Below are 115,343 nucleotides of genomic sequence, written 5' to 3'. Positions count from 1 at the left end.
GAAAACATCGCTTACGATGACTTCGGTGGCTGATGAAGGGGCTAGCTTCTAGCTTCTAGTGGTCTGTCAGGACTTGTTTTTAGGGTAGTGGACGAGGCCACGAGTCCTAAACTGGCGTCAAATCCAAGGACTCGTGGCCTCGTCCACTACGATCAACCCTGACTTTTAGCTGTGACAGACCAATAGCTTCTAGGACTCAGGACTGCTGAGTCTTTGATCTGAAGGGTGGCGGTCTGTGGAATGACGAAGCCGTTCGCCCCGGTTGTGCGTGAAAACCGTGGCTAACGCCAACGGCTCACATACTTGATCAGACCTGCTTCGCTTTTCGCTCGGGACTCAGTGAAGTGACACAACGACAAGCTGCATGACTGAGGGATGCAACGCCACCGCTTGCGGATGAGGTGGGCTCGTTCGCTCTCAGCACTCGAACACATGCGAATCTTTCGATGAGAAAACAAGCCAGCGTCGTCGCTTTCCTCGGGCATTGGATCCTTGCGACGACGTGTTGGATTTCCGCGGTGGTTGCCGCGGATCCGTTGACGTTTCGTGGTGCAACGATGGGCACGACCTACATGGTCAAAGTCCACTCGCCGCCGGAAACGCCCGATTGGGATTCTGAGACCGCAACGGCGATTGAGCGCGAACTACGCTCCGTCAATGATCAAATGTCGACGTACTTGAAATCGTCGGAATTGAGTCAGTTCAATGCCTCCGAGTCAACGGACTGGTTCGACGTCAGTGCCGAAACCGCTGGTGTGGTTGCGGCGGCGTTGGAACTGTCGCAGAAAACGGACGGTGCATTTGATGTGACCGTGGGGCCGTTGGTTGATCGCTGGAGCTTTGGCGTTGGCGAACGCAAGAACGATGTCCCCAGCGAAGCGGAACTGCGTGAGTTGAAGCAGAGCATCGGTCACCAGCATCTGCAGTCACGTCTCGATCCACCTGCTCTGAAGAAGGGCATCGCGGAGTTGCGCGTCGATCTGTCTTCGATTGCCAAGGGCCACGGTGTGGACCGACTCGTTGAGTTGTTGGCTGGTCGCGGTGCGGACAACGTGTTCGTCGAAGTGGGGGGCGAGGTCCGAGTGGCGGGCGATAAGTCCGGCGATTCATGGAAGGTTGGGATCCAACGACCCGACACGGGTGGGCAAGACTTGTTGGTCGCTCACAAGATTCGCGATGCTGCGATGGCGACGTCGGGTGACTACCGAAATTTCTTCGAGGTCGATGACCAGCGTTATTCGCACACAATCGACCCACGCACCGGGCGTCCCGTCACGAACGGGTTGGCATCCGTCAGCGTGATCACCGAGACGTGCATGCTCGCCGATGGCTGGGCGACGGCGCTGAACGTGGTTGGTTATGAAGACGCGATGCGATTGGCACGCGAGAATGGTCTCAGTGTGTTGCTCGTGCAGCGTTTCAATGACGGGTTGGTGTCCAGTGGGACGGGTGAGTTGGCTCCGTATGCCGACGTCGACGGTTCGGAATCCACGGCGGGCAACGAGATCGCCGTGACGCAGGCCGATGAAGCCGAAGACCCGTCGTTCGCTCAGCGAATGGCGCCCGTGTTGTTGATGACCGGTCTCACGTTTGGGGCCGTGTTGCTCGCGATGGCCGTCGGGGTCATTTTCGGACGTCAAGCGATCAGTGGTTCTTGCGGCGGATTGAATGCCAAGGTCGACGAGGATGGCGTGTCTCGCTGCACGATGTGCAGCACGCCCTCAGAAGCCTGCCAAGAGCTCCGCGACAAGATGGCCGAGAAGTAGGGCGTTTGTACCTGGTCATTTCGTTGGGAATGCCTGCGTCAGGGCGAGGAGTGGCGAGCTTGCCAGGCCGAGTGGAACCCCGAGTGGTGCTGATGCTGGTTGTGTTTGGCGTTGGTGGATCGTACGGAAAGACACGGATACGCGGAGCGAGGGCTGGTGCGTGGCGACGGCAGCTCGAATTGCCCTCCCCCGGAAATCTCGCTGAACGCTCGTTTTCCGACCCCTCCCGTTTCACGGGCGGGGTTCTGCAAGCGTTGCATGCAAAGCACTTAAAAGCCGCACGACCTCGGAAGGTGGCGGAGCACGAGCACGAGCACGAGCACGAGCACGAGCACGAGCACGAGCACGAGCACGAGCACGAGCACGAGCACGAGCACGAGCACGAGCACGAGCACGAGTACGAGTACGAGTACGAGCTAGAAGCTAGAAGCTAGAAGCTAGAAGCCTTGGTCCGGCCTGCTTTTCAGTGCGACAGGTTTGCCCAGTTTGACAGGTGGCCTGGCCTCACCCGAAAGACCTTGGAAACTTCTTCGGGCGATCGCTTCATTTCTAAGTGGTGAACGGATGGTGACTTCCGTCGTTCTCCGTTAGCGCAAGCCGCGATGAAAAGCACTTTTTGCCAGAAAGGGGCTTTTCGCGATGCGGGGAATCGCAATGGTTCGCGGCGACGGAATCTCGCCGGTGCTGCACACGGATGTGACTTGTTCTTGGACCATGGAATGGCTCCACCGGCTCCTTTTCTCTAGGAGTGTCGAATGTCTCGATTGTTTGAAGCGTCTCGTTTCTCTGGACGGAACCCGTTGGCCAAGCTTGCACAAGGTTTCGTGCCTCGGTTGTTTGTGCCTCACCTGCCAGCGTTGATCGCGATCGGTGGGCTCACCTGCGGTTCGGTGTTGGCGACCTCGACAGAAGCCCACGCTGCCAATGGCAGAGTGGTTCAGGGGACGACCATCCCCACCGGATCTGGCTGCACCAATTGCGGTCAGAATCGAAGCGTGGTGACGCATTCACCGGTTTCCAGCCGATCTGTTTCGGTGGGAACTCCGGTGCAACATGGGCAGCCCGTGCAACACAGCCAACCGGTGCAACACAGCCAAATGGTTCACCAGGGGAGCCCGGTTGTGGATGGAACGCAAGTGTTTCACACCAGCCAACCCGTTCACGCCAGCCAGCCTGTTCACGTCGGCCAAACGATTCATGGCAGCCAAGTGGTTTCGCATCGCCCTGCGATCCAGCATGGCCAGGTGATTCACCAAACGAGCCAGCCTGCGGTGACGCCGGTCTCGCATTCAGCGGCTCATTCGCATCGCGTGGGTGGTGCGGTTTCGAGCGTCTTGTCGACTTTGAACGCACAACGGTCTCGACAGGGACTGCGTGGTCTTGCGTATGATCCGCAATTGCAAGCGGTCGCGGAACGACGCGCTCAGTTGATGGCGTCGACGGGTTTGAAAACTCATCCGTCGGGATCGTTTGCCCCCGGACGCTATGAAGGCGTTGGGTGGAGCAGTTCCCACACGCCCGCCGGAGTCTCGGCTTGTTACACCAGCGATCCCAACATGCGAGTGGCAGGTGCCGCGATGGCGCGTGGTCGCGATGGCGTTTACTTCTGCGTCGTGTATCGCTGATTCCCGCGATGGTGATGGCCGTCGCTCTCGCTGAGTCGGCGGTCGTGCCATCGGATGGCATTGGAAATTGGGCGCGATGCAGCGGACAGGTTCCGCTGACCGCGCCGGCGAACAGCTGGCCGGTTGCGGGAGAGCGTTCCAGCATCGCGGCAGCGTTGCCGCCAGCAACCAGTTTCGCGATGACGCCGGATCAGGCTCGTCAATCCGTGCAGTGGTTGGCTGATCAACTGCTCCAACATGTGCCAGATCATTTCGATGGCGACGACGATTGGGGCAACACCAAATCGGTTTGGGCAGGCGTCAAAGTCCGCCGCGAGGGTTGGAAGCTGAAAACCAATCGTCGCCGTCGCGATGTCCGCCACGGGCGTTGGGTCCGCTATGACATTTCTTTGCCGGAACTCGCTGAGCTCCAACGCCCCATCTCAACAGCCGAACCGGCACTTCACCCTCCCTCGGGGAGGGCCGAGCATGACCTCCGCTCGCCCGCTGACACCGGACTGTTTTCCGCGTTGGCTTGGCCCTCCACCCTGCCCCTCGACCCTGCGGGGATGCTGGCTGATTCGACGCTCGCCCAGGTTCCGCTCGCTCAGTCACCGCTGACGATTCGGTCCGTGGTGCCTTCGACCACGCCGGCCGGCAATCCCGGTTGGTTGGTTGACGCGGTCGTGCGGACGCCTGCCAAATTCCACACTCGACTGGAACGTTGGAACCTGGGACTGCAGGCTTTCAGCATCAGCGTGGATGGCACGATGGAAGTGAACCTGGAGTGCCAGTTTGTGATCGGAATGTCCGCCGATTACAGCGAGGTGCCTCCCGCGATTCAGTTGGATGTGCACGTGGCAAAGGCCAATGTGCGAATGGATCGTTTCAACGTGGAACGGATCAGCAAGCTGGGTGGCGACGCGGCGGAAGAGCTTGGCAACCTGGCCGAGGACACGCTGATCCGGTTGTGGCTGAAGAAAGAGAACGCTCGACTGGCGGACCGGTTGAACGACGCGATCGCCAAGCACCAGTCCGACCTGCGGTGGTCGATGATGCAGTGGTTGGGACAATGGCACTCGGCGTCGTTGCCCTTAGATGGGACGGGCAGCGCAACGCGTTGACCATCCCACAGCAATGAGCGGGGAAAAAGGTGTCAGGTACCTTTTGTGCGAAGCACCCACCGGGCCGTTCCGGCAGAAGGTACCTGACACTCTTTTCCGGGCTGTTCCCAACTCACATCCCAACGTCATTTGTTTGAGACGACGTTCGCATTCTCTTGCTGATCGATGAAGATCTGCCCATGAACTTTCTGTGTCACGCCATCCCTTACCTGGAACATCCTGTGATGGCGGTTTCCACGGGCATCCCCGATTTTTTGTCGGTGATCGATCGCAAGATCCGAGCCCGCGGACGATTGGCGGCTCCGTTTGTCGACGACGCCGATCCGGTGCTTCAACAAGTCGCTCGCGGGGTGCTGGCACACGTGGATGACGACCACTGGTTTCACGGGGGCGAGACGTTCGCCCGGATGAACCTGGAATTCGCCGTGCAGTTGCGAGACCTGTTGCCGGGTGATGCCGGTTTTCGCCCCAGTTTCGTCGGTCACATTCTGATCGAGATGCTGTTGGATTCGAATCTGATCGAGGACCGACCGGAGATTGGCGAGCGGTACTACGCGTTGTTCGAGGAAGTCCCCTTGGACGAAATCTCGCTTGCGGTTCAGAAAATCACGGGCAAATCGACCGACAAAATCCCCTCGACGCTGCAGCGGTTCGCGTCCACCCGGTTCTTGTACGATTACTTGAACGACGACACACTGCTGATGCGGTTGAACCAAGTCATGGCCCGAGTTGGGTTGCTGGCGTTGCCCACCGCCGTCCGCGATTGGCTGCCGAAAGCCCGCCGAGAGGTGCGACTTCATCACGCACGTCTGCTCGCCCCTGGAGGTCGCCCGATGGCTTATCCTGAGCTGACGCTGGCTTCCCCAGCCAATCCCGCTGACGCGAAACCGCGTTGAAATTCCCCTTTCGAGAACTCTGTAGAGAAGAACATCATGAAGTACGGCATGAACCTGCTGTTGTGGTCCGGCGAAGTCACCGAGGAAATGTTGCCTGTTTGCGAGCAGCTCAAAGGACTCGGATACGACAGCGTTGAATTGCCAATGTTCAACCTCGACCTGGACTACGCCAAGATTGGCAAACATTTGGATGAGCTCGGGCTGGGACGCACCGCCGTGACGATTCGCGGCGAAGAAGACAACCCGATCTCGCCAGATGCCGCGGTCCGCGCCAAAGGCGTTGAGCTCAACAAAAAGACGTTGGATTGCTGTGCCGCCGCCGGCATTGAAATTTTGGTCGGACCGTATCACTCGGCGATCGGGTTGTTCAGCGGCGCTGGGCCAACCGATGACGAGTGGAAGTGGGGCGTCGAATCGATGCGAGCGACTGCCGAGTACGCCGAGACCGTTGGCGTGAAATTGGGCATCGAAGCCCTCAACCGTTTCGAGTGCTACTTGCTGAACTGCCATGGCGACTCAGCCCGTTTCGCTCGCGAAGTCGATCATCCGTCCTGCGGGATCATGTACGACACCTTCCACAGCAACATCGAAGAAAAATCGGTCACCGAAGCGGTCTTGGCCGGCGGCGACAAGTTGTTCCACATTCACATCAGCGAAAATGATCGCAGCACACCTGGCAAGGGCGGCGTGAACTGGAAAGAGAACTTCGACGCGATCGCCAAATCAGGCTACGACGGCTACCTGACCATCGAAGCTTTCGGGCTGGCTCTGCCGGAAATCGCGGCCGCCACCAAGATTTGGCGGAAGATGTTCACCGACGAACTGACGCTCGCGAAAGAGGGTCTGGAATTCATGAAGGCTGAAATCGCAGCACGAAAAGCCTGAGCTTGGACCCTCTGATTTCGGGCTCGCTGGCTCGCCCGGGCCCGAAATAGGCTGCCTAAACGGCAAAGAACATCGGTTTCGGCCGATCTTCCCTGATCGGTTGTCTTCCGCGCCAGATCTGAGAAATATCTACGAAACCACCCAGACGGGGGTGTGGTGGCGGATTTCGCGTGGCTACATTGTTCCCACGTGTATCGCACCAGGCTCGCCGGGGGGTCCCCGATCAATCGGCGAGAGATCACGTGCGTGAGACTGGAAATCACCGATCTTTGAAAGTTGGATGTCTCCCAGATGTGCTTGCTTGCTGTTCAGTACCGTTTGGTTCCCGAAAGTCCCATCCTCGTTGCGGCCAACCGCGAGGAGTATGTGGACCGCCCGAGCCAAACGCCGTCCATCCAATCCGGTAAACCACGCGTTTTGTGTGGGATCGACCAAAAGGCCGGTGGAACTTGGTTGGGGGTAAATCAAAACGGGTTGTTTGTTGGTTTGACCAACCGCGCCACCGCGACGCCCTTGTTCGGTCAACGGTCTCGTGGCCAGTTGGCGATGGACTTATTGCGTTGCACGTCGTCTCGTCGTGCACTGGAAAAAGCCCACGCTGAATTCGCGAAGAATCGTTACGAGGGTTGCAACATCATCTTGGCGGATGCCAAGGCTGGTTTTGCGATTCACGCCGACGAGCGTCAGGAAGTCGTTGAGTTGCAGGAGGGCCTGAACATCATCGGGGCTCGCAACTTGAACGACCCGGATGACGGTCGCGTGCAATTGGCTCGCCGCCTTCTGACCCTGCAAACGCTGGACTCACCGGTGAAGTTTCTGGCCGTGGCCAGCAAAGTCTTCGCTCGTTCACCGGTCGGGCAAGGTCGTCCCAGCATGGTCATTCGCAACGGCGACTACGCCACGGTCAGCAGCACGCTGATCGCCTTGGGTGTGAAGCCTCGCGATGCGATCTATCAGTTCAGCAGCGGTGCACCAGACGAGAGCAAGTACGAGGATTACTCGCCCATGTTGCGTGACATCCTCAGCCGTGGTCTGCGGGAAGCTCGCACCAAAGCCAAGGTCGGCTCCTGATCTTTGATTGTCGCCGTCTTCAGCGGCACTCGACAACACATCACGCCAAGCCAACCAGCAAGTCATACTGGTTGCCTTGGCGTTTTTTCATGCGCTGACTGCCCGCCTTGGTAGCCCGTGCGGCTTTCTTGACGCCGCTTTGGACGACGCAGGTTTTATTCCACGACTTCGCCCCAAGGGATGTTCGAAAATAGATGGTGGCTGGCGTCTGGGTTTCGCCCCGGATGGGGCCGTCGTGCTTAGCTCGGGGTGGAAGCCCCGAGAGACCGATGCCGGAAAACAAACGGTCGCCCCGGATGGGGCCGTCGTGGGAGTTGGGGGCGTCCCTCGCTCACGCGTCGGGTTCTGATGGGTGGTTGCTGCAGAAACCCGCCAAAACCCAGCACCAGAAAACTGCACGACCTCTTCGTCGGGCGGGGTTGGCAAGACGTTACGAGCACGGCACTTCAAAACTGCACGACCTCGCCAACGACCTCGCCAACGACCTCGCCAACGAGAGGGGTTCGCAAGATGGAACGAGCAAGGTATTTAAAAGCCGCACGACCTCTTTCGATCTTGGAAGACAAGCTGATCCGCCCCGGTTTCGCTTGACTTGCCTTCGGATCGCACCGCCTTCCTTCCCACGCCGGTTGCCTGCTCTGCCATGTCAAAATCGTTGCTCATCGTCGGTTGCGGCTACCTCGGTTTGCGAGTCGGACGACTGGCCCGACAATCGGGATGGCAGGTCGCCGCGACCACCCGAACGCGGTTCGAGGCACTGGCTGCCGAAGGATTCACCCCCGTCGCGTTTGATTGGAACGATTCGCGAACACTGCAGCATTTGCCAACGGCAACCCACGTCCTGATCGCGGTCGCGTACGACCGAAACAGCCGTGTGGAGCGGTTTGCGTCTCAAGTTGACGGGTTGGCACGCTTGGTTCGCCACTTGGACCATGGCCGGTCGCCGGATCAGTCGCCCGATGTTTGCTACATCAGCACCACGGGGGTCTACCATCAATCCGGTGGAATGTGGGTCGACGAAACTTCGCCCACGCATCCTTCGCGAGAGGGCGGCAAAGCTCACTTGGCCGCGGAAGCCAAACTCCGATCGCTTCGATTCGGTCGCCCAACAACGACCTTGCGTTTGGCGGGAATCTATGGCCCCGGACGAGTCCCACGGGCGGCCGACGTGATCGCTGGTCGCCCCATCGCATCTCCACCGAGCGGGCACCTGAATCTGATCCATGTCGACGATGCAGCCACCGCTGTCATGAACAGCTTTGACAGTAATCGCTTTGATGTGCGTCCACTCTGCCCACTGTACGTGGTGAGCGACGATGAACCGGTCGTGCGACGCGAGTTTTACCGCCAGATCGCTCGAGACACGCAATCCCCCGATCCAACCTTTGTCGAACCGAGCGCGGATTCGGGAGTTCGTTTTCGCAGCGAAACCGACAAACGCATTTGGAACCGTCGCGTTCGCCGCGACTTGATTCCGGCGATGAAGTTCCCAACCTATCGTCAGGGACTTTGCGACGTTCTCGCCAACCTCACGCCAACTCGCTGACCCGAAGCCAGGCAGGCAGGCGTCGCAAAGAAACCGTTGAGCTGACGTTGACTGTCAACGATCACACCCGGCGACTCCAGCCGCCCAGGACTCACAGCAACGGCGGTGGTTCAGGCTCTGGTTCGGGCTCCGGTTCGGGCTCTGGTTCGGGCTCTGGTTCAGGCTCTGGTTCGGGCTCCGGTTCGGGCTCCGGTTCGGGCTCCGGTTCGGGCTCCGGTTCGGGCTCCGGTTCGGGCTCCGGTGGCGGTGGCGGAGTCGGAATGGTCCGGCTCATCACCATTGCCGCACGTTCGGTTAGCAATCTTGCTCGGCCAGTGAGACTCTCACCAAACAACCCTGGACTGATCCAAGTGTTCTGAAGCAGCGGAATACCGACTCGAACCTCGACCTCCGAGGTGTCTTCCACGATTTCGTCTGGGATCACAGTCACAGCAGCGTTGCGAATACCAACCGCCCGCATGTGGGATTGAACGACTGCTCGGACCTCTTCGACGGTGGCGCCTGTGATGATGCCACGCCGTGCACCAATGTAGGCCCCATGGTCCGCGGAATGCCGAAGCATTGTCACTCGAGTCAGCTCGATGCCAGACACCAAAATGGTGAACAGCACAGTGGAGACGATCGCCATTTCAACGACCGTCGCTCCGAGGCGAGCGTTGGTCGTCATGCGTGACCGCGGAAGCTTGGTGTGAATCATGATGCGAAGCCGCGAGGCGGAGAACAAACGAGAGAAGGTGAATGGGCTCATTGGGTCATCAACGACGGAAGCTTCTTCGCGATTTGCTCAAAGGCGTTTTGCAACTGGGTGGCATCCGACGCATGAAAGTGCTCTCCGCCGCACTCATTCGCCAGACTCGCCATCCGCCATTGATCCGCATCATCACTGAAAGTGATCGTGAACAAGGTCACGCCAGAAGCTTTCAAAGCGTATGTCATGCTCTCGGGACTCCTCCCCGTGTTGTGGTGCCCATCGGACATCAACACCATCGTGCGGACGGCATAGGGTCGAGCATGAGAGTCATCGGTCAGTGCCGCCAAACCGCTTTCCAAACCATACCCAACGCTGGTGCCCCCGCCCTCAAACTGGTACGAGATCCCGTCGAGCTGATCTGAGATGTGCGAATAGGCTTGAGTCAGGTCACAATTTCGAGTCCCGCTGCTGGCGTAGGTCGTCAAACAAAGCTTTTCTGACTGCGGCGAGTCATCGAGAAACCCGTTGAATGCATTGACCGAGGCAACCAAATCCAACCAACGTGAATTGGGAGGCACGGGGTCACCGTAAGTCCATTCTGCCGGCGCCGCGGCCGGGTTGACGTAGGGATCCGGTGTTTCATCGCTCGCGTAGGCCATCGAACCGCTGCGGTCGATCACCAATGCCACGTCCATCGTGCTTTGAGTGCTCACGGCAATGCGGCGAGGACGAATCTCAAGGTTGGTTCCCAGAGTCGGGAACAATGGCGAGAAAACCGCATTTGGTGCGTTCGCCAATGACAAGGTTGTCAGTCGAACCGCATTTCCAACTTGGTTCTCATCAGCCAACGGCTCAAAGCTGTATCCCTCCTCGAGACTTTCACGAACGCTGATCCCAAATTCCAGATCGCCCATGTTGATCGGCACGACTTGACCGGCAACGGGATTCCGCGCGGCGGCGTCTTGAGCGGCGGCAAGAGCGGCAGCCTTGTCACCGGTTTGAACGTACATGCGTCCCGCGGCGCAAACCGCTGCGTCGGTCACGACTTGGCTGTCCGCCGTGACCGCTTCGACGTACGCGATGTTGATCGCATAGGCCGCCATGATCAATAACACGGGCAACATGATGACGAGCAGCACAATGACTGCCCCTTCACTTTGCCGAGATTGGTTTCTCAATCGATTCATCGTTTTTGATTCCCAATCACGGTTTCTGAAGAGTGACCGACTCGGTCAAGTCATAGTTTCCGAATCCCCACCCACCCATCAAAGTATTCGAAGAAAAGGGTGCGCGGACTTCGACCGTGAACCAGGCACCGGAATCCAACGTTCGCGGGTCAACGGGATCCAAAATGACGACGATGTCGTTCAATCGCTGATCGGCGCTCAACGTCTCGCATTGCCATTCGACGTTGTCCGCCATGGCTTCAGGCAACACCCCGACGCGTGCGCCCTCGTAAGCGACCATTTTCATTTTTTGCTGCAACCGAATCATGGTGCACGCTTCGACGGTGCCCATCATGACCATCAGCAACAATGGCAACCCCACGGCCAATTCCGTGACGGCGATCGCGTTGCGATGTGATGGTTTGTTTCGAGTGACCATGGAGATTGGTTCCCGCGTAGGTGATGTCATTGGTCCGCAACTCAAGCGAACAGATGCATCCTACGTCACAAAAAGACACCCCTCCGCGAGCATTCCGACGAAAGACATCGATCTCAGTGGTCATTCAAACGTCCAGCCAAACAGTCCAATCGAATCTCCCGATTGCAACGGTGCCAACGAATGCTCCACTCGACTGGATTGCCCGGTCAGAAACGCCAAATGGACGCACAGGCAGGTGGGGGCGATGAAACGCCCCCAGGAGAAAGCCCGATGAAGAATGGCTCGCCCAATCGGACGAGAAGGCTTCTCCCTCAACCTCAGGCTGCAGCTCTTCCATCGGCTGCGTGTGGAGTCTCGACTGAGATCAGAACTTGTAGAGCAGCAACGCTGAATAATAGAAATCGTTCTTCAACGCACCCTGCGGCGTGCTGTCATATCGGTCCGTCAGCGACAATCGCAACGAGAAATTGTCGGAATCACTGAGCAGCGTCTCCCACGCCACATCCGTCACCAAACGGTAGTCGCTGAAGTCATCCCAGGCCGGGAAGAAGTCCAACTTCGCTTTCACTTTTTGGCGAGACGTCAGCTGATGATCCGCTTCGATTCCCATCACAGCTTCCGGAATCCAAGAATCATCTGGCGACCCAATCTCCTTGGACGCACCCGCACCAAAGCGAGTGACCAAGTTCGTTGTGTCGTTTCGAATCCAGTAGTATCCCAAACCTGAATTCAGGTTCAAACGCAGATCGAAGGATTTGAACTTGTCAAACTCCATCCCAAACTTCCCGAACACCGACCAATTGGAATCCTTGATCAAACGGTCGTAGTCCAGATTGAATCGCCCGTTGTCCTCGGTGATGACGTCGCTGGCACTGGCCTGTCGATAGTCAAAATCCAATGCCAAGGTGTACTTGTCGGTTTTGCGTTTCATCTCCAACCCGGTCTGCAGCGCCAATGTGTCTGCGTTGCCAGAACTGCCGTCCAAACCAAACTCAGCGTGGTTCTTCCAACCCTTGGTCATCCAAACCCAAGGTCGCTGGTACCAACTCACCACCTCTTCTTCCAAAGGAGGGGACTCGACCACTTGCCCGGATGCGACCACATCGGAATAGCTGGTTGATTGAATCACGCTGTCAGGCAACGGGGCATCAAGGATCGGCGATTCCAACTGGGCGGGAGACAACCCAAATCCATCGTTCCATCCCGCTGGCAATTCGTTCCAATCCATCGAGGTTTGCTGCCCCGACGCATCCGCTGGCAAATCCAAGGAATCCGTCGCCGTGGGCTGCGCACTCTCAGGTACAGGAACCGCTGCAGGCGAGGGCAGCGACGGAGGCAAATCGTACCCCGAGCCATTGAATGTCGATTGGCCCGTTTGCCAACCAGGACTTGATTGCGCGGACACACAGGCGGTGAGTGCAAGCCATCCGGCGAACGCGAACAGAATTCGTTGGAGGGGATGAGTCGAACGCATGGAATGTAAATGCATGAATATGAATTGCACGGCGATGAAATGCATTGCGTGAACAAGGCAGCGATAATGTTGTTGCGTCGCAAACAACTGCTGGACAAACCTTCGTCTAACGCCTGTACAGAAGTTGCCTCTTTCAGGAAAAGGGCGAATCATGAATCGAGTGATTCTTGAAGCTTGTCAACGGACCTTCTTGTCCTTCGGTTTCGGCTCGGCCGCAATTTCCGCAGCCGGTTTGGATTCCTTTGATTCCGGTGTGTCAGCGTCTTTGTCGGCACCACCCTCTTCGCCGCCTGCTGCATCACTCGCGATCATCTCAGATGAAATATCGACGCCCGGCAACGGTTCTCCCGGCAGCAACCCGCCACCAATCATGCTTCCGTTGTCACCACCCAATACAGGCCAACCGTGGTCGAACCGCGTTTCGGCCGTGTAATCGACTGGTGGACGAGAGAATTGAGTGGGAGGTGATCCGGTGGAACGGCGCCCAAAGTGAATCAACTTGCTCCCAGCCAAACGAGTTTCTTCACGAATCGAGCCACCTTGGAACGGTCCCACGCCCAAAACCCAAGTGTCTCGTGCGGTGGATCGCGACTGACTGATTCCAGATTGCCAAACGGCTTCGCGAGTCTTTCGGTCGTAAGCAAACGCGGCCACTTTCGCGGCCCCTTCACGGGCGTCACGACGAGCGATGGCAATTTCCGGGATCTGAGGAACCGATGGAGTACTGGGCAGCAACGAAACCGTCGAGTTGATTGCATTGTTCTCCGGAACACCCAACGTCACGCGGTGGTCGTCATACCCCAGCGTTCCAATCCGAGCCTCGATGATGATGTCCGCATCGGTCGCGGCATCTTGCATGTAACAGCCTGCCGCCATGACTTGTTGACGCAGTGCACTTGTCACGTAATCCGCATTCACAATCGTGGCCACCTTCGCCGAACGAAGGTAGCTTGTGTCGAGGTAAACCTTCTCACCTGACAACGGTCGAAAGTCAATCGTCGAAACACTGCGGTCAACGGCATCCGACAACAACAGTTGCTCGGTCGCTTGCCGTTCTTGGGTCGTCCCACAACCTGAAAACAAACACACCATCACGCCGAACACGGCGATTGAAACAATCGATCGAGGGGAAACCCTGCGAACAGATCGAAGGGCATTCGGTTCTTCGATCGTTCGCAACCTGAACACTTGCCATAAAAAGGATTCTTGGCACCGTCTGGCGCAGCGGTGACCGTGGCGTTGGGTGGGCAGTCGATGATGCAGCGGTTTCCGAAACATCGGACGCGCGTTCTGGTGATTGCGAGGTGGGACGTCAGGGGAGGCGGTTTCGGCATGAAACCGGTTGAGGATCTGCTCAACTCCCAAGGGCTTAGCACAGCAACGCCACCAATCGCAACTGATGTTCTGTATCAATGGCGACGCCCCGCAGGCAGGAAAGAACATGTGAAACACCTCTGAGACAATGAACATCCAATCAACACTCCCCTTCCGCCTTCCCACATCAACTTCAACGACGATGCTCGAGCGGACTTCCGCCAAAGGTGCAAAAACCGATCGGAGATGCAACGCAAAGAAGAGGCACTTTTCAAAAGAAAACAGGACGCCCATCACCGACTTGGACTCTGGCGAACCGATCAACATCGCCTGCTCTACCTGGACCTCCCAAAGCCACTGTGTGAGTTGATGCAAATCGAGCGTCCGGCGAATTCGAACAAGCTCCATGTTGCAACCAACAAATTTTCTTTCCTCATCCAACGACGAATCGAACAACTAAACGCTTCCGCCAATTTGACAGTCCAAAGAAATCGCAAACGCAACTGCCGAGCGAGACACCGGCGGATTGACCAAACGGCCGGAAACGTCAAAACGTCGAGAATGACTTCCCCAAACGCTTCCATCCCTCTCCCCACCGAACGAACTGAATTCATGCGAATCAATTTGAGCCGGTGTCCTTCTTTTTCCTCGAGCGGCCAACAATCCCCAAAATGATTGATTGGTCTTGCCGCAGTTTCACGAAATCGGCCTTTCCACAAAATTGCCGATTCGTCTAAAGTCTGCCCGAGTTCACCCATTCCAGTGGTGAACACAGGATCCGGCAAAGGTTCCCGCGAGTGGGCAGGATGGCCCGCTTTTCTTTGCCCAGGACCTTGGACCCTCACAGGGCGTGATCACGCGCAGCCACGGAAGGAGCGTTTTGCGATGTTGTTGGATCGAATCGAAATCGACAATCATGGCCCATTGAACCGGGTCGAACTTGGACCACTATCTCACCACTTGAACGTGGTGCTCGGCCCCATCGGATCGGGGAAGACCGCGATCAGCCGTTTCCTTCGCGACTCTTTGGTTTCCCGAAACTATCCCACTGGGATGCTCAGTGGATCGACCGGACGAGTTGTCTGGGTCGACAACAACGGCTGGGTGCACTGTCGCCGCGAAGCGGATGGCACTTCACAGGGCCGTCGCACTGTGGAATTCGAACCACGCAGCGAAACCACCACCGCGTGGGAAGGCTATCACGACGGCTGGTTCGGCGATTCCAGCGAAGCCTCCCCCTCCAAATCCAACACAACCCTGGCAGCCCGCGCTCTACGCAGCGTGCAAATGCCCGAGTCCATCGTTGACGGCGTGATGGTCGACACGACCGTGACCAGCGTTTCTCGTGTGGTCGCCGCTTGCATTCAATCAGGATTGGACCGGGAAGGCCTCGCAACGCTGCCCTACGAAACAGAAACGGCTCGTTACACCCACAGCCACCCCGCCTACAGCAACTCCGTTCACTCCGGTGAGTCAGCTCACTCCTTCACGGAAAGCGATGACCGTCGCCGGCGTGCGTTGCGTTCGGAACTCGCTGACATCGAAGCCCAGTTGGCGACTCTGCCAAGCCAAGATTTCGAATCGTCGGACTGGTACGACAACTCGCTGGAACACGACGCTCAGTGGACCGAAGCCACACAACGCGCCGAGCAAATCCAACGTGAACTGGCTGACATCGATCGGCAACGCGTCGAAGCCTTGCGTCTGCGTGAATCGCTGACCGCTCGCCGCAATGCGATCCACGCCCAGCGTTCACGTGTGACCCGGTACGACAGCATTCACGCCGAACGCCGGCGTCAACACACCCAACGCTTGCACGAACTGCACTCGCAAGCCGACTCTTTGCGTGCCCGTGCGGCTGGTCTGAAACGCTGGATCGCCGACTTGGACGCGAAAGCTTATTCGGCGCCTCGTTCCGATTACGCGAATCAGCCCTTCCGGTATGGCACCGATCCACTGGCGTACGATCCCGTTCACCGTGATCACCACACCGGCAGTGGCTACGTGACCTCTGACCTGCGTTACGCCGCGAAGCTGTCAGCCACAGAACTGCGCGACCAACTGCGTCACGCGGACACGGAAATCATTCAACTGCGTCGCACGTTGGCCGAAATTCGCGGGCTCCGAGATTCGATCGCCACTGCTCGTCAACACACTCCGTCCGTCGACATCGACGGAATTCGGGGTCGCCGATACGACCACTTCATCCACGCCATTGACCGCCACTCGGTTGATCACGCTTGGGATGATTTCTATCGCGACGCGTATCGCCCTCTGCACCAGATCGACGACATTGATTTGCGAATCAATTCCGCCACTCAGCAAATCGATTGGTTGCTGGGTCGCATCGAACGCGAATCGACGGATCTCGGAACCGGCTCGGTCGACCCGCTCACCTTTGAACCACTGCGTGGTGCTTGGAACCGTCAAAGCTCATTGGCTGCGACGCTGCGTCAGATTCGTTCGGAACTTCGCCGCTCGCCCTACGTGGTCGCCGATCACGTCGACAACGTCACGCGTCAACTCGCAGACACCCTGGATCAATTGCTGATCGACCGTGCTCGGATTGTTGAAGAGTTGGCCGCATCGCGAAGCGAACTGCACGACTTCGCCACCCTCACCGGACATCACCCAGACTGGGTCGCTGAACGGAACGCTCGCTTGAGCGAACTGAACCAAACGGAAACTCAACTGCGAAGTGTGCTGGACGAAACAGCCCGCGTTCGCCGTAGCCTTCGCTCGCTGCCGATCGTTGATGTCGACTACCCCATCGGAATGCCAGAATCGGCATTCGATGTAAATTCGGTCGAAGAACGCCTGCACCGAATCGATCGCGAACTGCAAATCCTGGCCACTCGCCAGCACGAACTGGAATTGATTCCCCGAGACGTTCCTGTTCGCCCTGCACCTCGTCCAGTGATTCACAACACGCGGCGCACTGAATTGCTTCGTCGACGTGATGAACTGATCACGGAACTGAACCGCTATCGCCCGGCAACGCGAGCCGAATCGTCGCTGGTGGAATTGGCCAGCCGCTGGTTGGTTCGATTGTCCGGTGGACGCCATCGCCGCGTGACCTGGACCACCTCAGCCGTCAACGTTGACCCACACACGCTGGGCCACAGCCACGCCGAACAGCGATTCACCAACACCCGAGCGATGGCAGCGGGACGACAAGTCCACGTCCGAATCGACGACCAGGACGAAGCGAGCCTGCCCGGCGTCACCCGTGCAATTGCCGCGATGGCCGTTCGCATGGCCGCCGGTGAATTGATGGATCGCACCGGACGTGCGGTGCCGTTGGTCTTGGAAACGCATCGCGAAATGTTTGCGGCCGTGGACAGTCGGACCGACATGCATGGGCTCAACGATGCTTTCCGCCCTTGGACCGCCGAAGGTGTGACTGGCGACGCGATTGCATCCGCGTTGTCCGACTACGCATCGTCGGGTCGACAAATCGTGTTGCTGACCAGCCACGAACCACTCGCATCGTCGCTCTCACGCAGCGGCGCGAGAACTTTCCGCTTGCACTCCTCGCGGGTCGTTCACGCTCACCAGCCGGTTTGGCGAAACGGTCGTCGCCACGATCGCTACGTCGGGCCTCACGGACTGGACAGCCAAACGGAACTTGGCACCGGCGACCGCTCGCGTTGGGCCCATGGTGCCTCCGCTGACGTGAACCATGAGTTCGAAGCCGCGTACCGCGAAACGGCTGGACTGGACGAAGACCAATGGGTCAGCGGTCCGGCCCCCATCCGCGGAACACGACCTTCCCACGAGCAACCTTCCGTCTATCCGGCGGCTTCGGTGCACACCACCGTCCACGGCCACTCCCACAACGGAAGTTCGCACAACGGCTTCGTCCCCAGCCACCCTGCGTCGGCGACCGACCACGCTCCTTCGGGAACCGAGTATCGCGATGGGTACTACTACGCCGACCAAACGTCGTCGACGATTCCAATGAACGGAAACGCGACCAACGCACATGGTGTTCTGGCAAATGGGCATGCTGCCGAAACCGAAGTCAACGAGACACCGTTCTTCTTGACCGTCGACAGCCCCATCGATTCGGCACCGTCGATTGATGGAGTCGCGGCCGCTCGCTTACGCCGGATCGGCATCTCGCACATCACTCACTTGATGAGCCAAGACAGCAACCGATTGGCCGACACACTCGGACTGGCCGGTGTCGACGCTCGTACCATTCGTCGTTGGCAATCTGAATGCCGACTGATGTGCCGTGTGCCTCAATTGCGAGGCTTTGACGCTCGCGTGTTGGTCGGTTGCGGAGTCACGGATCCTGCACAATTGGCAGCGATTCACCCCAGCGATTTGCTGGACCAGGTCAAAACGTTCCTGGCCACTGAACGCGGTCAACGCATCTTGCTCAGCGGAACCAGCTACGAACTTTCCCGGATCACCAGCTGGATCGCGTCGGCCAACCAATCCGCCCAAGCACGCACTCGAACTCGAACCGTTGATGGCCGCACATTGAACTCCGGTTCGCGACGAGCACACTCGCTCAACGGCCGTTCGGCTGGCGGACGCCATGCGATCGATCGCGACCTGGACCTTCGTGACGATGACGCATTCGACCAAGAACGCTACGAAGTCGAATCAGCCCGTCGCAGTCGTCAGTTGGCAAACGAGATGCAATCGCTGCGTGAAAGCAAGCGACGCGAAAGCGAACGCACCCGATCACGAACAACGTCCAGCCGCGACAGTGAAAGCGGTCGCTCAGGACGCACTCGCACCTCGGTCACCCGCAAGTCGAGCGGCCGCACACGCACCAATTCAGCGAATGGAAACGGTTCAGGCCACGGTTCCGCAAACGGCTCTGGTTCTGGATCCGGTTCTGGATCTGGCAGCGGCTATGGAAGTGGATCCGGCAACGGAAACGGCAACGGTTCCGCGAATCGGACCCAAGGCGTGGTCTCGATGCGTGAGCATGAATCCAGCCGCGGCCAACGCAGCTCCCGCAGCGAACGTGAATCGCGTGGCGAACGTCAGCCTCGAGCAGAACGTGAATCTCGCGGGGAACGCACCGAGCGAGCCGAACGGTCTGAACGCTCGAGCTCCAGCAATGAAACCGAATTGCGTTTTTACCTGGAACGAGCCAGCGACGTCGTCGACGCACCGTCGATCGGACCTCGGATGGCCGAGCGACTCAACGAAATCGGAATCTACACCGTCGATGACCTGCTGAAATCGGCCCCTGAGAAGGTCGCAGAGCAGCTGAACCACCGCCGGGTCGACGCCGAAACCGTGCTCACATGGCAACAACAAACCACCCTCGTTTGTCGTGTGCCAATGATGCGAGGCCATGACGCCCAGTTCCTGGTCGCCGCCGGAGTCACCTCCGCGGAAGAGTTGGCGGACCAAAACCCAGTGACGCTGTTTGGCGAAGTCGACGCGATCTCCCATTCTCGAGAAGGCAAGCGAATCGCTCGCGGCGGCAAACTGCCTGATCTCGAAGAAGTCACCGAATGGGTGACTTACGCAAGCCAGCACCGATCGTTGCAAGCCGCTTAATCTGGCCTTGGATCCAGAGGGCCCCTGTTTTCACGCGTGATTTCGGGGGCCGACCGGTAAATATCGCCGATTGTGACTGGACACACGACAACCGCTGGACTTACGACTTGCCAGCAAATCAAACTGTCGATAACCTGTTCGACTTGACCGTCCGCTTTCCCCCTCGATTTTGACACATTTCGCCATGACCATGGATCGCAGCCTCAAGGTGCAAGCCGGGGCCATTAAGAGTCGCAACGTCCTGACGCGTGCTGAACGTGTTGAGCGTATGAAGGATCTCGACAAGTTCAACGAAGAATCGAGCATCATCGGCATGCCGAAGACACGTGTTCTGAAAGTCTCGTTGAAGAAAAAGAAGAAGGTCAAAAAGGCCGACGAAGCCGACGACAAGAAGAAAAAGTAGTCGAGGCGGGAGCTTCTGGCTCCTTCCCAGCAAAATCAAGCAAAGGCGATGCATTTCAATGGATGCGTCGCCTTTTTGCGTTCCGTGACAGCCTGACGGATCGTGAGCTGCCCGCTGCGAAAGCGAGCCAATCGCCAGAATTCGTGAGCCACAACGTCGGTTGGCCTCCAGTGGCAATGTCGCTGGCAGGACAGGGCAAGCCTGAGCTGTTCAAAAACTCGTGTTGACACAGCGTTTTCGTGGACAGTTTCTTGCCTGTTACCTCTCCCCCGACGAAGTTGGGGGAGAGGTCGGAGCGAGCGTTCAGCGAGATCCGGGTGAGGCGGCACGCGATGTGTGAAACGAGGTCCAAAAGCCGGTTTGCTGTGAATCGCCCCCTCACCCGAACAGGGCCTCCATCGTCCTGTTCGACCTCTCCCCCAGCAAAGCTGAGGGAGAGGTGACTTGTTGATGCGAGACAGAAACTTGCGCACACCAGAAACGCTGCAACCCCAAAGATTGAACAGCCCAGGGCAAGCCTGGGCTGTCAAAAGGTTGGCATTGACACGGAAAATGCGACGTTGATCTTTGTTCTGTCCTACGCCCCAACGGGGCAGATCTAAGATAGCCCCAGGCATCGCCTGGGGTTTCGTGACGGAGATTCCGACACAAGCCCCAACGGGGCGACCCTAAGAAAAACTCCCCAAAACCCGCTAGGACCGCCCCCGTTGGGGCTTTGTAATCTTGGTCCCGCCATAACCCAGGGCGTTGCCCTGGGCTGGCATAGGACTTCCCCGTTGGGGCGAAGTCGAGGAACAAAACCTGCGCAGTCCAAAGCGGTGTCAATACCAGCCTTTTGACAGCCCAGTGCAAGCCCCCTCACCCCCCCTGAAATGCGAATCCTGTTTTCACGTGCCATTCGACTCGCGTTTTAAGTGAGCGGGATCGAAAACAGGCACTTTTTTTGGGCGCATGGGCTGGTTGCGCGGGATTTGTTGCCAATCACCCTCCCGAGCGGTTCCAAAGCTAGCTAGCATGGGTCCCAAACAGTCGCCCAACCCGCGGATTTCAATTCCCTTTGGGCCATGAATTCCAATTCACCCTGGTTTTGACGATGTCGACTTCCGAAGCCCCCGCACCACCTGAATCCGCCAAACGGGACACTCTGGTCTGCGACGAATCCAATGATTTCGGTTCCGGAGCCGTCCCCACCGAAGCCATGGCGATCGACGAAACCGGTCGCGACCCCCAGCGGATCCCTCGCCCCGAAGAAACCGAGCCCCTGCGGATCATGTGGCGATACGTGATCGTGTTGTCGCTGGTCCACCTGGTCGCCCTGGCCGCGTTCGTGCCGATGTGGTTTTCGTACCTGTTCACGTGGTCGGGTCTCGTCGCCGGGATCGCTGGCCACTTCTTGTTTGGAATGCTGGGAATCACGATTGGCTATCACCGCTTGCTGACCCATCGAGGCTTCAAGTGTCCGAAGTGGATGGAACACACGCTGGCGATTCTTGGGATGTGCAATCTCCAAGACAGCCCAGCTCGCTGGGTTGCCATTCACCGCATGCACCATCAACACAGTGACCACCAACCCGACCCGCACTCGCCGCTGGTCAACTTCCTTTGGGGACACATGGGCTGGGTCGTTTGCCGACACAAAAACCTCGACAAAACCAGCCACTACGAACGGTACGTTCGCGATCTACTCCGAGACCGTTTCTACTTGAAATTGGAACGCAAAGACGGGTGGTTCTTCGTCTTTCTGATTCACGCGATCATGATTTCGCTGGTCGGCGGCCTGGTTGGCTACTTGGTCAGCGGTGGCAGCTGGGCAGAATCTTATCGCTACCTGCTTTCTTGGACGGTTTGGGGAGTGGCGATGCGAACCGTGTTCGTGCTGCACGGAACATGGTCGGTCAATTCACTCGGTCACGTGTTTGGCTATCGCAACTACGAGACTCGCGATCACAGCACCAACAACTGGTTGGTGGCCTTGATCAGCCACGGCGAAGGCTGGCACAACAACCACCACGCCACCCCACGATCAGCCCGCCACGGTCACAAGTGGTACGAGTTTGATATGTCCTGGGGTGTCATCCGGATGTGGGAAATGATGGGCCTGATCTCCGACGTCCAGCGTCCCACCAAAGCCAGAGTCGCTGGGAAATAGCTCGTCGCCTGGCGAGGTTGGTTAGGCTGGTTTGATGTACGCTCAAGCTCCGCTCGGTGGAGACCACTGAGCGACAGGCTGTTTGCCGTAGGCCATGTCTCACATGGCACCCCAACCGATGCTTTGGAACAAAGCGAGGCGTCTTGATTCTCCAGCCAAATGGCGCCGCTTCGGTTGCGTTCGTCTCGGTGAGGGACCACCAATCGACAGGGATGACGCTCGTCCGAATTCTTGGCGAATCCGGCTACCTGTTGGCAAAGATGGCGACGAATTCGCGCCGCCAAAATCCGTTCAGCTGACGTTCATCAGCCATTGCCACTCGGTCCACTGGACTTGTTGGCACGCCTCGACCTGTTCGCCCGTTCGAACCGCGTGCGCGACCCGATCGACAAATTCATCGGCGTCGGAATGCAGTTCCGGGTACCTGCCCGACAAATCGCTCAGAATGGAATGCCGGCCAACCCGGTGGAACCAATACTTGGCATTGCCAAAATCACCTTCGCGGCGGTGCATGATCCCGTGCCAAAAGCTCCCTTCGGGCGATTTTTCGTTTTGGCTGATTGAGTGGGACCGATCCAGGTCCCCCGCCAACAACCACAGACCGCTGCGCTGCAGCGGCGTGAAGGACTTTGCAGAATCACCCTCCAGAAGCTCCACCAATTCGCGATTGGTGGGGCCGTCGCCCAAACCCGGCAAAACAGCGGCCTGGATCGCCGCGAACCAGGGTTCAGCGACCGTCGGGGCCAAATCGGTCAACCAGGATGGCCAATCGTTCGAATTTGATGCGGAAGAAGACGTGCAATCGTCAAAGTTAGGCATGGTCTCGAAGGTTGTCGGCGGATTGTGCGAGGACAGATCCACCGAAGGCTACCGAGTGGCCCTCCTGATTGCTAGACTGCGAGACGCCTCTGGCGCGATTGCCATTCCACTCTTTCTCAGATCCCCCCTGACTGTCCATGAGCAGCGGCGAACCATCCACCGACGCAACGGCCGAGAACCCATCCTCGGACGCCCCGACCCCGGAAGCCTCCGCACCAGGGACGCCCGCCTCGCAAGAGTCGGCTCCTGCTGAGTTGCCTCCTGCTGAGTCGGCGGCGCAACCTCCAACGGAACAGGCTCCACCGAGCCCTTCCAAACCGAGCGGCCCCAAGAAATCCAAGGCCCCGCTGCCCCGAATCGGCGGCGGCCCCTTGGCGGCACGCGGATTGGGCGTTGCCAAACCCGTTTCTCCCGCTGCGGTTTCGACCGAACAGCTGGAAGGCGGCAAGGTCAAACACAAAGGGAAACGAGGCGGCAAACCTGGCGAAGGCAAATCGGGCGGCAAAGATGCCCCGTTGCCACGCTTGGCCGGCGGAAAGAATCGCGAGAAGGGCGACAAGCCCTACGTTCCGCAACACAAGAAAACCGCGGTCCCCAACGTTCGTGATGAACTCAGCGACGACCTGCAAGCCGAACTGGAGGCCACCCTGGCGGAAGCCGACCTGGACACCATTCTCGGCGGCAACGCAGGGTTGCCAGATCGACGTGAACCGCTCTCGGAAGGCGCTCGCGTTCACGCTCAAGTGATCAAGACCCACCAAGACAACGTGTTCGTCAGTCTCGGCGGTCCCGATGAGGGCACCGTCGCTTTCGAGCAATTCACCGAAGAAGAACCGGTCCCCGGTCAATCGATCGAAGTCATCGTTCGCGGCATCAACTCCGAGGACGGCCTGTACTCGTGCAGCCTGCCTGGCAAAGCGACTGAGGTCTCTGACTGGGACGACATTGACGAAGGCAGCGTGGTCGAAGCCACCATCACCGGCCACAACAACGGCGGCTTGGAATGCAAAGTCGGCAGCGTTCGCGGATTCATGCCGATCAGCCAGATCTCGGAATACCGTGTCGAAGACTGCAGTGAGTTCGTCGACCAGAAAATGGTTTGCTTGGTCACCGAAGCCAACGCTCGCCGTGGCAACCTGGTCCTCTCACGACGTGCGATTCTGGAACGAGAACGCGAAGTCAAACGTCAAGAACAACTCGAAAAGATCGAACCCGGTGACATCCTCGAAGGTGTCGTTCGCAGCGTTCGCGACTTTGGTGCGTTCGTCGACGTCGGCGGACTCGATGGATTGATTCACGTCAGCAAACTCAGCTGGGAACGAATCAAACACCCCAGCGAAGTCATCGAAGAAGGCCAGAACGTCAAGGTGCGCGTCGACAAGATCGACAAGCAGTCCGGCAAAATGTCGCTGACCTATCGCGATTTGCTCGAGAACCCCTGGGACACAGCCGAATCCATGTTCGCCGTCGGATCGGTGCACAAGGGCGAAGTCACCCGGACCGCCGAGTTCGGTGCGTTCGTGCGTCTGACAGCGGGCGTCGAGGGGCTTTGCCACATCAGCGAATTGGCAACGCACCGCGTTTCACGCGTCAGCTCCGTGGTCAACGTTGGCGATGAAGTCGACGTGAAAATCATGAGCTTCGATCGTGATTCCCAAAAAGTTGGGTTGTCGATCAAAGCCGCCACTGCGAAACCCGCCGTGGAAGGGGCAGTGCAGGAAGACGAAGTCATGGAACCTCCACGCGAATTGGCGGTCAAAGCTTCGCATTCCGGACCACTCAAAGGCGGCAACGATCGCCCCAGTGGCGGCGAACGTTTTGGTCTTCGTTGGTAAGCCCTGAAGCACGCCACTTACAACACGCCATTTTCGTTGGCGTGCACTTTGGCAACGACCTTCCTCGCAAGGACTCCGCGTGCGTTTTTTGTTTCTCGGCGATGTCGTCGGCAAACCCGGCTACTCCGGCGTGCTCGCGCGGACCGGGGAACTCCGCAAGCAACACCGCCTGGATGCGGTGGTCATCAACGCGGAGAACGCGGCCGATGGCGCGGGGCTGATGCCTCGTCAGTATCGCCGCCTGCTGGAAGCCGGCGTGGACGCGATGACGATGGGCGATCACTTGTATCGCCGCAAAGAAATCATCCCGATCCTGCAATCCAGCCAACGGATCGTACGACCAGCCAACTACCCCGAAAGTTCATCGGGAAAGTCCTGGACGGTCGTGCAAACCCCCGCCGGAAAATTGGGAGTGATCTCGTTGCTCGGACGCGTCTTCATGCGTCCAGTCGACTGCCCATTTGCTGCGGTCGATGCCGCACTCGCGGAAATGGCCGCTGAAAACCCGCGGTGCATCTTGGTGGATGTGCACGCTGAAGCGACCAGTGACAAACAGGTCTTGGGACGTTACCTCGATGGCCGCGTGACCGCCGTCCTGGGGACCCACACGCACGTCCCCACCGCCGACAGTTGCGTGCTGCCCGGCGGAACCGCATTTCAATGCGACGTGGGAATGAGCGGCCCCTACGACAGCATCATCGGTCGCGACATCAAACGTGTGACCAACACGACGATCAGCTTCGAACCGTGCCACTTTCACGTCGCCACGCGAGACGTGCGGCTGTGCGGCGCGATCATCGAAGCCGACGCCGACGGCAAAGCGATCTCGATTGAGCGTTTAGAAGATCGCTTGGAGTCGTGACCGTGCCTGTCACCGAATGAGCATGCGTGCTCGTGCTCGTGCGACCAGAAAAAATGGAAACCCGACGCGTGAGCGAGGCACCACACCGCACCCCACGACGGCCGCCTCCGGGGCGACGGCCGATTCTCGCCATGGATCTCGGGGCTTCCGCCCCGAGCTACTGAAGACGGCCCCATCCGGGGCGATCGCGGCAACGCACCAAAGGTGCAAATGGAAACCCGACGCGTCAGCGAGGCACCACACCGCACCCCACGACGGCCGCCTCCGGGGCGACGGGCCGATTCTCGACATGGATCTCGGGGCTTCCGCCCCGAGCTACCGAAGACGGCCCCATCCGGGGCGATCGCGGCACTCCATTTCTATCCGGCGGCGGGCGATCAGTCCGGAGTATCCAGGTACGGATCTTGGCCGATCTCACGCTGCATTTTCTTGCGTTCTTTCTCGTGGTGCATCAACACCATCCGATCGCGAAAATGCCGGCGTTCCACTTTGCGTTGGGCCCGGTGGAACATCGCGGCCAAACGATCGACACTGCCGCTGGTCGCTTCGCCGCGTTTCTTGAGCTTCTCGGATTTGATCGCCCCGTAGCCGCCTTTCAAGATGTCATCGTCCAACGACAAATACTGGCGATACGATCCACGGTCACCTTGTCGTCCACAACGCCCAATCAACTGGCGGTCAATCCGAGCCGCGTCGTGAAGCTCGGTGCAGATCACATGCATCCCGCCGATCTGTTCGACATCATTGGAAAGCTTGATGTCGGTACCGCGACCGGCCATGTTGGTCGCCACGGTCACTTTGCCGTTCCCGCCTGCTTCCGCGACGATGTCCGCTTCCCGTTCGACATTGTTGGCGTTCAGCACTTCGTGCTCAATGCTCAGCTCATCCAGCAACTTCGACAACAGCACACTTTTATCAATCGAACGCGTTCCGATCAAAACGGGCCGTCCCGTTGCATGGACCTCTGCCACCTCTTTTGCAATCGCTTCAAACTTCGCCTGCAATGTCCCGAAAACCCGAGACGGCAATTGGACCCGTTGTGGGGGCCGGTTGGTGGGCACACGGACAACGGGCGTGCGATAAATTTTGCGAAGCTCGCTGGCACTGGTTGCCGCCGTTCCTGTCATCCCCGCCAAGTGTGGGTAACGCAGGAACAAGTCCTGTACCGTGATCCGAGCGGCTTGCCCGGTTGGCACGCTGATCTCAACACCTTCTTTGGCTTCGATCGATTGATGGATGCCGTCCCGCCACTTGCGTCCTTCTGCCAAACGGCCCGTGAACTCATCGACGATCACAATCTCGTCCACGTTCGGGTCCTTCTCGCTAGGACGAATCACGTACTGGCGATCCAGCAAGAACTCACGGTGCGTTTTAATCGATCGTTCGATGTACTCGTACATGTCAACCAAGCCCATCGTGCGAACCAGATCGCTCTTCGGTAGGGCTCGAACTTTGCTGCGACCACGCGCGGTCAACTCGTAGCGTTTGGTTTCGTCGTCGATCTCAAAGTGATCATCCAAATCAAAACTTGGCGCGTGCTCCGCGGCCCACAGGTAGGTCTCAATGATTTGGTCGCGGACGGTGTCTTCGATGCTGCCGATGATCAGCGGCGTCCGGGCCTCGTCAATGAGAATGCTGTCCGCCTCATCGACCAAGCAGAAGTGCATGCCACGCATCACGATTTGGTCACCGGAATTGCTGAACCCACCGTCGCCGCTGCCGAGCATTTCCGTCTGCATTCGGTTTTGAGCACGCAACAACAGACGATCACGTAGGAAGTCGAAACCAAATTCCTTGGCGGTTCCGTACGTGATGGCGGCGCCGTAACTCTTCCGGCGACTTCCCTGGTCGTCTTCCGTTTGAATGATGCCCACAGACACGCCCAGCATCTCAAACAGTGGCATCATCCACTCGGCGTCCCGTCGGGCCAGGTAGTCATTGACCGTGGCCAGGTGAGCCCCTTTGCCAACCAGGCTGTGCAAGTACAGCGGCAGCGTCGCGGTCAGCGTTTTTCCTTCCCCGGTTTGCATCTCGGTGACATGGCCTTCGAACAAGGCGATGCCCCCCAGGATCTGAACGTCGTAGTGACGCATCGAGAGACTTCGCCGCCCGGCCTCGCGGCACAGGGCGTAGGCTTCGGGAAGCAGTTCGCCAAGTTTCTCACCGGCCATCGCGCGGTAACGAAGCGCCAAACTTCGCTTTCGCAACGTCACGTCGTCTTCCGCCTGCAGTGTGCTTTCAAGTGCGTTGACCCGAACCAATTGCCGCTGCCAACGAACCATTCGTGGTCGCCAATTGGACGCCTTGGTCCACTTCTTTTTATTCGCCGAGGGATCGCTGGAACGGCGCACCACCGCCTGAGCCGTGGTGGCAGCATCCGTCACTTCCGATTCCTCCAACGGCTCATTGGGAGCGAGGGGATCGAGCGAATTCAATTCGTCAGAATCGTCTGGGTTGGTCGTTTCGCGAGCGGGAGATTCGGACATCGAGCGGGCCAACGGAAGAAAAGCGATGCAAAGAATTACCATTTTTACGCACGAGATCGCACGCAGAGCGACCTCCAATCGCCGTGAAACACCATTTTATCTGGCTTTCAGGGGAGATAGCGAACTTGTACCACGCCTGGGGTTCAAAACAGGCAATCTACGTCGGCTGTTCCAAGGGTAGGGTTGGTTCTGAATGGTCCGCTGATTCTGGTCGAAACAGTTAACCAGATGAATCCCGTGTTCCCGGACTACACGAGAGTACCAATGGAAACGAATAAAACGACGAAATGGAAGTTGCTCGCGTTGGCAGCCATGCTGTCAGCAGGATCCGCCTCGGCGGCGGATCAAGGCAACTCGGACATGACTCAATACTACACCGGTGCTGCACCGGTGTCCGCAGAGGAAGGCGACATCGTTTATGACGACGTCGACTATTCCGCCGACAACATGGCGGCTTCCTTCTACGGCAACGAAGGACAATCGCTTCAGCCGGTTGCCTTTGTGGGTGACCAACAACTAGGCAGCGGTGTTCCAACCCCGTCTCCGATGATGGACGATTCTTACATCGTCAGCAACGGCGGCGGATGCAGCACGGGCGATTGTGGCAACAGCTACGAAATGGCCAGCAGCTGCGGATCGGCTTGCGGCGGCAACTGTGGCGAATGCCGCCAACGACCCGTTCGCAAAATGCTGAAAAAGCACGATGTGTGGATGACCGCGGAAGCGTTGTTGTGGTTCACCCAAGCACGCTCGACCACACCTTTGATCACTCAAAGTGCAGCGGGCACCGACCCTGAGCTGGATGTCGCTGGCACCACCACCCTGTTTGGTGGTGACGAATCCATCGGCGGCGACTTGAGTGCTGGATTCCGTTTGGACTTCGGCCGCAACCTGAACGACGACTTCGGAATCGGCGGCCGTTTCTGGTGGCTCAGCGAAAGCAGCGAAGACGCCAGCTCCGGCGGCACCGTCAACGGCAACGCGTTCTCATACGGTCGTCCGTTCTATGACACGAACATCAACTCGGACAACAGCATCCTGATTGCCAGCACGGGAGTCGCCGGCAATGACGACTTCGAGGGCTCGTTCTCCGCTGAAAGCTCGCTCGACATCTACGCTGCGGAAGCTTATGCCCGCATGAAGATGCTCAGCGGCTCGGGATTCCGCACCGACCTGATCGGTGGTTTCTCGCACTTCGGGATCGACGACACGTTGACCGTCAACAGCACCAGCATCCAGACCACCGATGCAATCGCTGGCAACATTGGTGACACGACCGTTCTGTACGACAACATCGAAACGGAAAACCGTTTCTATGGTGGCCAGATTGGTTTCGAAACCATGGTCAACCGTGGCAAGTGGAGTTTCAAAGCGTTGACCAAGGTTCACTTGGGCAACATGGAACAAATCTATCGCGGCTCAGGTTTGCGAACCTTCACCGACGCTGGCTTCGTCACCACCACGTCGACCGACGGCGGTGTGCTTGCCTTGGGCGATACCTACAACACGACCGCACTGGACGAAGACAAATTCACCTTCGCACCTGAAGCGAACGTGAAATTGGGCTACAAGTTCCGCCCGAACGTTTCGATGTCCGTTGGCTACAGCTTCATCTACTGGGATGACGTCTTGCTGTCAGGCGACAACATCAACAACGTTTACAACGGTGACGGAATCACGTTCCCACCAGGAGCAGCATTGGCCCAGCCCGTGTCAGAACGCAAGGACAGCTCCTTGTACACACACGGCATCGACTTGGGCTGTGTCATCGACTTCTAAGCTGAACTTAGCAGGGACTACTGTTCCTGATAGGCGGTAAGTTCTGCCGGGTGGACTCCGGTTTGATAACTGTCCGGGGTTCCAAGTCGGAGACTGCTCGGCGAAAGCAAACAAGACGTGCGAGGATTCCAATCCTCGCACGTTTTTTTGTGCGCCGATTCAACCGGAATTCTCACCCCATGCGTCAGACATCAGTCGTCCAGATCGACAGTGACATCCACGAAGTCCTCTTCTGACAAGAACTGAATGCCATCCAACGTGGCACCATGTTCCCTCGCAATCTTCATGACTTGATTGTGGGCACCGGCCAAGCGTTCTTCATCGTTGCTGCCTTCTTGAAACACGAAGACGCCAAATCGGCCGGCTTCGTCCGGATCTTCGTCGGCTTGGCTGTTTGGGAAACCACCTTCGACCAAGGCGACCGCCAGCTTTTGCATTTGCTCCAGGGTTTCCCCCATCAGCAGAAACACCCATGGCAGCTCTTCGCCGGGATTCAATCCGCTGTCACTGAAATGACGAAGTCGCCACACCGCTTCGTCCAAACTCAGCCAATCGAACAGCTCATCGTCATCGATCGCGTCGAACACTTCCACGCCTTCGTATTCGATCCCGGTGCGTTCGGCGATCTGTTGCATGTGGTCCGCGATCTTCTTCACTTCGCTGGGCACCAACGCGCCGGTCTTGACCACACTCAACATGGGCCGTCCGAGCGACAACCTTCCCTTTTCATCGATCTCTTCGACCGACTCTTCCAGCTCGCACAGATAGTCATCCAGGGTCTCGGCAATGGATCGCAACTGCCCGATCTCGGCGCCTCGCAGGGTGAACGTCCAATCCATCGGCACAGACAACTCCCCCCCTTGCTCTTCCACGAGATGCGAAAAGAGGGCGTCGATGTCAAATGCCAAATCTGGCTCGTCGGGGGATGCGTTCATGACGCCAGATTAGCAGATTCGGTGGGCACCGCCAGAACCGAAGAACGGAACGTCCGAGCCCCCTCTCACCCCGGCTTTGTGCTACATTTTCAACCATGACGACGGACATTGAAAAACAACTGATCGAAACGAATCTTCGGTTTCGAATTGCGACCCGAACCGCGAAGCTCGGCTATTGGGTTTTTGAAGTAGAGACGTCCGAAGTGGAAGTCTCAGAGGAGTTGCTTCACCAACTGGGTCTGCCAACGAATTTCATCTGGTCACTCCAGAGCTGGAAGGACCGCCTGCACCCGGACGACTACGATCGCGCAATCACCCAGCTCGCGACGGTCACCGAAGGAAATCCCTCCGCGTATTTCAACGTTTTTCGCCTTCGGCATTCCGATGGTTGCTATCGCTGGATTGAATCGATCGGCGACTTCATTCATGACAGCGATGGAAAACTGGTCCGGATGATCGGGACCCACCAAGACATCACTCGTCGGATTGAGATCGAACAGGCGTTGGACGCCGCTCTGGAAACCAGCATCCAGACCAACGAAGCGCTGCAACGCAGCAACCAAGAGCTGGAACAATTCGCCTACGTCGCCTCGCACGACCTGCGATCACCGCTTCGAGGACTGCAGAACCTGGCGACGTGGATCACCGAGGACATCGAAGAATCCGGGAACGAAGTCCCTGAATCGGTACGGGAACATTGCTCGACGATGAGCAAACAAATCGAACGCATGCAAGCGTTGCTGGATGGCTTGCTCGCCTACGCCAGGATTGACCAAAGCTACACATCGACAGAACCTGTCGACCTCAACCAAATCGTGTTGGAAGCCATCGCGTTCGTCGAAGCCGACCCGAACTTCGAGGTGCGGCTGGATTCCGACCTGCCCACCGTCATTGGCAACTCATCCCCGATGATGCGTGTGATGGTGAACTTGATTGACAATGCCATCAAACATCATCCGGGGCCTTCCGGAAAAATCATCATTCGCGGAGGGATGGCGGAGGACGGAACCGCCGAGGTGATCGTCGAGGACGATGGCAACGGCATTCCCCCCGAACACCGCGAACGCGTCTTTCGAATGTTCGAGACACTGGGCAGAAATCGCCAGAGCGGAAAAGGCGGGATGGGATTGGCCATGGTCCGCAAGCTCGTGCTTTCCTGTGGAGGCACGATCCGTTTTGACACTTCTCCACTGGGGGGCGTCGCAGCGATCACGCGGTGGCCCACCGATGCATCGCGGCCTACCAACAAGAAATCGCCCGAACTGACCCACCGCTTGTTGGAAGCCATCACCGGATCCAGCGACCTCGCGGATGTCGATCCCGACTCGCCTGCCGAATAACTGGACAGGGCCATCTTGGGACCGTCAGTCTTCTGAGCGACCGATTTGAGCGTGCTAAGCAGGTCGGCAGGAGTCTTTCGGCATTTGGACTGTTTCGGTAAGCGTCGTTCTTCCCACGTACAACCGGGGCTAACGCCCAAACGGCTCACATGATGATGCCCGATCATTCCTGCCGACCTGCTTAGTCTGCGGAGGCCGAATGAAGGAGGCTTTGCGACGCAAAGCCCGCAACACTCGCCTGAACGTGTCGGCTCACCAGCCGGAGCAGCGCCGAAGCGGCTCGATCCGGCCTACCTGAGAAATCGATCACTTCTAAAATCGACGTCCTTCGGTGATTCCGAAACTGGTGATCTTGGCTATGGGCAGAAGGAAATGCTACGCACCTATGAAAACACCCAGACACGGGGTCTGGGTGCGATGGTTTCAGTCTTGGCTGGTTTGGATTAGCCCAGGAAGGGGCTGCTCGTCGTCAGCATCACGGTCGGACGAGCCGTGTTGGTTTTGTAGTAATCGGGTCCCCAGCGATTCAGTTCCACGAACATCGCGATGACCGCGATCAACATGAACAACATCGCCAGCAACAACATCACCGTGTAAACACTCGGTGGTTGCTTGCCCGTCGGAGCATCACTCGATGGAAGTGTCGACACGATCGCCCTCCTCCACTACGCCTTCACTGTAGTCCCGCATGATCTCAGCAACCGCACGATCCGGTTCTGTCTCACGCACTTTCAAACGAGTCACATAGCGGCCACCACGGGTGACTTCCAAGTAGTGACCGTTGCGAAGTCCATCGTCGTAGCCGATCGACACTTCGACCAACTTGCGAGGACGGTTGACGACCAAGACGGTGCCGTTGCGTTCTGGCGGAGCACCATCGAGCGGGTCGTTCATGTTCAAACCGGCGGCGTCGACGACTTCTTTGTATCGCGTCACCTGGTTTGCCAACTGATCGTTGCGGTCTTGTTGCAACTGAACCACGCCGCGAAGGCTGTTCATTTGGTCGGTCAATTCCAAGGTGCGTGCGAACAAGGTGTCACGATCTTGTTGCTCGGTGCGGATTTGCTCACGCAATCGAGTGTTGTCCGCGGTGATCTTTTCCAACTCTTCCGCGCGAGCCCGGTCGATCTGGGCCAGCTCGGTGCTTTTGGCTTGCAGCTGCTGCACGGTCGATTCGCTCTCACGCAACTGCGATTCCAGCTGGTCCAGCTGAGTCTGCAGGGCGGCCAAGGCGGTTCGACGAGCGGCTTGTTCGCGATCCAAGGACGATTGAGTACGTGCTCTTGAATCACGAAGCTGTTCGTTCGTGCGTGCGACGGTTTCGATCTGGGCCTTCAAACCCTGAGGTCCGAGCACGACATCCCGCCAATTGCGGTGAGACGCGTTGACGGCGAGCGCCAAAACCATGAAAACCCCGCTCAATAGCAGGATTATGACCGAAAAGGATTTCCCGAGTAGGGTCATGGGTGGTCGGTTCCGGATGGAGAAAAGTGGTCGGGAATTTCATTTGAAAGTATAGTTACGGCCAAAAATGAGTGTCAACAAAATTGCTTGAAACACGTCGCAATTGACGACACACGCCAAAACGTAGGAAAGTGTAGCGATTGTGCGGGTTCCCACGGCTGTTTGCCGAGGTCCCGCCCCCGCCACAGACCGAGACCAACCGACGTGGCGAATCTGCATCGGCGTGGATCGTGCGCAACACGAGGTCCCCCATGCCGCCGTGCACACACCTGGACCCGGTCGAATGAATGGGAATGCTACTTTCCGGCACTCATCAGCAGATCACTGATCCGATCCACCGTGGCTCGCAGATCATGATTCACCAACACGAACCGGTTCGCGTTGACAGCATGCAGGCGTCGCTGCTCAGCCTGCCCCGCGAATTCGCGGATGGCTCCGGCCAGCGAGGCGGGATCCTTCGGTACGGCCCAATGACACGTGGGAACGTCCGCCGAACCCTGCAATTCCACCGTTCCTCCGGCTCGCGTCGCCACCACGGGCGTCCCAAGAACAAACGCCTCCAAAACGACGTTCGGCAACCCCTCGAAATGAGACGGCAGCACCAACCCGTCCGCTGCAGCGATTTCGGTAGACGCCGGCTGGATCGCCCCTGCAAATTCGACTCGGTGGATCGTGTCCTTTGGCCCCGCCGCCAACACCATGTCTTTCCACCGTGACTCCAGCCCCGCCCGAAGTGGCCCGTCACCGATCAATCGAAAATGCAGCGTCGGCAATGGAGCGGGCCAATCTCTCATCAAACGTTCAATCGCATCGAGCAGCGTGGCATGCCCTTTTTCCTCCGTCATCCTGCCCACGACCACCAACTTCAACGCGTCACCAGAGTCTCGGTCCGGGATTTCCGAGTTATCTCGCCGGCTCTGAATCGCATCCGCATCGACGGGATTGCGAATCGTTTGCACCAGCGATTCTGGCAACCCGTAGTATTGAATCGCGGACTGACGAGCGACATCACTGACCGCGATGACGACTGCACTGCGACGGTAAGCCAGAGCCAATCGCCGCCGTTTCAGCCTCACGAATCGCTTTTCGACCAATGGCAACGCCACCTCGGGCGGACTGACAATCGTCGACACCCGCGGACGATCCACTGACGAACCACGCTGAACAAGAGGATGACCGGCGATCAGCGTCATGTGAAAGGTTCGGTCGTAGATCACATCGACCTGTGTCCGCTCCACCAGATCGCGAAACCATTCGGCTTGTCGTTTCAGCATCCCACCGGGAATCCAGTCCAGCACTCGTGGCGGAAATGACTCCGGCGGATGATGAACAACCACATCATCTGGAATGGTGTTCAGCAGATCGCCAACCGCCTCTGTCAAATACAAATGCACGTCGAACCGTTCGCGATCCAGATGCCGAGCCAGCATCGCGGTTTGCAGTTCGCTTCCGCCGCCACGCATCGAACTGGCCATCAAAAGGACTCGGCGGCGTGGCATGGCAGACTGGTTGGGATGGAGAGTTGTTAGCCGGCGTCCGTGCTTGGTCACCATCTAAATTCTATGGTAACGCAGCCAGTAGGCCAGGTTCCACCTGGCGATCGAGCCGATGCTTCGAAAGAAGCGAGGCGAGCTAACCAACCGACGATCCTTCGCGAGCGTCCCTTGTCACGGCATTTCACCCAGCGCCATGGGAGACATGGCCCACGTGGACGACGTCAGGATTCTGGCGAACCCAGCAACGCGGCACCGCTGAAACATTGCCGTCTTGTGTTTCAATGTCAGGACTCGCTTTGTTTCAAAGCATCGGCGTCGATCCCGAGTCATGACCTGGCCTGCTGCCCACGCACAAAAAAAGGCCGCGAGGCGGAGGGCTTCTCCGGTCTCGCGGCCCATCAATCATTCGTGGAATGGTGCCAGTTTGGCTCGATTCACTACGCCTTCAGTGCAGCTTGAGCAGCGGCCAAACGTGCGATTGGCACGCGGAAGGGGCTGCACGAAACGTAGTCCAGTCCAACTGCGTTGCAGAACTCGATCGAGGCGGGGTCACCACCATGCTCGCCACAGATACCAACCTTGAGTTTCTTCTTGACGCTACGGCCCTTGGCGACGCCCATTTCGACGAGCTGTCCCACACCGCTGGTGTCCAGCGACTGGAAGGGGTCGACGGGAACGATTTTGTGCTCGATGTAATCGGGCAAGAATCCGCCGACGTCATCGCGGGAATAACCGAACGTCATTTGCGTCAAGTCATTGGTGCCGAAGCTGAAGAAATCAGCGTACTCAGCCACTTCGTTGGCGGTCAAACAAGCACGAGGAATTTCGATCATGGTCCCGATCAAGATGCTCAGGTCGCCTTCGAACTTCTTGGCGGCCTTGGTTGCTTCGATCGTTTCTTCCACCTTTTCACGCAAGATACGAAGTTCAGCAGCGGTGCCGACCAACGGGATCATGATCTCGGGCTGAGCGTCGATGTTCTTCTTGGCACAGCTGATCGCTGCTTCGACGATTGCCTGGACCTGCATTTCCAAGATTTCGGGGTAAGTCACGCTGAGACGGCAACCACGGTGGCCGAGCATTGGGTTGGACTCGTGAAGAGCCGCACCACGCTTTTTGATCTCGCCCAACTTGACGCCCAACTCTTCGGCCATTTGCTTTTGAGCGGCTGGTTCGTGTGGCAAGAACTCGTGCAATGGTGGATCCAGCAACCGCACGGTCACGGGGCAACCCTTCATGGCTTTGAAGATGCCTTCGAAGTCTTTGCGTTGGAACGGCAACAACTTCTTCAGGGCAGCACGACGAGCATCTTCGTTTTCGGCCAAGATCATGGCACGCATGTGAATGATGCGATCAGCTTCGAAGAACATGTGCTCGGTGCGGCACAGTCCGATGCCTTCGGCACCGAAGTCACGGGCACGCTTGCTGTCGGCAGGTGAATCCGCGTTGGTGCGGATCGAAAGGCGACGGTATTGATCAGCCCACTTCATCAACTTGGCGAAATCGCCAGACAACTTGGGCTCTTGGGTTTCGACTTCGCCCGCCATCACTTCGCCGGTCGTGCCGTCGAGGCTGATCGTGTCCTTGGCAGTGAATTTGCGTCCGCCGACGGTGATCGTCTTGGCTTTTTCGTTGATTTCCACTTCGCTGGCACCCGCGACGCAGCACTTGCCCCAACCACGAGCAACCACAGCAGCGTGGCTGGTTGCTCCACCGGTGCTGGTCAAAATACCAACGGCAGCGGACATACCTTCAACGTCTTCTGGGCTGGTTTCGCGACGAACCAAGATGACGTTTTCGCCAGCTTCGAAACGTTCGCGAGCATCGGTCGCGGTGAAGGCCAACTTGCCAACCGCAGCGCCTGGCGACGCATTCAAACCACGGCACAACACGTCGGCGGCGTTGCGAGCGGTGGGTTTGAACGAAGGCAACAAGCAGTGAGTCAAGTCCGAAGCAGGAACGCGAAGAACGGCGTCCTTCTCGGTGATCAAACCTTCTTTGACCATGTCGCAAGCGATCTTCACAGCCGCGATGCCGTTTCGCTTTCCGTTCCGAGTTTGCAGCATGAACAACTTGCCACGCTCAATCGTGAACTCGATGTCCTGCATGTCGGTGTAGTGGTCTTCCAGTTTCTTCTTGATTTCCATCAGCTCTTTGTGAGCCGCTTTGTCCCACTTGGTCATTTCGGCGACCGGCTGTGGTGTCCGGATACCAGCCACAACGTCTTCGCCCTGAGCGTTGATCAGGAATTCGCCGTAGAACTTGTTCTGCCCGGTGTTGGGGTCACGAGTGAAACCGACACCCGTTCCCGAGTCGTCGCCCATGTTGCCATAAACCATGGCCTGGACGTTCACGGCGGTGCCGATCAAGTCGTTGATCTCGGTGTTGCCCTTGGCCGATTCGATGCGGCGATAGCTGATCGCACGGTCAGCGTTCCAGGAACCGAAGACGGCTTCGATGGCCAACTGAAGTTGCTTGATCGGGTCTTGAGGGAAGTCTTCGCCGGTGCCCTTCTTGTAGACCGCTTTGTAAGCATCGCAAAGTTCACGCAAACCTTCGGCAGGAACTTCGGTGTCTTCGGTGACGTTGTGTTTTTTCTTGACCTTGTCAAACGCAGCTTCGAACTGCTCGTGATGCAGGCCCATCACGACGTCGCCGTACATGTTGATCAAGCGGCGGTAAGCGTCGAAAGCGAAACGCTCGTTCTTGGTCGCTTTGGCCAAACCTTCGGTCGCTTCGTCATTCAGTCCGAGGTTCAAAATGGTGTTCATCATCCCGGGCATCGAGACGGCTGCACCAGAACGGACGCTGACGAGCAACGGGTTTTCGTTGTCGCCGAAGTTCTTGCCGAGTTCCTTTTCCAGGATTTTGACGGCGTCCTGAATTTCGTCCATCAATCCCTTGGGAAGCTTCTTGCCAGCTTTGTAGTAGCCGTCGCAAACTTCAGTGGTGATCGTGAACCCGGGAGGGACCGGCAGTCCGATGGAAGTCATTTCGGCCAAGTTCAGGCCTTTACCGCCCAGGATGGCTTTGCTTCCGCCTTTTCCTTCGGTCTTCGTTTTGCCGAAGTAGTAAACCATCTTGTCTTTTTTTGCCATCGTCGCTGTCAATCCCTGTGTGGGGTTTGGAAATCAAAAGAACGTTTGGCCGCAAAGGGTATTTGGCGCACGTAGTTAGGTCAATCAGTCAAGACACCTGAAACCGGCAAAATCACGGGGTTTCCGCGACGTTTGAGGCCTGATCCGGACACGCCGCGTCACCAGCAGATCGACACGCTCAACAAACATCCCGGCGGTCAGTCGTGGCGGCGCAAGTGACCGGCGCTGGTTTGGAACATTCGCCGACGACGCGATGCGGCCTCTTCCGTCGATCGGCCCCGCGCCAGTTGCTGGTTCAAATCATCGAAATTGGCACGGCAAACGCGGCATCCAATTTCAGTCAAGTGAAACAGAACATAGTCCGCCATCTCGGGTTCCAACTGATTGGCAACGTAAGCCTGCAGCACCGCCCGATCGGGACAGGAAAGCTGCTGACGACGCCAAATTGCACCAATTGTGTGCAACCCAGCGACATCCTGGCCACGCAATTGGATCAGTCGCTGACGCAGCTCTTCGTCTTCTCGCACCGCTTGTTCAATGGCGGAGGACCGCGACGGCTCGAGCTGTTCGTCCAGAAACGCGACCAACTCGGCGTCCGTGAATCGATCGGGCGAGGAAGCAAATTCAGCAGACACCAGAGAATTCAAACGTGTGAGAAAATGGACAGGAGCGACAATGGTCGGAAGATTCAAACGACTCGGTATGGTAGCGTCTTTTCGAAACTCGGGCGGAACAACACCCCGTGAAATCGTCGCACCAAAAAACTCGACTTCCCACTCGCCGATGCCTGACTTCCCGACTGAAATCCTGAATTCGCCCGCTGCCGCCGAAGCGGTTCGCATCATCACCGAACTGAAGAACGCTGGCTTTGAGGCTGTTCTGGCGGGGGGCTGCGTTCGTGACGCGCTGCTCGGCCGCACACCCAAGGACTTCGACGTCGCCACCGATGCAACTCCCGATTCCGTCCGCGATGTGTTTGGAAAACGCAACACGCTGGCGTTTGGGGAATCCTTCGGCGTGATCGGCGTGCTGCCACCACGCCCCGAAACGACCGAACACCCGGCCAGCAACGCCAAGGAATCCGCCGGCAAATTGATGCCGACCGAAGTGGCCACCTTCCGCGCCGACGGAAGCTACTCCGATGGCCGTCGCCCCGACAGCGTCACTTACGGCGATGCCGAAGCCGATGCACTGCGCCGCGACTTCACCATCAACGGGATGTTCTACGACGTTTTTGAATCACGAATCATCGACCACGTCGGCGGAGTCGATGACCTCGCCAAAGGACACCTGCGAACGATCGGCAAGGCGATTCAGCGTTTCGAAGAAGACAAACTGCGGATGCTCCGGGCCGTCCGGTTCGCGACCACACTCGGGTTTTCGATCGAACACAAAACCTTTGCCGCCATCCAAAATCACGCCAGCGATATCAGCGTGGTCAGCGGCGAACGCATCGGAGCCGAGATGCGCCGCGTGATGACCGCCCCCGCGGTCGACTTTGGTTTGGAAACCCTGGTCGACACCGGATTGTCGCTTCATATCTGGCCGCAACTGCAAACCATGAACTGGACCGAATTTTCAACCGCGATCCAGGCCGCCAAACGACCTTCCTTCGAAGTCGCGATGGCAATCGCCTTGTTTCACCTGCCCGGCGATTCGATGCACACCCTGCGATTGATCTTCGACGACTGGAAACTCTCCGTCGCGGAACGCCGCGCGATCGAAGCCGCCCTGACTCACGCGGAAACGATCACTCAGTGCGACGGACTGGCTTGGTCCAAGTTGCAGCCAATCCTGGTCGATGCCGATGCACCAACGATCGTGGGCACCGCGCGGGCCCTGGCGCCGAAATCTCGCGGTGTCGCCCGAGCCGGCCGAGCTTTGTCGGGCGCCCCCAACGAACTCGATCCGCCACCCTTGGTCACCGGAGCCGACTTGATCTCGAGCGGCATGCGTCCTGGCCCAGAATTCAAAGCCATCCTGCAATCCATTCGCGACGATCAACTCGACGGCAAACTCAACTCGCGAGAAGAAGCCCTGAAACGAATCCCGACGGGTGACGAGTGACGACGCTTGTCGGCACGTTTCCACGCAATACCCCTCACCCGAAACGAAGTTTTTGGGGAGAGTGGCCGTGCAGTCTTTAAACGCGGTGTTTGTTGCGTCCTGCGAAGCCCGCCCGAGGAAGGAGGTCGTGCAGTTTTGAAGTGCTGTGTTCCTGACGTCTTGCAAACCCCGCCCGTGAAACGGGAGGGGTCGGAAAGCGAGCGTTCAGCGAGATTTCCGGGGGAGGGCAGTCCGCGCCCATTCCCTGCTCGGCCCTCACCCTCGCGTACGCCTGAACGGCGTCGCTCGACCTCTCCCCAAACTTCGTTTCGGGAGAGGTGCGCCGTGTAAAAACCCGCTAAAACGCGGCCTCGATAAACGCCACGACCTTGCAACGGGCGGGGTTGTCAAGACGTTCCGAGCACGCCCCAAATGGCCAACGGCCAAATCCATCCATTCAGCTCAACTACTTCAGTTCGCGAATTTGGATGTCACGCCAGCGAACTTCGTACGGGCCGGTGCCAGCCTTGATGCCGTGGACCTGCAATCCGAGGAACCCGTTGGTGGAGGATTCAGGGTCTTGGATATCGCTGATCTTTTGGTCGCCGATCCAAACTTGCATCCGGTTCCCGTGGGCTCGAACCAGGTAACGGTTGTACTGGTCGTTCTTGTACGCATCCTTGATCGGCTGCTCTTTCGTGATCCATCCGCGGCCGGTGGCTTCCGAGTAGAGGTACCCGGCTTCGCCAGGAGCGGATTCAATTTCGACCTGGGGACCGTAGACTCGCCCGCCCTTTTCGCGTGACTGCGAACGGATTTGGACGCCGCTGTTCAGGCCTTGGTCCACGTTGACTTCGAACGTCAGCTCAAAGTTGCCGTAGTTATCGTTGCTGCACAAGAACGAGTTCGGGCTGCCTTCCGAGGTCGTGCCGACGAGCGAGCCATCTTCGACTCGGTACTTGGCGGTTCCGTTTTTGCGGTTCCATCCGTCCAGGCTTTTTCCGTCGAACAACGACTTCCATCCGTCTGCTTTCAAATCGGGAGCTGCGTCAAAGTTGACGTTGCTGTTCGATGCGGCAGCTGCTCCATCGCCCTCGACTCCAGATGCCTTGTCGGGTTCTCCCGTCGCCGCGTCGTCGCTGCCCATTTTGCCAGCGGAAACGGCAGGCAAGGTGACGTTGCCGGTGGCGGCCCACTCGGTGCCGCGACGCAGTGTGGTTTGGAACGCCAGCCCCTTGATGGCAGGAACATCGTGTCCGAGCGTGGTGTGGAAGACACGGCCCTTCCCAAATTCGATTGTCATCAGGATCGGCTCGTGTTCGCCCGTGCCGCCCGTGGCTGGGTTGCTGTACGCGGTCGCCAACACGTTCATGTTCTCGGCCGGGCCACGCAGTTTGCCGTACAATTCATCGGCGACTTGCAGGAACGACTTGGGCAATCCAGAGGTGATGGGGTGCGAAGCATCGCGAACGACCATCATGAACGGAACCCGTTTGCCGTGTTGACCGCCGCCACCTTTGGACATGTCACGAGTGAACTTCTTTTGATCTTCTTTCCAACGGACATAGGGACCGTCTTTTTCGTTCCGGCCGCCCCAACCGCCCACGCCGATCATGCGGTTGTAGGCATCCCAGTTCGGAAAGGAATTGTCGGCCGCGTGAACGGTCACGAACCCGCCACCGTCACCAACATAGGTCTCGAAGGCCTTTTCGGTTTCGCTCGACCAAGCTTCGCCGTTGTAGTTCGAAACCACCACGTCGTAGTCCGCGAACTTGGGTGCAAAACCAGATTTGTCTTCGCCCTTGCCCGGCGCGGTTGCGACGGTGACCTTGGCGAAGTCCCCCGATTCCAAGGTGGCTTGGATCAGAGGCGTGGTCTCTTGCCACTTGTGATTGTTTTGGCCGTCGATCAGCAACACGTTCAGCGGCTTGGGCTCGGCTGAATCTTGTGCGGTGGCAACCGTGGACGAGGCGAGCACCGCGAACGCGGCGAGCAGGGTGCAAAGTCGAAATTTCATCGGCGTTGGATCTGTGGGGTGGGTGGGGCAAGGTGAAATTCGAAAACGTCCCTTCCGAGACGTGGTGAAGCGGGGAATCAGTTTAGCAGATCGGCCGGGTAGGCCTGGCACGTTCTGTGACGCAAAATGGGAAACGTCTGGCGGTGAATTGTGCCTCGCCACGATCGCCGCTGCTGTTCCTCCAACGTTTTCATGGGTGCTCGTTTTGTCCCGTTTTTCTGGCCCACCCGCTCCGCGTGCCGCCTTCCCCGCCACCCGATTGCGACGCGTTCGAGCGACGGATTGGTCGCGCCGCCTCGTCCGAGAAACCACTTTGTCGGTCGACGATTTGATCTGGCCGCTGTTCGTGATGGATGGATCGGGCCAGCAACCCGTCGGATCGCTGCCCGGTGTGAACCGGCTGGGAGAAACCGAAATCGTCGCCACGGCCAAGCGAGCGGTCGACCTGGGCATCCCCGCGATCGCGTTGTTTCCGGCCACCGATCCGAAACTGAAATCCGAGGACGCGGTCGAAGCGTTCAATCCCGACAACCTGGTGTGCCGGGTCACCCGCCAAATCAAAGACGCGGTCGGCGATTCGCTGGGCGTGATCCTCGATGTGGCCCTGGACCCCTACAGCAGCCACGGCCAAGACGGCTTGGTTCGCGACGGGCAAGTCATCAACGATGAAACCGTCGACGTGCTGTGCAAGCAAGCGATCGTGCAAGCCGCAGCGGGATGCGACATCATCGCGCCCAGCGACATGATGGACGGACGCATCGGCGCGATCCGCACCGCGCTGGACGAAGCCGGCCACTCAAGCGTGCAAATCATGTCGTACGCCGCGAAATTCGCCAGCGCCTTCTACGGCCCGTTTCGCGATGCCGTCGGTTCGGCCGCCAACCTTGGCGCGGCCGACAAAAAAACCTATCAGCAATCGCCCTCTCAATCCGACGAAGCGATCGCGGAAGTCGCCCTCGACCTGGCCGAGGGAGCTGACAGCGTGATGGTCAAACCCGGGATGCCATACCTCGACATTGTCGCTCGCGTGAAAGAAACCTTCGGCGTGCCAACGTTTGCCTACCAAGTCAGCGGCGAATACGCGATGCTGCGGGGAGCAGCCGACGCGGGCTGGCTGAACGGTGACGCGGTGATCCTCGAAAGCCTGTTGTCATTCAAGCGAGCCGGAGCTGACGGGGTGCTGACCTACTTCGCCGCCGACGCCGCCGAACTGCTGCACCGCAGTTGATCTTGCCCTGTCATCTTCCCGTAGGATGGCCTTCCAAGGCCGTCCCTCCAGCTCGACGGCCTGGGAAGGCCATCGTACTTGGCGACACGCCGCTTCTCTCTTCATCTGATCTTTCACCAACACAGCTCAACATGGCCGACTCGCTTTCATTCGCTTGGCACTGGGAAGACACCTTGATCGCCGGCCAAGAACGGCCGCTGGCGGTCGCCTCGGACCCCGATGCGATGTTGATCGAGGCCTGCGAGCGGCAGGATGCTGGCGAAGAAGGCGTGATCGATCCGTTTTGGGCAACGACCTGGCGGGCCGCCTCGGGACTGGACCGATTCCTAGACCGAGTCCCGATCCACAACCAAGATGTCTTGGAAGTCGGCTGTGGAACTGGACACGCCGGCATCGCTGCTCTGCTGCGTGGGGCTCGCGTGACCTTGACCGACGGCGTGGAAGACCCACTGCAATTGGTGCGGCTCAGTTTGTCGCGACTGGGACTGCACACGGATGTGCAAGTCTTCCGGCTGGGCGAGGATTCTTTGGCACCCAAGAAGTTTCCCTTTATCTTGGGCAGCGATGTCACGTACCTGCGAACGCTGTGGCCCGAACTGTTGCAGTCGGCCGCCGAACACTTGACCGAAGACGGGCAATTGATCCTCAGCGACCCGCAACGGTTGATCGCAACGGAATTTTCCCAATGGGTGAAAGACAAACCGTGGGACTACACCGAGCACACGGTGGAAATGGACGACGATCCCGAGCACCCCATCCGCATCATGGTTTTGACGCAGGCTTAGCGAGCCGTCTCTGACTCGGAGTAGCCGGATTCGCCAGAATTTGGACTCACCCAATTCAACGCGAAGGCCCGGAGCAATAGTAGGCCAGGTTCCACCTGGCGATGGTGACTGGATAGCTTGCATAGCCATCGTGCCAAGCCTTCTTCTCGCCTCGCTTTCTTCCAAAGCATCGGCTTGAGCGTCAGGTACAACCTGACCTACGGCTGAAAAACTTGACGCAGAGGCGGGGAGACGCGAAGGCGCAGAGGATCATCAACCTCCGCAAAGAAATCCGATCTTCCGAGCCACTCATTCCCTCGAGTCCTCTTCTCCCTCGAGCAGCTCCCTGCGTCTCTGCGCCCTGGCGTCTCTGCGTCAAAGACAATCCCCGCGTTCCGCGTTGCCCGGCTCATCTGCAACCAAGCACCCGTCACCCCGAATGCTTGGCGAATCCGGCTACGAAGTTGTCACCAACCGAATTCTTGACGAATCCGGCTACGAAGCTGTTGCTGGCCAAAAGCCTCCCCCAAATTTTCTTTGCGAAAATCGCTTGACCCCACTGCCTCACCGCTGTACCGTCTAACCAGTACACCAGTTAACCAGCTTTGGGCATCGGTGCGAACATGTTCTTTACAGTCGACCCTTCCAACGGCGTTCCGATCTATTCTCAGATCGTTCGCCAAGTGAAATTCGCCGTCGCGGAGCAAACCTTGCGTCCGGGACAGCTTCTCCCCAGCGTTCGGCAACTCAGTCAGCAATTGGCAGTCAACCCGAACACGGTGGCTCGGGCGTTCCAAGACCTGCAATCCGAGGGCGTGATCGAAACGCTTCGCGGACGCGGCGTCGTGGTTTGCAAGGGCGCCGTCGAGCGTTGTCGCAAACAGCGACAATCCATCCTCGCCGAACGCCTGTCGGCGGTTCTGACCGAGGCTTTGCAGGCCGGACTGTCAGCCAAGGAGGTCCGCAAGCTCGTTGACGAGCAACTGCGGACCCTCGACGGAACCATCGAAGCGATTGCCGAGTTGCAATGAGCTTGCCGTGCGGGCGAGCCGGATGGCTCCTCCGCGTTTGATTCGACGCACACTGACCACCATCTCATCGAAGCAGGATCGTCATCATGAACCCCGTCATCTCGACCGATCAACTGACCATGCGTTTCCGAGGCTGTGACGCGTTGCTGGGCGTGGACCTCAAGATCCAGCCCGGGACCGTGTTTGCCCTCCTGGGAGAAAACGGTGCGGGCAAGACCACGCTGATTCGGATCCTCACCGGGTTCCAGAAACCGACCTCCGGTTCGGCCTCCGTTTGCGATTTCGATCCGCTGAAACAACCGTTGGAAGTCCGTCGCCGGGTCGGATACGTCTCTGACAACCCAGCCCTGTACGACTGGATGACGGTCGGGCAAATCGGTTGGTTCACGGCCTCGTTCTACCCGGATGGCTTCTACGAAAACTACCGCGAATCAATCGCGAAGTACGAGATCCCCGAGGACCGCAAAATTCGCGTGCTCAGCAAAGGCCAACGAGCCAAGGTCGCTCTTTCATTGGCTCTCTCGCACGATCCTGAACTGCTGATCCTGGATGAACCGACGTCTGGATTGGACCCAATGGTTCGCCGTGAGTTCCTGGAAAGCATGATCGGCAGGGCCGCATCGGGCCGAACCGTGTTCCTTTCCAGCCACCAAATCAATGAAGTCGAACGGGTCGCCGACACGATCGGAATCCTCCACAACGGCAAACTCCAAGCCTGCGAACCGCTGAACGATCTGAAGGGCTCGATGACAGAACTGACCGTGTCGCTGGACGATCCCTTGGTGGAAGTCCCGACGCTTCCCGATCCAGCCCAAACGTTGCTGGAAGAAAACCAGGGCCGCCAGCGTCGAGTGTTGGTCCGCCATTTCGATCCGTCGATGATTCCCGTGATCGAATCCGCAGCCGGCGTCGTCGCGGTGAAAGACCGCACAATGACGCTGGAGGAGATCTTCATCGCCCACACCCGAAAAGGTTTCTTCCGGCCGGCGGATCCGCCGGAGGGATCCCACGCGTCATCTCGCCAGTCGGATGATCCCGAGGGCGGAGGCTCGCAGTCCGATTCGGAAGTGGTCACCACGGGAGAGCGATCATGAACCAAGCACGAATTTGGCAAGGACTGTTTTGGAAGGAGGCGAAGCAGATCATTCCGCTGATCGCGATGCTGTTCGCGGTTTCTGCCTTCCTGATCGTGGTTTGGGCGTCTACCTCCCAGCAACTGAGCATCACCCTGCGGGCCGCAGGCGACATTGTTCCGATGATCATGCCAGCCCTGTTTGCTGCGGGAGCCGGTGCGATTCTGATCAGCCACGAAAAGGAAACGCGTTCACTGCGTTGGCTGGCGTCGCTTCCAATTCCGACGCGGCCAATTGTCATGACGAAATTGGCTGTCGCTTTCGCGGGATTGATCGCGATGTGGCTTGGCTGCGGCATCCTGAGTTTCGTCGCCGGGTTGGACAGCGGTGGTGTTGGTGAATTGTCTGAGTGGCGACAAATCCATCCTGCCTTTTGGTTTCTCCATTCGGTCTATGTGCTGCTGTGCGGCTTTTACACGGCCTGGAAAAACAAGAACGCGTTCCCAGCATTGGTGTGGATCATTCCGCTGGCTCTGTTGCCGTTCATATTTGCGGAAATCTGGTTCGCGATCCCCCATTCATCTTCCATCCAATACACCAACGTGACACAGAAGACCTGGGTGATGAGCCTGGTGACGTTGGCAGCGATTCCGATCATGGGTTGGTTCGCCTACCGATCAGGACTCAAGGATTTGCAAGCGGATGAGCCGGAGGTTCTTCCCAGTCGAAACACGCTGTCCTCGGCAGACGCTTGGCGACCACCGGATGCCCCGGTACCAACAGCGATGCCTTTTCGCGACTCGCTTGCTTCGCTGGTCTGGCAAAACATTCACGGTTCTCCGTGGATGTCGATTGGATTGAGCGTCCCATTGCTGGCTGGTGCGGTCGCCTGGTTGGTTCTGACGAATCACATCGGCACGCCATCCGATTGGACCATGGTGTTGATTCAGGTCTCAATTGCCTTGGCATTGCTGGCGGTGTCCTGGTTGGGTGTCGCGGTCTTTTCCGGCGACGGCTCGGCGACGCGACTGAAGTTCTTGGCGGACCGGGGTGTCGCGCCCTGGCGGGCCTGGGTGGGCAGACACTGGTTTGCGGTCAGCTTGATGTCAGCAGTCACGCTATTGATTGTGGGTATCCAGTCCATTTTGGGGACACCGCAAAGCTATCATTCAAACGAACAGCCTTTGATGTTTGAGGTGTCTTTGTTCACACTTCTAGCAGTGTTTGCCATCGTGTATGGCGTGTCGCAGTGGACCAGCCAAGTCGTGCCGATGTTGGCGGCGTCTGCTTTCCTGGCTCCAGTTCTATCGCTGCTCGCACTAGTGATGTTGTCCGTCGCGGGAGTGGGCAACGGCGTTCGACTGGGGTGGTTGCTCCTGATCGCAACGCTTCCTTTCGTGGCCACCTGGTGGACCATGCGAGACTTCATGGATGGAAGGCGTGGTTGGAAGTACTGGTCGACGATGGTGGTCGCCGGCTTGCTGTTTTCACTCTTGCCAAGCCTTCCCGTTTGGATTGCGAAATCACAGTTCCCGAGCATGCCTGAAGAACGAGTGGCGGAACTGTTGCCGGAAGCAAGAAGGCTCAGCAAAGGGAGCTCCATGAACTTTGCCTCGATGCGGATGGGCGATCTAGATCTTCGCGACGACTTTTCCAGCGTGCTGGGAGATGTGGATGGCGAAACCGCGGTGCAACGGTTCCATCAGCGAAACTACACGTCGCCGGACACCTGGATGATGATTGGAGATCAAGCCGACACTCCGCTGCGGGCCGACACCTGGATCATTCAAAACAGCCTGGAGATGGCTTCACTCACCAAGCTGCGATGGAAGCAGAATCCGAGTGAGACATCAAAAGAGGAGCTGGCCGCTTTTGTTGATCGATTGACCACGGCCGCCCGACGGTTGCGACTGAGCGGCCGCTGGTTCGACCAAGAGATGGCCGACTATGTGGAAGAGTGGCTGGTCAACAATCTATCTGACGAAGCCATGCAGCCGCTTCAATCGGAGCCGTTCTTTCGGCGGGCGGCGGAACAAGTCGCAGCGTTTGACGACCGACAATCGGCTCGCCGGCGGGCGTTGCTGGTGAGCTGGCACCTGGATCTCGAACTTTCGGAACCCGGCCAATGGTATGGCGTGAGTGCAAACGACGATTGGTTTGCTCGTGTTCCACTGAACTGGCGAGCGAGCATCGTGCAAAAGGGTTTCGGCGCAGTGGTGGATCGGTGCTTGCAAATTTTGGAAAAACAGAAGGCGGGCGGCGAACTGGAATCCGAGTTCCGAGCACTGCACGAATTGCTGGGGCGGCCAGGTGGCGACTTTGAAACCGGGCCCTACAGCGACAATGCGAGCTCCGCGAAATACACTCTGCACCCTCGTCGATTCTATGGGTATCCCGCAGTCAGTTGGTTTGAAGCCTGGGAGAAGGAAGGGCAGGAAATTTGGCAGCGTTCGCAAGCCAAAACACAGGTCGAGACCGAGACACAGTCCGAATCAAATGTCCCCACTGAGGAGGAAGACCAATGAGCCAACGAGCATCTGATTTTCGATATTCCCTCTGGATGTGGTGCCCGCCGATCCTAGTGGTCCTGGCGATCGCCTGGGGTGTGGGGCGAGAGTATTGGGCCAAGGGCGAATACCGTTCCGTGGTCAACGAAATGGCCGACAGAGGTGTCCCCGTCACCACCACCCAAATTTACGATCGGTACACCGCCGCAGGAACGAACGAACGTTCAGCGGAATGGACCGAGCTATCTGATGCCGTGACTGCGTTGCGGGAAATGTCGCGAGACACAGTGGAAGGACTCGATGACCTCGTACCGCCAGATGAGCCGTGGCCAGCCGAACCGTTCGCTGCACTGATGAGCGAAGAAGCTCAGCCACTCATTCAAAAGCTCGAAAACCTGCTGAAAAGCGAGGCTTCCATCCCCGTCGAAGTATCGTTTTCCTCGCGTCGCCTGTGGATGTCAGGCAGCAACCACGGCTCTGTCCCGGAGCTTTTAGAGGACGAGTTTCGATTGGCATATCATGCCGGTGACACGGAACGTGCCATTTCGCTGCTGCGACAATGGAGACAGTTCATTGAACTGCTGGGACAATCGAGCGGGTTCCAAGCCTGGTCGCAATGGAATTTGTCGACGCAGTGGCTTCGCCTGGTTCGGCAATCGGTCACTCATTCATTCTGGAATGAGGAACAACTCACTGAACTCGTTGCTTTGACAAGTGAAATCCAGGGCTCCGATCCCGACGAATGGAACGAATCTCGGTTGTCGAGTTTTGTGGCTTGGGGTCCGCTGCAGGATGAGGGATCCTGGGTTCGCTTCACCGATCCTGACCTGCGATCGATCCAACCGTTCGGAGCATCGGCGATTCATGCGATGGCGGCTCTGGAATGGATGCAACCACGCGATGCCCCTGAATCCGATCGTGGGGTTCGACGCGATCGCAAGGGTGCGCGACGGAAACGAGATGCGGAACGGACAATCGTGGATGGGTCGCGGAGCTTGGTGTCCGTGCCCTTCGCAACGCTGAATCGCTGGATGCGACAGGACTGGGATGTCTCAAACGCATACGGAAAACAGCAGTATGACAATTTCCACGATTCCAGAAAATGGACGCTGACGGCTGTCTATGTGCGGAAATACCAAGTTGAGAACGGACGTTTTCCTCGATCGTTGGACTCGTTGCGATCAATGGGAGCAGACGACCGCGATTGGACGCTCAGCACCAGGGAACGCCTTGGGTACCGAGTGGATGATGGATCGCAGCAAGGGGATCAAGCTGTCGCGGTCCTCTGGACAGACGACAAAATGAACCAAGGTGAAGACGATGACCCCGGAGTTGGCCGCATCCCGTATAGCGAGCGGAAATGGGGAGCCGGTCGTGCAGAAATTTTTGAGATCTGGTTTCACCAAGATCGAGCAACCGACACACAGAGCGATTGAACGGGAAGAGAACGGGGGGATCCGAATTCGGCTACGAAAGTAGGCCAGGTTCCACCTGGCGATGGTAGCTGGACGATTGATTGCGGGCTCGCGTTGAAATCACCACGACTCGCTTTGTTCCAAAGCATCGGCGTGGGCGCCAGGTACAACCTGGCCTACGGGATTGCGGCGAATCCGGCGACGAACGTAGGCCAGGTCCCACCTGGCGATGGTGGCTGGACGATTGATTGCGGGCTCGCGTTGAAATCACCACGACTCGCTTTGTTCCAAAGCATCGGCGCGGGCGCCAGATACAACCTGGCCTACGGGATTGCGGCGAGTCCGACGACGAATGTAGGCCAGGTTCCACCTGGCGATGGTGGCTGGACGAGGGATCGCGGGCTCGCGTTGAGATCACCACGACTCGCTTTGTTCCAAAGCATCGGCGCGGGCGCCAGGTACAACCTGGCCTACGGGATTGTGGCGAGTCCGACGACGAATGTAGGCCAGGTTCCACCTGGCGATGGTAGCTGGACGATTGGTTGCGGGCTCGCGTTGAAATCACCACGACTCGCTTTGTTCCAAAGCATCGGCGCGGGCGCCAGATACAACCTGGCCTACGGGATTGTGGCGAATTCGACGACGAATGTAGGCCAGGTTCCACCTGGCGATGGTGGCTGGACGATTGATTGCGGGCTCGCGTTGAAATCACCACGACTCGCTTTGTTCCAAAGCATCGGCGCGGGTGCCAGGTACAACCTGGCCTACGGGTCGCCACCAGCCAACGCACGCAGCACCAACTCGCAACATCCGAATTCTTGGCGAATTCGGCTACCGAGCGCTACGACGCAACCGTTTCCCGAAACGGCTCGTGGCCCCAACCGGCGAGCTTGGCGTTTTTGAAGGACTCAAATTCGCCCGCTTCGATGGCGTCTCGAGTCGCCTGCATCAACCGGCCGTAGTACATCAAGTTGTGATGCGAGAGCAAAATCGGACCGAGCATCTCGCCCGCAACAAACAAATGCCGCAGATAACCGCGACTGTGCCGGCAGGCGAGGCACGGGCAATCTTCCATCAGCGGCCGAGTGTCCAATTTATGGACTGCATTGCGAAGCTTCAGCGGTCCTTCATCCGTGAACGCCAAAGCGTTCCTGCCGTTGCGAGTTGGCATCACGCAATCGAACAGATCAATCCCGCGAGCGATGTTTTCCAGCAGGTCACGTGGCGTGCCGACGCCCATCAGGTACCGAGGTTTGTCCGCCGGCAAATGCGGGGTCGTGAACCCGGTGGTCGTGTACATGTCCTCCGGCGGCTCCCCCACCGACAACCCGCCGACGGCGTAGCCTTCAAACGACATCGCCGCGAGCTCCGAGGCGCATTGCTGCCGAAGAGTCCGGTCCAACCCGCCTTGAACGATCGCGAACAGAGCCTGGTCCTCACGGTCCGCGGCGTCGCGACAGCGAGCGGCCCAGCGAATCGAGCGGGCCAGCGCGTCCTCGACTTGCGTCATCGGAGCAGGCAAAGCGATGACGTGATCCAAGACCATGGCCACGTCGCTGCCAAGGGCCTGCTGGATTTCGATCGAGTGCTCTGGCGTCAGCTCAATTTTGGCACCGTCGATGTGCGATCGGAACGTCGCCGCATGTTCGGTGACCTTGTTGATCGCCCCCAGCGAGAAGACCTGGAACCCACCCGAGTCAGTCAGAATGGGTCCGTCCCAGCCACACATTTTGTGCAGCCCACCGAGGGCCGCGACCGTTTCGTGACCGGGGCGCAAACGCAAGTGGTACGTGTTGCCGAGGATCATATCCGCGCCTGTGGCGGCGACTTGATCAATCGTCAGGCCTTTGACCGTTCCAAGCGTTCCGACCGGCATGAAGCCGGGCGTGCGAACGGGTCCTCGCGGCGTGTGAAAAACGCCGCGCCGGGCACCTCCATCGGTGCCAATCAATTCATAGCGGAACAAGCGGGTCAGTCGCCCCGCATCTTCAATCCGAGGTCAGCCAACTTCTCACGGACTTCGTTCAAGCTGGTCACACCAAAGTTCTTGCACTCCAGCATGTCGTCACCCGATTTGCGAATCAGCTCACCGATGGAGTTGATCTGCAAACGAGTCATGCACTTGCGGGCACGAACCGACAGGTTGAGATCAGCGATCGGACGTTCCAGCAACGCTTGTTCGTCAGGCGACATGTGCGAGGTGTCGACAGGCGGGTCGCTGGATTTCTTTTCGCCAGCAAACTGGCCAAGCGACAAACCTTTTTGCGAAAGCATTTCGCGAATTTCAACCAAGCTGGTTTCGCCAAAGTTCTTGCTCGAAAGCAACTCTTGTTCGCTGTGGCGGGTCAGGTCGCCAATCGTTTCGATGCCCATCTTTTGCAAGCAGTTGCGGCTCCGAACGCTGAGTTCAAAGTTTGCAACGGGCATGTTCAACGTTTGTGCCAAACGGTCGTTGCGACGCTGGGCTTCTTCGTCGTACAGCATGTTGCCGGTCGCCGAAGCGTCCTTCATGTACAACTGCGTACGCGGGTGATCGGGATGACAATCCAGGATTCGCTTGTAGCACAACTGGGCTTTGTCGTATTGCCCGTTGTCTTCGTACATCACGCCCAAGTTGATCAGGGCACCGATGCCGGTGGGGAATGCCTTGGCGGCTCGTTCGTACAAACGCAGGGCTTCGTCGTCGTTGCCCAATCGGTCGTTTTCGAGCGCCAAACCGAACAAGGCACCCGCGTGATTTTCATCGGTCGAAACCGCACGCTGGTACAGGTTGATGGCTTCTTCCATGCGACCACCGATTTGAGCGGCGGTTGCCGCACGTTGGTACATGTAATCCGCGGTTTGTTCGGCGGGGCCGAAGATGTCGTCCAAGATCGCCATCGCTTCTTCGATCTTGCCCTGATATCGCTTGGCTTCCGCGATGCCAATTTTGCATTGGTCTTCGTTGTAGCCGGACGTCTTGGCTTGTTCGTAGCCTTCGATCGCACCGTCGAAGCTCGACAGTTCGAATTGGCAACGAGCGTTGTAGAACAGCGCCATCGCACTGCCATCGGCTGCCGAGAGTGTTTGAGAGGCGTCCTTGAATCGGCCCAGCAAGAACTGACAAACACCCATCTTGGTTTTGCCGGCAGGAGTCAGGGCGTCGTCCTGCTCCATTTCGTTGACCGCGTCGCGCAATTCACCAAAATGTCCGTAATTTTCGGTGATCGCCTGCCGAATTTCGGCGACGTCGCTGGGGCCGAACGAGTTGCTCGCCAGAACCATTTGCTTCAGGTCGAGAACTTCGAGTTCGACTTCGCTCATCTTCGTTTTGTCCGGGGCTAACTTCGGCTCGCTCGCACAGCGATCCGAAAGGAGGGAAAAGAGTCAGGTGGCGCTCAGGATCCTGCCAGCAAGAAGCTCTGCGGGACCTCTGTTTTTCTACGTTTCTACTGAAATACTGCCGAGAAACCGGCCCGCAAAAATGCGACGCCCAAAAGTCCCCAACAGTGAATGACAAAAATCTTTTTTTTGTCGATCTAAGCCAGCGGCCGGATTTGAACCGGCAACCCTCGCATTACGAATGCGATGCTCTGCCAATTGAAGCTACGCTGGCGACTTTTCCAGAGAATACGTGTCTTTGGGCTAAAACGTCAAGGGCCGTCGGGACAGCAGTGGACCACCCGGGAGAGCTCGAAAGTGATCCCAATGCGTAAAAAATTCCACATTTTTTTGCGAGGGCGGTAAAAATAATCCTGGAATTCCAAAAAAGTTTTCCACAATTTTCCCGCCGCACGTCCCCACACGTCGGTCACCCATGCCATTCGACCTTGTAACCCGACGCGTCAGGGCTGTCTGTTTGAATCCTAACCCGAAGCGTGAGCGAGGGACCACGTGCCATTGCAACGAGCCTGTGGGTCCCTCGCTCACGCGTCGGGTTGTGACTCGAGTCAATCGACAAGCCGGTCAGCGAGGCACGCGCAGCGAAACTCCGATCGAACATCGATGACGAGCACGAGCACGCCAAAGAGCCAGAACAGCACGAATTACCAGCCACCTTCCCAGCCACGACCCGCGTGATCTTCGCCCCGGACGGGGCCGACTTCCGTAGCTCGGGGCGGAAGCCCCAAGACCGATCACGAGAAACCAAAGGTCCGCCACGGATGGGACCAGCGTGGTGATCCGATATGGAGCCTCGCTCAAGCGCTTTCGCACTCGGCTTCGTCGCCCAACGCCCCACACCAACCCGATGCACTCGTGCTCAGTCGCGTCAGCGACGGTGCTCGTACTCGTACTCGTGCTCGAAACCGCCCCACCTGTCCGCGCAAACATTCCACCACGCCCGCTACGAAACACCGTGCCGAACTTCCTTCACCCAGCTAAATCGGTCCTTTGGCCCCAAACGGGTCCCGGCGAGGTGATAGAATCACAGGTCATTAGAATGACGACACTTTTTGCGTTGCGGAAGTCGGTGACCGAAGCGGCCGACGGACGGCACTGGAACGAGACGACGCAAATCAACTGTCGCCGCGTCCCTGACAAAAGGATGCCGGCGGCGGTCGCAAGAACCTGTCGACACGAGCAAATGGAATCGTTCGCGAAATCAAAGGGAAGGTCTTTCGAAAATGAATGCCACACAAACACAACCTCAAAACGCAGACCAACAATCGGTTGCTGCGACGGCAAAAGAACAGGGCACGGAAGCACGTGATCGGCAGCCACCTTTGCATCCGGAGACCCCGGCACCCTCCAACACGCCGCGCAAGGATTCACTGAACCAGTTTGCATCGTGGCTGCGACAGGACGCTCGCGCCGAGGCGACGACTTACCTTCATCGAGCCAACACGCACCACGACGGCGAATGAAAACGCCAGTGGCGAAACTGGCCATCCGCCAACGTCTGTGCCGACGGCTGATGGGAATGGAGACCGAGTACGCGACCTTCGTCGATCCGCGAGACGGGGCGTTGCAGTCGGATGTCTCCGCTCGTGAAGTTTACGCCGCCTTGCGAGATGCGATTTGCCGCCAGATGCCTGCGGTGGAAGGACTGGACGGCGGGGATCGTCGGTTCTTGGCCAATGGTTCGGCACTCAACCTCGAAACCCACCTCGCTCTCCGCGACGGCCCAGGTGGGCTGGTCGAGATGGCCACGCCGGAAGTTTACCGCCCCAGTGACCTGGTCGCGTGCCAGCGCGCGATCGATGAAATCATGCGAGACGCATCCGGCGAGGCTCGCTGGTCGGCAAATCAAAACGTGGGACGACTTCGCATCCTGAAGAACAGCTGCGACGCGGCCGGTCACCTGTACGGGTGCCAAGAGAACTACGAAACCGATGTGGCGACAGGCGCCGGCTTGCTGATGTATCGGATCGCTATTTGCCTTGTCTGGGCGACACAGATCGCTTGCGTCCTGATGTCATTCCCGGTCGTGATGATGATCGTCGCTGCATCGCTGATTCAACAATCGAGCCAGCACGCCTGGTCAAGGATCCGTCCTCGCGGTGATCGACACAACTCTGATCGCTCCAGGGGGCGACCGAACCCAGCAGAACAGCAGGACCGCCCCGACTGGGAAGAACCGTCCGACACGAATGAATCAGAAGAAAGTTTTGTCGCGCTGCCGAAATTCGTTCAGTGGCTATCGATTGCTTCCTTGCGTGCGTTGCACCTTCCGTTGGTGATCGCACTGCGTGTGGTTGGGTCTCACTTTGCCTTCCGATCCCAACGCCGTCACCTGACGGGATTGCTGGTTTCGCGAGTTGCGATCATGGGAACCGGCCACCTGGATCACGACGGTTGCTTTTTTTTGTCAGGCAAAGCGCTGGGGGTGGACCGCGTGGCAGACATGGGCGGCTTCAATGGCGAGCGTCCGATTTACGTTTACGGTCACTGGTTGAGCAAGTTGTGCGGTCGTTCGTGGCGTTCGATCGGGGAAACTCGTCAGCTTTTCAAGCGTCGTCAGCGATTGCAGATTGGATTGTCAGATTCCAACCTCAGCGACCTGGCTCAGTGGGCCAAGATCGGCAGCGTGGCGTTGATCCTGGACATGATCGAAGCCAAACGAACCAAAGACTTGCCCCGACTTCGAAGTCCGATCCAAGCGCTGCGTGTTTTCAATCGCGACTGGAATCTGCTCCGGCGGGTCCCGACCAGCCACGGTGAATTGACGTCGCTCGAGATTCAAACGAAGTACTACCGCGCCGCCGAACAGTTCGTCCGGGAACAAAGCCAACGTTCCGGTCGCGAATCGGAGTGGGACGAAGCCCAGCGTGCCCTCCAGCACTGGGCGGAATCAATTCGCTTGGTTCGTCAATTCCGCAAAGACAGCAAGCAAACCGCTCAGGGCCTGGGCCGAATCGACTGGTTGGGCAAACGCTGGATGCTCGATCAAGCGGTCGGTGATGCCTCCGGTGAGCCAGCCGCCTGGATCACTCGCAAGAAAATTGACCTGCGGTATCACGAGCTGTCCGAGGACGGGTACTTCGCCCGCTTCATCGCCAATCATCAAGAGCGGGAACTGGTCACCGACGTCGACATTGAGCTGCGGCGGCGGAACGCACCAGCCGATTCACCAGCGGCGCACCGCGGATGGATGATTCGCGAATTCGCCGGCGAGGTTTCAGTGGCCGGCGGCCCGACCATGCGAACGGATTGGGAACGAGCCCTGGTCGATCAAAACCGAGCCGTTCGAACGGTATTTTATAGCGATCGGACGGATGGCAACCGGGGGGCCAACCGGCAGCACCAGTCCTAACACGGCGACTCAGAAGTCCCCGTTGGCGTGGATCCAGCGGGCAGTCCAGATTTTGATTCGCCCCATGCCACGAGCCCCGCGTCGTGATTCGCCGCCCACCGCGAAACGCTGCGATAGGCTGGCCCGTGGATCGTTGGTAGGATGGAGCCCACGGACACACGCACGAATTGAATTGGGAATCGGATGGGTCGTACTGAATCGTTGGATCCGGAGCTTCGTGATTTGTTATCACGATTGCGCGACCGGGTGCGACGCTACATCGTTTGGGATTCGTTGCTCGCGATCGCCGCCTTGGTGCTGGTTGTGTTTTGGGTGGCGCTCGCGGTGGACTATTTGCCGGTTCGAATCGGCGGCAGTGAAATGCCCCGTTCGGCTCGCGCGGTCGTGCTGGTTGTCGTCGCCGCGCTCGTGGTTCTGATCTTGGCCAAGTGGTTGTGGGGCAGGCTCAACCGTGATCTGCCCGATGACTCGTTGGCACTGTTGATCGAACGACATCACCCAAGCCTGGGTGGACGGCTGGTCACCGCCGTTCAGCTCACACAAGAAAACCGCTCGCACGATTCGCACAGCCCCGTGTTGTTGCGACACGTTCACCAAGAAGCCACCGCGGCGGTGGACCAAGTCGACTTTGGACGCGTGTTTCGATGGGAACCGATCCGCCGCAAATTGATGCTGGTCGTCCCGTTGTTGCTGGCTGCGTTGGTGATGGCAATCGCCAGCCCGCAAACCTTTGCCCGAGCGGTCGGGCGATTGTCGTTGCTGTCCGACTCACCTTGGCCTCGCAAGGCCGCACTCGAAATGATCGGGGTCGAATCACCGATCATCACCGCGGACGAAACCGAAGAGGTCGGCACCGAGTTGCTGGCGTTTGAAGACAAAGTCCTGCGATTGGCTCGCGGCAGCAGCACCACCCTGCGAATCCGTGCGGCAACGGAAGAACTGGGACACGTCGTCCCCGAAGTCTGCACCGTGTCGTACGTCGATGACGCGGGAAACCGAGGCCAAAGCAACCTCCGCCGGGTCGGCCGAATCCAAGACGGATATCAATCCTTCGTGTTGGACGGGCCGCCGCTGGCGACTCTTTCCGAATCGGTGACGATGACCATTCGCGGATTGGATGACCGCTTGCTGGATTACCGAATCGAAGCCGTCGACCCGCCCGCAATTGCCGACATGGAACTGGCGATTCGTTACCCCGACTACTTGCGAATCTTCGATGACGAAGAGGCCGCCGCCGGTTCCGCAGACCAAGTCCTGAAGTACCAAGCAGGATTCCGAATTCGCGAAGGCAGCTCACTGACGCTTCGCGGAACCAGCAGCAAACCGCTGGGCGCCGTGGATGTCGCGACATCATCCGAGGACGCGAGTGCAGCGTCCCCCAAGGATGCCAGCGAACCGGTCGTCAAAATCTCCGAGGACCGCCTGTCGTTTGAATGGTCCGTGACGGATCTGCGAGAACCAACGTCAGTGCGATTGGTGCCACAAGACGAAACGGGAATCTCTGCGCAAGCTTCGTATCGTTACTTCATTGGTGTGGTCCGTGATCAAGTTCCTGAAACCACCATGGCGATGAAAGGCATCGGCTCGTCCATCACTCCGATTGCGTTGCTGCCGATCCAAGCGAACGCGAAAGATGACTATGGGATCGAATCGCTCAGCCTGACCATGGCCGTTCGTGGCTCCGATGATGCAGAAGCCAACGCTGCCACGCCCAACAACACCGCCGAAGGCGACGATGCCAACTCGCTCGAATCCGATTGGCAACAACACACCGTCGCTCCCGAAATGGATCGCGACGGCAACGCTGACTGGACCTTTGACTTGCGAGACTTGTCGGATGACGGCACCGTGAATGGGTTGGCTCCTGGAGCAAGCGTTCAGATTTTCACAACCGCCAAGGACGGATTTGATCTTGGCGAACCTCATGTGGTCCGTGGCGAAGTGGTGCGTCTGGAAGTCGTGACCCCGGAAACCTTGCTGGCAACCTTGGAACGTCGCGAACTGGAATTCCGCTCACGCTTGGAACAAGCGATCGACGAGACCCAACGCCTCCGTCAAAGCTTGGTCGCCGTTCAAAACGACGCGATCGATGTGCTGCAGTCGGCGGAACCGGAAACCAGTTCTGATTCCGAAGACGAGGCAATTGATTCGGAGGAGGGAGACGCCTCCGACAGTCCCAGTGCTGCGGAAGATGCCGGGGAAGAAACGGATGGCGAAGAGAACGTCCGAGCACGCCAACGCGTTCAATTGCGAATCCGCCAAGCCGAACTGCAGGCCACCAAGTCGACGGAAGAGTTGGCCGGGATTGTCGTCGGTTTAGAAGACTTGCTGCTCGAGATGGTGCAGAATCGAGTGGATTCGGTGGACCGACGCGAACGCTTGGAAGATGGCGTTCGCAATCCCTTGTCCGAAGTGGTGACGGAACCCTTGCCGCGTTTGCAGCGTCAAATCACATCCATGGAACAGGTTTTGATGGCGGAAGACGCTTCGGAATCGCCTGCTGCGGAAATGACGGACGCAGCGACAGCGGCAATTGCGACGACGGACGAAGTGCTTTTGTCACTCAACGCCGTCTTGGAAAAGATGCTGGACCTAGAAAGTTTCAACGAAATTCTGGATTTGGTCCGAGGCTTGATCAGCGATCAGGAAGAATTGATCGAGCAAACCGAAGAAACTCGAAACCAGCAGGTCCAGGATCTGTTCAAGTAAGAACGCAGCCGTCGGGAAATCTGTGTCTGACACCCTTTCCTGAACCTTGCCCAGCGACGATCCCCGCGGATGGACAATCCAATCCTATGAACAACGATTGCATGAACCAAGCTGACCGCACTCCCCCCACCGTTTCGACGCTCGGACGTGTTCAGATTCGGACCGTTTGTCAGTCCGCTTGTTTGCTGGTGCTGGCATCGACCATCGTGGTGATGTCGATTCCGGCGTCCCGGGCCTTGGCTCAATCATCCACGGGCGACGAAGTCACCACGCTGGCATCGCGTCAATCCAGCGTCGCGACCCGCTACGAGCGTCTGGAAGAACTGTTGCTCCGATTGGCGGACATGGAAGCCAGCGAAAACCCGGAACGCTCCGCGTTGCTCCGCCGCGTGGCCAAACAGTCCCGCGAACGTTTCGTCCTGGAGAAACTTCGCGGTGCAGGCAAGATGATTGGCGACGGCCAGCTGTCCAAAGCGATGACGGACCAGAAATCCGCCACCGATGAACTGCAGTCGATCTTGAAACTGCTGATGAGCGAAGATCGCAGTTCGCGAATTCGTGACGAGAAGAAACGCATTTCCGATTTGATCAAACAGCTTCGCCTGACCGAACGCAATGAGCGCAGCGTTCGGGCTCGAACCGAAAACGGTGTCGAGATGAGCGAAGTTGAAAAAGAACAGAAGGCGATCGCGGAACGCGCCGAGCAACTCCGCAAAGAACTCGAGGACGAATTGCCCGAGTCGGAAGCAGAGGCTTCCGAGAGTGATTCACAAGCCGACCAAGAGAAGGGGGCCGATAGCGAGTCGGACAACAAGAGCGACCCGAAACAGGGTGAGCAAAAACCGGGTGAGCAGCCACCGGGTGAGCCAGAATCGGGCAAGCAAGAACCGGGGAAAGAAAGCAGTCGCGATCAGCCGAGTCAAAACAGCCCGCAAAACGATGGTTCCGAGAAGCCACCGGAAAACGGTGGTGAACCCAAGGATGCGTCGGAGAAAGGGGAATCACCCGAAAGCGAAAAGGAATCCACCGAGGGCGAACCCTCCCCAGCGGAGTCTGCCAACAAAGAATCGGAGGGTGAGCAGTCACCGTCTGGCGAACAGCAATCGCAGGAAGCTCAAAAGCCATCGGAAGAACAACAATCCGGCGAACAACAATCTGGCCAGCAGCAGTCTTCGTCGCAACCACAGCCGCCCAAACCTCAGTCACCTCAGGAACAAGCCGAGGAACAACTCCAGCGTGCGATTGAGCGGATGAAAGAGGCTCAAGACAAACTGGCTCAGGACGACCGTGAAGAAGCGACCAAGCAACAGCGACAAGCCGAGGAGGAACTGCGTCGCGCGATCGATCGACTCGAAAAGATCCTCCGTCAACTTCGCGAAGAAGAAATGGAACGCGAACTGGCCAAGCTAGAAGCTCGCTTGCGAAAGATGGCAGCGATGCAATCCGCCGTGCTGGATCAAACCCTTCAACTGGCAAAGACCCCCGAAGTGCAACGCAACCGCGCCACCGACCTGAAGGCCGGTGACCTGGCATTCGAAGAGCAAAAGATCACCCTCGAAGCCGACCGCGCGATGCTGCTGCTGCGAGAAGAAGGCTCAAGTGTCGCGTTCCCGGAAGTCGTCTCCCAACTGCGGGAAGACACCGTGCGGGTTTCCACTCGTTTGGGGCAGAGCAAGATTGACTTGGTCACCCAAGGTCTTCAAACCGACATTTTGGCGGCGTTGGAGGAAATGATTGCGGCCTTAGCTCAAGCCCAACGTGACCTGGAAAAAAAGAAACAACAGGAACAACAGGGCGATGGCGGGGGGCAACCTTCGGGTTCTGGCGAAGAACCCCTTGTCCAGAAGTTGGCGGAGCTAAAATTGATTCGAACCATGCAAACTCGCATCCAGGGGTCCACGGACCGCTATGCTAGTTTGTCGGATGACAAAGCAACTTCTGCTGAAGATGTCTTGCCATTGCTCCGCGATTTGTCGCAAAGACAAGATCGGCTGTATCAGATCACACGCGATTTGGTGACCGAGCGGAACAAGTAGGGAACCACGTCCCGAGACCTTGATTGGACCATTGCTGATGAGAATTCGTTTCGCTGCTGCGATCTGGACCCTGGTGCCCGCTTCCTTTTCGGCGTCGCCAGCGATGGCCGAAATCGGTCCCCCAGCGGAACTCGCGATCGTCTCCACCGCAATCCAATCTTCGTTCTCAGCGAACGCTTCGCCCGATTTCATTCGTTCTGCTCCCGTTCAGATCATCCCCGAATCAGAAGCCGAACCACTCGAATCCAATTCGTCCCCCAACAACGGCCTGAAGAGTGGTGCCGATTGGCCACTGCGAGATTCAGACGAGATGGCACAGCAGCTTCGCGCTGCCCTGGATGCTCTCGGTGTGGCACCGGACCTGTTGGATCAAGCCGCTGAGAATTTCTTGGTGGGAGTTCAACGCGACGACATTGAGCCTCTCAACGCTTGGGTTGATGCGGCGTCCGAACAATTCGATGTGCTGTCCGACTTGATGAGTCGTTTGAATGGCGATTTGTTGACCACCGCTCGAGCGATGGATCCCAGTGGCCCCGATTACGCACTGGTGGAATCGATGCCCAACGAATTGCGAGCCGCCCTGCGGACTTGGATCGGCCGCGAATTGGTGCGGGCTCGTTACTACGACGAAGCCCTGCCAATCTTTGCCGAAGTCGATCCGATGGTCTGCCCGGATCCCGCGACGCTGCTGTTCTATCGCGGTGCGTGCTACCACGCCCAGTTGAAAATCAAAGACGCTCTGTCGGACTTGCGACGACTGCTGCAACGCAAAGAACAGATTCCTGCTCGCTACGCACGCACCGCCGAGATGATGGTCGCAGATATCAAACCGCTCAAGAAGGATTCCCTCGACGAAATTTCGCGTTTGATGAGCGATGTGACACGTCGCCTGGATTTAGGTCGAGCGGATGAAGCCACGCAAGAACGTGAGCAAGAGGTCATCGATAAATTGACCAAGCTGATCGACAAGATCGAAGAAGAGCAGCAGAAGCAACAACAGCAGCAACAACAACAACAAAACGCCAGCGGAAACGGTGGCCAAAGCGACGGGCAAGCGTCCCCGATGGACGACAGTCGCATCGCCGGTGCGAGCGGCCAAGGCGACGCGGATCGCAAAAAAATTGACGACCAGAACGGCTGGGGAAATCTGCCGCCGGCCGAACGCCAGGAATCACTGCAGCAAATCAGCCGCGATCTGCCAACGCATTATCGCGAGGCAATCGAAGCCTACTTCCGCAAATTGGCCACGCAGAAGTAAGCGACCTGTCGTCCCTACAGGACTTGATGCTTGCGTCGGACTCCGTTTCCATCGGCTAACGCCGATGGCTACAACCTGTCGCCACTTCGTGGCTATTTCTACCTCATGAATCCAGTTGTCCTCGGACTGACGTCCGATGGCGACAACATGCCGCCACTTCGTGGCTATTTCTACTTCGTGAATCCAGTTGTCCTCGGACTGACGTCCGATGGCGACAACCGGTGGCTGGTGCCTTAAATCTTGATCTTCGGCGGTGCTGGCAACTCTTCGATGGATCCATCGCCGCTTGGTTCAACGTCGGCGTTTGGTCGTTGCTCGTCAGGGCCGCTTGCTTCTACGGGCGAAGGTGCCAACGTTGGTTCGTTGGACATCGTTTCCTGCGGTTGTGAGGCGGGCGTGACCGCTGGGACGTCCGACTCAGGCAAGATCGATTGCGATTGTGAAAGGACAACGAGAGCATCCCGTGTTTCGGCGAAACCATCCAGCCTCGCGATGCGCCCCAGTTGGCCACTCGTTGTGACGCCTCGGTACGCTCGAGCGGCGGATTCAATCGTTGCCGCTGCTTCACCGGTCATCGAACCGTCGGTGGTAACTTGGGCATTGTCGGTGACTTGCCGCAGCCCATCGACTTGCAAGTAGTCCCACCAAATGTCGCCGTCTTCGATTGTGTTCAACGCAGCGGCAAGACGTTCGACTCCGTCGCCCAACTGAGTCGCGACATCAAACGCGGGTCCGGGCGGTGGCGGGTAAGCCGCCACGACAGGATCCGATGAGTAAGCCAATCCGGACGGGGAAGCCAATTCAGGTGCGTAGTCCCGTTCAGGTGCGTAGTCCAGTTCAGATACGTAGGGCTGAGGTCCCGGTATGCTGAGTCGAAATCCAGGGGTGTTGATTTCAACACGCCCGACCGAGGGTGACCGATAGACGGGTGGAGCCACAACGATCGCGGGCGACGGGGGGAACGGAAGCACCGGGATGGCCGGGCCGATTGGGGCAGCTCCGCGATAGCGATAGAGCGGATCACGATAGGAACCCGGCCTCACGGGTGGTGGCCCGACCGGAACAACGGCCACGGGACCAGTTAAAAACGGGGGCGGCACAAGGTAGCCAGGAGCTCGGTAAGCAGGTCCATAGAATCCAAAGCCTGCGCCCGGCCCCCCACGGTAGCGGGCAACGACAGGCTGAGCGTCCGCTGTCGGCGCAAAGACGCCGAATATTAAGGCCGAAGCAACTAAAAATCGCCGCATGTCACTGCTCTGTTCTCGTTGGAAGGAAAGATCCACTTGTCTTCATTTTAGTTCACAAAACCATTGACTTGCGGATCAAAATCAGCCGTCGGATGAACCCCGGTGTTTGATCTCGGGTATAATTGGCTCCATACCTCGACGCAGTTTGCCTGAACCTCAGCTTTTGACTCCCGGTTCGAGTCCTTGAAATGAAGCTGGTGTGGGTGGCCAGCGGTCTTGGATCCCACCTCGTTCCCAACCTCTCGCGGATGTCCTGACCCCATCGGGAACCGCTCAACACGTATTGCTACAGGAAGTCTCTGATGCCACAGCCGAAGCCCACCGTTTCCAAAGAAGCCAGTCGCACCATCGATGCGAGTCGTCGTTCGTTCCTCAAGGATTCAGGTCTGATCGCAGGGACCACGCTGGCCGGCACCACGCTCGCAGGCGTCTCCATTCCCAACGCTCATGCCGCTGGTGACGATGTCATCCGCTTCGTCGTGATCGGTTGCGGTGGTCGTGGCACCGGAGCCGCTGCCAACATCATGTCCACCAAAGGCAACGTGAAGTTGGTCGCCGTGGCCGATGCGTTCGGCAACAAAGCAGAAGGAACGATCAACGGTCTGACTCGCAAGTTCGGTGACAAAGTTGCCGTTCCACCCGAGAACGTCTTCACGGGATTGGACGGCTACAAAGCAGCCATCGACGTTGATTGTGACTTGGTCGTCATCGCAACGCCTCCCGGATTCAAGCCGCAACAGTTTGAGTATGCGGTGAACAAGGGACGGCACATCTTCATGGAGAAACCCGTTGCCACCGATGCTGCTGGCGTCAAACGTGTTTTGAAAGCGGTCGAAGAGTCGAAGAAGAAAAACCTGATGGTTGGCGTTGGTCTGCAACGTCGTCACGAACCTCATTACATGCAGTGCATCGAACGCATTCACGATGGTGCGATCGGCGACGTGCTCTCGCAACAGGTTTACTGGAACGGTGGCGGCATCTGGTATCGCAACAAGGGCGAAGACCAAAGCGAAATGGAATTCCAATGCAACAACTGGTACCACTTCAACTGGATCGGCGGCGACCAAATCTGTGAGCAACACATCCACAACTTGGACGTCGGCTGCTGGGTCAAAGGCGAGTACCCCGTCGAGTGCAACGGCATGGGCGGTCGTGAGCAACGCATGGGTGGCGATGCGACCAAGTCGCAAATCTTTGACCACACGTTCTGCGAATACACCTTCGCTGACGGATCCAAGATGCACAGCCAAGGCCGCCACTTGGCCGGCGGTTGGAACCACGTGGGCGAGTTCGCCATCGGTTCCAAGGGTTCCGCCAACCCATCGGGCGAAATCATGGGCGAGAACAAATGGTCCTTCGAAGGCAAACGCCTGAACGGTCACCAACAAGAGCAACACGATTTGATCGAAGCTCTGATGCGTGGCGAGATCTACAACGAAGGCGAGTACGGAGCGAAATCGACGTTCTGCGCCATCCTCGGTCGCGAAGCTTGCTACTCCGGCAAGATCGTCAAATGGGACGACTTGATGGAAAAGGGCAAGGACCTCTGCCCAGGAATCGACGAGTACACCCTCGAGTCGACTCCTCCAACCGTTCCCGGCGAAGACGGCAAGTACCCCGTCCCAACGCCAGGCAAGTACTCACCATTCGCGTGAGTTTAAGCCACTCTTTGGCAGCCTGACGCAGGGCACGCCAACGGAATCTCAAAGCCGCCCGAGAGTTTTCTCTTGGGCGGCTTTTTTTGAGTCCTCAGGTCCGATTTCCACCGAACGACTGACGCTTCAAACGATCTTCTCAACCTGGCAGTCTTCGAGTTTCACGCTCACGCCTTGTTGCATGAACCGAACGTAGACCAGCAAACGAGATTCGTTCTCGCGGCGAATGACAGTTCCCTCGTAGCCCGCAAAGGTGCCGTTTTTCACGCGAATTTTTTGGCCGGGTTCAAGTCGGCTCTCAATCGTCAGGGGCACGCCCATCTCAATCAAGTTTTGGATTTGCCGAAGGTCGTCCAAAAGATCCGGCACCTCGAGGATTTCAGACGCTTTCAACACGGACCCGGTGCAGATCGCCTCATAGCGAGCCTGGTCATCTCCTCGCAGAAAGACATACGTTGCGAACAACGGCACAAAGGATTCACGCAATCGCCCGGCTGGCGAACGAAAACGCTGCTTGATCATCGGCGCGTAGTGCGGCACACCCACCTCACGAAGCTTGCGAATCACCGCCTTTTCTTGGCGTGACTTCGTGTACAGCAACCACCAAGGTGAATCGAGTGACTCCTCTTGGTCAATCAGATTTTCCGGGTAGCAATCGGGTTCAAAAGGCAGAATGGGCATCGAAGTGACAGCGTCCGTGAGTCAGAGATGAGCCGAATGGATCGCCGCGATGACTTTGTCCGTGGGAACATCGCCGACCATCGCGACATGCCCGATCCGGTCAGGCAAAACGAAACGCAGCTTTCCGTGTGACACTTTCTTGTCATGCGACATGACAGGCAGCATCCGTTCCGGATCCGCGTCTTTCCATACCAGTGGCAATTTCGCAGCGGACAACACCGCCGTTTGTTCTTCTAGCAAAGATGGGTCGCAGAGTTCCATGGCGATGGCCAAATGAGCGGCCATTTGCATCCCGATCGATACCGCTTCGCCGTGCAGACACACTCCATAGCCTGCGGTGGCTTCGATCGCATGTGCAAACGTGTGCCCATAATTCAAGATCGCTCGCCGGCCGGATGTTTCACGCTCGTCTTCGGCGACCACGCGAGCTTTTGATTCGCAGCTTTTCCCAATCGCATAGCGCAGCGTCTCGGGATCCTTCTCGATCATTCGCGAGGCATTGGTTTGCAACCAGGTGAAGAAATCCGCGTCTTCGATCACGCCATACTTGATGACTTCCGCCATCCCACTGATGAAATCCCGATCGGGCAAGGTTGAAAGCGACTGCGTGTCGATCCAAACCATTTGCGGCTGCCAAAAACTGCCGACCATGTTCTTGCCGCCGGGCAGGTTGATCCCGGTCTTGCCGCCGACGCTGCTGTCGACCATCGAAAGCAGTGTCGTGGGAACTTGCACGAACCTCAATCCACGAGTGAACGAGGCAGCAGCAAACCCGGCCAAATCGCCCACGACCCCGCCACCCACCGCAACGACAACGCTGCGACGATCTGTCCCTGATTCCAACATCGTGTTCCAAATCGACTCCAGCTGCGAAACCGATTTGCTGGTTTCGCCCGACGCGATTGTGATGCTGGTGATGCGAATGTCAGCCTGCGCGAGCTGTTGCTCAATCGATCTGGCAATCGTGTTCGCCACGGCAGCATCGTGAATCAGAACCACGTGCGTGCAGTCGCCCACGGCGGTTTGGAAGTGCTTGGCAAAATGAGATGGCTCGGCCGAGTCGGTCAGCCCCGTGGTGATCCAAATCGGGTAACTGCGTTCGCCAAGCGAGACTTCGATTGCTTCAATCGGTGCGGTCATGAGGTCGATGGGTTGGGGCAAAGTTGGTTGCACGGTTAGGATAGTGTAGCCGGTGAGCCGTTTTCACGGCATGCCTCCGCGGGCCTCCCAATCGTGGACTGGTTCTGCTGCTTTGTGTCTCTCACGAATTGTTTTTCTTTGATGAACGAAAACGAGTCGCCCGCCGCGGATCCTCATGCGGACAAATACAACGACCCGCGCGTCGTCGTCACTCGTGGCCAAATCGTGGCCTTGGTGGCCATCGTTGTGGTGGGTGCGATCGTTGCCGTTCTCAGCATCGCTGCTCGACGAACCAAGCTGGTCAAAACAACCGAATTCTGGGGGCCTGAGGTGATCACCGCGATTCAGTTGGGCGACCACGTCGAGCTGATCCCGGGACCGGGCGCCCATTTCAAGCAAGTCGAACTGACCGCGTTCCCGGGACTTGGGCACCTTCGCAAAGCGTTGTTGGAACAAACCCATTACCAATGGGCGACAGTGAAACCGTTGTCCGTCGAATCCTTGGTGACCGATTCCGCCGCTGACATCGAACCGGACCAAGCGGTGGAAGCGTCCGCGGCCGTAGCCGATGAAGACGCCGGCCAGCCAATCGTCGTTCGACTGGAATTTTCAGACCCCCACTACAAACGAGTCCCCCCCGCATCGATCGATCTCGAATTGGCCAGCGGAACCATTGGCCCGGCCGATGGATCCAAGCGAGTGATGGTCACCGATCGTGTTCGCCCCGCACTGCGGCACCAATTGGGGTTGCTGATGAAGGTCAGCGAACTGCGGTACGGCCAACGAAAGGTTGCCGAAGACGAAGCGGCCCAATCGACGGAGTGATGGACTCCGTCGCAGCGGCCTGTCTCGGTGGAACAACCTGCCCCGCGAGGTCATTCTGCTGAGCGGCTTCCTCAAAGCCAAGGTCATCGCTCTAAAACTGAAGTCCGAAACCAATTGGTTGGGCCAACAGCCAAGCCCCCCCCAATGCAGCGGATCAAATTTGGCAGATGCTGCTCACCGCCTGATAAATCGATGTGCCGAGCGGTCCGCAACTTTCAAATTTCAGCGCAACCCCGCCCACAAAATCGCGACGACTGCGAGAACGTGAATGACCGCGGCCACCACGAATTGGATTCGATACGAGACCTTGGCTGTCTTGTGCCTGAGTTTCTGTCCGGCGAGGCAACCGCCTGGCCATCCGCCCAAGACGCTGGCCAGCAACAAGGTCTTTTCAGGGATTCGCTGGGTCCCGGCGCGAGCGGCTCGTTTGTCGATCCAGTAGAAAACCGCGGTCAAGACACTGGCAAAAAACGTTTCAGCGGCGATGATGAGTGCGAGCGTCACGGACAGTTTCTCCGAAGGCGTGTTCCATTCCCGCGGTATCTGGCCGCGGGTTCGTTCTCACGATTGTTCTTCGCATGTCATCACGTTCACGGAAAGCCCGCTCCAAAGCCAAGTCCCAACGAGAAGGCAAAACCGCGTTCAAAAACTCCGATGCCGGTTCGTTCGGCGATGGAATCCTCTCCGGTGGCAAGAACAATGGCTCCGACTCGTCCAAGGTTGGTCTGGCAAATCTAAACGTCCCGTATCCCGAGGGATTGCCGACCGATCGCCCGCTCGATCCAGAAGACTACTTCGAACAACTCGCCATTTGGTTGGATTTGGAAGCCGAGGCCGAACGAGCCCGCCTCGCCAAACTGCGTCAGATTCGGTCTCAGCGTGACGCCGAAAGCACCGGCCAAGCCATCGTGGGTCTCGACATGGTCGACTACCACACCGGATTGGCAGGACGCTACCTGCTCGACCTGGCCAAACCAGGCGGGAAGGACCTGCCCATGAACCGGTTGAAGGTCGGATCCCCTGTCGTTCTGTCGATGGACGACGATCCCTCCGATCAAGGCATCGCGGGTGTCGTTAGCCGTCGAAAAAACCACTCGATCCAAATCGCGACCGACACGTTTCCAATTCGAGATCAAGACGATCTGAAAAAAAAGAAGGGCGTTGGCAAGCATGGGAAATCGGTTCAACGCCCTGCCGTCGTTTCCGACCGCTTCCGCTTGGACATGTCGCCGGACGAGACCACACGTCTACGGCAGCTCGCCGCGATGGCCCGAGCTCAAGAAATTCGCGGCCGCTCGGGAAAACTTCGCGACGTGTTGCTGGGCATCAAAACACCGCGTGTTGATGGCAACCCAATCGACACGCATGACATCGATCCCGAGAGCTTTCAGTTTGAACTGAACGACATTGACTTTCGAACCGAGCTCAATCCCCCCCAACGCGACGCCGTCGCATTTGCGATGATGGCCGATGACGTGGCGATCATCCATGGTCCGCCCGGCACCGGCAAAACCACCACGATCGCCGAAATCATCGCCCAGTCGGTCGAACGTGGCGAACGTGTCCTGGCCTGTGCGGCCAGCAACACCGCCGTCGACAACCTGCTGGAACGCTTGGTTCGATTGATGCCCAACGTGGTTCGCGTCGGTCACCCGGCTCGCGTCTTCGAATCACTGCAAGAGCACACACTGGATGCACTGGTTGAATCGGATCCGACCAGCACGGTGATCAAAGACCTGCGCCGAGAACTCGATCAAATTCTGCGAGAAGCCAACCGCCCGATCCGCGACAGTGGCGGCCGAGAACGCAAGCAGCGAGCCGAGCTGTTCAATGAAGCAGGACGACTTCGTGGGATGATTCGCTCTCAAGAACGCAGCATCGTTCGTGCCGTGATCGACCGCGCCGATGTGATCTGCACCACAACCACCATCGATGAAGAATTGCTCAGCGATCAGTCCTTCGACTTGGTCGTCGTCGATGAATCCTGCCAGTGCACCGAACCGGGAATGTGGCAAGCGATTCTGCGGGCCGATCGGTTGATTCTGGCCGGTGATCACTGCCAATTGCCACCCACTGTGTTGTCTGACGACGCCGCGCGAATCGGCATGCGTGATTCGTTGATGCAGCGTTTGGTGCATCGGTACGGTGAGCAAATCTATCGCCGCCTGACCGTGCAGTACCGCATGAACGAATCCATCATGCGATTCAGCAGCGATCACTTTTACGACAGCACCTTGATCGCGGATGCCTCCGTCAAACGGCATTTGCTGTGCGACCTGCCGGACGTCGAAGAAAGCGACTTCACCCGCGAACCATTGTTGCTGATCGACACCGCCGGTGCCGGCTACGAAGAAGAATTGGAACCGGACGGGCAAAGCAAACTGAACCACGGCGAAGCCAAGGTGATCCTACAAATGGTCAAACAGCTTGCTGACGCGGGAGTCACCGGCGACCAAATCGCGGTGATCGCGCCGTACGCCGCCCAGGCTCGCAACTTGCGAATGCGACTGGATCTGGATGGAATCGAGATCGACACCGTCGACGGATTCCAAGGACGCGAAAAGGAAGTGGTCCTGATCACGATGACTCGCAGCAACCCCGATGGCGAGATTGGATTCCTGTCCGATCAACGCCGTAGCAACGTGGCACTCACGCGAGCCAAACGGAAACTGATTGTGGTCGGTGACAGTGCGACGCTCTGCCGCCACGACTTCTATTCGGAACTGTTCCGCTACTTCGAGGACGCGGGTGCCTACCACAGCGTCTTCACGCTGGACGAACACTGATTCATCACATCAGTCGCTCCCGTTGGATCAATCCAATCCTATGGCCCGACGTTGTTCGGCCAGCCTAGCCCGAGACTGTTTGGTAAGTAACAGTTCCGCGGGTGATTGTCTCGAGGTGACCATCAATAGATCGGTGTCACCAAGAAGGTGCAGATCGTTTTCTAGGTGCCTCCCAGTCGGAAGCATTCCCATTTCGCGTTCGCTCGACAAATCCCAGAACCGTATCAATCCCTCTTCACCGGTTGTGGCCAGCGTTCGTCCACGATCTAGAAAAATGGTGTCAGCGATCGGTTTGGAATACCCTCGCAACACCGCAATCGTCTCGTTCTGCGGATAGCTGCGAACCTCCACCAATCGATTGTCGAATACCACCGCAATCCGGCTGGCGGTGGCATCAAAATCGACTCGCACGTATCGCACCGCCGCCGTGGACGATGCTTCGAAAACGGAGACGATCGAATTCTCGTAGGTGCAAAGCATGTTGGACGCTTTGATCATCAGGGCATCGCTGCCCGGAACATTCAGCAGCAGACTGTTGTTGTCGCTCGGAAGATCATGGGTTTCAACGAGTGAATAGTCCACCGCGTCGTAAACCAACAACTGTTTGCTCAACAGCACACACAGTTTCCCCTCGACGAACTTCACGTCGCTGATCGATTCTGTTTCGTACGGCGGAATGATTCGAGCAAGCAACTCAGACGACGCCACGTCGCGGACTTCGACTTCGTCACTGTTCGCGATGGCGATCTTTGACGCACGCGAATCGCAGCCAAACTGAAATCCCCATTCCTCTAAATCGCACTTGATCGGCAACATTCGATTCAAATCCCGTCTGGGGTCGTAGTGCCAAACACTGTTGTCGTCCAACCTCAAAAAGACATCGAATGGTCGCTCATGGTGCGAATACGAATTGATGATGTGAGCGGTCACAAACGTGCGTCCCACAGGGTTTGGACGAACCGGCAATTTGTCAGTCAAGTCCCATAGCCGAACCTGGCCGTCTTCGCCGGTTGTTACGATCCGTGCTGAATTGTCATTTGCGGGGATCACCTGAATGCTGCTGATTTGACCTTCCGCTGCTTGGAAGATCATCGGCGGCTGAAAATCGCCCGACTCCGTTCGGTTGATCAGCGTCCAAGCGTAGACCAGCCCATCATCGGTTCCTGCAAACATGTCTTCGCCATCAGCGGAAATGGCGACACAACGAACCGGAGCATTCAAGGCAAAAGCTTGAGCGAAATGGCTTTCGTTGGTGGAATCCGCGACCTTGATATATTTGTTGCCAAAGGCCACCGTGCGATACGGATCACCGGCTGGCTGCACGATGGAAAACTGAAGTGTTTCACCTTCAATCGGGATGCGAGTTTCCTGATCGGTATCGAGGTCGATGGCATGCAGCAAACGTTGTTTGCCAACCTCTTTCACGTAGGCGAGTGTATGACCGTCCCCCGCAAACTGCAGCGATTCGTTTCGCGATCCGCCATGTACCGTTTTGACCGCCGTTCCATCCAGACGATGAACCTGAACATCGCGATATCGCCCCGCCGTCGCGAAAAGTGTTCCGTCGGAAGAGAACGCGGCGGATTCGATGTTGTGCCAGTGCCCGAGCAATCCAAGCGTCTCGGTTCCTGTCGCGATCTCACGAAGCGTGATCGAGTTGAAGCCCACGTCGCCGTTCAGACCAGTCAGAAAATGTTTGTTGTCCGGACAGATCGCAATCGCGTCGAGACGTCCGGACAGTTGGTAGCGATGTGTGAGTTTTTCCGATTGCAAATCGATCACATGGACCTCGCCATCTTTGCTGACCGAAATCGCAAATTGCCCGTCTCGCGAAACTGCGACCTCGGTCGCCGGCGAGTGGTGCTGGGTCAATAGTTTTGACGGCGGAGGCGTGACCAAGTAGTCAAGAATTTCAAAAGCAAATCGGCTGGATCCGGCTTCCTCAGGTTTCGGCCGATGTTGATCGAGCAGTTCCTTGGTGGCCTTCAGGTTGTGCCCGTTGTAGGCCTGGAATGCCAACGACATGTCCGACACATACAGTTGTTCTCGCAACTGTGCTTCGCGGGATTCCAGTTCCAGGTTGGTCTCGATCAACTCGTCATTGCTCTCGGCGAGTTTTTTGTTCACTCGCGTGAGTTGCTCTGAATGCATGGCCTGCATCCCCAACACGGTCATGACCAGAGAGATCGCACCGATCAATGTCGCCAAGGTCACCAAAGGGTTGCGCCGGCCCCATCGCAGCGAACGTTCGGACCAGCCAGGCATTTTCGCCTGAACGGATTCGCCAGCTGCGAAGCGACGAAGATCTTCGGCAAATTCCTCAGCAGTGGAATATCGCGAGTCAGGCGAACGCGACATCGCCTTGCAGATGATGGCTTCGAGTGGACGTGGCAGGTCGCCGCGAACGCTGCCAGGAGTGACGAGGCTGCCATTGGCAACGTTGGCCAATATCTGATCACGACTGCCTTGAAAGGGCCGTCGCAAAGTTGCCCACTCGTACAGAGTGGCTCCCAAACTGTAGATATCAGATCGACGGGTGATGTCGGTCTGCGATCCGAAGGTTTGTTCCGGGCTCATGTAGGCCGGTGTGCCCAGAATAGCGCCACTGAGCGTGAGCGCCGTGTTTTGATCTTCGATCAGCGCCAATCCAAAATCTGTCAACCAGATCTTCCCCTCGCGGTCGAAGAGCAAATTCGATGGTTTGATGTCTCGGTGAATCACTCGCTCGTTGTGAGCAACCTGCAGCGCGTCGGCAATGTCAGCAATCGATTCGGCGATGAGCTCAAACGAAGCCGTTGCGGTTCCAGCACGATCGCATTCGGTGTCAGCCGTTTCGCATTCATGAGTCGAGTCCATGGAGAACTCTTGCGATTCATGCTCGCCGGTGGCTTTCAAAATGCGGTCGGCGAGCGTTGGCCCATCGATGTAACGCATCACCAGGTACTGCATTCCCCGCTCGACGCCAGAATCCATCAGCGGGACGATGTGTTCGTGTCGCAGTTCTTGAATCAGGTTTGCTTCGCGTTCAAACCGCCGCCGCATCCTGACCTGCTTTGAAACTTGGTGCTGCAACAACTTCAACGCGACGTTCTGCCCCGTCGTGATGTCCTCCGCCAGGTAGACCTCGCCCATTCCTCCCGAACCGAGCGTTCGGATGATTTGGTAGTTGCCAAAATGTTGGGTTGGCGTACCGGCTTGATCGTCCTCGCTCCTGGCTGCTTCCGTCGGGGCGTCGTTTGGCGAATTCACTTCGTGTTGGACTCAATGGATCGAAGGGCAGGGAGTGTCTGATAAGCGATGATTCTTCGCACCGACAACTAAGACCGAAGGGATCATCACCGAAAAGAGTTCGAAACTGCCTCGATCGCAACAGCATTGTTCACAGACTCAGACGGATTTCATCTGTTCATTTTTCCTCCGTTTGCAAGAGAGGCGAGAGTTTTGCTTGACTCCGGTCGGTCACCCAAAGCTCCATCGGTGCTGCAGCAGACGTTGCCAGCAACATATCAGCCTCCTTAAAATAGTGCAGGCAGTTTGAATCGTGTGTTCCAGTCAACAGGGATCCCATTTCACGCTCGCTCGCGATGTCCCAGAACCGAACGAGTCCTTCTTCGCTGGTCGTCGCAACCGTCATGTCGTTGTCCATGAACGAACAATCGCTCGGGTGCCGAATATGCCCTCGCAACACAGCGAGAGTCTCGCCTTCAGGGAAGGAACGAATTTCAATCAGCCGATTCAACCGGATGATCGCCATTTGTTTCCCGCGTGAATCGAAGACCACTCGATCGAAATAGTCAGCTGCTGAGCCCGCGTTTTCAAGGAGACTCGCGGACATGCCCTCCAATTTGCACAACGCCCGTTCGGTCACGACCAACAAGGCGTCTTCCGACGGGATGCGGGTCAACGAGTTGGCGTTGTCCACTGGCAGCGTGATCGTACCTGCCAATGAATAATCAGGAAGGTCGTAGACCAACACTTCCTCGGTGTAGAGAACATACAAACGCTGCCCCAGGTAATGAAGTCCACGGCAGTTTCTCTCCAAATCTGGACTCGGAATCGTCTTGATGAGACGCCTTGATTCGACGTCGTAGACACTCAGTTCGGTGTCCGTTGCGACCGCGATCGTAGAGGCGTCTTCCGTGACCGCGATCTCATCCGTGCCGCGAATGGGTTGGTGTGCGATCACTGAGAGTCCCCGCAATTCTGTTTGCGGGTTGTAGTGAACGACGGCGCCACCACTCATTCGAAGGAAGACATCCGACGATCCGTGGTGGGGCGTCGCCAACTTTAAAACGGACGTCCATGGATAGGGAACTTTCGGGTGCGATGGACGAATCGGCATCTTTTCTTGGGTGTCCCAAAGAATGACGTTTCCGTCTTCAGCCGACGTCACAAACCGAGGCATTTCGGATTCTTCTGGCACCGTCGCGATCTCATAGATCCGACCGTTGGCGGCCGGCACCAGCAAAGGACGAAACAATTGGTTGTAGACGTCTCGGTCTTTCAATCGCCACACATAAACGGATCCTTCATCCGTGCCACTGTAGATCATCTCACCATCGCGGCTGATCGCCACGCAACGGAACACCGCATTGAAATGATTCACCTTCACAAACGGAGCGGATTGATCGGAATCGGAAACAGAAAGGGAGCCGTAGCCCTGTGTCACGATTCGAAATGGATTCGACTTGCCGCGAGGATGAGCGATTGCAAACTGGGCCGTCATCACGTCGGTCGGGATCACTGTCTCGTCTTCCGTGTCCAGATCTCGCACTCGGACTTCGTGACCGGCTTGCGATTTTTGGACATAAACCAATCGGTGACTGTCTTCGAGGAAACGCAGCGACTCATTTCGGGATTGTGCGTCAAACGAGTCGATCACGTTTCCGTCCGTGTCATGCACCTGGATTTGTCGGTACCGGTCGGCCGTTGCAATCCACTTCCCATCGGATGAGAAGGTTCCGGATTCCATTGAATGCCAATGCCCCAGCAACCCCAGAACTTCTTCGCCGTTGTCAACGCGATGCATTTTGATCGGGGTGAACCCGATCGATTCATTCAAACCGGTTAGAAAAAACTGCTTGTCCGGGCTGATTGCAATGGAATCGAGCCGTCCCGGCAACGAATACTTGTGGAGCAGTTGTTTCGTCTCCAGATCCACCACATGCACTTCGCCGTCTTCACTGGCGGACACCACCAGTTTGCCATCTTCCGAAACCGCAACTGCGGTGGCAGCCGCCTGGTGCTTGGTCAGCAAAACCGAAGAGGGCGGCGTGGCAAGGTAGTCCAACAGCTCCAACGCGAATCGCCGAGATCCAAACGGCACCGACTCTTCCCGATGCTTGTCCAACAACTGTTTGGTCGTGATCAGGTTCTTCGCCGCGTAGGCTTGGAAGGCAAGCGACATGTCCGAGATAAAAAGCTGATTGCTGAGCTCGGCTTCTCGGGCTTCCAACTGCAAGTTCGACGTGATGAGATCATCGTTGCTCTTCGCCAATTGCTCGTTGATGCGGACCAACTGACCGGAATAGATCGCTTGCATTCCCAACACCGCGACCACGGTCGTGATCACTCCGAGAAAAGATGCCAAAGCGACCAACGGATTTCGCTGGCTCCAACGGAACAAACGCTCCGTCCAACCTGGCATTTTTGCCATGACAGGTTTGCCGTTCGCAAACCGTCGAAGGTCGTCGCCAAAGGCAGCCGCGGTGGGATAGCGAGCCTCTGGCGAGCGAGACATCGCTTTGCAAATCACGGCTTCCAGTGCCAGCGGAAGATCAGCACGAAGACTCCGCGGTGTCGCCAAACTGCCTTGAGCAACATTGACCAGCACCTGTTCTCGGTTGCCGCTGAACGGACGATGCAGCGTCGCCCATTCATAAAGCGTCGCCCCCAAGCTGTAGACATCCGAACGACGGGTGACTTCGGAATGCGACCCCAGCGTTTGCTCGGGACTCATGTAAGCGGGGGTTCCCACCAAGTCGCCTGTCATGGTCAACGCGGTTTGCTCGTCTTCCAAGAAAGCCAAACCAAAATCGGTCAACCAGATCTTGCCATCGCGATCGAGCATCAAGTTGGACGGCTTCACATCGCGGTGAATGATCTTCTGAGAATGCGCGAAGTGCAATGCATCCGCGATATCGGCAATCGAGTTCGCTATCGATTGAAAATTGGTTGCCTGGTCATCGGACACCGCTTGAGTCGGTGTCAGAACGGCCGTCTCCAATTGCGAAGCGTCCCCCGCTGCCATCGACTGTTCGATTCCCTTCTGTTCCAGAATCAAATCCGCCAGGGTTTTGCCCTCGATCAAGCGCATCGCCAAAAATGGCACGCCCGTTTCTTCTCCCGTCTCTAGCAGTGGCACGATGTGCTCATGATCCAGTCCTTGAATCAATTGAGCTTCGCGTTGGAATCGTCGCCGGAAACGCTGCTGGTTGGCGACATGATGCCGCAACATTTTCAACGCAACCGTTTGCTGCGTCGTGGTGTGCTGAGCTAAATAGACTTCGCCCATCCCGCCCGTCCCGAGCGTACGGACAATTTTGTAGTCGCCAACGTGATTGACGAGGCTTTCTTCGGACGTCGAAGTGCGAACTTCGGTTGGATCTTCGGATGGGGAAGGCACAGGCTGGATGCCGAACGCTTATTCAATGGAGTCGTTTGTCAGATCACATCAATTACAGCTGCGTATTCTAGTCGATCCGATCGACTTTTCAGAGCAGGAAAGATCGCTTTCGCCCCGATTGAAAACGTTCCTTTCCCGGTCCCGCAGGCGGGACTCATGGTCCCGAGCGTTTCGCTAACATCACGTCCTCAGGCCAGTTCTGAAAACACAACGGTCGAACGAACCGTTCCAAACTGGCGTGCCCGACGGAGGTGCTGCGACCATCCAGACTGGCGGGAAACGGGCCGCCATGCTGCGTCGCGGAACCAATCTCCATTCCCGTCGGCCAACCGTTGAGAATGATCCGGCCACCAAAGCGTTCTGCGATGCGGCGCCAACACTGCGTAAACTCATTCTCAGACGTCTCGGCGTGCAGTGTCGTGGTCAGTGACCCATGGAACCCTTCGGCTACCCGCAACATTTCCGCTTCCCCCCGACAACGCACCAAAATCGAAACCGGACCAAACGTTTCGCTGTGCAGCCACCGCTCACGAATCGCGGTCTCCGCATTCATGCCAAACCAGTGAGCCCCCCGATGCCAGGGGCCTTCTGTTTCGATTGCTTCGGCAACGAACAAGGAATCCACCTCTTTGGCTGCTCGAAGCTGTTCAATCCCGCGATCAAACGCCTCCGCCACAGGACCACTCAACATGGGAAGGTTCGGCTGTTTGGCAAAGATACCCCGAGTTGCTGCAATGAACGCGTCAGCATCCCGCTCTTGAATCACCACCACACCAGGCTTGGTGCACATGTGACCGTTGCCAAATCTCAGCGATCCGGCAAAGCCTTCCGCGATCGCCTTTGCTCGAACGGCCATCGCGTCCGGGGTGATAAAGACCGGATTGGTGCTGCCCAATTCCGCGAAAATGGGAATCGGGTTTTCGCGGTCCAAGATTGCCTTCGCCAGAGCCCGGCCACCTTGAGGACTGCCGGTGAACCCGACCGCGGCGATCGCGGGATGAGAGATCACACGGACCGACGTTTCCGGGGTTCGCCCATGCAACAATTCAAACGTTCCCAAGGGCAGCTTCAACCGCTTCACGACTTCTTTGACGGCGTTGCCAAGCAGTTCGCAGGTGCCCGGATGGCTGGGATGCGACTTCACAACCACCGGATTCCCCGTGGCAACCGCAGCGACAAAATCATTGCCAATCACCGAGATCGCCAACGGAAAATTACAGGCACCAAACACCGCCACAGGCCCAACCGGAACAAACCGCCGCGTCATGCTGGGTTTGGGAAATGGTTTGCGATCCGGATCCGCCGCTTCCGAGGTCACGCGGTCCCAAGGTCGCTCGACCGCCAATCGAGCGAAAAGATCCAGTTGCCCCATCGCTCGATCAAATTCGCCTTCCACACGAGCATTCAAATATCCCGTTTCCAGTTCGCAGCGGGACACGATTTCCTCCCGTCGCGATCGAATCTCGGTCGCCACCGCGGAAAGGAATTCGCCGAGCTGATCGGGCGTCAATTCGCGGATCTGGACTGCGGCCTCGGCGGCTCGTCCGCAGGCAAAATCAATTTGCGCGGCGGTCGCTTCGGCAAATTCACCGGGAAGGAACTCGCCGGTCGCGGCGCAGGTGGCTTGGAATGCGTGCGTCATCAGGGTCGCTTCAGAAAATTATTGTTTTCGGAGAACAAACACGGCGTCGGTCAGGTCGTTGTCCATTTCTCGCTGATGTTCGATTTCATAGTCAAAGTCATGGACACCGACGATTTCCAGCTCATCACGGACGGACTTCAACATCGTGACGGCTTGTTTGGGAGTGTAAAGCCGCAGCGGAAACTCACTGCGGACTCGCTCGACAGTTCCGTTTTTTCGAGTGGCTTTGATCGAAACGCGAAGTGTTTCACGTCGTTTGCGTCGCTGAAAATCCACCACTTTCAAAGTCACGCTGATGTTCGTGCCCCCATGGGACGCTTTCCAACGCTCGATGCAGTCCGGATCCGCGTCCATCGGAATGCAGTGAAACCCGAGCACGTAAATCCCGCCAGTTCGCAAAGAGGCCGCCACCGCTCGCAGATGCGCGACCGCTGCGTCTTCATCCATCATGTGACGGAACGTGTTGAACGTGCAAAACGCGGCATCCACGGGGGGCGAACACACGTGAGACGTCATGTCGCCATTGATCAGCTCGGCCGACAATTTTCGACGTTGCAATCGGCGCTGCAGATAAGCGAGCATCGCGTCGTTGTTATCCAACCCAATGACGTCGTACCCGCGGGCTGCCGAAGCGGCCACCAAACGACCGCTGCCACAACCGGGTTCATAGACCCGCGAAACGGTTCCGGTCGCGTAACGCTGGTACGCCTCGTCAAAGAATGCCATTTCGGTTGCCGTTTCGTCACGGAACACCATGTCAAAGTACTGAGGCCGATCGTACCAATCGATCGTCGCGGTGGAGGCTGGTTTGCGTGGCTTGGTCGAAGGGCTCTTTGTCACGGGGCAAGGCGAGGGGGCATGAGGTGATTTCGTCAGAAATGAATGAAATTTGTTTCAGACCCTGCGGTCTGGGTGACGACTGTAACGATTAGACGGCGTGTCCGCATTCTCCCACTTGTTCCGCCTAGGAAACTTCGACCATGTCTTCGGTTGAACACTCTTTTCACGTGCCTCCCTTCCCGCCCTTCCCCAGTGCGGAACGTTACGTTCCCGTTGGATCGCAGGACGAGGCATTGCAACGAATCCAACGAGCAATTGAAGCCTGGGAAGCAATTTCGCTGGTCATCGGCCCCCCCGGCGTCGGCAAGTCCTTGCTGTGCCAGTTGCTGCTGAAGCAATTCGCGGGTCGTCGCGAGGTCGTGGTGCTCGGTGACGCGATGCTGGACAACCCCTTGTTGTTCCAACGTCACCTGCTGACGCGATTGAACCGAGTCCGTGGGATTCATTCGACCCCATTGGAACCCAACGAAGATCCGCAATTCGCCCTGGTCGAGCGACTCGCTCGCAGCACCGCGGAATTCCCCGGTTTGCTGCTGCTGGTCGACGAGGCGCAAGCGTTGACACCGGAAGTGCTGGAAACCATTCGCATCATCACCAACACGATGAGCGAAGGCCAACCACGCGTCAGTGCGGTTCTGCTGGGCGGCCCCAAGCTGGATGAGACCCTGGCATTGCCATCGCTCGAAGCACTCGTGCAACGCGTCGCAACTCGGTGCTACCTGCACCCGCTCAACGGCGACGAAGCCCTGACCTACGTCCAAGATGTGATCAAGAACTGCGGGTCCAATCCCCAGGAAGCGATCACCAACGAAGCGATCCGTGCCATTCACCAAGCTTGCAGCGGCACGCCTCGTTTGATCAACCAAATGATGACAGCCGCGATCGATTGCGCCGCGTCGTTGAACCAAAGCATCATCGACAACAAAATCGTCGATCGTGCCTGGGCGACGCTGCAACAATTGCCAAGCCCGGTGATGGAGGAACCCACCATCGCCCAGCCCAACGGAGAATCCTCCAACGTCGAATTCGGCGCACTCGATGATTCGATGTGGGACGAAACCAGTTCGGATGAGGAATCCACCTCGGCAACCTTCGAATCAGCAACCATTGAATCCAACGACGCCAGCGACCTGGGCCGACGCTGGAACGATCAGGCTTTGCCGAACGAAAGCGAAGCGGTCGCAGAAGTCGAAGCCACCACGTGCGACACGCAAGCCTGCAACACCTCCGAGTGCGGCGAAGAAGCCTGCCAAACAACTGGCCTTTGCCAAGGCGACCTGTGCCAAGGCGACCTGTGCCAAGGCGAACAGTGCCAAGATGGCCAATGTCAGAATGGCCCTTGTCAGGCAGAACCGTGCCACGGTGAACAACTACAAGACGTCGCGGTTGCCACATCGGAACCCACCACCGACCAGCAAACCATCGACGAATCCCTGGTTTGCGAAGATACCACGGCGTCGCCAGAAGCCACCGACAACCTCGAATTCGGCTCGCTGAGCATCGATTGTCAGACCTACGAAGGCGACTACGAGATGGTCTCCGACGTCATTGGATCCGCTCTCGCGGCCAACTTGCCCGAGACCGAAGAAGCTGAATCGCACAACAGCGAAGCCCCCGTCGCTTCCACGCCAACGGCGGACCAACTGTTCGGTGAGTTCGACGACGAAGAGGAAATCAATTCCACCGTCGACGCCTTGGCGGCCTCGGTAGAAGCAACTGACAAATTCGACGCCAGCGACAACGTGGCGTCCGATCTGGAAACGACGTTGCACGAAGAAATCCTCAGCATGCGTGGTGCGGCCAATTCACCTTTGTCGTTGCTCGGCGACGATGCCAATGGCATGGACGAAGTCTGCGACGAAGCTCAAATGGGCGAGATGCAAAATCAATCGGCCATCGCTGCTTCGGCACCCGTGTTGTGGATCGAAGAAGATGGCGAAGACATCGCTGTCAACCACGACGACCGTGACATGCTGGTCATCGAAGACGACGTGCAAGTCGAAACCGCCGCGTTGCATCATGAATCAGCGGACGTGTCTGCAGGTCGTCCTGTCGCGGTCGACTTCCAAGCGATGTTGGCCAAGATGCGTTCGCCGCAATCTTGATCGAAGGCCACCGGACCTTGGACAGAATCGGATGACGGTTCGGTCATGACCGAACCGTCTTGTTTCTCTGCGATTGAATTGAGATTCGTCTCACTCAATGAACAGAGTGTTGTTCGAGCTTGAATCTTCTCTCGGGCTTTGAATCCCTGCGTGGTCGATGTTCACACCGGATCATACTTTGCGAACGTTGTTGCACCGAACCGTCGAACAAGCCGTTCGCTACGGCAAGACATTGGTTTTGGTCACGCCGGATGAGCTGCGATTGCAGCCCGCCTTCTTCGTCGCCTTAGGCCAAGCTTGGCGAGAAGCCAACGCATCGCAACAGTCCGAAGGCCACGAATCAATGGCCATGCCGCGACTGCGAGTCGACTGGTGTGCTCCCACGTCCCAGGGGCTCGGATGGCGATCCCTCCAAAACAAGTGGCACACAAGTCGTTGTGAACGATTGCTCAGCCGCGAAAATTTGAACGACTGCGTGCAGCTCTCTCAGTGCCTGTTGATCGGCAAGGCATCGCAGCATCCCTCGACGATTGTTCTGGGGATCACCAACGAGGCCACCGAATTGCCCGAGTGGACCACCGCGGTCCCCATGCAGCGCTAACGCGTTCCACACGATGCACCCCCAAGGCTTCCGTCACTCCGCGACTGGTTGTGTCCGTCCGAGTGATCGAACAACCGCGGAGCGGTGACATCCGTCAGCCTCGGGTTTCCAACCCGAGGTCTCGCGAGTCCCGCCCCCTCGCTCGACGAGCCGCGGAGCGGCGACAGTTGCGAGCAACGAGATGGGGAAGATTGAAAAAGTGAAATTGTAAATTGTAAATTGTAAAATCCCGGCGGTTGAGGCGATCAGCCGGTGGGCGATCGACAACGGTTACCGAAGCCGAACCGGACGTGATCGTTCACGACGGGCCTGCCAACTGTCGTCACGCCGAGACCAATTGTGTCCGTCCGAGTGATCGAACAACCGCGGAGCGGTGACATCTGTCAGCCTCGGGTTTCCAACCCGAGGTCTCGCGAGTCCCGCCCCCTCGCTCGACAAGCCGCGGAGCGGCGACAGTTGCGAGCAACGAGATGGGGAAGATTGAAAAAGTGAAATTGTAAATTGTAAATTGTAAAATCCCGGCGGTTGAGGCGATCAGCCGGTGGGCGATCGACAACAGTGGCCGATGACGAACCGGACGTGATTGAGTTCCGGCCGGACGTCGAGGACGAGGACGAGGACGAGGACGAGGACGAGCACGAGCACGAGCACGAGCACGAGCACGAGCACGAGCACGAGCACGAGCACGAGCACGAGCACGAGCACGAGCACGAGCACGAGCACGAGCACGAGCACGAGCACGAGAAGACGTGCCGCAAGCCCATCAACAATGGAAACCCGACGCGTCAGGAAGGACGAACCCGCACTCGCCTCGCTCACGCGTCGGGTTCCCACTATGATTCGCCAGCAACCGCGTCCCCCTTGTTCTCGCCAGCGTTCTGTTCATGCCCACGCAATGCCTCATCAGCTTCGGTTCCAACCTCGGTGACCGCCGAGTGGTGATCGCCGAAGCCGCTCGCCGGGTCGCGGAATCGGGGTTGGTTGCCGCTGCTGGTGAAAAGCATGCCGGTCAGCAAGACGGTGGCGACGCCCCACACGGATCGCCCGCAAACCTGCGAACCAGCCGCTTGTTTGAGACCCCACCGATCGGTGGTCCCGGTGGTCAATCACCGTTTCTCAATGCGGTCGCCGCATTTGCCACAGAAGCCTCCGCCGCGGAGGTGTTGGATTTGTTGCAACACTTGGAAATTGATCTGGGCCGCAAACGACTCGTTCGCTGGGGCGCCCGCGTGATCGATCTCGACGTTGTTCTGCATGGCCGCTTGGCGGGGCCGCCACGAGCCGCCGGACTTCGGGGCTTGATTGGCGGTCGAGGCCCGGCGGGATCCTCGAAAGCTCTGGTGGTTCCGCATCCGCGATACACCGCTCGGCGTTTTGTTTTGGAACCCGCCTGCGACGTCGCCGCTGACTTCTGCGACCCGCGTTTCGGATGGACGATCGAAGATCTGCGCGACCACATCGCCGCCGACGTCCCCTCGATGGCTTTGGTGGGTGGCGACGCGGAACTGCGGCAACTCATCTGTCAGCGACTTTCGTCCGAGCACGGCATCACCGTGATCGATCCCGATCGCTCCGACACAGCCAAAGGCCTAACGCAGTGGATCGCCTCGGATCCTCCGGCGGCACTGCGAGATTCCCACGACCTCGGCGAACAACTTGGCTCCACATCCGGATCACCTCGTTTGTGTTTGCCACGACTCTTGGCGAGGATTCAGCACACGACTGAAAAAGATCGCTGGCCAGCGCCGCACCAGATTTGGCCGGTCGGATGGAAGTGGCCTGAGTATCGACTCGAAGTCGACGACCTGGACTGGGCCATCGGAGAATTGGCGTCCGCGATGGATTCCATGCGGTGCGACATCCGTCCGATCACTGACGATGGTCACTGGTGGTGAACTCACCACGGGAGTGAACTCGCACGCGACCTGCGAACGCCAACTTCCACGGTGACTCAGGCATCCTCAAGATCATCGTTGCGGAGCACGCTGTCGCCTGCCGACAGATTGCCGTCGATCAGTTTTTGCTTGATCTGTTCGCGGGCCGCCAGCAATCGCTGCTTGCGTTCTTCGTTCTTGGCTTCGCGGCGTTTGAGCTTGGCATAACGTTTCTGGATCCCCTTTTCAGCCGCGTCAAGTTCCGCCAACCGATGTTGCAAATCCGCCGGCAAGGCAACCGAACGAGTGCGATTGTTGGAATCGGTTCCTAGCGACGTCATCACACCGGATAGCGACGCGTCTTCGTGGCCATCTTCCGCTGATTCGCCCAACCGCTTGCGACGAATCCAATCCGGCGAAACAAAGATCCCGTTGGCTGCGATCATCATCGCACCAAACGTGATCATGCCCAGGAACAACGCGATCCCACCGTGAACGGCGACGGCCAATGCCAACGTGATCCCGCGAGTCAAACGCGGCCAAACCAAGGCACAGTAGAAGATCTCCCAGAACATCGTGATGTGCGACAACGCGGTGAAAACACGCGGGAACCGCCCCAAGACTGTCATGTCAATCGACTGGTATTCGTAGTTTGCCACGGCAAACCAAACCGCCGTTCCGTCCCACCAAAGTTCACCACGAGCCTTCGCGAGGCCACCGAACAGATAAATCACGCACAGATGAATCTGCAGCAATCGCGTCGCCACATTGGCCGAGACCGTCTTCTTGTCTGCCGGGAACAACCACGCTTTCCAACCCGAAAGCGTTCGCTCACCATCGCCTGTCAAACGACGACGCAGCTTCGCATCGACCGACCAAACCGCACCACAGGGAGCGAAGGCCAAGTACATCACACAGTAAGTGACAATCTGGTCCAACCCAAACAGGCTGCCGAGCAATCGATGCACCAACATCAATTGCAGGAACCACGCCAGCGGCCCTGTCACGCGAGTCAAAAAGCCAACCAGAAAGCATCCCGTGACCAGGATCGTCACGATATGATTCAGCCAAAGAAACGTCGCGTTGTCGACCAACCACAAGTACGACCAAGCCGCCGTCGCTTCACCAAGCGTTCCATCATGCAGCCACGCGCTGGTCTCGTTGTCGATCCAAGCTTCCGTTCCAACGAAAGAAGAGAAGTCGATCGCCAGCACCAGGTGTGAATACAACAGCATCGCACCGGTGACGATCCGCAGCACCGCCAACGTATCAATGTGCCGAGGCGTGAACCAAAACCGATCCCAGGCATCCACCCAAGACAATCCGACCTGTTTTGCCGACTCAACGATCACGATGCGTCCTCCGGTGCAGTGCCTGGTTGCTCCGGTTCGTCCAGTGTCTGATTCTCGGCCGCGGGACTGCCCGCGTCTTCCGACTGATTCCCTGAACCTTTCTTCCGTTCGCCCGCCGGCACTGGAACCGATTCGGAATCCTCTGGGTCCAAGACCACTTCATCGCCGGCTTCCGGCTGCGGAAGCGACTCAGGGACACTCCCCAGCAAACTTTCCAGCGTGATCGGGAGATCGGGCAACTCGATGTAAGACCGCTCATCGATCAACGAGAGGTTCTCTTGCGAGAACAGAACAAAGTCGGGCATTTGGTGCTCGATTCGCTGGATCGAAACGTCCGATTTCCCCGTCGATTGCAGGTGCCGAACCATCGAATCGGCAATCCGTTCATAGCGTTGTCGTCCCATTCGCAGCGTTTGGAGTTCCTCGGGACTCAGCTCGGGACCGATCAGCTGGCTGACCTCCAGCGGCAAAGCGGGCTGGTACGAATCATTCAAAAATTCCGCCAACATGAAATGCCGGTGGTACGACAACCGAGGCCACTGATCCTCCAAATCCGGAAACAATTGCGTCGTTTTGCCACCGTCCGAGCTCGCCCGAATCAGGTGACTGGGGCCGGGATCCGGAGCAAAAAAAGCGTAGCCACGATCCAAATAGAACATCTGTGCGACCGGAGAAACCATCGCCAACAAGGTCCCAACGGACGGCGACAGTCCGCGTGCACCGCGTGCTTGGAACGCCAACGGCGGCAGAGCGATCGTCAACAGCATCCCAATCAGCAGAACGCTGATCAAAAATCGATTTCGGCGCGAAAGCGGCAGGGAATCAGGCTGGATCACGTTTGTTTTGAATTCTCTGAAAAGGTGGCAGCGACCAACCAGTCGACGGTCGCAGAGGGATTGGGTCGGGTTTCACGGTGATCTTTCGCGGCACCAATTCACCTTGCAATTCACGGTGCGATTCACGCGGTAAATCCGGCTTGGATGGAGTCCGTGAAACAGGGCTCCCACCGGGCACGGCTTCATTTTTTGACCAACCATAATCCGTCTGCCCCCCATGTACAGGCGAGGGCCTGGCCTGACCCCACCGACGGGCTGGTCTGGTCGACGCCCACCAGCCCCTCGGAATGCGAAAGTTTGGCTCCGCTTTCGATCCACCGCCGAATTCGTCTTGGTTTGGAGGGCCGATTTTAGGCATAAGCGTTTGATCGGCGAAAAACGTCTCGTCGCCGTCCTTCTCAATTGCTCCAATCCATCAGTCATCGAATGCGTCAGGATTCCCGACGATCGCTGTTGTTGTGGCCGATCACAGCGTCCATCGCTGTCATTGCGACCACCACAACGCCTTACTTTCTGAACTCGACCGGTTTGCTGGAACCAGGTGGGTTGCTTGCCCGATTTGGCAACGGACCTTCCGCGCAGGCAAATTTGGACGTGGCTTCGGATCCGGCGTTCCAATACTTGACGTCGGACCGGAACGGCGAAACACAGTCCAACGACGAAGCCTCCGCCAACGCACCGGACGGATTGGGAGCTTCGAACCGCCACGGGTTCGGCACCGCGGAACCGCTCTCGCCTTGGAACCAACCCGACGCCCTGCCATCTTCAACGCACGCGGAAGACGCCCACCGCAACGACCACGGTGCGCGTGGGTTGACCATGCCCGAGCGTTTGGCAAGCGATTCATCTGGCACGCTGCAAGCTCCCGTGATCGACATCGAAACCGAACTGGCGGGTTTCGCAGAAACATTGGAACAGGAACCCTCCTTCGAGCCATTCGCACAATCGGTTCCCGCTTCTCTGTCGCCAGGGTTGGACGACCCGACTTCAACCGAACCAACGTCATTGTCGTTGCCCGCGGAAATGTTCCACACCGACTCGCAACGCTCCGAGTCCGTTTCGCTGATTCCTGAATCCGTCGCGGTATTGGCCAAACCCAGTGTTCCGGAACCGGAGCTCCCCGAACTCAACCTGGATCTGCCCCGCTTCGTGCGCCCGCCCGTTGTTTCCCCCACGGACGCTGCCAAAGCAGCCCAGACTCATCACGTGACCGGCTGGCCTCTCGCCAAACAATTGCGTTTGGAATTGTCCGAGCTTTCATCGCACGCGAATTTGGCGGTGGATGCCAATGAAGAACTGAACGACGTGTTGCTGACATCCGTCGACATGGAACAAACCGATCTGAAAACCGCTCACGAGGAAATGCTGCGCAGCAGCGACCATCACGGCCTGTCGGATTCCTCCGAAGAAGCCGTCCGTCGTCACGCGACCTCGATCGTGATGGGACGTTGGGCCGGAGAGGTTGACGAACGATTGAATCGACTTCGCCAGCTCTCTCGTTTGGGCGATCCCGAAGCAGGCACCGTGCTTCGCGAATTGTCATCGTTGGCCGCCGCTGGTCTGCAACTGGCCGAACGAGCCCCGGCACGCGACCAACAAGTCCGTTGGCTGCAGGCGTCCCACTCCTTGTCCCGTCGCACCAGCATCTGGGCATCGATTTGGCAATTGGCTCGTGGTCACTCTGGTTCGTTTGATTCTTCCGGGACGTTGCCTCACGAAACACTGACCCTGCACAGCCAAACGCCAACCCATCAGCGTTTTGACGTCCACCAACTGATTCGCGAGGTCCGCGAACAGCTTCCTGAAACGGGCGATCCTCAAGGTTGGACGACGTTCCTGCTGCTCGACAAAATTCAAACGCTGGCGTCGTCCGACGACATGGACCAACGCGCCCTCACGGCTCAGCGGTACTTGTCCCGAATCACTTCCAAGCGATTGGCACCGGAACACGAAGACTGGTTGAATCAACCCTCGCTTCCGCAACTGACCGAAGCGATGAAGACCTGGAGCGCGATGCCGATTGATTACGTCGCCTTGCTCCAAGACCTCGAACGTGCCGAAGCCGATGCGATTGACTTGGCTGCCGTCAAGGTCACCAACGCGTTTCAGTCATTGCGATTCTCGGATGACACCCATGCGGCACGAGTCGCCAAGGCGATCGACCTGAACTACCGCAACGCCAACGTTCGCACCGCGATCTCCGCGAAACTGATCGAGCGTTTGATCCCCTCGGTCCCCGACCGCACGTCGCCGATCTCAACCCAAATCGCTGGCACACCGGTCCGCGGAACCAGCAATGTCAGCACCGCCATGGACCTGCGACTGAATCCGACGCCAGGCCAATGGAGCATTGACCTGCTGACTCACGGCGACGTTTCGACCCGCAGCCAAGCCGCGCAAAGTGGCGTGACCGTGCATTCCAATGGCTGGGCCAATTTCGATGCCTCCACCCCGATCCGCATCTCAGCGAACGGGCTGACCGTTGGCGGCACGGAAGTCCAAGTCAACGCGAACAATCGTTTGCAGCGAGTGGACTCCAAGGTCAACGAGTGGCCCTTGATCGGTTCCTTGGTACGCGGCATCGCGGAAAAGAAATACGAAGACACCAAATCGCTGGCCAACCAACGCACCCGGCAACAAATTCGCGACGAAGTCGTGCAGGGAACCCAGTCGGAACTGACGACTCAAACCAACAACGCTTCTGAAAAGTGGGACGACCTCGTGCTCGGTCCACTCGGACGCCTCGAACTGGCGCCGACGGTGATCGACTTGGAAACCACCTCGGAACGCTTGATCGCTCGCTACCGCTTGGCAGGTGATTGGCAATTGGCCGCTCATACCCCTCGCCCGCGAGCCTGGAACGACAGTTGGTTGAGTTTGCAAATGCACCAATCCGCCATCAACAACACGCTGGAACAAATCCTTCCGCGCGGGGAAGTCAAGACGTTCCAAGAACTCTACACCGACACGTTTGCGTTGTTTGGCAAAGACGGCGTGGCATTGCCGGAAGAGGTCCCCGGCGAAGCTGAAATCGCCTTTTCCCCCACCCGCCCGATGACGATCGAAATCGAAGACGGCAAAATGTGGTTGACGTTGCGAGTCGTTCGCCTGAGCCAACCGGGCAGTCCCAAGCTGACACGGTTCATCGTTCGCGCGGCCTACAAGCCTGAGATCGACGGATTGAACGCACGGCTGGTCCGAGACGGTCATCTCCGAGTCAGCGGCCCAGGCATGTCGATGCGACAACGCCTGCCCATCCGCGCGATCTTCAACAAGGTGTTGGCCGAAGATCGAGTGATCCCCCTGACAACTCCCAAACTGATCGAGCATCCCGCGATGCAAGACCTCGCCGTCAGCCAACTCGAACTTCGCGACGGCTGGCTCGCCTTGGCACTCAGCCCAGTGGAAGCCCCCAGCGTCGCCACGCGTGCCAACTCACGGAAGTGAGTCGGCAAGCTTCTAGCTTCTAGCTTCTAGTGGTCCGTCAAAGTTAAAAGTGAGGGTTGATCGTAGTGGACGAGGCCACGAGTCCTTGGATTCGACGCCAGTTCAGGACTCGTGGCCTCGTCCACTACCCTAAAAACAAGTCCTGACAGACCACTAGCTCCTAGCGATTAGCGATTAGCTTTCGTGCAAACATCGCCCCGGACGGGGCCATCGTGCATAGCTCGGGGTGGAAGCCCCGAGACCCATCACGAAAAAAAAATGGCCGCCCCGGTTGGGGCCGGCATCGGGAATCCCGCGCAAGCCTCGCTGACGCGTCGGGTTTCCATTTCGATGGGCTAGCCGTCCGCTTCTCGTGCTCGGGCTCAGCGAAGCGGTACTCGTCCCCGCAATCGACCTCCGCCCGAAACGAGATCGCGTCCGGTTCGTCGCCGGTACCGCTGAGCCATCGCCTCAACCGCCCAAGTTTTGCAATTTACAATTTGCAATTTCACTTTTTCAATTTTCCCCTCTCATCGCTCGCCACCTGTCGCCGCTCCACGGCTTGTCGAGCGAGGAAAGGATCGCCCGAGACCTCGGGTTAAAAACCCGAGGCTGACGGATGTCACCGCTCCGCGGCTGTTCGATCACTCGGACACACACAACCAGTCGCGGAGCGACGACAGTTGCCCTGCCCGCCGCGAATGCCCCCGTGGTTCATTGCCGACAGGCATGGCCCCCCATCGTACGCGCGCGATCCCCCTGAGTCCTGAGTCCTGAGTCCTGAGTCCTGAGTCCTGAGTCCTGAGTCCTGAGTCCTGAGTCCTGAGTCCTGAGTCCTGAGTCCTGAGTCCCTGAGTCCCTGAGTCCCTGAGTCCCTGAGTCCCTGAGTCCCTGTGGCCCTGTGGCCCTGTGGCCCTGTGGCCCTCTCCCACTTCCCCCCCCTATATCACCTGCAAATAGCAACCAACAAACAGCGCCGCATGGGCCAACAAACACATCCCTGCGGCGACGACTCGGGATGAAAACATCCCCAGGATCGACAGGGCACATCCCAGCCCCGTGACCAGGATCCCGCCGGCCGGAAACAATCGCCAGCACGCCAGCGAAAACACCAAGACGATCAGCGCCGCCAGCACGCTCGCTTGCAGCATGCCCGACTCCGGCACCCACGCCTCTTCCTGGATCATCGGCGTGACCGAGGCGATCACCGGTCGGTCCGAGCCCGATGCAAATGGGTTCCCGCGCCGAACCGCTGCCTCACTCCCCTGACTCGTCTGCTGAGATGCAGATGGGGGCAAGGCTGGATCCGAAACGGTCGTCGATGGATTCGGTTCACTCATCGAAACGGAGACACCGAGTTTGAGACAAGGATGGCATGCAAATATTCGGTTGGAATGCCAAATGCAGGGCGGTTAATCCTTGTTCATCATTCCAAGCCGCAGTTATTCTATACACACCGCTCGCCGCCGCCCAATGAGGTCTCTTATCTGCACCATGACGCCGTCAACCGATCCCACCTGCCGCTCGTTATCCCACTCGCAGCCTTGCTCATGGCGTCATTCGAGACCTGTCGCTCGATTTGCTCGCTGGATGGTTGGGGTCAGTCTCACCCTTGGCACATTGTCGTTCACCGTCGGCTTGCCTGAATCGGTCATCGTCCAGTCAGCCTCCGCAGACGAACCGGCGGCCGAATCCGTTTCCACGACCAAACCGGAGCCCTTGCCGCCGCAGATCGCAGAGGCCTCTGACGAAGCCGCCCAAGCCATGGCCGGGTTCAAAATCCCTGACGGCTGGACGATCGAACTTTTCGCGGCCGAACCCGACGTCGCGAACATTGTCGCGTTCACCGTTGATTCTCAAGGACGCGTGTACGTTTGCGAGAGCTTTCGGCAAAATCGTGGCGTGACCGACAACCGCGGCCACGACGACGAATGGTTGCTGGCCGACCTCGCCGCTGAAACCGTTCAAGACCGAATTGATTATCACAAACGCTTGCTCGGCGAAGCCGCGATCACCTACGCCCAACACGACGATCGAATTCGCCGCGTGGTCGACACCGATGGCGATGGGGTGGCCGACGAAGTCACCGTGGTCGCTGACGGATTCAATGGACTCGAAGAAGGCACTGGTGCCGGGATCTTGGTCCACGGTTCCGACATCTACTACACCTGCATTCCGAAACTCTGGAAGTTGACCGATGCCGACGACGACGGCGTCGCGGAAGACTCCCAGGTGCTGTCCGATGGTTATGGCGTCCGCGTGGCTTTCCGCGGTCACGACATGCACGGACTGATTCGTGGCTACGACGGACGACTTTACTTTTCGATTGGCGACCGCGGCTATCACGTCACCACTCCGGAAGGAAAGCTGCTTTCCAACCCCGCCGTCGGTGCCGTCTTCCGCTGCGAGATGGACGGCAGCAACTTAGAAATCTACTGCAACGGTTTGCGGAACCCACAGGAATTGGCCTTCAACGACGTCGGCGACTGGTTCACCGTCGACAACAACTCCGACAGTGGCGACAAAGCCCGTTTGGTTCATTTGCTCGAAGGTGGCGACACCGGCTGGCGGATGCACTACCAATACCTTCCCGATCGCGGCCCCTTCAATCGATTGAAGATTTGGGAACCTCACCACAACGAACAACCGGCTCACCTGGTTCCTCCGATCATCAACTTCACCGATGGCCCCTCGGGGTTGGCGTTTTACCCCGGCACTGGTTTTGGCGATCAGCTCAACAATCAATTCTTGATCTGCGACTTTCGAGGCGGTCCCTCCAACAGCGGCATCCGCTCGTTCTCCGTCGATCCCGCCGGTGCCTTTTACAAGATGGGCCCAGACTACCAACCAATCTGGAACATCCTCGCCACCGACCTCGCCTTCACCCCGTCCGGCGACCTGTTGGTCAGCGACTGGGTTGATGGCTGGGATGGAATCGGCAAGGGTCGCTTGTACAAACTCAGCGACCCCGCCCAACAAGACTCCGACGTGGTCACGGAAGTCCAAGAACTGCTCAGCGGTGAGCTGTCCGATGCCTCGGTCGAAGACTTGACCCAACAACTGCGACACATCGATCGCCGCGTGCGATTGAACGCCCAGTGGGAACTGGCCCTTCGCGGCGAACTGAAACCACTGCTGGAGATCGCCTCCGCCACCGACCTCGACGCACGCTTCCGTCTGCACGGAATCTGGGGATGCGAACACGCGGTTCGCTTGGATGCCACCCGACGTCCCGATGTGCTGGCCGCCAACCGTGGCTGGCTCACCGATTCCGATCCGATCCTCCGCGCCGCTGCCTGTGGATTGGCCGGCGATCAAAACGATGCCGAATCGATCGCCAAAGTCACCGAACTGCTGGCCGACGAGTCCGCTCGCGTGAAATACTTCGCAGCCATCTCGCTGTCTGAACTGCTGACCGCGCAAGCCAATGGCGCCGCTCCCAACCAGCAAGCTTTCGCGAGCGTGCTGCAAATTCTTGCGAACAACAACAACGTCGATCCCGCGCTGCGTCACGCCTGCACCCTGTTCCTTCGACGAGTCGCCACGGAAGACATGCTGGCTGGATTGGCATCCCACAACAGCGTTCCGGTTCGCCGCGCCGCCATCGCTGCACTGCGTGGACAAAGCAGCGAAAAAGTCACCGCGTTCCTATCCGATGCCAATTCGTTGGTGCTGGCCGAAGCCGCCATGGCGATTCACGATCAACCCATCCCGGCAGCCACCAACGACTTGGCCCAGTTGATTTCCGTCGCCGATTTGCCGCTCAGTTCCGATGCCTTGGTGCGCCGCGTGTTGGCCGCCAACTATCGCATCGGCACGGCAGACTCCGCCGCCGCACTGGCGTCCTTCGCCGCGTCGGGTGAAAAACCCACTTGGGCTCGCATCGAAGCGATCGACATGCTGGCCAACTGGGCCAACCCCGATCCACGCGACCGCGTCACCAACGAATACCGTCCGTTGGAACGACGCCCCGAGATCATCGCTCGCGAAGCCCTCGCCAAACACATCGAAGTCCTGATGATCACCGATCAAACGGTTCGCGAAAAAGCGATCGATGTCGGGTCCAAATTGGGGATCAAGAAGATCGCCCCACAACTGGTTGCCCGCACGAAAGACGCCCAATCACGGCCAGCCTCGCGAGCGTCCGCGCTCACTGCCCTGGCCCGACTCGAACCCGTGCAGGCCGTCCAGATCGCTCGAGCGATTGACTCAGAGCAACCCACGGCCTTGGTCACCGCCGCGTTGTCCGTGTTGGGCAAACACGACGGGCCAGCATCAGTGGATCGCTTCATCGCCGCCACGGCCACGGAAAGCCAACTCGTCCGCGGACTTGCTTGGGACCTGCTGGCAGAAATTGAATCCCCCGAAGCGGTCGAACACATCACCAAAGGCGTCAGCGCTTACCTCGAGGACGACCTGCCTGCCGACGTCCAACTGAACGTCGTCGAAGCGGCCGCGAAACGCCTGCCTGACGACTGGAATGCGAAGATCGCAGCTCACCGCGAAGCACTTGCCAAGACCGAACCACTCGCCAAATGGATGGACTCACTGCACGGCGGCGACCCTGACAAAGGCGCCGCGCTGTTCTTTGGCAAAACCGAACTCTCGTGCGTGCGTTGCCACCAAGTCGACCGGACGGGCGGCGAAGTCGGTCCGGCTCTGACCTCCGTCGGAAAAATCCGTGACCGTCGCACGTTGCTGGAAGCGATCGCCTTGCCAGACGCCAAAATCGCAGAAGGCTTTGAGACCGCGATCATCGCCGATGAAGACGGACAAGTCTTCACGGGAATCGTGGGTGCCGAAACCGACGACGTGATCGACTTGATCGCCGCCGATGGCTCGCGCACACAGATCGAAAAGGACTACATCGTCGCTCGCAAAAAGGGAAAATCCTCGATGCCGGCTGGACTGACCGAGCAAATGACGGCTCGCGAACTGCGTGATTTGGTCGCGTACCTGGCCAGCCTCCAAGTCGAGCCACCCGCCGGCGAAGAAGGCGGCCACGAGTAGCCCCGATGAGCGTCGTGACCACCTTGAGCTTCGGCGGTCGAACCGAAGAAGCGGTCCAGCACTACCAATCGGTGCTCGACGCGCAAGTGTTGATGCTGATGCGCTTCCGTGAATGTCCCGACCCATCCATGGCGAAGCCTGGGTTGGAGGACAAGATCTTTCACGCGACGATCCGCATCGGATCCACCGAGTTGATGGCCAGCGACGTGGGCTGCGACGATCCCAATTTCGAAAGTGGTTTCGCCGGATTCGCCTTCGCCGTCCGTGCCGAATGCATCGAAGACGCCGAACGTCACTTCGCCGGCTTGAGCGAGCGGGGACACGTCCTGCTTCCACTCAAAGAAACTTTTTTCGCGACCCGATATGGAATCGTGATCGATCGTTTTGGTGTGTCATGGAAAATCACCGTCCCCGGCGACGTCCATTGATCATCTGGGAAAATCGGTTGAATGATTGACGGTTTTCTTCCCTGTTTCCTGGTTCCCAGGCTCTGCCTGGGAACACACTGTCTTGGAGGCTCCGCCTCCCGATTCTGTCTCAGCAGGCAGGGGATGTCGATTGATCAAAGGCAGCATTTGGTAGTGGACGAGGCAACAAGTCCCTTGCGTGGGGAAGGCCTCGTCGCCTCGCCCACGACGGTTCAGGTCCTGGGCGAAGGACGCCTCGAAGAACGTCAGTCATAAAATCGACGTCCCGCGATGATCCGCGCCTTCCTTCATCGCCCCTGCCCGATGGATCCGCCCCGGTCGGTTGACACACAATGTGCAACAACACCGCGACGCGGCGATCACGGCATGAGACGCGGCCAACGATGCCAGGCGAAAACTCCCCGCCTGGATCGAATGATTCAGGTAGCCGTGGCCCAAGTCACCAACAAGTCAACCAAACAGATCATCGCGACACCGACGCCGATCAGAATCGCTAGCAGGCAGGTGGCTGGAGTACGCACGACCTCCACTAAGCAGGTACGCATGTGTCATCGGGTATGTGAGCCGTTGGCGTTAGCCACGGTTTTCACGCACAACCGGGGCGAACGCCCAAACGGCTCACATGGTTGTGCGTGGTCATTCCTGCCGACCTGCTTCCATCGTGATCTTCGATCATCGACTTTGTTTTAGATGGATGCGTCACGGCTTCGCCTGGCTTTCACCCGGGCTACTTTTCCCAGCGGTACCCTCGCGAAAGCACCTGCCCGTTTCGACCGTACGTTGGCTCCTGCCAGACCTTTCGGTAGCCCGTGCGATTCATCCGATGCTCCAGGGACCATTCACTGAATCGCCGCGAACTCTTTCTCAGAGTCTGCACGGACAGCAAAACCACGACGCATGCGATCAAACATCCGGTGGTGTAAATCAGCCCGGGCCTGGATTCCACCTCCAACCGCGTTCCCGATGCCTTGGCGGTCAAACTGAAAAGAATCACGAATGCAGCAAGCGAGAAGTAAAGCACCGTCGCGACCACGGGACGGACCACAGCCAACTCAAACGAGGCCACGACAATCGGCAAAGCGATCAATGTTGCGAGACTGAAGCGAAACAAAGCTGGCCTCCGAAAGCAGTGACAGGCACGGGCAACTGCGCCCGCATTGGCACTTGCTCTTCATACCATTCTAGCGGGTGGCTGCCATGAATGTCGCGGCGGCTCACCTGGCCTGCTGACGACGTTCCAGCTCTTGCAGGGTCGCGATGCGTTGATCGGCGTGCCGGATCAAGCTTTGCACAACGGCGATCCGCGTGTCCAAATCCCCTGTCAATTCACGTTGCAGATCAAACATCGCGACTTGCCAACGCTGGGTCTCGGGGGGCGCGTCGCTCAGTGGCAACGCCGTCTTCTTCACCGAATCCAGTCGCCGCTGCGTCTCGCGAGATTCCCCGCGTTGACGGATCGCCTTTTTGCGTCTCGAAATCGTCAGTCGAGCCAAGGCCCATCCCAACATCAAAAAGCCGGCGACCAACCACAGCGTTCCGCGGTCAAACGCGACGGACTCCAGGGCGCTTTCAGCGAACACGCAAACCGGGATTGGGTAGCAGAATGTCATGTCGTTCTCATCGAACGTTGACGGCACAGCCCAACAATCATTCTCCGGATCCCCGTCAGCGTGATTGACGAGTCGGCCCAGTTTTGTCGATCATGGCAACCATGACGAAAACGCCCCCCCTAGAACCGCACACCGCCGATTCCCCCCAGCCCTCCGCTGCGCCGAATCATTCCGCCAAACAGCAGTCCCCGATCCAGCTTTGGTATGCCTCGGCGGCCGCCGACACACCCGGCAAAATCGAATCGTTCTGCATGCGTTGGCTGGCACAAGAAGAGCACCAATCCGCGGCCAAATTCCGAGTCGCCTCGGCTCGGCACCAGCACGTGATCGGTCGTGGCATGGCCCGCTTCCTGATCGCGGACACAGAAACGCCCCCGCATCAAATCCAGTTCCGCAACCTGGACCACGGCAAACCCATCGTCGAAACCCCGGAACTCTTGCGTCGACCGTTCAACATTGCCCACACGAAAGGGTTGGTGATCTGCGGTCTCGGAGCGGAAGCGGCCGACGAATGGCTGGGCGTCGACATCGAAGGCTTGGACCGGAAAACCGATCCGGGGCTGGCTCAACGTTACTTCGCCCCCGAAGAGATCGAACAGCTCGACCGGGTCAAAAACGGCGACGCGAAGCAAGCCTTGTTCCTCAAGATCTGGACACTCAAAGAAGCGTTCATCAAAGCCATTGGCACGGGGCTGAACACGCCCCTGGACCAATTCGCATTCGAGAAGGCCGCTTCGAATTCCCCGCGATTGATTCTCAAAGATGAGTCGCTTGCGCAAGGCCGGCACTGGCAGATCCGCAACGTGATCCCACGGCAGGGCTACATCGCCGCCGTCGCACTCGGAACGAAAGCCAACAACGTGGTCCCCAAGATCGAACTCTTCGACTTCCGCAAACGCATGCAAGGCTCCTAGCTCCTAGCTCCTAGCTCCTAGCTCCTAGCTCCTAGCTCCTAGCTCCTAGCTCCTAGCTCCTAGCTCCTAGCTCCTAGCTCCTAGCTCGTGCTCGTGCTCGTGCTCGTGCTCGCCACTCAATCCTCCCTACGCGCCCTCGTGCCATCTCCACGCACATCCGCAAGTCACCCACCAACTTTACAATTTTCAATTTTCAATTTCACTTTTTCAATCACCCCCTGCTCCCCTGAGCCACAGCCTGCCCCTGAGCCCCTGAGCCCCTGAGCCCCTGAGCCCCTGAGCCCCTTTCCCACTTCTATCCCCCCCTCTGTTCCAGCATCCACTCATGCACCACCCAAATCACGGCGACGAGGCTTTCGCCGCTGCAGTTTTCAGGGATGTCTTGCGTCGTGTGCCAATACTGCGGCGCACGGAATCCTGGTCGGGGGTAATCAAAATCGATCAAGTCCGTGGTGGGGATCTTGGCGATTTGGTTCAGTGGCAAGTGATCGTCGCGAATCGCTTGGCTGCGTGTCCGAGCGACAAACGCTTTCACGCCCAACCGCTTGGCAGTCTTCCAGATCGACTTCGTGACATCGCGGGCATACCGCAGGCTGTTGCGTTCGTAGAGCAGTTGCAATTCCTTGTCGCCGATCATGTCCAGCAACACGCCGCTGCGGTAGTGCACCGGGGGTGGTTCGATCAGGTACTGCTGAGCGAACAAGGTGGATCCCAGGAAGTACTCGCCGCTCTGTTCGCCGAAGACAAACTCCTCGGCATCAAACAGCACCACGTCGACGCCGATGTCCTCGGGCAAGTCCGCAAATTGATGGCTCAGTTCCATCAGAGCGGCAGAACCGCTGGCCCCGTCGTTGGCACCCACGAAGACGCCCCTGGGGTTTCGGCGATCACGATCGGGGTAAGGCCGAGTGTCGTAGTGAGCGCACAGCAGGAACCGGGTCGGAGCGTTGGGGTGCCAGGCCGCGATCAGGTTCGCGATCGGAACGTTCTCGCCCGTTTGGGGATGCCGAATGTCGCCGCGTTGCAAGCGGACCTGGCCGCCTCGAGCTTCGAAGAATTCGGTCAACAATTTTTGTTGCTGCAGCATCGCCGGGCTACCCGACGGGCGGGGGCCGAGATCACAGATTTCGACCAAGTATCCCATCGCCCGGTCCGCGTCGTATTGTTCGGGGACGGGCCCAAGCGTGGCGGGGACCACGGAGGTTGAATCAGGGGCTCGTAGCATTTTCCACATGGCGACCCCGACGAAAGCCAGGAAGGCCAAAACCGCCAAAGTCAGCAAATGCCGCGGCCAATTCCCGCTGGCGGCCCCAGCGTGCGAATTTGTCGCGAACGTCTGCGGGGTGGAATTCTCGGGCGTGGAACGCGCGAGCCCGGGGGGAAAATCTGTGGGTTGGGTTGCCGCCTGCATAGCCAGATCCATCGCCGAAACGTCCTGCGGAAGCCGCTCAAAAAGGGAGTTCATGAAAGTGGCTGTTCACCCTAGCGAACTCGAGCGAACTTCGGTAGAGTTTTGGCCTTCACGGGATGTGGCTCAGCCTGGTTAGAGCGCTGCACTGGGGGTGCAGAGGTCGCAAGTTCGAATCTTGTCATCCCGACTCGGCAAAACATTGCTTTTGTTGAATTCTTCTGGATCATTGAAACGTCAAATGCACGTTTCATGCACGAATCAGGAGAGTCCCGATGCCAAGGCAGCCAAAGCCCTTCTTCCGCAAGCAAACCCAGAGCTGGTATTTCTCCACCGGCGGCCAGCAAATCAACCTTGGCAAAGACAAGGATGCGGCGTTTGCAAAATTCCATCAGATGATGGCCGATCCGGCCACCATCGCGACGGACAACACGACGCTCTACGAACTGAGCCAAACTTACCTGGACTGGGTGCAGACCAACCGCAAAAAGGCGACCTACGACCGCAGTTTGCACTACCTGAAGAGCTTCATCGACAAGGTCGGGAAGCAACTCAAGGTCACCCATTTGAAGCCCTTCCACGTCAATCGGTGGATCGACAAACCGACCTGGAACTCGACAAGCCGCGCCGACGCGATCGGCGTAGTCCAACGAAATCTCAACTGGGCAGTGGAGCAAGGCTATCTGCTCCGCAACCCGATCGCCGGGATGCGGAAGCCGAAAAAGAAGCGGCGGGATGTGTTCTACACGCACGAGCAATGGCAACAAATCCGCGAACACGCCAAAGCCCCCTTCGACGATCTGCTCGACTTCCTGTATTGCACCGGGTGCCGTCCCATCGAGGCTCGCACGATCGAGGCACGCTTCATCCTCGATGACATGGTCATCTTTCCGACCGACCAATCCAAGGGCGAGACCGAACCCCGCGTGATTTACCTCGTTCCCAAGGCCGCAGAGATCCTCGCTCGGCTGGCGACAAAGCATCCGACAGGACACGTCTTTCGAAATAGCAAAGACCGCTCGTGGACGAAGGACTCGATCAAATGTCGGCTCGACCGCATTTCTAAAAAGGTCAAGTTCCATGTCATCGCTTACGGAGCCAGGCATTCATGGGCGACGCATGCATTGACGTCAGGCGGGATCGACTCCATCGCGGCGGCACACCTCATGGGGCATAAAGATCCGGCGATGGTCGCTCAGGTGTACAGCCACCTCGCGAAGCAGCCAGAGTTCTTACGTGCTCAGGCTGCGAAAGCCATTCAAGGCCATCCAACCAAATGAGCGATTCTGATTGCTTCGCAAAATGAATTAGATTGCCTGAAAACGATTACGAATCGGTTGGAAAGCAATCGCCACGTCACTGACAGAAACCAAACTGTGGAGCATTCCTGCTTTGCTTCGGTGAAGGAGAGCAAAACCAAAAATCACAGTCCCGCAGATGCACCGGTGTCGGCCACTGGTGCACCGAATCGAACTTTCGATGTAAAAACGCCCCCGTTCCTCCTTTTCTTCATCAAGCGAATTTAAACGCGGTGCGCAACGCATAGAATGTTGCCGGGTGACCGAAGTCAATTTTAAAACAAAAGCGGACTTCAGTTGAGCGGCACCAGTGTTGGGCCAAACGAAAGCGTCTTTAGTCTTGCACTGCAGTAGCGCAGGATTGTTAGCTGTGCCGGTGAGAGTGTCGGGCCTGAAATCGGAAGAGGAAACCGCTCGACAAGCTTCCGCGAAAACTTCTCTTCGGATGCGACGTCTTGATGAAGCCGCCAGAAAAAAGAACTGTGCCAATACAAACGGAAAAACAAGTCCTCATCGTCGCTTTGATTCGCAAGTTCCCAAATAACTCGATTGCACCAATTAAACATCCCTCGCATCCGCTGCGAAAAAGTTAGCGAGTAGCAAACTTTGAGATCCTCGCGATCAAGCGTCGAAATATCTGATAGTCGATTGCTATTAAGAAGGGTTTCGATTCGTCGAATTGTGGCTCGCACAAAGTTATACTCTCTATCGTGCCTAGTTCGAACAGAAGCAAGCTGCTTAAGAATTTCATTTACTGCAGAAGATCTTGAAGCAATCTCAATCGCGATGTTGTCGCCGACTGTATGGTGACCATGTCCCCGAGCACGTTGCATAAGCCTTTTGAGTGCCTTGATAGCTTCGCCTTCGCTGTTGCAATTGTACTTGGCAATTATCGCCTTTGCCTGCAGGTAGTCAGCGGTGTTGTTACCCGACATCCTAACGACTTCCTCAGCCGTTTCCTCGGCTTCATGCTCCATGCCGAGGCTCTCATACGCCAATGCCATAGCGATGAGTATCGCCTTAGTGCGTTGCTTTAATCCGGCGTTTTTCGAGACTTCAAGCGTTTCCTTCAGCAATCGAATGCTCGCAGTATGTTCGCCGACCATGCGAGCACACTTGGCGGCAAGCAACTTTAGCTCATCGCGTACGTTTGCCATGCTATCATAGGCATGCGAGTCGCCGATGATGCTAAGTGCTTCCTTAGCTGATTCGTACGCTTCGCCGTATAGCCCTTTGGAATTGAGGTAGCTGGTAAACCGCAATGCAAGGCGGGCGGCTTCTTCCCCTGTGCACGGAACCAATTCTTCACCACTCGCAGCCTCCAATAAGACGCTTCGAATAACGCAAAGCTCGTTGCTTGTTGCGATGTAAGAAGTCATCCCCGCCTCCGACGAACGAGGCTTCGGTCTAATTCCGCCTACTCTCCAATCGGAGCCAAAAAATACTGAGCATGTCTTCTTAAGCAACTCAATCCGATAGTCCCGTGGCATGATAGAAAGAACATGATCCCGAATCAGACGAGGTACATGGAGTATTTTTTCACCTCCAGCGGATCTAGCCAGAGAATCCTCTTCGATATTGCTTGCCACCGAGGGCGAGACGTCCAGGATCCCAGCATCCTCCAAAGTAGTAGCGTGTCGTGCCCACAGAGGAGACTGCTGCCTAATTCGTTTAATCGTTTTAAGTGTTTCGCCGTGGTCAAGAATGCAGAGCACTGACAGTAGCGAGTAAGCGCGTTTGTGATCGTCTTCTTCTGAACTCGCCATCATCGCAATCGCATCAATGACCTCTGTAGGCAAGTCATGGTCAGCACTGTTTGTGTGCTCTGCTATGCTCGCTATCGCTCCATCGAAGTCTGTGTAGCGTATTGCATCGACGAAATCATCAATTCGTCGAATGACGCCACCAGTTGCACGGCGTATACGGCTGTAGTCGAAAACGTCATCTAGCCGAACTGGCCTAGTTTCGTGATTCTCCAAGTATTCACGGGTGTCAGCATCATCCAAGACAGTCAGCGGCACCACCCCACTTGGCAGATGGTTCCGGGGGACACGTCCATGTGCTACGCAGATAACAGATAAGTTACTGCAATAGTCAAGGAAAGCTCTAATGGTAGCAAACAAAGAACTGTTTTCGTTATTAAATTCTTCGTCGAAAGACAGCTCATCTAGGATGAGGATTGTTTTGTCTTCACTTCGTAACGCCGCACCAAGTTCTACAGCCGATGTACCTGCATATTTGCTAAGTCGGGTCTGCAAATCTTTTCCCGATACCACGTTCCCACATCGAGCGTGAAGAAAGGTAGTGAAGCCGTCATTCTTTAGACGTTGCGTCAAAGACGCAAGGAATGCGTCAGGGTCTGACCCCCAATCTGCGAACAATCGAAGCACTCTTTCGTTTTCGATTGCCCACTCAGATCGAGACATCGCGTCGTGGCGGATCGCAGCATGCTGTTTCGTAGCTTTGACGCTGAAGCGGGGGAAGCGATTTAGCAAGTTGGTTCGCGGACTATCTGTTGCTGCCTTAGCATCCTCTCCATCACCTATTTCCGCATTTAGAAAAGGATCCGTCCGTATGATCCCTGCAGTAAGTTCTTCGCGTTGGTTCTCCTTCGAAGCACCCGCTGACTTTCTGTCTGGAAGGGTGTAGCGACCAAGCCCATCGTTGCTGTCCGCAAAAGCATTCCTGTCGAGAATCCAACGGTCGTTCTGCCAGACAAACGTGGAAATAGTCACTTCGGTCAGGGATCTCGAAATGTCAATGATGTTGAATCTGTTCGGCGCTTTTGCCCCGTGATACAGTGATCCAGCGGCTATTTCTAAGTATCCTCCACTACTCGTTTCTTTATTGACCACATCGGGCTTGTGCAGGTGGCCTCGCAAAAACATGTCAGCATGATTGCGCAAGAAATTCTCGAAAGTATCTTCGTCAAATTCCATAAGGTCGGGGTGCGGGTGATGGGCGAGCGCAATAGATACGTCGCCTTTGTCGATATCCTCGCCCAGACACGAAAGCTGAGCGTCCCCCACCAGAAGGCGACGTTGATCAGAATCGTCTCGACACAGCCAGCTAGAATTGAGCCCATGGAAAGCAATCGAGGATGACTCGAACGAGAAGCAACGTGTCCATGCACCTTCAGTGCTTAAGCTCTTACCGGTGACCTTTTTGATGAACTTTTTATACTGCCAGTGACGATCAAATAGTGCGTCCCTAGACGCCTTGTCATTGAAAACTGTCGCAACATCGTCTTGGTTCTTGACCTCGCAAAGCGTAGCCTCCAGTGCTTTTGCGACAACCGACCGCTTAGCACGGTCTACATCGTGGTTTCCTGGAACAAAAAGGAGACGATCAGCTTCCAGGTTCAGTCCGTCCTTGTTCAAACATGTCCGTTCAATCCATTGCTCAGCAATGTCGTACTCCTTTCGCGAGCCCCTGTTGGCGATGTCCCCCGTGAAGGCGACGACGTCGACCGGGTTTTCAGAGCATTGCTCGACGAGCTTTTTTCGTGCTTCTCGCAGGACAGAGTCGGTCTTCCATTTGTCGGATTCGCTCGCATGGAGGTCGGAGATATGAAGAATTCGAAACATTGCACTCGCAGCGGATCAGACACATTTTTCGTGAAGGAAGTCACCCATTATCCACTTATCGAGGCTCCGTCGTCTACGGGTTGGGCAGCTTGCTTGGCCCCTTTGCGGCGTCCCTGGTAGACGCCCTTTGTCTTGGCGTACTCGCCTGCAATGGGAAGAAAAGGGGAACGGGGTCGTTCCCACTTTAAAAGTTCAATTAGGTGCTCCGGTGGCCGACGCCGGCCCCCATATCACGCCGGCAACTCGGGTCGATGAAACCATAGCATCCGAGGTCGGCCAGCCGAATATCGATAGCAGTCCAACAAGAGCATGCTCATGAAAAATGACGAGCGATTGACGAAATTGAATTCTCGCATGGCAACCGCAAATTGCAACAGATCACGAGCAAACTGCTCTTAGTTCGTGTTGGTCTCCTGAAAATTTCCGTCGAGCCACGCTCGAAGTTTATCGTAGCTGTTGAATACCGCAGGTTGTGTTTCAGCATCCATATTCCCATTACCGAATGCTTCCAGAGCGATTTTGCATCCGAGAAGTCGGTAAGCGTCGAACTGGTCTTGATCAAAAAACTGATCAGATGTTGGCTGGTGCGGAAAATCAGGGTGTCGGTCGCGGTACTCGGAAATTGGTAATTCTTCGTTCCCAGTCACTGATGATTTTAGATAAACGAGAGTCGCCTGTGTTGATGGAGCGTTCACAGCTGAGTCGCCCGGTGGGTACGTAATCGTGCCGATGGCGAAAGGTGATTGTGAGTGATAGTCGCGAATACTTGTCTTGGACTCTATCGGCCTTCCTGACTGGTCCGTGGGCCAATGAGGCCGAATTGGGGCTACCTCAATTTCAATCTCCGTATTCAGTTCAAGTTTGGCCAATCGGATGAGTGTTGCCAAACCATCAAACTGGTAGTTCGGATCCGCCTCGGCATCACTGACAATGATCAGACGACACCGTCGCCTGAGTAATTCGAACGCACCTAGATTTTCGATGTGTCCTCCGTCGCTCACGTTGATCCAGTCGTTGTCTGTGTTCAAGTTGCTGGTCAATTCGCGAGCATAATAAACCGCTGACAATCGCCTGTTCGCATACGCATTCCCGTTCTCGTCATGGAAAACCCTTTCGGGCTGTTGTTCGCTGCGATTGCCATCGTTGCCAACATCGCCATTCGAATCGTCATCGGCGTTAACGAAGTCTCTAGCCATCGCGACGCTCAAGCCGCAACCGATATATCCGCCGCCGGATACGGTTGAGAGATAATCAATGTGTCGGAAGACTCCTATATCGCTGAGTGCTTGAAGCACGCCGAGAGCGAAGGACGCCGAACGGATTCCGCCTCCCGACAACGCCAGTCCCATCAGATTTCTTTCGTCGGGATTTGTTAACTCTTTCAGTCGCGAATCTCGCTCGGACGATTCTGGATAGGCTACGACTCGCCGAGCCGATATCTCATCTTCTAATTCGGCTTGAAAGACGGTCTCCCAATCCACGACGAACGACCTCGTGGGCAAATTAACTGCTTTCACTGGGGCGACCGAATCCTCAGCGGACTCGGACTGGCCAATGCCGTTGCCGCTTGTCCCCTTTGACCCGCTTCCTGAAATCGACGATGGATTCGGCACCCAGTATCCCAACCGCACGTTGAGCAGGGTCATGATAAACACCAGGAAGCCGTTGGTTCGCCGCCCCATGTTAGGCGCGACCGCAGCGGCCGAGATCGCCATCGCGGTGCCCAAATTCATCTCACGGTGAACTTGCTCAAACAGCCCCGATCGTAAAAAACTGGTTCGAACACTGCCGCAGAATCGCTTGCTGAAAAAGAAGGGATCGCACATGCGGTCACGGAGTTTCGGGTCGTCGACCGCTTGAAGATTCAGCGCGCCGTTGACGATCAAGTACGGGGCGGCACAGCCCTTCGGTGAAAGCTGCGTCAATCGAAACTCATTTACGGAGTCCGGAACGATTACGTCAGGCGGCGGCAAAGCACTTGCGGATCCAGTCTTGCGAGAATTGTCCGCATTTGATCGCGGTCGAGTGACAAAGAATGCGTTTACCAAATGATTCCGATAGTAGTTGTGCATCGAGTTTGCGTTGACGTCGACGAAGAAACCGAACAGCACAATGAGCAACCCCATGACCAGGAACAAATGCGTTTTCGGCCAGAGAGCCTGATTCATGACTCTAGAACGCAACGATCCGATATCTGCCAGCGGCACACCACCGTTCTTGATCGCCAAAACTACGTCGTCAGCAGCGACAACCTCTGTGGGGCGATTACTCGCCACCGCGAATCGAGCCATAATTCCGCGGGCCAAATTTTCCTTACTCCACCGTTGTGCGGGATCCCACTGATAAGCTTTCAATTGGTCGCTATCGAAGCCAATCAAAGGTCGTGCCAGTTGACCAACATCCCTCAACCAGTCCAACCGTTCCTCGCCACTGGCGTCCAACGCTCTTCGCAGTACCAGCGACAATGCAAGATGATGTCGCTCGACTGGCTCGGCAGCTTCGTTGCATTGGGTTGCCAAGACGATCAAGTCGTGATCGCTCATTTGAAGCAATTCAAGCAGTGTGGCGGCCTTTGGTTTTGATTCGGGGCCAACGGCGAGATCCGTCACTTCCAATTGACTGAGTGTCGCCTGGTCCAACTGACAGAGGATGCAGCAAAGTACTTCAACACGAATTTGGCTCTTTAATTCTTGCTCTAAACCAGAATCGAGCGGTTTTGGAACAAGCTGGATTTGCCCCTTTGAGGCGATCGTTTGCCCCGACCGATTAAACGCCTGTAAATTGTCTGTGTCCCGCTCCGCCAATTTCGCGTATTCCGCTTGGTGATAGGCGTTGACGGTCCGTTTCTTTAGCCGAGTCAGAATGTCATCAGCGGTTGACGCCGAACACTCCGTTCTAATCAGGCTTTTTAGTCCGGCAAGATCTATGTTGCCATCGCGGGACACTGGAAGTCCTATGTCTACCAACGTTTGTCGTTGAATTTGATAGGCCGCTTCAGCTATGACCTGCATCAGCAACAATTGTTGAGTTATTTCTGTCGAGTCGTTCTTGAACCGGGTAGATAACCTTTCCTTCAAATCTACTCGATTGATTTCCGACACAATTGATCGAAGCTGTGCGAGATGAGTTGGCGGCAGGTCGCCGAGTTCGCCCGCCAGATCGACAAACCGCTGAGCCGCATCGAAATAGTCGATCGCCCAATCGTCACGGTTCTCGATCGCGGTGTCCGCACCGAACAATCCGTGCGGCCGAAGGTTGTAGTGCTCGGACAGCCGAATGCGACGGCGTGCCAATTCATCAAACAGGCTCTTTGTTTCAGGGAACAGTTCGTCAAGGGCTGTTCTCGGATCCCAGACGGTCGACTGTGGCGTCAATGCGCTGTCAGGTCGGTTTGCGGCGGTTGGCTCAACTACGACCTGTCCGATCGAGGCGTTGACCACCAACGGGTTCGAGGACCTACTCTCGTCAGCGCCTAGGCTCGAAAGAGAAATCGCCGGAACCACGCTGGCGAATCGGCTAATCGGTCGCGTTTGTCGACCTACGTCCGAACGGACCTTCGCAAGATTTTGCTCAAAATCCTGAGGGAGCACCGGCAAGTCGCCACCGGTCATCCACAGTCCTACACCAGCCCAAACGCCCACGAATGCGATTGCTGAAAGAAGCTGATATCGGATGGTCCAATCGAGCTTCCACCATTTGCCGTCAACGAAGACTTGGTAACCCCTGAGATAGACACACACACCGATACCGACGCACGCGAAGGACAAAACGATGGCGACCAGGATTGGGTTGAACAGCGAGAAATAGGCTGAACCGGGGTAAGCAATAAAACGAAAAACATTCCCGTAAACAATGAACTCTTCGGCGACCAGCAGAGCGACCAATAAGATTCCGATGCCGACCAACGCCGCGAAGATCTGCAAGAGCATCAATACCCATCGCATTCGATTGGAAATCAGACTTTGGATCGCGCCCAGCGATGCAGCGATTGCCCCCAGAAGTCCGGCGAGCGTCCAGGAACTGCCTCTACCGTAGCGGCCCGAATCGCGAATCCATTCGACTGTCATTGGCACCAGCACAACAATCACGGCAATGCCACCCGCCAAGAGGATGCATCCCAAGATGCGAGAGGGCAACGAGGTCGGGTTCCATCGTCTACGTTCTTTGTATACTGACTTTTCGTCCGGCGTCGTCGTTCCCCGATTTCGAAAAACGATGCCAACCACGATGCTGATTGCGAGTGTCAACCAGAACCAACCCGTGACCGGGTGGTCCAGGATTCGAAAGTGGTTGACGCCAATTGCGTAAGCAACTCCCAACATCCATGGAATCAGCAGGAACCAATTGTTTGCCGTGCCGCCGATAAACGCGGCCACGCGACCGAGTTTGGCCGCTAAGCTGCCGATGGTCAGGTAGCTGGAATGGTTGCGAATCCAGTCCACCAACAGATCATCCCCATCTCGGGACGATGGTTTTTGCAGCGGGTAGGGAAATGTCGGAGGCGGCGGGTCGAGTGAAGGCTCTTGCATGGTCAGTCTCTCGTTGATGCCGACTTTCCTGGTTAAAGTTTGACAAAATGGAAGCTCACCACACCGATCGACTCGATTGGGTACCAGGCCGCATGATGGGGCCAGTCGGTCTTTTGCGAGACGGATTCACTCTGGAAAAGCAGAAAATCGGGCAAACCAAATAAGTTGCAGATTCTACTAGATCACTGACCCCCATGTGGGATGAAATCGGTGTACTCCCCTGGACCCTGCTTAATTAGCAAATTTTCCAAGTTAGCCGTGTTCGTGCGTTCGGATGCATTGCCTTCGAGCGTGAAGCTAGCGGCATAGGTCGCATCGTTGTCTCCGAATCTCGACACGCTGATGTTTTATCCACAATAAAGCGTTAGCACTTCATCGACTGGTGGAAGCAAGCGGCTCGATTCTCAAACGGTCAGTATGCTGCTCCGGCGGCCGACACCGGTGCGTCTGCGAAACTGAACTTGCTGGCTTTGCTTTTGTCCCTTGACGCGGCGGGAACATGCTCCACAGTTTGCTGCGTGGACCGGCTGGCATTGTCCGGCAGTTGCGAGCATTCGAGTGATCTGTGGTGGGAAAGGGCAGAAGGACAGTACAATCGCTTTTCGTCATTGAGAAAGTCGCCACTCGTGCTTGGGATCGTGAATGTCGAAAAGTAAGCAACGGGAGTTCGAGCGTTTTGGAGAACTGCTCGAAGACCTGCCGCGTGGCCAATTTGCGGAACACGTCGGGCAGCCGCCGAGCAATTACTTCGAGCATCCTGCGTATGTTGCTTCGACCCCGTCGATGCGAATGGACGTGAAGCACAACCACGAATCGACGTTGTTCTTAGGGGGGGGGGGCAAGTTGTCACCGGCGATTGCAACACTGGCATCCTGACCCAGCGAAGCGCCGATCCGGCATTTCATGACGTCAGAGTAGAACAGTTGTCCCAAACTGTTCCGTCGGGCAGTTTTGCGCCGCCAAGCCTCGTTGCTTCCCCAAGTCCACCACCAGACGTCCGCGTCTCGCTGTTCGACGATTCCACCCTGGCACGCGAACATTTGGGGACAAATGTTCTACTCTTCCTGGACTACGCTGGTGGGCTACGGGGTGTCAGCGAGCAACTTCGATTTTCGTGAACCATGAGGCTCACGAAGTGCTGGTTCGGTTGCGGTGCAGGCCGGACCCAGCGGGACGCCGGTCCGGGATTCCATGGCATCAGAGTAGAACAGTTGTCCCCAACTGTTCCGTCGGGCAATTTTCCGCCGCCAAGCCCGGTTGCCTCCCCAAGTCCACTGCCACCCGTCCGCGTCTCGCTGCTCGACGAATCCACCCTGGCACGCAAACATTTAGAGACAAATGTTCTACTCTTCCTGAGCTTCGCTCGTGGGCAACAGCGTGCCAGCGAGCAACTTCGATTTTCGTGAACCATGAGGCTCACGAAGCGGTGGTTCATTTGCGGTGCAGGCCGGACCCAGCGAGATGCCGGTCCGGGATTCCATGACGTCAGAGTAGAACAGTTGTCCCCAACTGTTCCGTCGGGCAATTTTCCGCCGCCAAGCCTCGTTGCTTCCCCAAGTCCACCACCAGACGTCCGCGTCTCGCTGTTCGACGATTCCACCCTGGCACGCGAACATTTGGGGACAAATGTTCTACTCTTCCTGGACTACGCTGGTGGGCTACGGGGTGTCAGCGAGCAACTTCGATTTTTGTGAACCATGAGGCTCACGAAGTGCTGGTTCGGTTGCGGTGCAGGCCGGACCCAGCGAGATCCCGGTCCGGGATTCCATGACGTCAGAGTAGAACAGTTGTCCCCAACTGTTCCGTCGGGCAGTTCTCCGCCGCCAAGCCCGGTTGCTTCACCAAGTCCACTGCCACCCGTCCGCGTCTCGCTGCTCGACGGATCCACCCTGGCACGCGAACATTTGGGGACAAATGTTCTACTCTTCCTGGACTACGCTGGTGGGCTACGGGGTGTCAGCGAGCAACTTCGATTTTTGTGAACCATGAGGCTCACGAAGTGCTGGTTCGGTTGCGGTGCAGGCCGGACCCAGCGAGATCCCGGTCCGGGATTCCATGACGTCAGAGTAGAACAGTTGTCCCCAACTGTTCCGTCGGGCAGTTCTCCGCCGCCAAGCCCGGTTGCCTCCCCAAGTCCTCTGCCAGACGTCCGCGTCTCGCTGCTCGACGAATCCACCCTGGCACGCAAACATTTAGAGACAAATGTTCTACTCTTCCTGAGCTTCGCTCGTGGGCTACGGGGTGCCAGCGAGCAACTTCGATTTTCGTGAACCACAAAAAGCACGAACGAGTGTTGCCATCGCGGTGCAGGCCGGATTCAGCGAACCGCCGTGTTCAAAGACGCGGTTGAGCCAGCCATCCACGAATACACGCAGCACTGCACTGCATGAAGGTTTTGCATGTCGGCAGAATTTGCCAACTTCGCAACGAGGCATTGGAAAGCTCCGACGTGGGGCATTGATCAGGCAATCCTGCGCAGAACCCCCGGCAAGGCAGGAATGAGATGCCCCTTCTTGCTCTTGGCTTGCTTGACACCCGGAGCTGTCTTCATCCAATTCAGTCGCTCTCGCCAGGGCCGATCGTGCGGAGGAGGAACTCTTCGTACTTCCGCATGCGGCCCAGTCGTTTGACGTCGCCGCCGAGACCGTGGCCTCCGGTGGGGTCCAAGAACAACTCGACATTGGTTTCCTTGCCAGCTTTCAGAAGTGCCCGGTAGACCGCCATGGTGTCTTGGAAGAGAACGTTGGTGTCTTCCATGCCATGAACCAACAGGAGCTTGCCCTCCAAATTTTTGGCCAGCGGCACCAAGGAGTATTTCTCTTGGTCCGGTGTGCCTTTTCGTGACGGGCCGACCGTGCCGGTGGTGTACCAGGAGTTGTAGTTTTCCCACTGAGTCGGTCCCGCACCAGCCATGCCGACTTGGAACACATCGGGCTCGGTGTACAGGCACATTTGGGTTTGGAAGCCGCCGAAGCTCCAGCCGTAGATTGCAACTCGTTGGTCGTCGGTGTTGAAATTCTCGGTCATGAATTTGACGCCGTCGACGAGATCCTCTACCTGCGGCTTGCCAACTTGCTCGTAGTTTGATTTCTCAAACAGCCCGCCGTAGCCAGATTGTCCACGGGGATCCACGACAATCGTGACGTAGCCGTGCTTCTGGGCCATGTACATTTGGAAGAAGTAACCGTCGGCGCTGTAGCTGCCATCGTTGACGCTGTGACGATTGCCGAGGGGGCCGCCATAGACATAGATCAACAGCGGGTGCTTGTCACGTTTTTTCCACCCCTTCGGTTTAAACATCATGCCGGAGATGGTGTGTCCGAGTCGGTTCTCGTAATCGAAGAATTCAGGCTCGATATCAATGAGCGACTGGGTCTTCTCGGGATGCGAGTCCGTGATTCTGGTGACCTTTTTCTTTTCATTCTGGGCGACCAGTTCGGTCAATTCGCCATAGGTGACGTGGTTCCCGATCATGCGTTTCCCGTCATTGCTAATCGCCACGTCGGAGAAATTGCCATCTTCCTTGTTGAGGCGGGTCAGTTCGCCGTCTTCGAGATCCAGAACGTAAACCATTTGTTGGGCTGCCGATTCTTTGGTTGCTGTGACGAACAGTTGGGTGTGATCATCGGACAAACGAATCGGATAAACTTCAAAGCGTCCGCTGGTCAGTTGTCGAACGCTTTCGTAGAGCGGATCGAGAAGATGGACATGCCGAAAGCCGCTCTGTTCGCTGATGAACACAATCGACTTGCTATCGCCAGCGAAATCGGGGGAGACCATCGACGGCGTATTGGGTCCGCCGTAGTGCTTGAAGAGATAAACCGTTTTCGCTTCGATTTTCAGTCGTTCCGGTGCAGCGGGGGAGCCGCCGCGGGGGCCACGGCGACCAGGGGTCTGGTCTTCTTTGTCCTTCTCCTTCGCTTCGGACATGTCCTTCTGGAATTCTTTTTGACGCTCGCGTTTCGCTTTCTTGGTCGCCTCGGCGAGTTCCTCACCGGAGGGCCACTTCGAGAGCAGGATCTGGACCTCGGCGTTCTCTTGATCGAAGAAACAAAATGTCACTTGTTCGTTGTCCAGCGACCAACGGGGAGAACTGATGATGTCGCGTGGTTCGTCGATGGTCTCGTCGAAGATCTGAATCAAATCGGCTTGTTCGGTCTCCGCAGCGTCGAACTCGAACAGGTAGACCTTGATGGTTTGCGGTTTGACTTCGTCGTCGGAAACCGTTCGCGACACGCGGTCGGATTTGGCAAATCGATCGCGATAGCGAATGATGTCCACGGTGCGCCCGCCGGAAGAATCTTTCGTTCGGCTGACCAGGACCATGCGTTTGCCGTCTGGGCTGATCTCGTATCGACTGAGGTTTTCGCCCGAGGGTAATTTGGGGCTGAGCTGTTCGACGAGGTGTTCGCCGAAGGTGAACCGTAGGACGGCGTTGTCGCGTCGCACGGTGTAGCCGGAACCGTCCGGGAGAAAGGCGACCTGGGACTCACGCTCGTCGGTTTTGGTCAGTCGAACGGGTTCGGAAGTATCGAGATCGTTGATCAAATAAACATCACCCTCGGAAATCAGCAGCATGCGATTTTCCGTCGGGTGCCATTGAAATGAAGCGATCCCAGAGTAGGCCGGCGCGTACTCATCGTCGGCGTCTTTGTCCGACACGTTCAAGTAGATCTCTCGCTCTGCCTCCAGTTCCTCTTCGGTCTTCTCCGTTTCAGCCTCTTCGGCATCGTCTTGGTCATCTTCCTCGTCGTCGGAGCGGGTTGGCTTGTCCGACTTCTCGTCGTCTTGATCCGAGTCCCCCTTGTGCTTCTTCAGACGGTCTTCGATCACAATCCGCGATGATCGCTGGAACTCGGACATCATCCCAATGTCCGTGATCCGTTTGGCTTTTCCTGTCTTGAAGTCGTAGACCCAAAGGTCATTGCCGTGACGGCGTTCGTTGTAGGGGCGGTAAAGGTAGGCGGCGTAGCGTCCGTCGGCAGAAAATTCCGGTCGTCGGGCGGAGGGGCCAAAGATGCTTTTCTCGGGGAAGAGGTCCTCCAGTTTCAATTCGTCCTTGGCGTTGTTCTTTTTGTTCTTTTGCGCAAAGGTCACCGCAGGGAAGAGGGACGTGGTGACAAGAACGATGGTCAGAGGAACTGAGAATCGAAGCATGTTGGATCGAAGCGATTGGAGGTGAGAGAACGGACTGGAATCGCGGCAAAATCGAATGCCATCCGATTGGCGAATCACAAAACAACGGTTGCAGCCATCTCGTCGCGAAGCGGCGAAACAATGGCGTTGCCAAAACCGCGGCGTTGATGGGACACCCGTCCATCCGGCAAACGTTTGCGAAGCAGGTCGACAGGAATGAACGGACGCAACCATGGGAGCCGTTTGGGCGTTCGCCGCGGTTGTACGTGGGAGCAGCACCGCTTACCAAAGCAGTTCAAACGCAGAAAAACTCCTGCTGTCCTGCTTCGCACTGCGCCTTCAAAGTCCAAGCAGTTTAATAGCTGAAAAAGCCAGTCGCCCGTCTTTCTGTTTCGCGACGACCGGAATCATCCTGAAGGAATCCACCGGCACGTTGGAGCGTTTTCACGGTGAACCACGACCCCCTTCGCAGGTTTCCATTGGCTTGCGGACCACGGGCAGGAACCATGTCCCGTCCACCACAGCGGTTGCAGAGGCCGTGCAGGAAAGCTGGCGGAAAACTGGGGCCAGGCCAAACTGGCCAATGGCCACGGCGGGATGGAGAGTGGCGGCGTGGGGTTTGCATGTCCATCGGTGGCGCTATCGCTTACCGACGGCTACCATCTTGCATCCCTACCGGGATGAAAACTTGCGCAAGCGACAATACTCTCCAAGCCCAAACGTTCAGCAGTCCAGCTTCAGCCCCGGTTGTGCGCGGGAACCGTGGCTAACGGTGGGCTGTTCAACCTTTGGGGTTG

76 protein-coding genes, 2 tRNA genes and 1 pseudogene (1 of these 79 running past the window's edge) are annotated in these 115,343 nt (G+C 57.5%); 41 read left to right on the top strand and 38 right to left on the bottom strand.

The window, feature by feature from the left end:
• Together nqrF and RISK_RS13525 are read left to right on the top strand one after the other, a co-directional pair.
• Window positions 1-33, top strand: the final stretch of a protein-coding gene (nqrF, locus tag RISK_RS13530) for an NADH:ubiquinone reductase (Na(+)-transporting) subunit F (RefSeq protein ID WP_047814836.1). It extends 1,227 nt beyond the left edge of the window; the window shows 33 of its 1,260 coding nt (coding positions 1,228-1,260); its start codon lies off the left edge, out of view; it ends in the stop codon at window positions 31-33.
• 413 nt (window positions 34-446) lie between these two features.
• On the top strand, window positions 447-1,766 hold the full coding sequence (locus tag RISK_RS13525) for an FAD:protein FMN transferase (RefSeq protein ID WP_236696275.1): 1,320 nt from the start codon (window positions 447-449) through the stop codon (window positions 1,764-1,766).
• Window positions 1,767-2,035: 269 nt separating this feature from the next.
• On the opposite strand, the gene RISK_RS33380 is transcribed toward RISK_RS13525, so the two are convergent.
• The gene (locus RISK_RS33380) at window positions 2,036-2,161 is read right to left on the bottom strand and encodes a hypothetical protein (RefSeq protein ID WP_261340222.1); all 126 of its coding nucleotides are present in this window, start codon (window positions 2,159-2,161) and stop codon (window positions 2,036-2,038) included.
• Window positions 2,162-2,521: 360 nt separating this feature from the next.
• On the opposite strand from RISK_RS33380, the gene RISK_RS13510 reads away from it, so the two are divergent.
• The 6 genes from RISK_RS13510 to RISK_RS13480 all read left to right on the top strand — a co-directional run bounded on the left by RISK_RS13510 (window position 2,522) and on the right by RISK_RS13480 (window position 8,892).
• Window positions 2,522-3,391: a CAP domain-containing protein gene (locus RISK_RS13510; protein ID WP_047814834.1), complete on the top strand. Its 870-nt coding sequence runs from the start codon at window positions 2,522-2,524 to the stop codon at window positions 3,389-3,391.
• Window positions 3,392-3,399: 8 nt separating this feature from the next.
• Window positions 3,400-4,494: a hypothetical protein gene (locus tag RISK_RS13505; protein WP_047814833.1), complete on the top strand. Its 1,095-nt coding sequence runs from the start codon at window positions 3,400-3,402 to the stop codon at window positions 4,492-4,494.
• Between the two features lie 179 nt (window positions 4,495-4,673).
• A complete protein-coding gene (locus RISK_RS13500; protein ID WP_047814870.1) occupies window positions 4,674-5,390 on the top strand; it encodes a hypothetical protein in 717 nt (238 codons plus the stop codon).
• Between the two features lie 36 nt (window positions 5,391-5,426).
• Entirely contained in the window at window positions 5,427-6,275 is an 849-nt protein-coding gene (locus RISK_RS13495; RefSeq protein ID WP_047814832.1) for a sugar phosphate isomerase/epimerase family protein, read from the top strand.
• A 291-nt stretch (window positions 6,276-6,566) separates the two neighbouring features.
• Window positions 6,567-7,346, top strand: coding sequence for an NRDE family protein (locus RISK_RS13490; protein ID WP_007328055.1), 780 nt, complete (start codon window positions 6,567-6,569; stop codon window positions 7,344-7,346).
• 643 nt (window positions 7,347-7,989) lie between these two features.
• Window positions 7,990-8,892: an SDR family oxidoreductase gene (locus RISK_RS13480; RefSeq protein WP_047814830.1), complete on the top strand. Its 903-nt coding sequence runs from the start codon at window positions 7,990-7,992 to the stop codon at window positions 8,890-8,892.
• A 91-nt stretch (window positions 8,893-8,983) separates the two neighbouring features.
• Here the strand turns inward: RISK_RS13480 and RISK_RS13475 are convergent, their stop codons facing one another.
• The 5 genes from RISK_RS13475 to RISK_RS13455 form a co-directional block, all read right to left on the bottom strand.
• Entirely contained in the window at window positions 8,984-9,559 is a 576-nt protein-coding gene (locus RISK_RS13475; RefSeq protein WP_047814869.1) for a TadE family protein, read from the bottom strand.
• A gap of 77 nt (window positions 9,560-9,636) precedes the next feature.
• Window positions 9,637-10,770, bottom strand: coding sequence for a Tad domain-containing protein (locus RISK_RS13470; RefSeq protein WP_047814829.1), 1,134 nt, complete (start codon window positions 10,768-10,770; stop codon window positions 9,637-9,639).
• 16 nt (window positions 10,771-10,786) lie between these two features.
• Complete coding sequence (locus RISK_RS13465) at window positions 10,787-11,188, bottom strand: TadE/TadG family type IV pilus assembly protein (protein WP_047814828.1); 402 nt, start codon at window positions 11,186-11,188, stop codon at window positions 10,787-10,789.
• A 364-nt stretch (window positions 11,189-11,552) separates the two neighbouring features.
• Complete coding sequence (locus RISK_RS13460; RefSeq protein WP_047814827.1) at window positions 11,553-12,662, bottom strand: DUF481 domain-containing protein; 1,110 nt, start codon at window positions 12,660-12,662, stop codon at window positions 11,553-11,555.
• Window positions 12,663-12,839: 177 nt separating this feature from the next.
• Window positions 12,840-13,754, bottom strand: coding sequence for a DUF6655 family protein (locus RISK_RS13455; protein WP_236696278.1), 915 nt, complete (start codon window positions 13,752-13,754; stop codon window positions 12,840-12,842).
• A 1,107-nt stretch (window positions 13,755-14,861) separates the two neighbouring features.
• Here RISK_RS13455 and RISK_RS13445 point away from each other — a divergent pair.
• The 3 genes from RISK_RS13445 (at window position 14,862) to RISK_RS13435 (ending at window position 22,060) form a co-directional block, all read left to right on the top strand.
• Complete coding sequence (locus RISK_RS13445; RefSeq protein ID WP_047814825.1) at window positions 14,862-19,508, top strand: DUF4332 domain-containing protein; 4,647 nt, start codon at window positions 14,862-14,864, stop codon at window positions 19,506-19,508.
• 184 nt (window positions 19,509-19,692) lie between these two features.
• On the top strand, window positions 19,693-19,911 hold the full coding sequence (locus RISK_RS13440; protein WP_085978436.1) for a small basic protein: 219 nt from the start codon (window positions 19,693-19,695) through the stop codon (window positions 19,909-19,911).
• 1,093 nt (window positions 19,912-21,004) lie between these two features.
• Window positions 21,005-22,060, top strand: a complete 1,056-nt coding sequence (locus RISK_RS13435) for an acyl-CoA desaturase (protein ID WP_047814867.1) — start codon at window positions 21,005-21,007, stop codon at window positions 22,058-22,060.
• Window positions 22,061-22,351: 291 nt separating this feature from the next.
• Here RISK_RS13435 and RISK_RS13430 read toward each other — a convergent pair whose 3' ends face one another.
• Window positions 22,352-22,816, bottom strand: coding sequence for a hypothetical protein (locus tag RISK_RS13430; protein ID WP_236696274.1), 465 nt, complete (start codon window positions 22,814-22,816; stop codon window positions 22,352-22,354).
• 200 nt (window positions 22,817-23,016) lie between these two features.
• Between RISK_RS13430 and RISK_RS13425 the strand changes: the two genes are divergently transcribed.
• A complete protein-coding gene (locus tag RISK_RS13425; RefSeq protein ID WP_047814824.1) occupies window positions 23,017-24,714 on the top strand; it encodes a 30S ribosomal protein S1 in 1,698 nt (565 codons plus the stop codon).
• A 79-nt stretch (window positions 24,715-24,793) separates the two neighbouring features.
• Entirely contained in the window at window positions 24,794-25,576 is a 783-nt protein-coding gene (locus RISK_RS13420; RefSeq protein ID WP_047814823.1) for a TIGR00282 family metallophosphoesterase, read from the top strand.
• Between the two features lie 377 nt (window positions 25,577-25,953).
• Here RISK_RS13420 and RISK_RS13415 read toward each other — a convergent pair whose 3' ends face one another.
• Window positions 25,954-28,062, bottom strand: coding sequence for a preprotein translocase subunit SecA (locus RISK_RS13415; protein WP_083434964.1), 2,109 nt, complete (start codon window positions 28,060-28,062; stop codon window positions 25,954-25,956).
• 264 nt (window positions 28,063-28,326) lie between these two features.
• On the opposite strand from RISK_RS13415, the gene RISK_RS13410 reads away from it, so the two are divergent.
• Window positions 28,327-29,841, top strand: coding sequence for a BBP7 family outer membrane beta-barrel protein (locus tag RISK_RS13410; protein WP_047814822.1), 1,515 nt, complete (start codon window positions 28,327-28,329; stop codon window positions 29,839-29,841).
• Window positions 29,842-30,032: 191 nt separating this feature from the next.
• On the opposite strand, the gene RISK_RS13405 is transcribed toward RISK_RS13410, so the two are convergent.
• Window positions 30,033-30,776, bottom strand: coding sequence for a ribonuclease E inhibitor RraB (locus RISK_RS13405; protein WP_047814821.1), 744 nt, complete (start codon window positions 30,774-30,776; stop codon window positions 30,033-30,035).
• A 95-nt stretch (window positions 30,777-30,871) separates the two neighbouring features.
• Here RISK_RS13405 and RISK_RS13400 point away from each other — a divergent pair, with 95 nt between their 5' ends.
• Window positions 30,872-32,116 carry a sensor histidine kinase gene (locus RISK_RS13400; RefSeq protein ID WP_047814820.1) on the top strand — a complete coding sequence of 415 codons (1,245 nt, stop codon included), beginning with the start codon at window positions 30,872-30,874 and terminating at the stop codon, window positions 32,114-32,116.
• A 443-nt stretch (window positions 32,117-32,559) separates the two neighbouring features.
• On the opposite strand, the gene RISK_RS13395 is transcribed toward RISK_RS13400, so the two are convergent.
• The 5 genes from RISK_RS13395 to RISK_RS13365 all read right to left on the bottom strand — a co-directional run bounded on the left by RISK_RS13395 (window position 32,560) and on the right by RISK_RS13365 (window position 38,809).
• Window positions 32,560-32,766, bottom strand: a complete 207-nt coding sequence (locus RISK_RS13395) for a hypothetical protein (RefSeq protein ID WP_047814819.1) — start codon at window positions 32,764-32,766, stop codon at window positions 32,560-32,562.
• Window positions 32,744-33,523 carry a hypothetical protein gene (locus RISK_RS13390; protein WP_173442666.1) on the bottom strand — a complete coding sequence of 260 codons (780 nt, stop codon included), beginning with the start codon at window positions 33,521-33,523 and terminating at the stop codon, window positions 32,744-32,746. Before RISK_RS13390 ends, RISK_RS13395 begins: the two co-directional genes overlap by 23 nt.
• A 353-nt stretch (window positions 33,524-33,876) precedes the next feature.
• A complete protein-coding gene (locus RISK_RS13380) occupies window positions 33,877-35,079 on the bottom strand; it encodes a glycosyltransferase (RefSeq protein WP_047814816.1) in 1,203 nt (400 codons plus the stop codon).
• Window positions 35,080-35,513: 434 nt separating this feature from the next.
• Window positions 35,514-38,174 (bottom strand): pyruvate, phosphate dikinase, encoded by a 2,661-nt coding sequence (gene ppdK / locus RISK_RS13370; protein ID WP_047814814.1) that lies wholly within the window; start codon window positions 38,172-38,174, stop codon window positions 35,514-35,516.
• Window positions 38,175-38,371: 197 nt separating this feature from the next.
• Entirely contained in the window at window positions 38,372-38,809 is a 438-nt protein-coding gene (locus RISK_RS13365; RefSeq protein ID WP_236696273.1) for a hypothetical protein, read from the bottom strand.
• Between the two features lie 148 nt (window positions 38,810-38,957).
• Here RISK_RS13365 and RISK_RS13360 point away from each other — a divergent pair, with 148 nt between their 5' ends.
• Window positions 38,958-40,241, top strand: coding sequence for a CCA tRNA nucleotidyltransferase (locus tag RISK_RS13360; protein WP_047814813.1), 1,284 nt, complete (start codon window positions 38,958-38,960; stop codon window positions 40,239-40,241).
• Between the two features lie 445 nt (window positions 40,242-40,686).
• On the opposite strand, the gene RISK_RS13355 is transcribed toward RISK_RS13360, so the two are convergent.
• Window positions 40,687-42,237, bottom strand: a complete 1,551-nt coding sequence (locus tag RISK_RS13355) for a family 16 glycoside hydrolase (RefSeq protein WP_047814812.1) — start codon at window positions 42,235-42,237, stop codon at window positions 40,687-40,689.
• Between the two features lie 196 nt (window positions 42,238-42,433).
• Between RISK_RS13355 and hemB the strand changes: the two genes are divergently transcribed.
• From hemB to RISK_RS13325, 6 genes and pseudogenes are all read left to right on the top strand, one after another.
• Window positions 42,434-43,465 carry a porphobilinogen synthase gene (gene hemB, locus RISK_RS13350; RefSeq protein ID WP_047814863.1) on the top strand — a complete coding sequence of 344 codons (1,032 nt, stop codon included), beginning with the start codon at window positions 42,434-42,436 and terminating at the stop codon, window positions 43,463-43,465.
• Between the two features lie 25 nt (window positions 43,466-43,490).
• Window positions 43,491-44,250 (top strand): annotated as a pseudogene (locus RISK_RS13345) (class I SAM-dependent methyltransferase).
• A 602-nt stretch (window positions 44,251-44,852) separates the two neighbouring features.
• A complete protein-coding gene (locus tag RISK_RS13340; RefSeq protein ID WP_047814811.1) occupies window positions 44,853-45,260 on the top strand; it encodes a GntR family transcriptional regulator in 408 nt (135 codons plus the stop codon).
• An 86-nt stretch (window positions 45,261-45,346) separates the two neighbouring features.
• Window positions 45,347-46,354 carry an ABC transporter ATP-binding protein gene (locus RISK_RS13335; RefSeq protein WP_047814810.1) on the top strand — a complete coding sequence of 336 codons (1,008 nt, stop codon included), beginning with the start codon at window positions 45,347-45,349 and terminating at the stop codon, window positions 46,352-46,354.
• Window positions 46,351-48,858: an ABC-2 transporter permease gene (locus RISK_RS13330; protein ID WP_047814809.1), complete on the top strand. Its 2,508-nt coding sequence runs from the start codon at window positions 46,351-46,353 to the stop codon at window positions 48,856-48,858. The genes RISK_RS13335 and RISK_RS13330 overlap by 4 nt, the downstream gene beginning before the upstream one ends.
• Window positions 48,855-50,276, top strand: a complete 1,422-nt coding sequence (locus RISK_RS13325; protein ID WP_173442664.1) for a hypothetical protein — start codon at window positions 48,855-48,857, stop codon at window positions 50,274-50,276. Before RISK_RS13330 ends, RISK_RS13325 begins: the two co-directional genes overlap by 4 nt.
• A 31-nt stretch (window positions 50,277-50,307) precedes the next feature.
• Here the strand turns inward: RISK_RS13325 and RISK_RS33570 are convergent, their stop codons facing one another.
• From RISK_RS33570 to RISK_RS13305, 4 genes are all read right to left on the bottom strand, one after another.
• Window positions 50,308-51,033, bottom strand: a complete 726-nt coding sequence (locus RISK_RS33570; RefSeq protein ID WP_160311447.1) for a DUF1589 domain-containing protein — start codon at window positions 51,031-51,033, stop codon at window positions 50,308-50,310.
• 63 nt (window positions 51,034-51,096) lie between these two features.
• Window positions 51,097-52,221, bottom strand: coding sequence for a tRNA guanosine(34) transglycosylase Tgt (tgt, locus tag RISK_RS13315; RefSeq protein ID WP_047814807.1), 1,125 nt, complete (start codon window positions 52,219-52,221; stop codon window positions 51,097-51,099).
• Between the two features lie 5 nt (window positions 52,222-52,226).
• Window positions 52,227-53,558 (bottom strand): tetratricopeptide repeat protein, encoded by a 1,332-nt coding sequence (locus RISK_RS13310; protein ID WP_047814806.1) that lies wholly within the window; start codon window positions 53,556-53,558, stop codon window positions 52,227-52,229.
• Between the two features lie 218 nt (window positions 53,559-53,776).
• Window positions 53,777-53,850, bottom strand: a tRNA-Thr gene (locus RISK_RS13305).
• A 1,009-nt stretch (window positions 53,851-54,859) separates the two neighbouring features.
• On the opposite strand from RISK_RS13305, the gene RISK_RS13300 reads away from it, so the two are divergent.
• The 6 genes from RISK_RS13300 (at window position 54,860) to RISK_RS31600 (ending at window position 63,228) form a co-directional block, all read left to right on the top strand.
• Window positions 54,860-55,099 (top strand): ubiquitin-like protein Ubact, encoded by a 240-nt coding sequence (locus RISK_RS13300; RefSeq protein ID WP_047814805.1) that lies wholly within the window; start codon window positions 54,860-54,862, stop codon window positions 55,097-55,099.
• Window positions 55,100-55,149: 50 nt separating this feature from the next.
• The gene (locus tag RISK_RS13295) at window positions 55,150-56,988 is read left to right on the top strand and encodes a proteasome accessory factor PafA2 family protein (RefSeq protein ID WP_047814861.1); all 1,839 of its coding nucleotides are present in this window, start codon (window positions 55,150-55,152) and stop codon (window positions 56,986-56,988) included.
• 183 nt (window positions 56,989-57,171) lie between these two features.
• Window positions 57,172-59,697, top strand: a complete 2,526-nt coding sequence (locus tag RISK_RS13290; RefSeq protein ID WP_047814804.1) for a hypothetical protein — start codon at window positions 57,172-57,174, stop codon at window positions 59,695-59,697.
• 86 nt (window positions 59,698-59,783) lie between these two features.
• Window positions 59,784-61,733 (top strand): hypothetical protein, encoded by a 1,950-nt coding sequence (locus RISK_RS13285; RefSeq protein ID WP_047814803.1) that lies wholly within the window; start codon window positions 59,784-59,786, stop codon window positions 61,731-61,733.
• 19 nt (window positions 61,734-61,752) lie between these two features.
• A complete protein-coding gene (locus tag RISK_RS13280) occupies window positions 61,753-62,991 on the top strand; it encodes a hypothetical protein (RefSeq protein ID WP_047814802.1) in 1,239 nt (412 codons plus the stop codon).
• Window positions 62,992-63,021: 30 nt separating this feature from the next.
• Entirely contained in the window at window positions 63,022-63,228 is a 207-nt protein-coding gene (locus RISK_RS31600) for a hypothetical protein (RefSeq protein ID WP_150122585.1), read from the top strand.
• Here RISK_RS31600 and RISK_RS13275 read toward each other — a convergent pair.
• Window positions 63,225-64,274 (bottom strand): hypothetical protein, encoded by a 1,050-nt coding sequence (locus tag RISK_RS13275; RefSeq protein ID WP_236696270.1) that lies wholly within the window; start codon window positions 64,272-64,274, stop codon window positions 63,225-63,227. The two genes, RISK_RS31600 and RISK_RS13275, sit on opposite strands and share 4 nt — an antisense overlap.
• Before the next feature lie 266 nt (window positions 64,275-64,540).
• Between RISK_RS13275 and RISK_RS13270 the strand changes: the two genes are divergently transcribed.
• Complete coding sequence (locus RISK_RS13270; protein ID WP_047814800.1) at window positions 64,541-65,893, top strand: Gfo/Idh/MocA family protein; 1,353 nt, start codon at window positions 64,541-64,543, stop codon at window positions 65,891-65,893.
• Between the two features lie 126 nt (window positions 65,894-66,019).
• Here RISK_RS13270 and nusG read toward each other — a convergent pair whose 3' ends face one another.
• The gene (nusG, locus tag RISK_RS13265) at window positions 66,020-66,574 is read right to left on the bottom strand and encodes a transcription termination/antitermination protein NusG (RefSeq protein WP_047814799.1); all 555 of its coding nucleotides are present in this window, start codon (window positions 66,572-66,574) and stop codon (window positions 66,020-66,022) included.
• Window positions 66,575-66,595: 21 nt separating this feature from the next.
• Complete coding sequence (gene aroB, locus RISK_RS13260; protein ID WP_236696269.1) at window positions 66,596-67,714, bottom strand: 3-dehydroquinate synthase; 1,119 nt, start codon at window positions 67,712-67,714, stop codon at window positions 66,596-66,598.
• 141 nt (window positions 67,715-67,855) lie between these two features.
• Between aroB and RISK_RS13255 the strand changes: the two genes are divergently transcribed.
• A complete protein-coding gene (locus RISK_RS13255) occupies window positions 67,856-68,539 on the top strand; it encodes a hypothetical protein (RefSeq protein ID WP_047814797.1) in 684 nt (227 codons plus the stop codon).
• Between the two features lie 222 nt (window positions 68,540-68,761).
• Here the strand turns inward: RISK_RS13255 and RISK_RS13250 are convergent, their stop codons facing one another.
• Window positions 68,762-69,082, bottom strand: a complete 321-nt coding sequence (locus RISK_RS13250; protein WP_047814796.1) for a DUF1294 domain-containing protein — start codon at window positions 69,080-69,082, stop codon at window positions 68,762-68,764.
• Between the two features lie 35 nt (window positions 69,083-69,117).
• On the opposite strand from RISK_RS13250, the gene RISK_RS13245 reads away from it, so the two are divergent.
• Complete coding sequence (locus tag RISK_RS13245; protein ID WP_047814795.1) at window positions 69,118-71,325, top strand: AAA domain-containing protein; 2,208 nt, start codon at window positions 69,118-69,120, stop codon at window positions 71,323-71,325.
• A gap of 27 nt (window positions 71,326-71,352) precedes the next feature.
• Here the strand turns inward: RISK_RS13245 and RISK_RS13240 are convergent, their stop codons facing one another.
• From RISK_RS13240 to RISK_RS13225, 4 genes are all read right to left on the bottom strand, one after another.
• Window positions 71,353-74,574, bottom strand: coding sequence for a serine/threonine-protein kinase (locus RISK_RS13240; RefSeq protein WP_047814794.1), 3,222 nt, complete (start codon window positions 74,572-74,574; stop codon window positions 71,353-71,355).
• 157 nt (window positions 74,575-74,731) lie between these two features.
• Window positions 74,732-77,950, bottom strand: coding sequence for a serine/threonine-protein kinase (locus RISK_RS13235; protein WP_047814793.1), 3,219 nt, complete (start codon window positions 77,948-77,950; stop codon window positions 74,732-74,734).
• Between the two features lie 154 nt (window positions 77,951-78,104).
• Entirely contained in the window at window positions 78,105-79,592 is a 1,488-nt protein-coding gene (locus RISK_RS13230; RefSeq protein ID WP_390173932.1) for an aldehyde dehydrogenase (NADP(+)), read from the bottom strand.
• Window positions 79,593-79,610: 18 nt separating this feature from the next.
• Complete coding sequence (locus RISK_RS13225) at window positions 79,611-80,432, bottom strand: class I SAM-dependent methyltransferase (protein WP_236696267.1); 822 nt, start codon at window positions 80,430-80,432, stop codon at window positions 79,611-79,613.
• Window positions 80,433-80,572: 140 nt separating this feature from the next.
• On the opposite strand from RISK_RS13225, the gene RISK_RS13220 reads away from it, so the two are divergent.
• Together RISK_RS13220 and RISK_RS13215 are read left to right on the top strand one after the other, a co-directional pair.
• Entirely contained in the window at window positions 80,573-82,537 is a 1,965-nt protein-coding gene (locus tag RISK_RS13220; RefSeq protein WP_047814790.1) for an ExeA family protein, read from the top strand.
• Between the two features lie 157 nt (window positions 82,538-82,694).
• On the top strand, window positions 82,695-83,138 hold the full coding sequence (locus RISK_RS13215; protein ID WP_047814789.1) for a hypothetical protein: 444 nt from the start codon (window positions 82,695-82,697) through the stop codon (window positions 83,136-83,138).
• 534 nt (window positions 83,139-83,672) lie between these two features.
• Here the strand turns inward: RISK_RS13215 and RISK_RS32610 are convergent.
• On the bottom strand, window positions 83,673-83,957 hold the full coding sequence (locus tag RISK_RS32610; RefSeq protein WP_173442662.1) for a hypothetical protein: 285 nt from the start codon (window positions 83,955-83,957) through the stop codon (window positions 83,673-83,675).
• Window positions 83,958-84,022: 65 nt separating this feature from the next.
• Here RISK_RS32610 and folK point away from each other — a divergent pair, with 65 nt between their 5' ends.
• A complete protein-coding gene (gene folK / locus RISK_RS13205; RefSeq protein WP_047814788.1) occupies window positions 84,023-85,033 on the top strand; it encodes a 2-amino-4-hydroxy-6-hydroxymethyldihydropteridine diphosphokinase in 1,011 nt (336 codons plus the stop codon).
• 56 nt (window positions 85,034-85,089) lie between these two features.
• Here folK and RISK_RS13200 read toward each other — a convergent pair whose 3' ends face one another.
• Window positions 85,090-86,364, bottom strand: coding sequence for an HTTM domain-containing protein (locus RISK_RS13200; protein WP_047814787.1), 1,275 nt, complete (start codon window positions 86,362-86,364; stop codon window positions 85,090-85,092).
• The gene (locus RISK_RS13195) at window positions 86,361-87,200 is read right to left on the bottom strand and encodes a hypothetical protein (RefSeq protein WP_236696266.1); all 840 of its coding nucleotides are present in this window, start codon (window positions 87,198-87,200) and stop codon (window positions 86,361-86,363) included. Before RISK_RS13195 ends, RISK_RS13200 begins: the two co-directional genes overlap by 4 nt.
• 426 nt (window positions 87,201-87,626) lie before the next feature.
• Between RISK_RS13195 and RISK_RS13190 the strand changes: the two genes are divergently transcribed.
• Entirely contained in the window at window positions 87,627-90,647 is a 3,021-nt protein-coding gene (locus tag RISK_RS13190; RefSeq protein ID WP_047814786.1) for a hypothetical protein, read from the top strand.
• A gap of 920 nt (window positions 90,648-91,567) precedes the next feature.
• Here the strand turns inward: RISK_RS13190 and RISK_RS13185 are convergent.
• Complete coding sequence (locus RISK_RS13185) at window positions 91,568-91,924, bottom strand: hypothetical protein (protein ID WP_236696265.1); 357 nt, start codon at window positions 91,922-91,924, stop codon at window positions 91,568-91,570.
• 292 nt (window positions 91,925-92,216) lie between these two features.
• On the opposite strand from RISK_RS13185, the gene RISK_RS13180 reads away from it, so the two are divergent.
• A complete protein-coding gene (locus RISK_RS13180) occupies window positions 92,217-95,636 on the top strand; it encodes a DUF7133 domain-containing protein (protein ID WP_102017583.1) in 3,420 nt (1,139 codons plus the stop codon).
• A gap of 5 nt (window positions 95,637-95,641) precedes the next feature.
• On the top strand, window positions 95,642-96,064 hold the full coding sequence (locus tag RISK_RS13175) for a VOC family protein (RefSeq protein WP_047814783.1): 423 nt from the start codon (window positions 95,642-95,644) through the stop codon (window positions 96,062-96,064).
• 419 nt (window positions 96,065-96,483) lie between these two features.
• Here the strand turns inward: RISK_RS13175 and RISK_RS33375 are convergent, their stop codons facing one another.
• From RISK_RS33375 to RISK_RS13165, 3 genes are all read right to left on the bottom strand, one after another.
• Window positions 96,484-96,609, bottom strand: coding sequence for a hypothetical protein (locus RISK_RS33375; RefSeq protein WP_261340221.1), 126 nt, complete (start codon window positions 96,607-96,609; stop codon window positions 96,484-96,486).
• A gap of 182 nt (window positions 96,610-96,791) precedes the next feature.
• Window positions 96,792-97,175 carry a hypothetical protein gene (locus RISK_RS13170; RefSeq protein ID WP_047814782.1) on the bottom strand — a complete coding sequence of 128 codons (384 nt, stop codon included), beginning with the start codon at window positions 97,173-97,175 and terminating at the stop codon, window positions 96,792-96,794.
• A 103-nt stretch (window positions 97,176-97,278) separates the two neighbouring features.
• The gene (locus RISK_RS13165; protein WP_047814858.1) at window positions 97,279-97,674 is read right to left on the bottom strand and encodes a hypothetical protein; all 396 of its coding nucleotides are present in this window, start codon (window positions 97,672-97,674) and stop codon (window positions 97,279-97,281) included.
• Window positions 97,675-97,775: 101 nt separating this feature from the next.
• Between RISK_RS13165 and RISK_RS13160 the strand changes: the two genes are divergently transcribed.
• Complete coding sequence (locus RISK_RS13160; RefSeq protein WP_236696263.1) at window positions 97,776-98,588, top strand: 4'-phosphopantetheinyl transferase family protein; 813 nt, start codon at window positions 97,776-97,778, stop codon at window positions 98,586-98,588.
• 295 nt (window positions 98,589-98,883) lie between these two features.
• On the opposite strand, the gene RISK_RS13155 is transcribed toward RISK_RS13160, so the two are convergent.
• Window positions 98,884-99,870, bottom strand: a complete 987-nt coding sequence (locus tag RISK_RS13155) for a M28 family peptidase (protein WP_047814856.1) — start codon at window positions 99,868-99,870, stop codon at window positions 98,884-98,886.
• A gap of 241 nt (window positions 99,871-100,111) precedes the next feature.
• Here RISK_RS13155 and RISK_RS13150 point away from each other — a divergent pair.
• Window positions 100,112-100,186, top strand: a tRNA-Pro gene (locus RISK_RS13150).
• An 85-nt stretch (window positions 100,187-100,271) separates the two neighbouring features.
• On the top strand, window positions 100,272-101,276 hold the full coding sequence (locus RISK_RS13145) for a tyrosine-type recombinase/integrase (RefSeq protein ID WP_053061177.1): 1,005 nt from the start codon (window positions 100,272-100,274) through the stop codon (window positions 101,274-101,276).
• Between the two features lie 311 nt (window positions 101,277-101,587).
• Here RISK_RS13145 and RISK_RS13135 read toward each other — a convergent pair whose 3' ends face one another.
• Window positions 101,588-104,881: a metallophosphoesterase family protein gene (locus RISK_RS13135; protein ID WP_047814780.1), complete on the bottom strand. Its 3,294-nt coding sequence runs from the start codon at window positions 104,879-104,881 to the stop codon at window positions 101,588-101,590.
• A gap of 395 nt (window positions 104,882-105,276) precedes the next feature.
• Window positions 105,277-109,410: a patatin-like phospholipase family protein gene (locus RISK_RS32815; RefSeq protein WP_047814779.1), complete on the bottom strand. Its 4,134-nt coding sequence runs from the start codon at window positions 109,408-109,410 to the stop codon at window positions 105,277-105,279.
• Between the two features lie 642 nt (window positions 109,411-110,052).
• On the opposite strand from RISK_RS32815, the gene RISK_RS13125 reads away from it, so the two are divergent.
• Window positions 110,053-110,286, top strand: a complete 234-nt coding sequence (locus RISK_RS13125; RefSeq protein ID WP_047814778.1) for a hypothetical protein — start codon at window positions 110,053-110,055, stop codon at window positions 110,284-110,286.
• Window positions 110,287-111,966: 1,680 nt separating this feature from the next.
• On the opposite strand, the gene RISK_RS13105 is transcribed toward RISK_RS13125, so the two are convergent.
• Window positions 111,967-114,567: a S9 family peptidase gene (locus RISK_RS13105; RefSeq protein WP_160311446.1), complete on the bottom strand. Its 2,601-nt coding sequence runs from the start codon at window positions 114,565-114,567 to the stop codon at window positions 111,967-111,969.
• Window positions 114,568-115,343: the final 776 nt, after the last annotated feature.

The sequence above is a fragment of the Rhodopirellula islandica genome (assembly GCF_001027925.1).
Taxonomy (GTDB): Bacteria; Planctomycetota; Planctomycetia; order Pirellulales; family Pirellulaceae; genus Rhodopirellula; species Rhodopirellula islandica.
Note: the sequence above shows the minus strand (reverse complement) of the source record. Positions and strands in the feature narration are given on the sequence as shown.

Bases quoted from the DNA above. Each gene is read 5' to 3' on its own strand.
- RISK_RS13335 (WP_047814810.1), top strand. From the start codon at position 45,347: ATGAACCCCGTCATCTCGACCGATCAACTGACCATGCGTTTCCGAGGC.
- RISK_RS13125 (WP_047814778.1), top strand. From the start codon at position 110,053: ATGTCGAAAAGTAAGCAACGGGAGTTCGAGCGTTTTGGAGAACTGCTC.
- RISK_RS13165 (WP_047814858.1), bottom strand. From the start codon at position 97,674: ATGACATTCTGCTACCCAATCCCGGTTTGCGTGTTCGCTGAAAGCGCC.
- RISK_RS33375 (WP_261340221.1), bottom strand. From the start codon at position 96,609: ATGCGTACCTGCTTAGTGGAGGTCGTGCGTACTCCAGCCACCTGCCTG.
- RISK_RS13510 (WP_047814834.1), top strand. From the start codon at position 2,522: ATGTCTCGATTGTTTGAAGCGTCTCGTTTCTCTGGACGGAACCCGTTG.
- RISK_RS13180 (WP_102017583.1), top strand. From the start codon at position 92,217: ATGGTTGGGGTCAGTCTCACCCTTGGCACATTGTCGTTCACCGTCGGC.
- RISK_RS13455 (WP_236696278.1), bottom strand. From the start codon at position 13,754: ATGGTGTGTTTGTTTTCAGGTTGTGGGACGACCCAAGAACGGCAAGCG.
- RISK_RS13480 (WP_047814830.1), top strand. From the start codon at position 7,990: ATGTCAAAATCGTTGCTCATCGTCGGTTGCGGCTACCTCGGTTTGCGA.
- RISK_RS13340 (WP_047814811.1), top strand. From the start codon at position 44,853: ATGTTCTTTACAGTCGACCCTTCCAACGGCGTTCCGATCTATTCTCAG.
- RISK_RS13500 (WP_047814870.1), top strand. From the start codon at position 4,674: ATGAACTTTCTGTGTCACGCCATCCCTTACCTGGAACATCCTGTGATG.
- RISK_RS13285 (WP_047814803.1), top strand. From the start codon at position 59,784: ATGAACAACGATTGCATGAACCAAGCTGACCGCACTCCCCCCACCGTT.
- RISK_RS13300 (WP_047814805.1), top strand. From the start codon at position 54,860: ATGAATGCCACACAAACACAACCTCAAAACGCAGACCAACAATCGGTT.
- RISK_RS13425 (WP_047814824.1), top strand. From the start codon at position 23,017: ATGAGCAGCGGCGAACCATCCACCGACGCAACGGCCGAGAACCCATCC.
- RISK_RS13295 (WP_047814861.1), top strand. From the start codon at position 55,150: ATGGGAATGGAGACCGAGTACGCGACCTTCGTCGATCCGCGAGACGGG.
- RISK_RS13310 (WP_047814806.1), bottom strand. From the start codon at position 53,558: ATGAGCGAAGTCGAACTCGAAGTTCTCGACCTGAAGCAAATGGTTCTG.
- RISK_RS13290 (WP_047814804.1), top strand. From the start codon at position 57,172: ATGGGTCGTACTGAATCGTTGGATCCGGAGCTTCGTGATTTGTTATCA.
- nusG (WP_047814799.1), bottom strand. From the start codon at position 66,574: ATGCCCATTCTGCCTTTTGAACCCGATTGCTACCCGGAAAATCTGATT.
- RISK_RS13175 (WP_047814783.1), top strand. From the start codon at position 95,642: ATGAGCGTCGTGACCACCTTGAGCTTCGGCGGTCGAACCGAAGAAGCG.
- RISK_RS13410 (WP_047814822.1), top strand. From the start codon at position 28,327: ATGGAAACGAATAAAACGACGAAATGGAAGTTGCTCGCGTTGGCAGCC.
- RISK_RS13470 (WP_047814829.1), bottom strand. From the start codon at position 10,770: ATGAATCGATTGAGAAACCAATCTCGGCAAAGTGAAGGGGCAGTCATT.
- RISK_RS13230 (WP_390173932.1), bottom strand. From the start codon at position 79,592: ATGACGCACGCATTCCAAGCCACCTGCGCCGCGACCGGCGAGTTCCTT.
- RISK_RS13490 (WP_007328055.1), top strand. From the start codon at position 6,567: ATGTGCTTGCTTGCTGTTCAGTACCGTTTGGTTCCCGAAAGTCCCATC.
- RISK_RS13220 (WP_047814790.1), top strand. From the start codon at position 80,573: ATGTCTTCGGTTGAACACTCTTTTCACGTGCCTCCCTTCCCGCCCTTC.
- RISK_RS13135 (WP_047814780.1), bottom strand. From the start codon at position 104,881: ATGTTTCGAATTCTTCATATCTCCGACCTCCATGCGAGCGAATCCGAC.
- RISK_RS13465 (WP_047814828.1), bottom strand. From the start codon at position 11,188: ATGGTCACTCGAAACAAACCATCACATCGCAACGCGATCGCCGTCACG.
- RISK_RS13380 (WP_047814816.1), bottom strand. From the start codon at position 35,079: ATGCCACGCCGCCGAGTCCTTTTGATGGCCAGTTCGATGCGTGGCGGC.
- aroB (WP_236696269.1), bottom strand. From the start codon at position 67,714: ATGACCGCACCGATTGAAGCAATCGAAGTCTCGCTTGGCGAACGCAGT.
- ppdK (WP_047814814.1), bottom strand. From the start codon at position 38,174: ATGGCAAAAAAAGACAAGATGGTTTACTACTTCGGCAAAACGAAGACC.
- RISK_RS13405 (WP_047814821.1), bottom strand. From the start codon at position 30,776: ATGAACGCATCCCCCGACGAGCCAGATTTGGCATTTGACATCGACGCC.
- RISK_RS13495 (WP_047814832.1), top strand. From the start codon at position 5,427: ATGAAGTACGGCATGAACCTGCTGTTGTGGTCCGGCGAAGTCACCGAG.
- RISK_RS13435 (WP_047814867.1), top strand. From the start codon at position 21,005: ATGTCGACTTCCGAAGCCCCCGCACCACCTGAATCCGCCAAACGGGAC.
- RISK_RS13245 (WP_047814795.1), top strand. From the start codon at position 69,118: ATGTCATCACGTTCACGGAAAGCCCGCTCCAAAGCCAAGTCCCAACGA.
- RISK_RS13400 (WP_047814820.1), top strand. From the start codon at position 30,872: ATGACGACGGACATTGAAAAACAACTGATCGAAACGAATCTTCGGTTT.
- RISK_RS13355 (WP_047814812.1), bottom strand. From the start codon at position 42,237: ATGAAATTTCGACTTTGCACCCTGCTCGCCGCGTTCGCGGTGCTCGCC.
- RISK_RS13505 (WP_047814833.1), top strand. From the start codon at position 3,400: ATGGTGATGGCCGTCGCTCTCGCTGAGTCGGCGGTCGTGCCATCGGAT.
- folK (WP_047814788.1), top strand. From the start codon at position 84,023: ATGCCCACGCAATGCCTCATCAGCTTCGGTTCCAACCTCGGTGACCGC.
- RISK_RS13325 (WP_173442664.1), top strand. From the start codon at position 48,855: ATGAGCCAACGAGCATCTGATTTTCGATATTCCCTCTGGATGTGGTGC.
- RISK_RS13475 (WP_047814869.1), bottom strand. From the start codon at position 9,559: ATGACGACCAACGCTCGCCTCGGAGCGACGGTCGTTGAAATGGCGATC.
- RISK_RS13390 (WP_173442666.1), bottom strand. From the start codon at position 33,523: ATGGTTTTGGCGCTCGCCGTCAACGCGTCTCACCGCAATTGGCGGGAT.
- RISK_RS13255 (WP_047814797.1), top strand. From the start codon at position 67,856: ATGAACGAAAACGAGTCGCCCGCCGCGGATCCTCATGCGGACAAATAC.
- RISK_RS13190 (WP_047814786.1), top strand. From the start codon at position 87,627: ATGCGTCAGGATTCCCGACGATCGCTGTTGTTGTGGCCGATCACAGCG.
- RISK_RS13415 (WP_083434964.1), bottom strand. From the start codon at position 28,062: ATGTCCGAATCTCCCGCTCGCGAAACGACCAACCCAGACGATTCTGAC.
- RISK_RS13440 (WP_085978436.1), top strand. From the start codon at position 19,693: ATGACCATGGATCGCAGCCTCAAGGTGCAAGCCGGGGCCATTAAGAGT.
- RISK_RS13525 (WP_236696275.1), top strand. From the start codon at position 447: ATGAGAAAACAAGCCAGCGTCGTCGCTTTCCTCGGGCATTGGATCCTT.
- RISK_RS13105 (WP_160311446.1), bottom strand. From the start codon at position 114,567: ATGCTTCGATTCTCAGTTCCTCTGACCATCGTTCTTGTCACCACGTCC.
- RISK_RS13360 (WP_047814813.1), top strand. From the start codon at position 38,958: ATGCCTGACTTCCCGACTGAAATCCTGAATTCGCCCGCTGCCGCCGAA.
- RISK_RS13215 (WP_047814789.1), top strand. From the start codon at position 82,695: ATGTTCACACCGGATCATACTTTGCGAACGTTGTTGCACCGAACCGTC.
- RISK_RS13160 (WP_236696263.1), top strand. From the start codon at position 97,776: ATGACGAAAACGCCCCCCCTAGAACCGCACACCGCCGATTCCCCCCAG.
- RISK_RS13330 (WP_047814809.1), top strand. From the start codon at position 46,351: ATGAACCAAGCACGAATTTGGCAAGGACTGTTTTGGAAGGAGGCGAAG.
- RISK_RS13145 (WP_053061177.1), top strand. From the start codon at position 100,272: ATGCCAAGGCAGCCAAAGCCCTTCTTCCGCAAGCAAACCCAGAGCTGG.
- RISK_RS13460 (WP_047814827.1), bottom strand. From the start codon at position 12,662: ATGCGTTCGACTCATCCCCTCCAACGAATTCTGTTCGCGTTCGCCGGA.
- RISK_RS13445 (WP_047814825.1), top strand. From the start codon at position 14,862: ATGTTGTTGGATCGAATCGAAATCGACAATCATGGCCCATTGAACCGG.
- RISK_RS13270 (WP_047814800.1), top strand. From the start codon at position 64,541: ATGCCACAGCCGAAGCCCACCGTTTCCAAAGAAGCCAGTCGCACCATC.
- RISK_RS32815 (WP_047814779.1), bottom strand. From the start codon at position 109,410: ATGCAAGAGCCTTCACTCGACCCGCCGCCTCCGACATTTCCCTACCCG.